The sequence below is a fragment of the Vibrio alfacsensis genome (genome assembly GCF_019670485.1).
Classification (GTDB): domain Bacteria; phylum Pseudomonadota; class Gammaproteobacteria; order Enterobacterales; family Vibrionaceae; genus Vibrio; species Vibrio alfacsensis.
Genome location: NZ_AP024165.1, coordinates 634,387 through 749,729, shown reverse-complemented (window position 1 = coordinate 749,729; position 115,343 = coordinate 634,387). Strand labels below are relative to the sequence as shown.

101 protein-coding genes, 21 tRNA genes, 1 other RNA gene and 1 pseudogene (2 of these 124 only partly in view) are annotated in these 115,343 nt (G+C 45.3%); 69 read left to right on the top strand and 55 right to left on the bottom strand.

Annotated features, from left to right (window positions below; all coding sequences use genetic code 11):
* Positions 1-23, bottom strand: partial view of a peptide chain release factor 1 gene (prfA, locus tag VA249_RS03530; RefSeq protein ID WP_211919848.1) — the start only. The gene continues 1,066 nt to the left of window position 1, outside the view; the window shows 23 of its 1,089 coding nt (coding positions 1-23); it begins with the start codon at positions 21-23; its stop codon lies off the left edge, out of view.
* Positions 24-52: 29 nt separating this feature from the next.
* The gene (gene hemA, locus VA249_RS03525) at positions 53-1,309 is read right to left on the bottom strand and encodes a glutamyl-tRNA reductase (RefSeq protein ID WP_221068931.1); all 1,257 of its coding nucleotides are present in this window, start codon (positions 1,307-1,309) and stop codon (positions 53-55) included.
* A 134-nt stretch (positions 1,310-1,443) separates the two neighbouring features.
* Here hemA and lolB point away from each other — a divergent pair, with 134 nt between their 5' ends.
* The 25 genes from lolB to VA249_RS03400 all read left to right on the top strand — a co-directional run bounded on the left by lolB (position 1,444) and on the right by VA249_RS03400 (position 8,524).
* On the top strand, positions 1,444-2,082 hold the full coding sequence (lolB, locus tag VA249_RS03520; RefSeq protein WP_211919850.1) for a lipoprotein insertase outer membrane protein LolB: 639 nt from the start codon (positions 1,444-1,446) through the stop codon (positions 2,080-2,082).
* Entirely contained in the window at positions 2,079-2,951 is an 873-nt protein-coding gene (gene ispE / locus VA249_RS03515) for a 4-(cytidine 5'-diphospho)-2-C-methyl-D-erythritol kinase (RefSeq protein WP_221069795.1), read from the top strand. Before lolB ends, ispE begins: the two co-directional genes overlap by 4 nt.
* Before the next feature lie 28 nt (positions 2,952-2,979).
* Entirely contained in the window at positions 2,980-3,924 is a 945-nt protein-coding gene (locus VA249_RS03510; protein WP_005449254.1) for a ribose-phosphate pyrophosphokinase, read from the top strand.
* Positions 3,925-4,135: 211 nt separating this feature from the next.
* Positions 4,136-4,726, top strand: coding sequence for an aminoacyl-tRNA hydrolase (gene pth, locus VA249_RS03505; protein ID WP_128811428.1), 591 nt, complete (start codon positions 4,136-4,138; stop codon positions 4,724-4,726).
* A 10-nt stretch (positions 4,727-4,736) separates the two neighbouring features.
* The gene (gene ychF, locus VA249_RS03500) at positions 4,737-5,828 is read left to right on the top strand and encodes a redox-regulated ATPase YchF (protein ID WP_128811429.1); all 1,092 of its coding nucleotides are present in this window, start codon (positions 4,737-4,739) and stop codon (positions 5,826-5,828) included.
* A 283-nt stretch (positions 5,829-6,111) separates the two neighbouring features.
* Positions 6,112-6,188: transfer RNA gene (locus VA249_RS03495), tRNA-Met, on the top strand.
* Between the two features lie 40 nt (positions 6,189-6,228).
* A tRNA-Leu gene (locus VA249_RS03490) sits at positions 6,229-6,313 on the top strand.
* 31 nt (positions 6,314-6,344) lie between these two features.
* Positions 6,345-6,419, top strand: a tRNA-Gln gene (locus VA249_RS03485).
* Between the two features lie 78 nt (positions 6,420-6,497).
* Positions 6,498-6,574 (top strand) — tRNA-Met (locus VA249_RS03480).
* A 66-nt stretch (positions 6,575-6,640) separates the two neighbouring features.
* A tRNA-Leu gene (locus VA249_RS03475) sits at positions 6,641-6,725 on the top strand.
* Between the two features lie 26 nt (positions 6,726-6,751).
* Positions 6,752-6,836, top strand: a tRNA-Leu gene (locus VA249_RS03470).
* Between the two features lie 16 nt (positions 6,837-6,852).
* Positions 6,853-6,927 (top strand) — tRNA-Gln (locus VA249_RS03465).
* Between the two features lie 33 nt (positions 6,928-6,960).
* Positions 6,961-7,045: transfer RNA gene (locus tag VA249_RS03460), tRNA-Leu, on the top strand.
* 30 nt (positions 7,046-7,075) lie between these two features.
* A tRNA-Gln gene (locus tag VA249_RS03455) sits at positions 7,076-7,150 on the top strand.
* 65 nt (positions 7,151-7,215) lie between these two features.
* Positions 7,216-7,300 (top strand) — tRNA-Leu (locus VA249_RS03450).
* 22 nt (positions 7,301-7,322) lie between these two features.
* Positions 7,323-7,399: transfer RNA gene (locus tag VA249_RS03445), tRNA-Met, on the top strand.
* A gap of 53 nt (positions 7,400-7,452) precedes the next feature.
* Positions 7,453-7,537, top strand: a tRNA-Leu gene (locus VA249_RS03440).
* Positions 7,538-7,577: 40 nt separating this feature from the next.
* A tRNA-Gln gene (locus tag VA249_RS03435) sits at positions 7,578-7,652 on the top strand.
* 33 nt (positions 7,653-7,685) lie between these two features.
* Positions 7,686-7,770 (top strand) — tRNA-Leu (locus tag VA249_RS03430).
* Positions 7,771-7,800: 30 nt separating this feature from the next.
* Positions 7,801-7,875, top strand: a tRNA-Gln gene (locus tag VA249_RS03425).
* A gap of 65 nt (positions 7,876-7,940) precedes the next feature.
* Positions 7,941-8,025 (top strand) — tRNA-Leu (locus tag VA249_RS03420).
* A gap of 22 nt (positions 8,026-8,047) precedes the next feature.
* A tRNA-Met gene (locus tag VA249_RS03415) sits at positions 8,048-8,124 on the top strand.
* A gap of 54 nt (positions 8,125-8,178) precedes the next feature.
* A tRNA-Leu gene (locus VA249_RS03410) sits at positions 8,179-8,263 on the top strand.
* Between the two features lie 47 nt (positions 8,264-8,310).
* A tRNA-Gln gene (locus VA249_RS03405) sits at positions 8,311-8,385 on the top strand.
* Positions 8,386-8,439: 54 nt separating this feature from the next.
* Positions 8,440-8,524 (top strand) — tRNA-Leu (locus VA249_RS03400).
* Between the two features lie 141 nt (positions 8,525-8,665).
* Here the strand turns inward: VA249_RS03400 and VA249_RS03395 are convergent.
* Positions 8,666-9,841: a 2-octaprenyl-3-methyl-6-methoxy-1,4-benzoquinol hydroxylase gene (locus tag VA249_RS03395; RefSeq protein WP_221068929.1), complete on the bottom strand. Its 1,176-nt coding sequence runs from the start codon at positions 9,839-9,841 to the stop codon at positions 8,666-8,668.
* 350 nt (positions 9,842-10,191) lie between these two features.
* On the opposite strand from VA249_RS03395, the gene miaB reads away from it, so the two are divergent.
* The 5 genes from miaB (at position 10,192) to lnt (ending at position 15,845) form a co-directional block, all read left to right on the top strand.
* Positions 10,192-11,616, top strand: coding sequence for a tRNA (N6-isopentenyl adenosine(37)-C2)-methylthiotransferase MiaB (miaB, locus tag VA249_RS03390; protein WP_221068927.1), 1,425 nt, complete (start codon positions 10,192-10,194; stop codon positions 11,614-11,616).
* Positions 11,617-11,717: 101 nt separating this feature from the next.
* Positions 11,718-12,815, top strand: coding sequence for a PhoH family protein (locus VA249_RS03385; RefSeq protein WP_128811432.1), 1,098 nt, complete (start codon positions 11,718-11,720; stop codon positions 12,813-12,815).
* Between the two features lie 2 nt (positions 12,816-12,817).
* Positions 12,818-13,282, top strand: a complete 465-nt coding sequence (gene ybeY / locus VA249_RS03380; protein WP_221068925.1) for an rRNA maturation RNase YbeY — start codon at positions 12,818-12,820, stop codon at positions 13,280-13,282.
* A 106-nt stretch (positions 13,283-13,388) separates the two neighbouring features.
* Positions 13,389-14,288 carry a CNNM family magnesium/cobalt transport protein CorC gene (corC, locus tag VA249_RS03375; protein ID WP_128811433.1) on the top strand — a complete coding sequence of 300 codons (900 nt, stop codon included), beginning with the start codon at positions 13,389-13,391 and terminating at the stop codon, positions 14,286-14,288.
* A gap of 36 nt (positions 14,289-14,324) precedes the next feature.
* Complete coding sequence (gene lnt, locus VA249_RS03370) at positions 14,325-15,845, top strand: apolipoprotein N-acyltransferase (protein ID WP_221068918.1); 1,521 nt, start codon at positions 14,325-14,327, stop codon at positions 15,843-15,845.
* Between the two features lie 73 nt (positions 15,846-15,918).
* Here the strand turns inward: lnt and VA249_RS03365 are convergent, their stop codons facing one another.
* Positions 15,919-16,389, bottom strand: a complete 471-nt coding sequence (locus VA249_RS03365) for a zinc ribbon-containing protein (RefSeq protein WP_221068917.1) — start codon at positions 16,387-16,389, stop codon at positions 15,919-15,921.
* A 154-nt stretch (positions 16,390-16,543) separates the two neighbouring features.
* On the opposite strand from VA249_RS03365, the gene leuS reads away from it, so the two are divergent.
* From leuS to lipA, 12 genes are all read left to right on the top strand, one after another.
* Entirely contained in the window at positions 16,544-19,117 is a 2,574-nt protein-coding gene (gene leuS, locus VA249_RS03360; protein ID WP_221068916.1) for a leucine--tRNA ligase, read from the top strand.
* Between the two features lie 234 nt (positions 19,118-19,351).
* Positions 19,352-19,894 carry an LPS-assembly lipoprotein LptE gene (locus VA249_RS03355; protein ID WP_221068915.1) on the top strand — a complete coding sequence of 181 codons (543 nt, stop codon included), beginning with the start codon at positions 19,352-19,354 and terminating at the stop codon, positions 19,892-19,894.
* A 6-nt stretch (positions 19,895-19,900) separates the two neighbouring features.
* Positions 19,901-20,920, top strand: coding sequence for a DNA polymerase III subunit delta (holA, locus tag VA249_RS03350; protein ID WP_221068914.1), 1,020 nt, complete (start codon positions 19,901-19,903; stop codon positions 20,918-20,920).
* Positions 20,921-21,008: 88 nt separating this feature from the next.
* Positions 21,009-21,326, top strand: coding sequence for a ribosome silencing factor (gene rsfS, locus VA249_RS03345; RefSeq protein ID WP_211919860.1), 318 nt, complete (start codon positions 21,009-21,011; stop codon positions 21,324-21,326).
* Positions 21,327-21,329: 3 nt separating this feature from the next.
* Entirely contained in the window at positions 21,330-21,800 is a 471-nt protein-coding gene (gene rlmH, locus VA249_RS03340; RefSeq protein ID WP_017821762.1) for a 23S rRNA (pseudouridine(1915)-N(3))-methyltransferase RlmH, read from the top strand.
* Positions 21,801-21,829: 29 nt separating this feature from the next.
* Positions 21,830-23,755, top strand: coding sequence for a penicillin-binding protein 2 (gene mrdA / locus VA249_RS03335; RefSeq protein WP_221068913.1), 1,926 nt, complete (start codon positions 21,830-21,832; stop codon positions 23,753-23,755).
* Positions 23,755-24,876, top strand: a complete 1,122-nt coding sequence (gene rodA / locus VA249_RS03330; RefSeq protein WP_128811440.1) for a rod shape-determining protein RodA — start codon at positions 23,755-23,757, stop codon at positions 24,874-24,876. The genes mrdA and rodA overlap by 1 nt, the downstream gene beginning before the upstream one ends.
* Positions 24,877-24,879: 3 nt before the next feature.
* Positions 24,880-25,680 (top strand): septal ring lytic transglycosylase RlpA family protein, encoded by an 801-nt coding sequence (locus VA249_RS03325; RefSeq protein WP_221068912.1) that lies wholly within the window; start codon positions 24,880-24,882, stop codon positions 25,678-25,680.
* A gap of 89 nt (positions 25,681-25,769) precedes the next feature.
* A complete protein-coding gene (locus VA249_RS03320; protein ID WP_128811442.1) occupies positions 25,770-26,948 on the top strand; it encodes a serine hydrolase in 1,179 nt (392 codons plus the stop codon).
* A gap of 161 nt (positions 26,949-27,109) precedes the next feature.
* Positions 27,110-27,388, top strand: coding sequence for a DUF493 family protein YbeD (ybeD, locus tag VA249_RS03315; RefSeq protein ID WP_005384135.1), 279 nt, complete (start codon positions 27,110-27,112; stop codon positions 27,386-27,388).
* Between the two features lie 176 nt (positions 27,389-27,564).
* Positions 27,565-28,227 (top strand): lipoyl(octanoyl) transferase LipB, encoded by a 663-nt coding sequence (gene lipB / locus VA249_RS03310; RefSeq protein WP_128811443.1) that lies wholly within the window; start codon positions 27,565-27,567, stop codon positions 28,225-28,227.
* Positions 28,224-29,189, top strand: coding sequence for a lipoyl synthase (lipA, locus tag VA249_RS03305; protein WP_128811444.1), 966 nt, complete (start codon positions 28,224-28,226; stop codon positions 29,187-29,189). The genes lipB and lipA overlap by 4 nt, the downstream gene beginning before the upstream one ends.
* Before the next feature lie 302 nt (positions 29,190-29,491).
* On the opposite strand, the gene glyA is transcribed toward lipA, so the two are convergent.
* On the bottom strand, positions 29,492-30,742 hold the full coding sequence (glyA, locus tag VA249_RS03300; RefSeq protein WP_221068911.1) for a serine hydroxymethyltransferase: 1,251 nt from the start codon (positions 30,740-30,742) through the stop codon (positions 29,492-29,494).
* A gap of 346 nt (positions 30,743-31,088) precedes the next feature.
* On the opposite strand from glyA, the gene VA249_RS03295 reads away from it, so the two are divergent.
* On the top strand, positions 31,089-31,691 hold the full coding sequence (locus tag VA249_RS03295; RefSeq protein WP_221068910.1) for a YitT family protein: 603 nt from the start codon (positions 31,089-31,091) through the stop codon (positions 31,689-31,691).
* Positions 31,692-31,770: 79 nt separating this feature from the next.
* On the opposite strand, the gene treC is transcribed toward VA249_RS03295, so the two are convergent.
* From treC to gmhB, 4 genes are all read right to left on the bottom strand, one after another.
* Positions 31,771-33,456, bottom strand: coding sequence for an alpha,alpha-phosphotrehalase (treC, locus tag VA249_RS03290; protein WP_221068909.1), 1,686 nt, complete (start codon positions 33,454-33,456; stop codon positions 31,771-31,773).
* A 92-nt stretch (positions 33,457-33,548) separates the two neighbouring features.
* Entirely contained in the window at positions 33,549-34,973 is a 1,425-nt protein-coding gene (gene treB, locus VA249_RS03285) for a PTS trehalose transporter subunit IIBC (protein ID WP_221068908.1), read from the bottom strand.
* A gap of 175 nt (positions 34,974-35,148) precedes the next feature.
* The gene (gene treR / locus VA249_RS03280; protein ID WP_221068907.1) at positions 35,149-36,096 is read right to left on the bottom strand and encodes a trehalose operon repressor TreR; all 948 of its coding nucleotides are present in this window, start codon (positions 36,094-36,096) and stop codon (positions 35,149-35,151) included.
* Between the two features lie 74 nt (positions 36,097-36,170).
* On the bottom strand, positions 36,171-36,722 hold the full coding sequence (gene gmhB / locus VA249_RS03275) for a D-glycero-beta-D-manno-heptose 1,7-bisphosphate 7-phosphatase (RefSeq protein ID WP_128811450.1): 552 nt from the start codon (positions 36,720-36,722) through the stop codon (positions 36,171-36,173).
* 341 nt (positions 36,723-37,063) lie between these two features.
* Here gmhB and metN point away from each other — a divergent pair, with 341 nt between their 5' ends.
* From metN to VA249_RS03260, 3 genes are read left to right on the top strand one after another with little or no spacing between them, the layout of a single operon-like run.
* Positions 37,064-38,098 carry a methionine ABC transporter ATP-binding protein MetN gene (gene metN / locus VA249_RS03270; protein ID WP_221068906.1) on the top strand — a complete coding sequence of 345 codons (1,035 nt, stop codon included), beginning with the start codon at positions 37,064-37,066 and terminating at the stop codon, positions 38,096-38,098.
* Positions 38,088-38,765 (top strand): methionine ABC transporter permease, encoded by a 678-nt coding sequence (locus tag VA249_RS03265; RefSeq protein WP_128811452.1) that lies wholly within the window; start codon positions 38,088-38,090, stop codon positions 38,763-38,765. The genes metN and VA249_RS03265 overlap by 11 nt, the downstream gene beginning before the upstream one ends.
* A gap of 32 nt (positions 38,766-38,797) precedes the next feature.
* Entirely contained in the window at positions 38,798-39,607 is an 810-nt protein-coding gene (locus VA249_RS03260) for a MetQ/NlpA family lipoprotein (RefSeq protein ID WP_221068905.1), read from the top strand.
* 111 nt (positions 39,608-39,718) lie between these two features.
* Here the strand turns inward: VA249_RS03260 and VA249_RS03255 are convergent, their stop codons facing one another.
* Positions 39,719-40,495 (bottom strand): Zn-ribbon-containing protein, encoded by a 777-nt coding sequence (locus VA249_RS03255; RefSeq protein ID WP_221068903.1) that lies wholly within the window; start codon positions 40,493-40,495, stop codon positions 39,719-39,721.
* A gap of 2 nt (positions 40,496-40,497) precedes the next feature.
* Complete coding sequence (gene syd, locus VA249_RS03250) at positions 40,498-41,043, bottom strand: SecY-interacting protein (RefSeq protein ID WP_128811455.1); 546 nt, start codon at positions 41,041-41,043, stop codon at positions 40,498-40,500.
* A gap of 108 nt (positions 41,044-41,151) precedes the next feature.
* Between syd and queF the strand changes: the two genes are divergently transcribed.
* The 5 genes from queF to xni all read left to right on the top strand — a co-directional run bounded on the left by queF (position 41,152) and on the right by xni (position 48,511).
* Positions 41,152-41,997, top strand: a complete 846-nt coding sequence (gene queF / locus VA249_RS03245; protein ID WP_221068901.1) for an NADPH-dependent 7-cyano-7-deazaguanine reductase QueF — start codon at positions 41,152-41,154, stop codon at positions 41,995-41,997.
* Between the two features lie 93 nt (positions 41,998-42,090).
* On the top strand, positions 42,091-44,376 hold the full coding sequence (locus VA249_RS03240; RefSeq protein ID WP_221068899.1) for a tetratricopeptide repeat protein: 2,286 nt from the start codon (positions 42,091-42,093) through the stop codon (positions 44,374-44,376).
* A 99-nt stretch (positions 44,377-44,475) separates the two neighbouring features.
* Positions 44,476-46,041, top strand: coding sequence for a diguanylate cyclase (locus VA249_RS03235; protein ID WP_221068897.1), 1,566 nt, complete (start codon positions 44,476-44,478; stop codon positions 46,039-46,041).
* A 252-nt stretch (positions 46,042-46,293) separates the two neighbouring features.
* On the top strand, positions 46,294-47,670 hold the full coding sequence (gene ppnN / locus VA249_RS03230) for a nucleotide 5'-monophosphate nucleosidase PpnN (protein ID WP_221068895.1): 1,377 nt from the start codon (positions 46,294-46,296) through the stop codon (positions 47,668-47,670).
* A gap of 58 nt (positions 47,671-47,728) precedes the next feature.
* Positions 47,729-48,511, top strand: a complete 783-nt coding sequence (xni, locus tag VA249_RS03225; RefSeq protein WP_221068892.1) for a flap endonuclease Xni — start codon at positions 47,729-47,731, stop codon at positions 48,509-48,511.
* 116 nt (positions 48,512-48,627) lie between these two features.
* Here the strand turns inward: xni and rlmM are convergent, their stop codons facing one another.
* The 7 genes from rlmM to pomA form a co-directional block, all read right to left on the bottom strand.
* Entirely contained in the window at positions 48,628-49,719 is a 1,092-nt protein-coding gene (gene rlmM / locus VA249_RS03220) for a 23S rRNA (cytidine(2498)-2'-O)-methyltransferase RlmM (RefSeq protein ID WP_128811461.1), read from the bottom strand.
* Entirely contained in the window at positions 49,716-50,114 is a 399-nt protein-coding gene (locus VA249_RS03215; RefSeq protein WP_221068890.1) for a DUF423 domain-containing protein, read from the bottom strand. The genes rlmM and VA249_RS03215 overlap by 4 nt, the downstream gene beginning before the upstream one ends.
* Positions 50,104-50,727 carry an alpha/beta family hydrolase gene (locus VA249_RS03210; protein ID WP_221068888.1) on the bottom strand — a complete coding sequence of 208 codons (624 nt, stop codon included), beginning with the start codon at positions 50,725-50,727 and terminating at the stop codon, positions 50,104-50,106. Before VA249_RS03210 ends, VA249_RS03215 begins: the two co-directional genes overlap by 11 nt.
* Positions 50,708-51,628: a transcriptional regulator GcvA gene (locus tag VA249_RS03205; protein ID WP_211919876.1), complete on the bottom strand. Its 921-nt coding sequence runs from the start codon at positions 51,626-51,628 to the stop codon at positions 50,708-50,710. Before VA249_RS03205 ends, VA249_RS03210 begins: the two co-directional genes overlap by 20 nt.
* 517 nt (positions 51,629-52,145) lie before the next feature.
* Positions 52,146-53,594 (bottom strand): tRNA uracil 4-sulfurtransferase ThiI, encoded by a 1,449-nt coding sequence (gene thiI / locus VA249_RS03200; protein WP_211919877.1) that lies wholly within the window; start codon positions 53,592-53,594, stop codon positions 52,146-52,148.
* A gap of 294 nt (positions 53,595-53,888) precedes the next feature.
* Positions 53,889-54,833 carry a flagellar motor protein MotB gene (locus VA249_RS03195; protein WP_164837213.1) on the bottom strand — a complete coding sequence of 315 codons (945 nt, stop codon included), beginning with the start codon at positions 54,831-54,833 and terminating at the stop codon, positions 53,889-53,891.
* Between the two features lie 14 nt (positions 54,834-54,847).
* Complete coding sequence (gene pomA, locus VA249_RS03190) at positions 54,848-55,609, bottom strand: flagellar motor protein PomA (protein ID WP_128811466.1); 762 nt, start codon at positions 55,607-55,609, stop codon at positions 54,848-54,850.
* Positions 55,610-55,874: 265 nt separating this feature from the next.
* Between pomA and xseB the strand changes: the two genes are divergently transcribed.
* From xseB to dxs, 3 genes are read left to right on the top strand one after another with little or no spacing between them, the layout of a single operon-like run.
* Entirely contained in the window at positions 55,875-56,117 is a 243-nt protein-coding gene (gene xseB / locus VA249_RS03185) for an exodeoxyribonuclease VII small subunit (protein ID WP_211919879.1), read from the top strand.
* 21 nt (positions 56,118-56,138) lie between these two features.
* A complete protein-coding gene (ispA, locus tag VA249_RS03180; RefSeq protein ID WP_221068886.1) occupies positions 56,139-57,023 on the top strand; it encodes a (2E,6E)-farnesyl diphosphate synthase in 885 nt (294 codons plus the stop codon).
* Positions 57,024-57,043: 20 nt separating this feature from the next.
* A complete protein-coding gene (gene dxs, locus VA249_RS03175; protein ID WP_221068884.1) occupies positions 57,044-58,909 on the top strand; it encodes a 1-deoxy-D-xylulose-5-phosphate synthase in 1,866 nt (621 codons plus the stop codon).
* 116 nt (positions 58,910-59,025) lie between these two features.
* Here dxs and pgpA read toward each other — a convergent pair whose 3' ends face one another.
* The 14 genes and pseudogenes from pgpA to VA249_RS03105 all read right to left on the bottom strand — a co-directional run bounded on the left by pgpA (position 59,026) and on the right by VA249_RS03105 (position 71,810).
* Positions 59,026-59,535 carry a phosphatidylglycerophosphatase A gene (pgpA, locus tag VA249_RS03170; protein WP_128811470.1) on the bottom strand — a complete coding sequence of 170 codons (510 nt, stop codon included), beginning with the start codon at positions 59,533-59,535 and terminating at the stop codon, positions 59,026-59,028.
* Positions 59,536-59,612: 77 nt separating this feature from the next.
* Positions 59,613-60,578 (bottom strand): thiamine-phosphate kinase, encoded by a 966-nt coding sequence (thiL, locus tag VA249_RS03165; RefSeq protein WP_221068882.1) that lies wholly within the window; start codon positions 60,576-60,578, stop codon positions 59,613-59,615.
* A 62-nt stretch (positions 60,579-60,640) separates the two neighbouring features.
* Positions 60,641-61,108 (bottom strand): transcription antitermination factor NusB, encoded by a 468-nt coding sequence (gene nusB, locus VA249_RS03160; RefSeq protein WP_128811472.1) that lies wholly within the window; start codon positions 61,106-61,108, stop codon positions 60,641-60,643.
* A complete protein-coding gene (gene ribH / locus VA249_RS03155) occupies positions 61,108-61,578 on the bottom strand; it encodes a 6,7-dimethyl-8-ribityllumazine synthase (RefSeq protein WP_099080888.1) in 471 nt (156 codons plus the stop codon). Before ribH ends, nusB begins: the two co-directional genes overlap by 1 nt.
* 169 nt (positions 61,579-61,747) lie before the next feature.
* Positions 61,748-62,856 (bottom strand): annotated as a pseudogene (gene ribBA, locus VA249_RS03150) (bifunctional 3,4-dihydroxy-2-butanone-4-phosphate synthase/GTP cyclohydrolase II).
* Positions 62,857-63,014: 158 nt separating this feature from the next.
* Entirely contained in the window at positions 63,015-63,668 is a 654-nt protein-coding gene (locus VA249_RS03145; RefSeq protein ID WP_221068881.1) for a riboflavin synthase, read from the bottom strand.
* Between the two features lie 11 nt (positions 63,669-63,679).
* Complete coding sequence (gene ribD, locus VA249_RS03140; RefSeq protein WP_221069793.1) at positions 63,680-64,804, bottom strand: bifunctional diaminohydroxyphosphoribosylaminopyrimidine deaminase/5-amino-6-(5-phosphoribosylamino)uracil reductase RibD; 1,125 nt, start codon at positions 64,802-64,804, stop codon at positions 63,680-63,682.
* Positions 64,805-64,811: 7 nt separating this feature from the next.
* Positions 64,812-65,261 carry a transcriptional regulator NrdR gene (gene nrdR / locus VA249_RS03135; RefSeq protein ID WP_128811476.1) on the bottom strand — a complete coding sequence of 150 codons (450 nt, stop codon included), beginning with the start codon at positions 65,259-65,261 and terminating at the stop codon, positions 64,812-64,814.
* Between the two features lie 126 nt (positions 65,262-65,387).
* Positions 65,388-66,638, bottom strand: coding sequence for a glutamate-5-semialdehyde dehydrogenase (locus VA249_RS03130; protein WP_221068880.1), 1,251 nt, complete (start codon positions 66,636-66,638; stop codon positions 65,388-65,390).
* Between the two features lie 17 nt (positions 66,639-66,655).
* Positions 66,656-67,795, bottom strand: coding sequence for a glutamate 5-kinase (proB, locus tag VA249_RS03125; protein ID WP_128811478.1), 1,140 nt, complete (start codon positions 67,793-67,795; stop codon positions 66,656-66,658).
* A 122-nt stretch (positions 67,796-67,917) separates the two neighbouring features.
* Complete coding sequence (crl, locus tag VA249_RS03120) at positions 67,918-68,307, bottom strand: sigma factor-binding protein Crl (protein ID WP_128811479.1); 390 nt, start codon at positions 68,305-68,307, stop codon at positions 67,918-67,920.
* A 114-nt stretch (positions 68,308-68,421) separates the two neighbouring features.
* Positions 68,422-69,669, bottom strand: a complete 1,248-nt coding sequence (frsA, locus tag VA249_RS03115; RefSeq protein ID WP_221068879.1) for an esterase FrsA — start codon at positions 69,667-69,669, stop codon at positions 68,422-68,424.
* A 90-nt stretch (positions 69,670-69,759) separates the two neighbouring features.
* Positions 69,760-70,224, bottom strand: coding sequence for a xanthine phosphoribosyltransferase (gene gpt / locus VA249_RS03110; RefSeq protein ID WP_005447605.1), 465 nt, complete (start codon positions 70,222-70,224; stop codon positions 69,760-69,762).
* A gap of 296 nt (positions 70,225-70,520) precedes the next feature.
* Complete coding sequence (locus VA249_RS03105) at positions 70,521-71,810, bottom strand: NCS2 family permease (RefSeq protein ID WP_128811482.1); 1,290 nt, start codon at positions 71,808-71,810, stop codon at positions 70,521-70,523.
* Positions 71,811-72,881: 1,071 nt separating this feature from the next.
* Between VA249_RS03105 and VA249_RS03100 the strand changes: the two genes are divergently transcribed.
* A complete protein-coding gene (locus VA249_RS03100; RefSeq protein WP_221068878.1) occupies positions 72,882-74,354 on the top strand; it encodes an aminoacyl-histidine dipeptidase in 1,473 nt (490 codons plus the stop codon).
* An 84-nt stretch (positions 74,355-74,438) separates the two neighbouring features.
* Here VA249_RS03100 and VA249_RS03095 read toward each other — a convergent pair whose 3' ends face one another.
* Positions 74,439-74,978 carry a DUF3332 domain-containing protein gene (locus tag VA249_RS03095; protein ID WP_128811485.1) on the bottom strand — a complete coding sequence of 180 codons (540 nt, stop codon included), beginning with the start codon at positions 74,976-74,978 and terminating at the stop codon, positions 74,439-74,441.
* Positions 74,979-75,312: 334 nt separating this feature from the next.
* Here VA249_RS03095 and VA249_RS03090 point away from each other — a divergent pair, with 334 nt between their 5' ends.
* Positions 75,313-76,386: a succinylglutamate desuccinylase/aspartoacylase family protein gene (locus VA249_RS03090; protein ID WP_128811486.1), complete on the top strand. Its 1,074-nt coding sequence runs from the start codon at positions 75,313-75,315 to the stop codon at positions 76,384-76,386.
* 65 nt (positions 76,387-76,451) lie between these two features.
* Here VA249_RS03090 and VA249_RS03085 read toward each other — a convergent pair whose 3' ends face one another.
* Both VA249_RS03085 and purL read right to left on the bottom strand, forming a co-directional pair.
* Entirely contained in the window at positions 76,452-76,757 is a 306-nt protein-coding gene (locus VA249_RS03085; protein ID WP_211919889.1) for a DUF3622 domain-containing protein, read from the bottom strand.
* A gap of 217 nt (positions 76,758-76,974) precedes the next feature.
* A complete protein-coding gene (purL, locus tag VA249_RS03080; RefSeq protein ID WP_221068874.1) occupies positions 76,975-80,898 on the bottom strand; it encodes a phosphoribosylformylglycinamidine synthase in 3,924 nt (1,307 codons plus the stop codon).
* 323 nt (positions 80,899-81,221) lie between these two features.
* Between purL and mltF the strand changes: the two genes are divergently transcribed.
* Complete coding sequence (gene mltF / locus VA249_RS03075; RefSeq protein WP_221068872.1) at positions 81,222-82,802, top strand: membrane-bound lytic murein transglycosylase MltF; 1,581 nt, start codon at positions 81,222-81,224, stop codon at positions 82,800-82,802.
* A 287-nt stretch (positions 82,803-83,089) separates the two neighbouring features.
* Positions 83,090-83,224 (top strand): hypothetical protein, encoded by a 135-nt coding sequence (locus tag VA249_RS24215; RefSeq protein WP_128811490.1) that lies wholly within the window; start codon positions 83,090-83,092, stop codon positions 83,222-83,224.
* 80 nt (positions 83,225-83,304) lie between these two features.
* On the opposite strand, the gene tadA is transcribed toward VA249_RS24215, so the two are convergent.
* The 6 genes from tadA to VA249_RS03045 all read right to left on the bottom strand — a co-directional run bounded on the left by tadA (position 83,305) and on the right by VA249_RS03045 (position 88,691).
* Entirely contained in the window at positions 83,305-83,856 is a 552-nt protein-coding gene (gene tadA, locus VA249_RS03070; protein ID WP_221068870.1) for a tRNA adenosine(34) deaminase TadA, read from the bottom strand.
* A gap of 180 nt (positions 83,857-84,036) precedes the next feature.
* Positions 84,037-85,596: an AbgT family transporter gene (locus tag VA249_RS03065; RefSeq protein WP_221068868.1), complete on the bottom strand. Its 1,560-nt coding sequence runs from the start codon at positions 85,594-85,596 to the stop codon at positions 84,037-84,039.
* Between the two features lie 302 nt (positions 85,597-85,898).
* A complete protein-coding gene (locus VA249_RS03060) occupies positions 85,899-86,309 on the bottom strand; it encodes a type IV pilus modification PilV family protein (protein ID WP_128811492.1) in 411 nt (136 codons plus the stop codon).
* Positions 86,299-87,540 (bottom strand): hypothetical protein, encoded by a 1,242-nt coding sequence (locus VA249_RS03055; RefSeq protein WP_221068866.1) that lies wholly within the window; start codon positions 87,538-87,540, stop codon positions 86,299-86,301. Before VA249_RS03055 ends, VA249_RS03060 begins: the two co-directional genes overlap by 11 nt.
* Positions 87,537-88,166, bottom strand: a complete 630-nt coding sequence (locus tag VA249_RS03050; protein WP_221068856.1) for a PilW family protein — start codon at positions 88,164-88,166, stop codon at positions 87,537-87,539. The genes VA249_RS03055 and VA249_RS03050 overlap by 4 nt, the downstream gene beginning before the upstream one ends.
* Before the next feature lie 9 nt (positions 88,167-88,175).
* Positions 88,176-88,691 carry a GspH/FimT family pseudopilin gene (locus VA249_RS03045; protein ID WP_221068854.1) on the bottom strand — a complete coding sequence of 172 codons (516 nt, stop codon included), beginning with the start codon at positions 88,689-88,691 and terminating at the stop codon, positions 88,176-88,178.
* A 104-nt stretch (positions 88,692-88,795) separates the two neighbouring features.
* Between VA249_RS03045 and VA249_RS03040 the strand changes: the two genes are divergently transcribed.
* On the top strand, positions 88,796-89,233 hold the full coding sequence (locus VA249_RS03040; RefSeq protein WP_221068851.1) for a type IV pilin protein: 438 nt from the start codon (positions 88,796-88,798) through the stop codon (positions 89,231-89,233).
* 110 nt (positions 89,234-89,343) lie between these two features.
* On the opposite strand, the gene dnaJ is transcribed toward VA249_RS03040, so the two are convergent.
* The 4 genes from dnaJ to grpE form a co-directional block, all read right to left on the bottom strand.
* Entirely contained in the window at positions 89,344-90,489 is a 1,146-nt protein-coding gene (gene dnaJ, locus VA249_RS03035) for a molecular chaperone DnaJ (RefSeq protein WP_128811496.1), read from the bottom strand.
* Between the two features lie 201 nt (positions 90,490-90,690).
* Positions 90,691-92,604 (bottom strand): molecular chaperone DnaK, encoded by a 1,914-nt coding sequence (gene dnaK / locus VA249_RS03030; RefSeq protein ID WP_221068850.1) that lies wholly within the window; start codon positions 92,602-92,604, stop codon positions 90,691-90,693.
* A 236-nt stretch (positions 92,605-92,840) separates the two neighbouring features.
* Positions 92,841-94,115 (bottom strand): dicarboxylate/amino acid:cation symporter, encoded by a 1,275-nt coding sequence (locus VA249_RS03025; protein ID WP_221068847.1) that lies wholly within the window; start codon positions 94,113-94,115, stop codon positions 92,841-92,843.
* A gap of 433 nt (positions 94,116-94,548) precedes the next feature.
* Positions 94,549-95,145, bottom strand: coding sequence for a nucleotide exchange factor GrpE (gene grpE, locus VA249_RS03020; protein WP_128811499.1), 597 nt, complete (start codon positions 95,143-95,145; stop codon positions 94,549-94,551).
* 145 nt (positions 95,146-95,290) lie between these two features.
* Between grpE and nadK the strand changes: the two genes are divergently transcribed.
* The 3 genes from nadK to bamE all read left to right on the top strand — a co-directional run bounded on the left by nadK (position 95,291) and on the right by bamE (position 98,836).
* On the top strand, positions 95,291-96,175 hold the full coding sequence (gene nadK / locus VA249_RS03015) for an NAD(+) kinase (RefSeq protein WP_221068845.1): 885 nt from the start codon (positions 95,291-95,293) through the stop codon (positions 96,173-96,175).
* A 366-nt stretch (positions 96,176-96,541) separates the two neighbouring features.
* Positions 96,542-98,206: a DNA repair protein RecN gene (gene recN / locus VA249_RS03010; RefSeq protein WP_221068843.1), complete on the top strand. Its 1,665-nt coding sequence runs from the start codon at positions 96,542-96,544 to the stop codon at positions 98,204-98,206.
* Positions 98,207-98,476: 270 nt separating this feature from the next.
* A complete protein-coding gene (gene bamE, locus VA249_RS03005; RefSeq protein WP_128811502.1) occupies positions 98,477-98,836 on the top strand; it encodes an outer membrane protein assembly factor BamE in 360 nt (119 codons plus the stop codon).
* Between the two features lie 63 nt (positions 98,837-98,899).
* Here bamE and VA249_RS03000 read toward each other — a convergent pair whose 3' ends face one another.
* Entirely contained in the window at positions 98,900-99,253 is a 354-nt protein-coding gene (locus VA249_RS03000) for an RnfH family protein (RefSeq protein WP_128811503.1), read from the bottom strand.
* Positions 99,243-99,686, bottom strand: a complete 444-nt coding sequence (locus tag VA249_RS02995) for an SRPBCC family protein (RefSeq protein ID WP_221068842.1) — start codon at positions 99,684-99,686, stop codon at positions 99,243-99,245. Before VA249_RS02995 ends, VA249_RS03000 begins: the two co-directional genes overlap by 11 nt.
* 118 nt (positions 99,687-99,804) lie before the next feature.
* Here VA249_RS02995 and smpB point away from each other — a divergent pair, with 118 nt between their 5' ends.
* Together smpB and ssrA are read left to right on the top strand one after the other, a co-directional pair.
* The gene (smpB, locus tag VA249_RS02990; RefSeq protein WP_005440253.1) at positions 99,805-100,290 is read left to right on the top strand and encodes an SsrA-binding protein SmpB; all 486 of its coding nucleotides are present in this window, start codon (positions 99,805-99,807) and stop codon (positions 100,288-100,290) included.
* A 68-nt stretch (positions 100,291-100,358) separates the two neighbouring features.
* Positions 100,359-100,726, top strand: a transfer-messenger RNA (tmRNA) gene (ssrA, locus tag VA249_RS02985).
* 281 nt (positions 100,727-101,007) lie between these two features.
* Here the strand turns inward: ssrA and VA249_RS02980 are convergent.
* Entirely contained in the window at positions 101,008-101,724 is a 717-nt protein-coding gene (locus VA249_RS02980; protein WP_225927098.1) for a class I SAM-dependent DNA methyltransferase, read from the bottom strand.
* 585 nt (positions 101,725-102,309) lie between these two features.
* Positions 102,310-102,789 (bottom strand): YehS family protein, encoded by a 480-nt coding sequence (locus VA249_RS02975; protein ID WP_071235108.1) that lies wholly within the window; start codon positions 102,787-102,789, stop codon positions 102,310-102,312.
* 429 nt (positions 102,790-103,218) lie between these two features.
* Here VA249_RS02975 and VA249_RS02970 point away from each other — a divergent pair, with 429 nt between their 5' ends.
* Together VA249_RS02970 and VA249_RS02965 are read left to right on the top strand one after the other, a co-directional pair.
* Positions 103,219-104,406 carry a hypothetical protein gene (locus VA249_RS02970; RefSeq protein WP_225927097.1) on the top strand — a complete coding sequence of 396 codons (1,188 nt, stop codon included), beginning with the start codon at positions 103,219-103,221 and terminating at the stop codon, positions 104,404-104,406.
* A gap of 134 nt (positions 104,407-104,540) precedes the next feature.
* Positions 104,541-105,125 (top strand): hypothetical protein, encoded by a 585-nt coding sequence (locus VA249_RS02965; protein WP_221068839.1) that lies wholly within the window; start codon positions 104,541-104,543, stop codon positions 105,123-105,125.
* Between the two features lie 83 nt (positions 105,126-105,208).
* On the opposite strand, the gene VA249_RS02960 is transcribed toward VA249_RS02965, so the two are convergent.
* Entirely contained in the window at positions 105,209-107,677 is a 2,469-nt protein-coding gene (locus tag VA249_RS02960; RefSeq protein WP_221068838.1) for a DNA cytosine methyltransferase, read from the bottom strand.
* Between the two features lie 168 nt (positions 107,678-107,845).
* Positions 107,846-107,930 (bottom strand) — tRNA-Tyr (locus VA249_RS02955).
* A 253-nt stretch (positions 107,931-108,183) separates the two neighbouring features.
* Here VA249_RS02955 and VA249_RS02950 point away from each other — a divergent pair.
* Together VA249_RS02950 and VA249_RS02945 are read left to right on the top strand one after the other, a co-directional pair.
* Entirely contained in the window at positions 108,184-108,759 is a 576-nt protein-coding gene (locus VA249_RS02950) for a DedA family protein (protein WP_221069786.1), read from the top strand.
* A 179-nt stretch (positions 108,760-108,938) separates the two neighbouring features.
* Positions 108,939-110,306, top strand: a complete 1,368-nt coding sequence (locus tag VA249_RS02945) for a Na+/H+ antiporter NhaC family protein (RefSeq protein WP_221068836.1) — start codon at positions 108,939-108,941, stop codon at positions 110,304-110,306.
* Between the two features lie 39 nt (positions 110,307-110,345).
* Here the strand turns inward: VA249_RS02945 and VA249_RS02940 are convergent, their stop codons facing one another.
* The 4 genes from VA249_RS02940 to VA249_RS02925 form a co-directional block, all read right to left on the bottom strand.
* A complete protein-coding gene (locus VA249_RS02940) occupies positions 110,346-111,248 on the bottom strand; it encodes a beta-keto acid cleavage family enzyme (protein WP_221068834.1) in 903 nt (300 codons plus the stop codon).
* Entirely contained in the window at positions 111,242-112,570 is a 1,329-nt protein-coding gene (locus VA249_RS02935) for an aspartate aminotransferase family protein (RefSeq protein ID WP_221068833.1), read from the bottom strand. Before VA249_RS02935 ends, VA249_RS02940 begins: the two co-directional genes overlap by 7 nt.
* Positions 112,571-112,798: 228 nt before the next feature.
* The gene (locus tag VA249_RS02930; RefSeq protein WP_221068831.1) at positions 112,799-114,067 is read right to left on the bottom strand and encodes an O-acetylhomoserine aminocarboxypropyltransferase/cysteine synthase family protein; all 1,269 of its coding nucleotides are present in this window, start codon (positions 114,065-114,067) and stop codon (positions 112,799-112,801) included.
* A gap of 107 nt (positions 114,068-114,174) precedes the next feature.
* Positions 114,175-115,071, bottom strand: a complete 897-nt coding sequence (locus VA249_RS02925) for a LysR substrate-binding domain-containing protein (protein ID WP_221068828.1) — start codon at positions 115,069-115,071, stop codon at positions 114,175-114,177.
* Positions 115,072-115,177: 106 nt separating this feature from the next.
* Between VA249_RS02925 and VA249_RS02920 the strand changes: the two genes are divergently transcribed.
* A protein-coding gene (locus VA249_RS02920; RefSeq protein WP_221068826.1) for a D-amino acid dehydrogenase crosses the window boundary here: on the top strand, positions 115,178-115,343 show its 5' end (the start). 1,091 nt of this gene lie beyond the right edge of the window; the window shows 166 of its 1,257 coding nt (coding positions 1-166); it begins with the start codon at positions 115,178-115,180; the stop codon falls past the right edge of the window.

The window sequence follows — 115,343 nt, the reverse complement described above, 5'->3', positions numbered from 1 at the left end:
TTAGTTAGAATAGAGGCTTTCATAGTGTCGTTTTCTTAATAAAAAGCGTGAGTTATAGATCATCTAAGCCAAGAGTTTGGCGGATAACCGTTAATTTTGCTGGCTCGCCCTGCTCTGCCGCACTTTGCAATGCGCGAGTTGGAGCATGAATCAGTTTATTTGTGAGTTTATTGCTAAGTTCGCGCAGCACTTTTTCTGGATCAGTGCCAATTGCTAATGATTGCAAACTCTTACTGAGCAATTCTTCTCTAATTTCGTTGGCTGACTTGCGATAGTCTCGAATACTATCGACCGCTTGCAGTGAACGCACCCAAGTCATAAATGCGGCACTTTCTTCACTTACGATCGCTTCAGCTTGAATTGCTTCAACTTTACGCTGTTCGATATTGCTATCAATGATTGATTGCAAATCATCCACCGAATATAAGTAAGCATCGCTCAATTCGCCAACTTGTGCCTCCACATCTCGTGGCACGGCGATATCCACTAACAAGATTGGCTGATGACGACGCTTTTTCAAGGCCGTTTCAACCATCCCCTTGCCAATAATAGGCAATGGACTCGCTGTCGAGCTGATAACAATGTCCGCTCTTGGTAAATGGTCTGGAATTTCAGTCAAACTAATGACTTCAGCGCCAAACTGTTCAGCCAAACCTAACGCGCGTTCTCTGGTTCGGTTGGCGACGATCATTTTGGTACAGCCGTTCGACGCTAAATGTTTCGCCACCAACTCGATGGTTTCACCCGCGCCAACGAGCAAAACGGTTGAATCAGCCAAAGATTCAAAAATATGCTTAGCCAAAGTACAGGCTGCATAAGCGACAGAGACCGCATTACCGCCAATATCCGTTTCGGTTCGAACACGTTTGGCGACTGAAAATGTTTTTTGGAACAACTTATCGATAGATGCGTCCACCGCTTGGTGGTTACGTGCATCTGAAAACGCCTGTTTTACCTGGCCCAAAATCTGAGGTTCACCCAGTACCAGCGAATCAAGGCCGCAAGAAACACGCATCAAGTGCTTAATCGCCGCTTGCTCTTCATGGACATAAAGGCTCGGCATCAAGTCCTCTTGATTAACTTGATGAAACTGGACTAGCCAGTCGATAAGCTTAGTTCGCGCTCCTTGCTTAACGTCGCAGTACACTTCGGTACGGTTACAGGTTGAAACAATCACACTGCCGTTTACGGCTTCGTGCTCTCTGAGTTGCTCAAGTGCTGGCCCCAATTTATCGGGTCCGAACGCCACTTTCTCTCGCAAGTCAACAGACGCTGTATTGTGATTGATTCCAATAGCAAGCAAGGACATCTAACGTGGTATCTCTGAGATCGGTTATAAAATAGGTTCAGAATTTTACTGTAAGCACGCATTTATTGAAAGGGTAACCCGGATTTGTTTTCCTTCGCTCCGCTTTTCAATGCTATAGTTGTGAGCGATTACCGATGAAACTGACTAATAAGCCATCAAACATGACCTTACGCTCCTTTCTCATCATGCTCTTGTCGAGCATTGTACTCGCGGGTTGTAGTTCCGTTCCTGAAAGCGTCACCAGTGTAGAGTGGCAAGCGCACGAACAACGCCTAGAAGCCATCAATCACTTTCAAGCTACCGGCAAACTTGGCTACATTGGGCCAGACCAAAGACAAAGTTTAAACTTTTTTTGGCAGCATTCTTCTACGTTAAGTCAATTACGCTTAACCACCCTACTTGGCCAAACGGCATTAAAGCTCACGATTACCCCGCAAGGTGCAACCGTTGAAACTTATGACGACCAAGTGCTCACAGCCCGTGACGCAAACCAACTGATTTATCGTTTAACGGGACTAATGATTCCTGTCGATCATATGCCGAATTGGTTACTCGGCCTGCCAACAGACGCTGACTCGTTCCAATTGTCTTCAACCAACACTCTACAAGCGCTAGATAAACAAATTGGTTTGAATGATTGGAACATCAATTACCAACGTTATGCTGATGTCGAATGGCATCAACAAACACTTCCCCTGCCAAATAGGCTAAAACTGACCACCTCAGACGTAAAAATTAATCTAGTGATCACAAAATGGAACATCACCCAATGATCGATCTTTCAACCCGCTGGCCATCACCTGCGAAATTGAATCTCTTTCTTTATATCAATGGCCGCACTGAAAACGGCTACCACGAATTACAAACTCTATTCCAATTCCTCGATCACGGCGATGAACTGACAATACAAGCTAACGATTCTGGTGAGATCAGCATTTCTCCTGAGATAGAGGGCGTTCCTCTGCAAGACAACTTGATCTGGAAAGCAGCAACAGCACTTCAACGTTTCGCGAATTGCTCATACGGTGCACATATCGATCTACATAAGATCCTACCGATGGGCGGCGGAATTGGTGGAGGTTCTTCCAATGCAGCAACGGCGTTGGTTGCCCTCAATTATTTATGGCAACTGAACCTTAGCGATAATGAACTTGCAGAGATTGGTTTGGCATTAGGCGCAGACGTCCCAGTGTTTGTTCGAGGTTTTTCTGCTTTCGCAGAGGGCGTTGGCGAGAAACTCTCACCCGCAGAACCCAAAGAAAAATGGTATTTAGTCGTGCGACCTAACGTTTCTATTGCAACTGCAGACATATTTCGTCACCCAGACTTGATTAGAAACACACCAAAACGTGATTTAAAGACGCTTTTGAACGCTCCAAGCGTAAACGATTGCGAAAAAATTGTACGAATGCTCTACCCAGAGGTTGATAAGCAACTTTCATGGCTGCTACAATACGCGCCGTCAAGATTGACGGGGACCGGGTCTTGCGTTTTTGCAGAATTTTCGAGCAAATCCGAAGCAGAAACCATCCTTGCACAACTCTCTGATAATGTCTCGGCATTCGTCGCCCAAGGGCGCAATGTTTCGCCACTAAAAGAGACTTTGGCTGAATACCAATCAGCCCAAAACCGACCTAATTAAAACTGGACGCAAACCTGAGGTTTCCACCGTGCCTGATATGAAGCTATTTGCTGGTAACGCAACACCTGAACTAGCCCAACGTATTGCTGATCGTCTTTACATTTCTCTTGGTGATGCATCTGTTTCTCGCTTTTCTGATGGCGAAGTAGCAGTTCAAATCAATGAAAATGTTCGTGGTAGCGATGTTTTCATCATTCAATCCACTTGTGCACCGACTAACGACAACCTAATGGAACTGGTTGTTATGATTGATGCAATGCGCCGTGCTTCAGCAGGCCGTATCACTGCAGTAATTCCTTACTTCGGTTACGCTCGCCAAGATCGTCGTGTACGTTCTGCTCGTGTGCCAATCACTGCAAAAGTTGTTGCTGATTTCCTATCTAACGTTGGTGTTGACCGCGTTCTTACTATCGACCTACACGCAGAGCAAATCCAAGGCTTCTTCGATGTACCAGTTGATAACATCTTTGGTACACCTGTACTTCTAGAAGATATGCAATCTCGTGGTCTAGAAAACCCTGTTGTGGTTTCTCCTGACCTAGGTGGCGTTGTTCGTGCTCGTGCAACAGCAAAAGCACTAGGCGACATCGACATTGCTATCGTTGATAAGCGTCGTCCACGCGCAAACGTGTCAGAAGTAATGAACCTAATCGGTGACGTTGAAGGTCGTGACTGTGTGATCGTCGATGACATGATCGATACAGGTGGCACTCTATGTAAAGCAGCTGAAGCACTAAAAGAGCGCGGTGCTAAGCGTGTATTCGCTTACGCAACTCACGCTGTATTCTCTGGTAACGCTGCGGACAACATCAAGAACTCAGTTCTTGACCAAGTTATCGTAACTGACTCTATCTCTCTATCTAAAGAGATGGCTGCAACAGGCAAAGTAACTACACTAAGCCTATCTCGCATGCTAGCTGAAGCGATTCGTCGTATCAGCAACGAAGAGTCAATCTCTGCAATGTTCAACTAATCCGAACGTTTCAGATGATCTGATTTTAAAAACACCCCTCTTTGGGGTGTTTTTTATTTCTATGTATACCCAAGTAACTTCTAGAGATAAAATAAAATCCCCCTAGAGATTGCTTTGGTATATTTACAGACAGAAAATCACTTGGTCGCGCCCTGCGACTTTTCTGTGCTATCATACTGCGCTTTTTTGAGATTCCAGAGAGATCCTAACCTTGACTCAACAAATTAAACTTCTCGTCGGTCTTGCTAATCCAGGACCTGAATACGCCAAAACTCGCCACAACGCGGGCGCATGGGTGGTAGAAGAATTAGCACGCGTTCACAACGTTACCCTGAAGAACGAACCAAAATTCTTTGGCCTAACTGGACGCATTATGGTCAACGGCGAGGATCTCCGTTTGCTGATCCCAACGACTTTTATGAACCTTTCAGGCAAAGCGATCGCTGCATTAGCGAAGTTTTATCAAATTAATCCTGAAGAGATCATGGTCGCGCATGACGAGCTAGACTTACCACCAGGTGTGGCTAAGTTTAAGAAAGGCGGCGGTCACGGGGGCCACAATGGCCTACGTGATACGATTAGCAAATTGGGCAATAACAAAGATTTTTATCGTCTTCGTATCGGCATTGGCCATCCGGGACACAAAGATAAAGTGGCAGGTTTTGTACTAGGCAAAGCTCCAGCAAAAGAGCAAGAGCTACTAGATGCCGCAGCTGATGAATCAGTGCGCTGTCTGGATATCCTAATTAAGGATGGCCTATCTAAAGCACAAAATCGCCTACACACGTTCAAAGCTGAATAAGGTTACTATCATGGGTTTTAAATGTGGCATCGTTGGTCTACCTAACGTTGGTAAATCAACTCTGTTTAACGCACTAACTAAAGCGGGCATTGAAGCAGCAAACTTCCCGTTCTGTACCATCGAACCAAACACAGGCGTGGTACCTGTGCCAGATCTACGTCTAGATGCACTGTCGAAGATCGTTAACCCACAAAGAGTACTACCTACCACAATGGAATTCGTTGACATTGCTGGTCTAGTAGCTGGTGCATCTCGTGGTGAAGGTCTAGGTAACAAATTCCTAGCAAATATCCGTGAAACTGATGCGATCGGTCACGTTGTACGCTGTTTTGAAAACGACAACATTGTTCACGTTGCAGGTAAAGTATCTCCAATCGAAGATATTGAAGTTATCAACCTAGAACTAGCAATGGCTGACCTTGATTCTTGTGAACGCGCAATTCAGCGTAACGCAAAGAAAGCAAAAGGCGGCGACAAAGACGCAAAATTTGAGCTAGCAACACTAGAAAAACTACTGCCTGTATTAACAGAAGGTGGTATGGCACGTACTGTTGAGCTATCAAAAGAAGAACTAGCAGCTGTTGGCTACCTAAACTTCCTGACACTTAAGCCAACCATGTACATCGCTAACGTGAACGAAGATGGCTTTGAAAACAATCCATACCTTGACGCTGTTCGTGAGTTCGCAGAAAAAGAAAACAACGTTGTTGTTCCTGTTTGTGCTGCAATTGAGTCAGAAATGGCTGAACTTGAAGACGACGAGCGTGAAGAGTTCCTAGCCGATCTAGGCATTGAAGAGCCAGGTCTGAACCGCGTTATCCGTGCAGGTTATGAACTACTATGCCTACACACTTACTTTACAGCTGGTGTTAAAGAAGTTCGCGCTTGGACGATTCCTGTAGGTGCAACAGCACCAAAAGCAGCAGGTAAGATCCATACTGACTTCGAAAAAGGCTTTATCCGTGCAGAAGTTGTTGGTTACGACGATTTCATCCAATACAACGGTGAAAGTGGTGCGAAAGACGCAGGTAAATGGCGTCTAGAAGGTAAAGAATACATCGTTAAAGATGGTGATGTTGTTCACTTCCGCTTCAACGTATAATTAAGTGGATATAATTCAACCGCTTTATTAATCCAAAAAGTCAGCCTCCGTGCTGGCTTTTTTATTGTCTCATGAAATGACGATATATTAAGTCTCCGGCTACAAGCCATTTTATTTCCAGTTTTAGATCATAAACGCGCCTCTTTGTTTAAAAAGGAAGCGAACGATGAATTTTAAGAGATTTATTAAAAAAAACTGTTGACGGTTCTCACTCAAATTCGCATAATGCGCGCCGTTCCCGACGACAAGGCAACAAGGCGACGAGAACGAAAAACATGGTTATGGCTACGTAGCTCAGCTGGTTAGAGCACATCACTCATAATGATGGGGTCACAGGTTCGAATCCCGTCGTAGCCACCATTCCTAAAGATTCTTTCTATAAGAATGGTTAGGAATAGATGCGGTCGTGGCGGAATTGGTAGACGCACCAGATTTAGGTTCTGGCGCCGCAAGGTGTGAGAGTTCAAGTCTCTCCGACCGCACCATGTTTTAAGTAGTAGCAATACTACTATCTGCAGGTCTATCGCCAAGCGGTAAGGCAGCGGCTTTTGATGCCGCCATTCCCTGGTTCGAATCCAGGTAGACCTGCCACTATTTCAAAGTGAGATTCCTTAAATAAAGGGTTGTCACTTAGAGCGCGAAGGTTTATATTGTCTCGCTCAAAAAGATGGCTACGTAGCTCAGCTGGTTAGAGCACATCACTCATAATGATGGGGTCACAGGTTCGAATCCCGTCGTAGCCACCATTCTTTTTATAAGAATACAAAATTGTTAGTTTTTACCAATTAACTAATGATTATAAAATTCAAGATGCGGTCGTGGCGGAATTGGTAGACGCACCAGATTTAGGTTCTGGCGCCGTAAGGTGTGAGAGTTCAAGTCTCTCCGACCGCACCATCTTGAAACAATTTAAATAAATATATGCGGTCGTGGCGGAATTGGTAGACGCACCAGATTTAGGTTCTGGCGCCGCAAGGTGTGAGAGTTCAAGTCTCTCCGACCGCACCATATATTTATTGCCTGCAGGTCTATCGCCAAGCGGTAAGGCAGCGGCTTTTGATGCCGCCATTCCCTGGTTCGAATCCAGGTAGACCTGCCACTATTTTGATTATTGAGTCTACTCAGTAATTATGCGGTCGTGGCGGAATTGGTAGACGCACCAGATTTAGGTTCTGGCGCCGTAAGGTGTGAGAGTTCAAGTCTCTCCGACCGCACCATTATTAAAGTCTCTTTTGTTAGAGCGCTGTAGGTCTATCGCCAAGCGGTAAGGCAGCGGCTTTTGATGCCGCCATTCCCTGGTTCGAATCCAGGTAGACCTGCCATTATTCTCCTTGAAAAAGGACGTTGTTGAGGTTTTACCAATTCTCTCAACAATAAACATTAAGATGCGGTCGTGGCGGAATTGGTAGACGCACCAGATTTAGGTTCTGGCGCCGCAAGGTGTGAGAGTTCAAGTCTCTCCGACCGCACCATCTTAATGAACAGTACAAATTTGGCTACGTAGCTCAGCTGGTTAGAGCACATCACTCATAATGATGGGGTCACAGGTTCGAATCCCGTCGTAGCCACCATTTACAACAATATTTAGATCTCACCAATTGATCTAAACATTGAAAGAAAAGTCGCGGTCGTGGCGGAATTGGTAGACGCACCAGATTTAGGTTCTGGCGCCGCAAGGTGTGAGAGTTCAAGTCTCTCCGACCGCACCATACTTTTCTGAAATTGATATGTCTTTTGACTATCGCCTGTAGGTCTATCGCCAAGCGGTAAGGCAGCGGCTTTTGATGCCGCCATTCCCTGGTTCGAATCCAGGTAGACCTGCCACTATTTTGATTATTGAGTCTACTCAGTAATTATGCGGTCGTGGCGGAATTGGTAGACGCACCAGATTTAGGTTCTGGCGCCGTAAGGTGTGAGAGTTCAAGTCTCTCCGACCGCACCATTATTAAAGTCTCTTTTGTTAGAGCGCTGTAGGTCTATCGCCAAGCGGTAAGGCAGCGGCTTTTGATGCCGCCATTCCCTGGTTCGAATCCAGGTAGACCTGCCATTATTCTCCTTGAAAAAGGACGTTGTTGAGGTTTTACCAATTCTCTCAACAATAAACATTAAGATGCGGTCGTGGCGGAATTGGTAGACGCACCAGATTTAGGTTCTGGCGCCGCAAGGTGTGAGAGTTCAAGTCTCTCCGACCGCACCATCTTAATGAACAGTACAAATTTGGCTACGTAGCTCAGCTGGTTAGAGCACATCACTCATAATGATGGGGTCACAGGTTCGAATCCCGTCGTAGCCACCATTTATTTGAAGAAATAGTTTATACTATTAACTATTGATTCCGTAAATTCAAAGCGCGGTCGTGGCGGAATTGGTAGACGCACCAGATTTAGGTTCTGGCGCCGTAAGGTGTGAGAGTTCAAGTCTCTCCGACCGCACCATTACTTTCCTTAATTGGAGAGCACTTAGCTGAAAGACTAAGACCTGTAGGGCTATCGCCAAGCGGTAAGGCAGCGGCTTTTGATGCCGCCATTCCCTGGTTCGAATCCAGGTAGCCCTGCCATTACAAAACGTTGTTAAGGTTATACCAATTGCCTTAGTAACTAAAAAACACGATGCGGTCGTGGCGGAATTGGTAGACGCACCAGATTTAGGTTCTGGCGCCGCAAGGTGTGAGAGTTCAAGTCTCTCCGACCGCACCATGATTAAAAAACCCAGCATTAATTTGCTGGGTTTTTTATTTTTTCCGATTCTGGACTCGGGAGTTCTTTGAACTCTCGAATTAAAAAAGCGAGCTCATGGCTCGCTTTTTTTCTATCTGTTACTTTTTATCTATCTAACGCTTACATACCCAACGCGTACTTCAATACCTGTGCTTTGATCGGCCCAGAGTTTTCAGCCAACTTTAGAGCTGCATTACGAACAAACTTCAATGGTCCTAGATCATTGCTAAAGCCTTTGTAAAAAACATCCATCCCTGTTTGCATTAATAAGTTATCTGGACGGCGAGCACGTTCATACTGGGCTAACAACACATCGTTGAGTTGCTCTTGCTGATCCGTAACCGCAAGCAATACATCAACATCTTTAAAGCCGAGGTTGACGCCTTGTCCGGCTAGTGGATTAATCGTATGAGCTGAATCCCCCACTAACACGCAATTCTTGTTTGAATAGCTTTGGGCATGGCGACGAGTGAGTGGGAATGAGCCAAACTGTAAAACTTCAATATCGCCTAACTCAGCAGGGAAATGACGGAGGATCTCTTCTCTAAGTTGAGATTTCGTCATTGAACACAATTGCCTAATACGCTTTGGAGAGTCATACCAAACAAGCGACCCCTGCCCTAATTCTTTTCCATCGACATGAACAGAGCACAAAGGCAAGAAAGAGCGAGGACCCGATGGGGTAAATTGCTGCCAAGTGATATCTTGTTGCGGTAGTTCGGTTTTCACGTTGATCAGCATACAGTGTTGACGATAATCCCAAGCAGTTACACCAATGCCAGCGAATTGACGAACTTTCGAGTTCGCACCATCGGCACCGATCACCCAATGAGTTTCGAACTGCTGGCCGCTTTCTAGTGTCACGAGGTTTACGTCATTAAATTCAATATTTTGTAGCCTTTCTGGACACATGACCGTTAAGTTGTCGTATTGTGCGAACGCTTGCCAAAGACCGAGTTGGATTAAGCGATTTTCAACAATGTAACCCAACTGATCTAATGAAAGCTCATCAGAATGAAAACGCGTACGACACTCTGGATGTTCCCATGTTTCTAAACGACGATAAGGACATACGCGCATGCTTTCTATCGCAGACCATACGCCCAATGAATCAAGTAGCTTCACAGATTGATGAGAGATCGCCGACACTCGAATATCTAACGGTTGGGAAACATCAAATGCTTGTGGCTCCATGCTTTCCACCACCACAACGCTTCTGCCTTGCTTGGCAAACCCAAGGGCAACGGCTGCCCCAACCATACCGCCACCGATTACGGCGATGTCATACTTGTTCATTTTCTTGCTCTTCATCGTATTGATTAACTGGCGTTTTTTAATTGTACGTTCCAGTGCAGTTTTTACAAAATTCTTTATCCCTGCGTGAACTAAATTGCCCAGCTTACAAAGAATCAATTAGTTAGCCGCTTTCAATGTAAACCTCATCCATATATCGATGCTGATTCACCCAAAAACCCTGCTTTGTATAAGGCAAAAGCCTAGATTTCATCAGGGTTTGCAGAGAATTTATTAGATCACTAGTCAGGTGCTTTTTAAAGCAGTACAATACGCCGCTTACCGCCGAGATGGCGGCTATTATTTGAGCAAAAGCTCTCCGATTTAAGTACAACTGAACGAGCGAAAGTGAGATGAGTAAGAAACTGCTAATTAAAACCTGGGGCTGCCAGATGAACGAATACGATTCATCAAAAATGGCCGACCTGCTTAATGCTGCAAACGGCTATGAGCTGACTGAAGAGCCAGAGGAAGCAGACGTACTTCTACTCAACACCTGTTCGATCCGTGAAAAAGCGCAAGAGAAAGTTTTCCACCAGCTAGGCCGTTGGAAAACACTAAAAGATAAAAAACCTGGCGTTGTTATCGGTGTAGGTGGTTGTGTAGCAACTCAAGAGGGTGACCATATCCGTGAACGTGCTCCATACGTTGACGTGATCTTTGGCCCACAAACGCTTCACCGTCTACCTGAGATGATCAAACAATCTCTGTCAGATGAAGCCCCTGTTATGGATATTTCATTCCCTGAGATCGAAAAGTTCGATAGTCTGCCAGAGCCTCGCGCTGAAGGTGCAACTGCATTCGTATCTATCATGGAAGGCTGTTCTAAATACTGCACTTACTGTGTAGTACCATACACTCGTGGTGAAGAAGTTAGCCGCCCAATGGATGACGTTCTTTACGAAATCGCACAGCTTGCAGAACAAGGCGTTCGTGAAGTAAACCTACTAGGCCAGAACGTAAACGCATACCGTGGCCCAATGCACGACGGTGAAATTTGTTCATTTGCAGAACTGCTTCGTCTGGTTGCGTCTATCGATGGTATTGACCGTATTCGCTTCACAACAAGCCATCCACTTGAGTTTACAGATGATATCATCGCAGTGTACGAAGACACGCCAGAGCTAGTGAGCTTCCTGCACCTTCCTGTGCAAAGTGGTAGTGATCGCGTTCTTACTATGATGAAGCGCCCTCACACTGCGATTGAGTACAAGTCGATCATCCGTAAACTACGTAAAGCTCGTCCTGATATTCAAATCAGTTCTGACTTTATCGTTGGTTTCCCTGGTGAGACAGACAAAGATTTCCAAGACACAATGAAGCTAATCAAAGATGTAGACTTTGATATGAGCTTTAGCTTTATTTTCTCTCCTCGTCCAGGTACACCAGCGGCAGATTACCCTTGTGACCTTGCTGAAGATGTGAAAAAAGAACGTTTATACGAGCTACAACAAACCATCAATACACAAGCAATGCGCTACTCTCGCCTAATGCTAGGTACTGAGCAACGCGTTCTGGTTGAGGGTCCTTCTAAGAAGAATCTAATGGAGCTACGTGCTCGTACAGAAAACAACCGTGTAGTAAACTTTGAAGGTAACGCAGACCTAATTGGTCAGTTCGTTGACGTGAAAATTACCGATGTATTCGCTAACTCACTACGTGGTGAGCTAGTACGTACAGAAAAAGACATGGACCTTCGTAGTGTGATTTCACCAATGCAAATGATGGCGAAAACACGTCGCGAAGATGAGCTAGGTGTAGCGACTTTTACGCCATAAGCTCGTAATATACCAATATGATTGATGGTATTGGTATCAAAGCCATTGAGAGCCTGGTCGTTATCAGGCTCTCGTAAAATGGCAAAAAATGAGAGGCAACATTGAGCAATAAAATCGTAACTCTAGAAATTAACCTAGAACCTTCTGATAACCGCCGTTTAGCAAGCCTGTGCGGTCCATTCGACGATAATATCAAGCACTTAGAACGTCGTTTAGGCGTCGAAATTAACCATCGTAGCGACCTTTTCACTATTGTCGGTAAACCTCATACCGCCACCGCTGCATTAGATATCCTTAAAAGCCTTTACGTAGACACTGCACCTGTTCGCGGTAACACACCTGACATTGAACCAGAGCAAATCCATCTGGCAATCAAAGAGTCTGGCGTTCTTGAACAAAATACCGAATCAAATATCGAGCACGGTAAAGAAGTTTTCGTCAAAACCAAAAAAGGTGTGATCAAGCCACGCACTCCGAATCAGGCTCAATACCTGGTAAACATGGTGACGCACGACATCACTTTTGGTATTGGTCCCGCAGGTACTGGTAAAACTTACCTCGCGGTAGCGGCAGCAGTCGACGCACTAGAGCGCCAAGAGATCCGTCGCATTCTATTAACTCGCCCAGCAGTTGAAGCGGGTGAGAAATTGGGCTTCTTACCAGGTGATTTGAGCCAGAAAGTCGATCCATACCTACGTCCTCTTTATGATGCCCTATTTGAAATGCTGGGCTTTGAGCGCGTAGAAAAACTGATTGAACGTAATGTCATTGAGGTAGCCCCTCTTGCTTACATGCGCGGTCGCACATTGAACGATGCATTCATCATTCTTGACGAGAGCCAAAACACGACCGTTGAGCAGATGAAGATGTTCCTTACACGTATCGGCTTCAACTCTCGTGCCGTTATCACAGGTGACGTGACGCAGATTGACTTACCTCGAGGCGCAAAATCAGGTCTTCGTCACGCGATTGAAGTGCTAAGCGAAGTCGATGACATCAGCTTTAACTTCTTCCTAGCCGACGATGTGGTTCGCCACCCAGTCGTTGCCCGTATCGTTAACGCGTACGAGAAATGGGAAGCGCAAGACCAGAAAGAACGTAAAGAGTTCGAAAAACGCCGTCGTGAAGAACGTGATGCACAACTGCTCGAAGCCGCTAAAGCAGAACTGAGCGCACAAATAACGGCAACTAAGGAATAACCATGGCAGTTGAACTTGATCTGCAACTGGCAGTCGAAAATGAAGAGGGGTTACCTTCTGAGCAAGACTTCCAATTGTGGCTAGATAAAACCATTCCACTTTTTCAACCACAAGCAGAATTAACGATTCGAATTGTTGATGAAAAAGAAAGTCACGAGCTAAACTACGAATATCGTGGTAAAGATAAACCAACCAATGTGCTTTCATTCCCATTCGAAGTACCACCAGGCATGGAAATGGACTTATTAGGCGATTTAATTATCTGCCGTCAAGTTGTTGAAAAAGAGGCAATTGAGCAAAATAAGCCTCTACTAGCACATTGGGCTCATATGGTTGTACACGGCAGCCTGCATCTGCTAGGTTATGACCATATCGAGGATGACGAAGCTGAAGAGATGGAGTCCCTCGAAACAGAAATCATGCAAGGTATGGGATACGAAGATCCATACATTGCTGAAAAAGAGTAACTTTACGTTACTCTGCTGTGAAAGATGCTCACCTAGGTGAAAACCTCGTGTTCGTCTTTCTATGTGAGCTATCACACTTTTGGTAGCGTTACTTAATTGAGAAACAATGAACGAAGATAATTCTCCCTCTTCTAAAGAAGGTAAGAAAGAAAAGGCAGAAGGTCCGAGTAGAAAGTCCTTCTTTGAACGTCTAGGTCAACTATTTCAAGGCGAACCTAAAGATCGCCAAGAGCTTGTGGATGTTATCCGTGACTCAGAAATCAATGACCTAATTGACCATGACACCCGCGACATGCTTGAGGGTGTCATGGAAATCTCCGAAATGCGTGTGCGTGATATTATGATCCCGCGTTCGCAAATGGTGACAGTTGAGCGCACAGACGATCTTGATACTTTGATTGCTCTGATTACGGATGCTCAGCACTCTCGCTACCCTGTAATTAGCGAAGATAAAGACCATGTGGAGGGCATTCTATTAGCGAAGGACTTACTCAAATACTTGGGCTCAGGCAGTAACCCATTTGATATCGAAGAAGTAATTCGACCTGCAGTTGTCGTACCGGAAAGTAAACGCGTCGACCGCCTGCTTAAAGAATTCCGTGAAGAACGTTATCACATGGCGATTGTTGTCGACGAATTCGGAGGCGTATCTGGCCTTGTCACCATTGAAGATATCCTTGAAGAAATCGTCGGGGATATTGAAGATGAATTCGATGACGAAGAAGAATCCGATATTCGCAAGCTAAGCAAACATACGTTTGCTGTCCGAGCTCTGACAACCATTGAAGAGTTTAATGAGACATTTGGTACCGACTTCAGTGATGAAGAAGTGGATACCGTAGGCGGCATGGTGATGACGGCCTTTGGCCACTTACCAACTCGTGGCGAATTGGTTGAAATTGAAGGTTACAACTTCAAGGTCACCGCAGCCGATAACCGTCGTGTCATTCAACTTCAAGTGACGATTCCAGACGAAGAAACTCTGGTTGAAGCCACTCAAGAGTAACGCGATACCCTCTCGGGAATATCAGAAAAAACAATAATGATGAATGTACTCTTTCATCGCCTCAAGCGGCCCTTAGTGGCCGCTTTTGTTGGCGCTTTAACTACCCTAGCTTTTGCTCCATATCAATTGTGGCCTATTGCCATATTGAGCCCAGCCATCCTTCTTATTCTTCTTGCGAACCAATCGCCTAAGCGTGCGTTATGGATTGGTTACGCATGGGGCCTTGGCCAATTCTCAACAGGTGTAAGTTGGGTTTACGTCAGCATAGCTGGCTTTGGCGGAATGCCGCTGATCGCCAACCTATTCCTCATGGGCCTACTTATCGCTTACCTATCGGTATACACCGGTTTATTTGCTTGGCTCAGCAACAAATTCTTCCCTGAATTTACCCTAAGCAAAGCGTTACTTGCCGCACCTGCATTGTGGCTAGTGACAGACTGGCTACGTGGTTGGGTAATGACTGGCTTTCCTTGGTTATGGCTTGGTTACAGTCAAATTGACGCGCCATTTGCCAGTTTTGCGCCTATTGGTGGCGTAGAGCTATTAACCCTGTTCATCATGATCAGTGCTGGTGCATTGGCTTACGCATGGATTCACAAGCAGTGGTTAATGATCATCATCCCTGCCGTGTTATTAAGTGCTGGTTTTGGCATCCGCCAATACGACTGGGTTACCCCTCGCACAGAAGACATCACCAAGGTTGCACTTATCCAAGGCAACGTTGACCAGAACCTAAAATGGCTACCGAGCCAACGCTGGCCAACCATCATGAAATACGCAGATCTCACGCGTGAAAACTGGGATGCCGACATCATCGTCTGGCCAGAGGCTGCTATTCCTGCATTTGAAATCGAAGTGCCATCTTTCTTAAGAAATATTGATGCCGCAGCTAAGATGAATAACAGCGCGATCATCACAGGTATCGTCAATCAAGGCAAAGATGGCCAGTTCTATAACAGCATTCTGTCACTGGGTGTTACGCCATATGGTGACTACAGCTTTGATATGAGCCAGCGCTACCACAAGCATCACTTACTGCCATTTGGTGAGTTTGTCCCATTTGAAGCGGTTCTTCGACCATTGGCTCCGTTCTTTAATTTGCCTATGTCATCATTCAGTCGTGGCGATTTCATTCAGCCAAATATTGTTGCGAATGGTAAGCACATGGACCCAGCGCTATGCTATGAGATCATCTTTAGCGATCAGGTACGTCAAAATGTCACAGCAGACACTGACTTTATTCTTACCTTATCTAACGATGCATGGTTTGGTCATTCTATTGGCCCACTGCAGCATATGGAAATCGCACGTATGCGTGCACTTGAGTTGGGTAAACCGTTGATCCGTTCAACTAACAATGGACTTACGGCTGTCACCGATCATAAAGGTAAAATCATTGAGCAAATCCCTCAATTTGAAACCGCCGTACTGCGTGCAGAGTTAACACCGACAGATGGGCAAACCCCTTACCGTATCGTTGGTACTTGGCCACTGTATGCTTGGGCAGCCCTGAGTTTATTGCTGGCTTGGTGGTTACCTAGAAAGAAAAGATCATAAATAAAATGAAAAAAGAGGCGACAAACGCCTCTTTTTTATGTGCACTTTTTTGTTCATTGATGGTTAACGTACGCTACGGCTTTAATGATTGACGACTAAATCCCGTATGGTTGCACTTAGTACATGGAATAATGATGGTTGGATGATTGTATGTGGTTTTATGACCACACTTGTCACACACCAAAGTGCCGAGACCAATCACCTCTCCCGCTTCATATAACCCTTGATGTTCTAAATCATCAAACAACTCGACCCACTCAACTTTAGTTCGATCAGTAATATCAAGCAGCCCCTGCCAGATTGAATCGGCGATCGTGAGATAGAAAGGCCCACTTTTTCCCTCTTCATAACTGTCCGAAAACTCTTTCAAATCGGCTTTTACATAAGCGGATATGAGTGAGAGCTCATCTTTGGTCATATCATTGGCAGCATCAACGACTTTACCCGACGTTTCGAATACTTTGTTAACTTCATCCGGACTATGTTTCAAGGTTTCAATGACATCCTCAAACATTTCCTCATAACCTGCTTTACGTTTAGGCATAACTGACCTCCATCTTTCTACTGCCAGCACCAATTCAAGGTACATGGGTATAGATTGGCTATTGTTGTGATCCCTAGCTTTAGGTATTCTATGATGATCTATTAAAGTCTGTTCTAACCGAACTCACAAATTCCAAGATAACCGGATACCATCGATGCAAGAACAATATAATCCACAAGACCTTGAGCAAAAAGTTCAAAAGCACTGGGATGACAACAAGACCTTTGTTGTAAGTGAAGACCCAAATAAAGAAAAATTCTACTGTCTATCCATGTTCCCATACCCAAGTGGTCGACTGCACATGGGTCACGTGCGCAACTACACCATCGGTGACGTAGTATCTCGTTTCCAACGCCTACAAGGCAAAAACGTGATGCAACCTATCGGTTGGGATGCGTTTGGTCTACCTGCAGAAAACGCAGCAGTAAAAAACAACACTGCGCCTGCTCCTTGGACTTATGAAAACATCGAATACATGAAGAACCAGCTTAAGCTACTTGGCTTTGGTTACGACTGGAATCGTGAATTCGCAACGTGTACTCCAGAGTACTACCGTTGGGAACAAGAGTTTTTCACTAAGCTGTACGAAAAAGGTCTGGTTTACAAGAAAACGTCTTCTGTTAACTGGTGTCCAAACGACCAAACAGTTCTTGCAAACGAACAGGTTGAAGACGGCTGTTGCTGGCGTTGTGACACGCCTGTAGAGCAAAAAGAAATCCCACAGTGGTTCATTAAAATCACTGAATACGCACAAGAGCTTCTTGATGATCTAGATAAGCTTGATGGTTGGCCAGAAATGGTTAAAACCATGCAGCGCAACTGGATTGGCCGCTCTGAAGGCGTAGAACTGAAGTTTGCAGTAAATGGTCAGCAAGACCTAGAAGTCTACACAACGCGTCCTGACACCCTAATGGGTGTAACGTACGTGGGCATTGCAGCAGGCCACCCTCTTGCAACTATCGCAGCAGCGAACAACCCAGAGCTGGCTAAATTCATCGACGAGTGTAAAAACACCAAAGTAGCGGAAGCAGAACTGGCGACAATGGAGAAGAAAGGTATGGCGACTGGCCTTACTGCTATTCACCCATTGAACGGCCGTGAAGTTCCTGTTTACGTCGCAAACTTCGTACTGATGGATTACGGTACAGGCGCGGTAATGGCAGTACCTGCACACGACCAACGCGATTACGAATTCGCAACCAAGTACGGCCTAGACATCGTGCCTGTCATCAAACCTGTTGATGGTAGCGAGCTAGACGTAACTGAAGCGGCATACACTGAAAAGGGTGTACTGTTTGATTCAGGCGAATTCGACGGCCTAGACTTCCAAGCGGCGTTCGACGCAATCGCAGCGAAACTAGAAGCTGAGGGTAAAGGCACTAAGACCGTTAACTTCCGTCTACGTGACTGGGGTGTATCTCGTCAACGTTACTGGGGTGCTCCAATCCCAATGGTAACGACTGAAGATGGTGAAGTTCACCCAGTACCTGCTGACCAACTGCCAGTGATTCTTCCAGAAGACGTGGTAATGGACGGCGTAACTAGCCCAATCAAAGCTGACAAAGAGTGGGCGAAGACAACATTTAACGGTGAACCAGCTCTACGTGAGACTGACACGTTCGATACGTTCATGGAATCTTCTTGGTACTACGCACGTTACTGTTCACCACAGGCTGACGACATCCTAGATCCAGAAAAAGCAAACTACTGGCTACCAGTAGACCAGTACATCGGTGGTATCGAGCACGCTTGTATGCACCTACTGTACTCTCGCTTCTTCCACAAACTGCTACGTGATGCTGGCTACGTGACCTCTGACGAACCGTTCAAGCAACTACTGTGTCAAGGCATGGTACTAGCAGACGCGTTCTACTTCGAGAACGAGAAAGGCGGTAAAGAGTGGGTTGCACCAACAGATGTTGCTGTTGAGCGTGACGGTAAAGGTCGCATCACTTCTGCTAAAGACACAGAAGGCCGTGATGTAACACACTCAGGCATGATCAAAATGTCTAAGTCGAAAAACAACGGTATCGACCCTCAAGAAATGGTAGACAAGTACGGCGCTGACACCGTACGTCTATTCATGATGTTCGCGTCTCCAGCAGACATGACGCTTGAATGGCAAGAGTCTGGCGTAGAAGGCGCTAACCGCTTCCTGAAACGTGTTTGGAAACTGGTTCACACGCACTCTTCAAAAGGTGCAGCACAAGCAGTAGATGCAAGCTTACTTTCTGGCGACCAAAAAGCACTTCGTCGTGACGTTCATAAAACTATCGCGAAAGTAACGGACGATATCGCTCGTCGTCAAACGTTCAACACAGCAATCGCTGCGATCATGGAGCTGATGAACAAGCTTGCAAAAGCGCCTCAAGAATCTGCGCAAGACCGTGCAATCCTTGATGAAGCGCTAAAAGCCGTTGTTCGCATGCTTTACCCAATCACTCCACACATCTCTTACGAAATGTGGGTAGCACTGGGTGAGTCTGATGTTGATTCAACAACTTGGCCAACATTTGACGAAAAAGCACTGGTTGAAGACGAGAAAACTATTGTTGTTATGATCAACGGTAAGCTACGTGCGAAACTAACGGTTGCTGCTGACGCAACAGAAGAGCAAGTTCGTGAGCTTGGTCTTAACGATGAAAATGCGAAGAAGTTCCTAGATGGTCTAACGATCCGTAAAGTCATTTACGTTCCTGGCAAACTTCTGAACATCGTTGCAAACTAGTCAATCGCGATAAACGAAATGCAGCTTGCAATCACTCAAGACCGAACGAACTAACTCGTTCAGTATGAGTCTATTAACAGGGTGAGTCATCACCCTGTTTATTTGCCTCAATCCATTCATAGTGAATGGTTTTAGGTGAATATACCCAAGTGACTTCAACAATATTGAGCTCTGCGCTAAGAATCTGAGGTTGCTTTGGTATATAACCCCTTCAATTTAGGATGAATACAATCAATGCGCTTTTTCTCTTTGATTAAACTACCAGTGGTATTGGTATTATCGGGGCTTCTTTCTGCCTGTGGTTTTCACCTTCGTGGCGAGTATTCCGTTCCGGAAGAGCTGCACACCATGTCATTCAACAGCTACGATGAGTACAGCCCACTCACCCGCTCGGTACATGCGCAGTTAGAGTTAAATAAAGTAGACTTAGTCGCACCATCCAAAAATATTCCAAACCTTTATTTGGTCAGCGCAGAGTTAGAAGAGCGTACACTTTCACTTTACCAAAACAGCCGCGCTGCCGAGAAAGAGCTGACCTACGTCGTTAAATATCGAGTTACCATCCCAGAGCTTGGCGCGCAAAACTTTATGACGGCAGTCACCCGTAATTACCTTGATAACCCGCTAACCGCCTTGGCTAAATCCGTAGAGCGTGACGTTATTGAAGACGAAATGCGTCAACAAGCTGCGGCACAAATCATGCGTCAGCTTGGCCGAGTACGCGCAGAATACGAGGCAGACACTGCCGTTAATGCCCCAAAAAAGACAACTTTGTAAGATAACATGCGAATTTTTGCCGACAAGCTGGCTGAACAACTAGCTAAACACCTAAAACCGGTTTACCTCATTTTCGGCAGCGAGCCTCTGCTTATTCAAGAGAGTCGCCAAGCAATCCAAGAGACGGCGAAGCAGCAAGGGTTCGAGGAAAAGCACCGTTTTGCGGTAGATGCGAGCCTAGATTGGAACCAAGTGTATGACTGCTTCCAAGCGTTGAGCCTATTTTCTAGTCGCCAAATCATTGAGCTTGAGTTACCTGAAAGTGGCGTTACCACAACCGTAAGCAAAGAACTGCAAACCCTATGCGAAATGTTACACGATGACGTCATGTTGGTGCTCATCGGCAGTAAGCTAACAAAAGCACAAGAGAATGCAAAATGGTTTAAAGCACTGAGTGCGAAGGGAGATTGGGTCAGTTGTTTAACGCCCGATCTTCAACGTCTACCGATGTTCATTCAAGCTCGTTGCCGCACTTTGGGGCTAAGAGCAGACCAACAATCACTGCAAATGTTGGCGCAATGGCACGAGGGGAACCTGTTTGCGCTTGCCCAAAGTTTAGAAAAACTGGCTCTACTCTACCCAGATGGCGAATTAACGGTTGTTCGTTTAGAAGAAGCGTTAAGTCGACACAACCATTTTACGACTTTCCATTGGATCGATGCCCTGCTTGCAGGTAAAGCAAATCGTGCACAGAGAATCTTGCGTCAGTTGGAAGCTGAAGGTGTCGAAACGATTATTTTGATCCGAAGCATACAAAAAGAGTTTAACCAACTGCTGACGATGCACCAAGATCTGACTCAAATGAGCATGATTCAAATGTTCGAAAAACATCGCGTTTGGCAAAATAAGCGCCCATTTTACAATGCCGCACTGACCCGCCTTTCTGCAAACCGAATTTACGCGTTACTGTCGCTACTGACCAATGCTGAAATCAAAGCGAAGACGCAGTATGAGATTTCGGTGTGGCCAACGATCCATCAATTGAGTTTAGAAACCTGCTCTCCTGATATTAAGCTGGCAATTTAGATTTCAAAGCATGGTATAGTGCGCACCCGTTTTAACTTGAATGATTAAAACGATGACAGATTTAAGAGAATAACCCGAGGAAAATTGAGTGCTTCGCGAAGAACTTAAAGACTTTTTAGCTGATAAAGCTGACGACATGAAAGCTGAAGATATTGTCATTCTAGACGTGAAAGACAAATCAAGTGTGACTGATTTCATGGTGATCTGCACTGGTACGTCTAAACGCCACGTTTCATCAATTGCTGGCCATGTCGCATCTGAAGTAAAAAAAGCAGGCCTTGAACCTCTTGGCACGGAAGGCGAAAGTGACGGTGAATGGGTTGTCCTAGATATGGGTGACGCAATGCTACACGTCCTACAAGAAGAACAACGCTCACTCTACCAACTAGAAAAACTTTGGGGTTAATCTTTGAAAATCCAACTCATTGCCGTTGGCACAAAAATGCCTAAGTGGGTCGAGGAAGGTTTCCAGGAATACCGTCGTCGCTTCCCACATGATATGCCACTTGAGCTGATTGAAATTTCAGCAGGTAAGCGTGGCAAGAATGCAGACATTGCTCGTATCTTACAAAAAGAAGGCGAGGCGATGCTTGCTGCTGTGCCTAAAGGAAACCGCATCGTAACCCTCGATATTCCTGGCAAAAAATGGGATACCCCACAACTTGCTGAACAGCTAGAGGCTTGGAAGCTAGATGGTCGCGATGTTTCCATCTTGATTGGCGGCCCTGAGGGACTAGCCCCTGCATGTAAAGCCGCAGCCGATCAAAGCTGGTCTTTGTCTGCATTGACGCTACCACATCCGCTTGTTCGTATCGTCATGGCGGAAAGTTTATACCGAGCGTGGAGCATCACTGCCAACCACCCTTACCACCGAGAATAATCGTTGCCTAGCTTTAGAGACTTGCGTTAATGATCCGTAAACGCCGCAGTCAGATCCGAGATTATCAAGCCGAAGCGCGCCTGTTTGCCAGCCGCGCTATTGTTGCATTTCTTGGTATCGTGGTTTTAATGGGACTGCTGGTGGCCAACATGTACAACATCCAGGTCAACCAATTCCAAGATTACAAAACCCGTTCAAATGACAATCGCATTAAAGTGGTGCCTATTGCCCCAAACCGTGGTCTTATCTATGACCGTAACGGGGTTCTGCTGGCTGAAAACCGCCCTGTCTTCAATTTGGAATTAACCCCAGAAAAAATCAAAGATATTGATGGGACGATCAAGGAGCTTCAAACTATCCTTGATATTACACCAGACCAGATTGAACGATTCCAACGTGAGCGTAAACGCACTCGTCGCTTCAAATCGGTACCTCTACTTACTCAGCTAGATGAAAAGCAAGTCGCTATCTTCTCCGTTAATCAATACCGTTTTCCCGGGGTAGAAATCAGCGCCACACTAAAACGCTACTATCCATTTAGTGAAGTACTCACTCACGTGATTGGCTATGTGTCTCGGATCAATGATCGCGATATGCAGCGTCTTATTCGAGAAGATAAAGACGCAAACTACCAAGCCACACGTGACATTGGTAAATTAGGTATCGAAAAGTATTACGAAGACTTGTTGCATGGTACTGCGGGCTACCAAGAAGTAGAAGTTAACAGCCGTGGTCGCGTCATTCGTACCTTAAAATACGTTCCGCCAGTCCCGGGAAAAGACATTGTCTTGAACCTTGATATTAACTTGCAACTTTACGTGCATCAGCTACTTGATGGGCGACGAGGCAGTGCGGTAGTTCTCGATCCGAGAGATAATGGCGTTCTCGCGATGGTTTCAAGCCCATCTTACGATCCAAATGCATTCGTGCATGGCATTTCAGGTAAAGCCTACCGTGCCCTATTGAACGATAAGAATCGTCCACTGGTAAACCGAACTACGCTGGGTATTTACCCTCCAGCTTCGACGATTAAACCATTTATGGCGGTCGCCGCTTTGGAAGAAGGGGTAGTCACGCCTAAAACAACACGAAACGACCCTGGCTACTGGCGCATTCCTAACTCCGACACGCGTCCATTCCGAGACTGGCTTCGCTGGGGACACGGCCGCGTTGATATCATCAAGTCCATTGAAGAATCAGTCGATACGTTCTTCTATCAAATCGCTTATGATATGGGCATCGACCGCATATCGAACTGGATGATGATGTTCGGCTTTGGCGACTACACTGGGATTGATATTTACGAAGAAAGTAAAGCCAATATGCCGACCCGTGATTGGAAAATGGCACGTCATAAAACACCTTGGTATAAAGGCGACACCATTCCAGTCGGTATCGGGCAAGGCTATTGGACTGCAACACCAATGCAGCTGGCTAAAGCGACTTCTGTACTCGTCAATGACGGTGCCGTTACTGCACCGCACTTATTAAAAGCGACCATTGATAACGGCAGTGACTTTGAGCATCAAAAAAACTCGGAATACGTGACTTACCCTCCGATTCAAAATGTTCCTGAAAAATACTGGGACATGGCGAAAGAAGGGATGCGTTTGGTTAACCATGGTCCAAAAGGTACCGCACGACGCTCGTTCTACAACATGAACTACCAAACCGGCGGTAAGTCCGGTACCGCGCAAGTCTTTGGCTTGGGCGAAGACGAAGAGTACAACGCAGATGAGGTCGCCGAGCATCTGCGAGATCACGCGCTCTTTATCGGTTTTGCACCCTTTGATGATCCTCAAGTCGTGGTTTCGGTTGTCCTTGAAAATGCCGGTGGTGGTTCAAGTAACGGTGCACCAGTAGTAAGAAAAATATTTGACCGTGTCATTCTTGGACCAGAAGAGATCAAGCCAGATAAAGAGCAAGCAAATACAAAACAGGAGGCAAGGCAATAATGAAAATGGATCCCTCTACAGGCAAGAACCGCGCCCTGTTTGAACGCTTCCATATCGATTTGCCCCTCCTACTCGGCATACTTGCGCTGATGGCATTTGGCTTAGTCATCATGTACAGCGCAAGTGGCCAAAGCTTGGCGATGATGGATCGCCAAGCTATGCGTATGGTCCTTTCTTTAGTCGTTATGTTGGTTTTAGCCCAATTGTCCCCCAGAACCTACGAGAACCTTGCGCCTCTCATGTTCATTGGCGGTGTCGTTTTACTATTTGGTGTGCTCTTCTTTGGAGAAGCATCCAAAGGCGCTCAGCGTTGGCTCAATCTAGGCTTTGTGCGATTCCAACCCTCCGAATTACTCAAACTTGCAGTCCCTTTGATGGTGGCACGTTACATTGGTCGCCAACCGCTTCCCCCGACATTCAAAACCTTGATCGTTGCACTGATCATGGTCTGCTTACCCACTATCCTTATCGCAAAGCAACCTGATTTAGGCACGTCGATTCTTATTGCCGCATCGGGCATCTTTGTTATCTTTCTTGCCGGGATCAGTTGGAAAATTATCGCCGCAGCCGCAATAGGGCTAGGTGGTTTTATTCCAATTCTTTGGTTCTTCCTGATGCGTGAATATCAAAAAGTTCGCGTTCGCACGCTGTTCAACCCTGAATCGGACCCTCTAGGCGCGGGTTACCACATCATCCAAAGTAAAATCGCAATCGGTTCTGGTGGTATTTCCGGCAAAGGTTGGTTACATGGCACTCAATCCCAGTTAGAGTTTCTTCCAGAGCGTCATACTGACTTTATCTTTGCTGTAATTGCTGAAGAATGGGGTATGATTGGCTTCCTTTGCCTGTTAGCCATCTATCTATTTATCATTGGACGAGGTCTTTATCTCGCAAGCCAAGCGCAAACCGCGTTTGGTCGAATGATGGCAGGCAGTATTGTACTTAGCTTCTTCGTGTATATTTTTGTGAATATCGGCATGGTAAGCGGCATCCTACCGGTTGTAGGCGTACCTTTACCGCTCATCAGCTACGGTGGCACTTCAATGGTGACGCTAATGGCTGGCTTTGGCATTCTAATGTCTATTCACACGCACCGAAAAGCATTCTCTAAGGCGACCTAGACCATGCAAAAACGCGCTCTATATTCCTTGGTTTTTTCTGCTGTGATTTTGGCAGGGTGTTCTTCCACCGACCAAAAAACACAGGATGGCCGTTATGAACTCGAATCCGATGTTGCTCCAGATAAGCCACTATCGGTCGAGCACATTGAGGATGCCCACCCAAAATACGAACCATACAGCTTAGGGGGTAACAGCGATTACAATCTAAGAGGTCAGGATTACAAAATCGTCCGTGACGCAAAAGGTTTCACGGAAAAAGGCCGTGCATCTTGGTATGGCAAAAAATTCCAAGGCCATCTCACGTCAAACGGCGAAATCTACGATATGTATTCGATGACGGCAGCGCACAAAACCTTGCCTTTACCAAGCTTTGTCAAAGTCACTAACACCGACAACGGCAAGTCAACAATCGTACGTGTTAATGATCGCGGCCCTTTCCATGAAGGTCGCATTATTGATTTAAGCTACGCAGCAGCGCATAAACTTGACGTAGTCAAAACCGGGACCGCAAACGTTGAAATTGAAGTCATCACGGTTGATAAACCAACCGATGAAAAATCTCTGGCAGCTCATCCTAAATACGTCATTCAAGTCGCTTCATCAAAATATGAAGATCGCGCACGAACTTTAGGGTCAGAGCTTGGTCAAAAGCTCGATACTGATACGTTCTTAGAGAGCACTCAAGAGACCCATCGCCTACTGTTAGGTCCATATACTGACTACTCTCTGACGCAAGCCACGCTAGATAAAGTAAAGTTGCTCGGTTATGCGTCCGCGTTTATCAAAAAATACCACGCCAAATAATGGTGTCATGAATTTCTATATAGAGCCTCTCTTACATAAGAGCGGTTTCTGTTAAGATGTCGGCAGTTAACCCAAAAATTTGAATTACCATGAATAAAAATAAGCTTGTGAGAACTATTCTCGTATCTTCGGTTGCCCTATCTGCAACCATCGCGCAATCTGCATTTGCATCACCAATTGTGGTACCAGACGCGCCTCAAATCGCAGCAAAAGGCTACGTACTGATGGATTACCATTCAGGTAAAGTACTTGCTGAGAAAGAGATGAACACAAAATTGTCTCCAGCTAGTTTAACCAAAATGATGACCAGCTACGTCATTGGACAAGAACTGGCTCGTGGCAACATTTCAGAAGACGACGACGTTACCATCAGCCAAAATGCCTGGGCAAAAAACTTCCCTGACTCTTCAAAAATGTTCATCGAAGTGGGTACAACCGTTAAAGTTCATGACCTTAACCGCGGTATCATCATTCAATCTGGTAATGATGCATGTGTTGCAATGGCCGAGCACATTGCTGGTTCTGAAGATGCATTCGTTGATCTGATGAATGCTTGGGCAAACACCATCGGCATGAAGAACACGCATTTTGCTAACGTTCATGGCCTAGATAATCCGAATCTGTACTCAACACCATACGACATGGCGCTATTAGGCAAAGCTCTGATCCGTGATGTTCCAGATGAGTACCGTATTTACTCTGATAAAAAATTCACATACAACGGCATCACACAGTACAACCGTAATGGCCTACTGTGGGATAAGAGCATGAACGTTGACGGCATCAAAACCGGCCATACAAGCAATGCAGGATACAGCCTAGTAAGTTCAGCAACTGAGGGCCAAATGCGTCTAGTTGCGGTTGTAATGGGCACCAAAGATGCGAATGCTCGCAAAGCAGAAAGTAAAAAACTGTTGAGCTACGGTTTCCGCTTCTTTGAAACGGTTGCACCACATAAAGCAGGTGAAACATTCGTAGAAGAAAAAGTATGGATGGGCAACAAAGATACTGTTGCACTAGGTCTTGATGAAGATACTTACGTAACGCTACCTCGTGGCCAAGCAAAGAATCTAAAAGCAAGTTTCGTACTTGAAAAAGAGCTAGAAGCCCCAATTAACAAGGGTGATGTAGTTGGTAAGCTATACTACCAAATTGATGGTGAAGATATTGCTGAGTACCCACTAATGGCACTAGAAACTGTCGACCAAGGCAGCCTATTTAGCCGCATGTGGGACTACATCGTATTGTTGTTTAAGAGCTTCTTCTAAGCGTCGCTTCTGAGCAACAAACAAGTCAGCAAAGCCGCCAACGAGGGCGGCTTTGTTATCTGTACTCAAGCGACGTATAGATGCTTGGGTATGATCTTGAGTTCACCCTAATTTGACTGTACTATTTCGCACCGCAACGAATACCAACTGGAGTTACCGATATGCTAACCATCAACTCTGATGCAAAATTGAAAGACCTGCTTGAGTTCCCTTGTTCATTTACTTACAAGGTAATGGGTCATGCAAAGCCTGAACTTCCAGAACTTGTTCTTGAAGTTATCCAGCGCCATGCTCCAGGTGATTACAGCCCAACAGTAAAACCAAGTGCTAAGGGCAACTACCACTCGGTGTCGATCAATATCACTGCAACATCTATCGAGCAGGTTGAAACCCTTTACAAAGAACTGGGTGAAATCGACATCGTACGCATGGTTCTATAATTTTTTGATAAATTAAATTTTTTTTGAAAGCAGCTTCGGCTGCTTTCTTTTTATTTATCATACAGATAATCAAAAGCACCTCACCTTTCAGTTAAAAATCTGTTACTCAAGTGTAGAGCATCAGAGGCATCCGGTTTATAATCCAAAAACTTTATATATTAGCGACAGGAATTCCCATGCAACACCAACTTGTTGTGAAACGACTTGGACGCCAAGATTATGAGCCTGTATGGAAGGCGATGCATGAATTTACCGATCAACGAACAGACGACACGCCTGATGAAGTTTGGTTGGTAGAGCACAACCCAGTATTTACTCAAGGACAAGCTGGCAAAGCCGAGCACCTGCTTAACACTGGGGATATTCCTGTTGTACAAAGTGACCGAGGTGGTCAAGTAACCTATCATGGACCAGGCCAATTGGTTGCATACTTCTTGATTAACCTGCGCCGCAAAAAATTAAGCGTGCGAGATCTCGTTACTCACATTGAGAACCTCGTGATCAACACCCTAAAGGCATACAATATTGAGTCTGCCGCACGACCAGACGCTCCAGGCGTCTACGTCGACAATAAAAAAATATGTTCTCTCGGTCTTCGTATTCGAAAAGGGTGCTCATTCCACGGTCTGGCATTGAACGTAAATATGGATTTGACGCCATTTCTACGTATTAATCCATGTGGCTATGAGGGAATGGAAATGGTTCAGGTCAGTCAAATTGGCGGACCAGAAAACATCGAAACCGTAGAAAAACAATTAATAGAAGAACTCGTTACTTTGCTTGATTATGAGCAAGTAAAATTCAGCACAGAAGCACCTTCTCAAGGTAATAAAGCATGAGCAAACCAATCCAGATGGAAAAGGGCGTTAAATACCGCGACGCCGACAAGATGGCATTGATTCCCGTAAAGAACATGCCGACAGAGCAGAAAGAAGTGCTACGTAAGCCTGATTGGATGAGAATCAAGCTACCAGCCGACAGCCAACGTATTCAAGACATCAAATCAGCGATGCGTAAGAACAAACTTCACTCTGTGTGTGAAGAAGCCTCTTGCCCTAACCTCGCTGAATGTTTTAACCACGGTACGGCCACTTTCATGATTCTAGGTGCGATCTGTACTCGCCGCTGTCCATTCTGTGACGTTGCCCATGGTCGTCCGCTTCCTGTTGAAGCTGAAGAACCGAAAAAGCTAGCAAAAACCATCGCAGATATGAAGCTGAAGTACGTCGTTATTACTTCAGTAGACCGTGATGACTTGCGTGATGGTGGTGCAGAGCACTTTGCAAACTGTAACCGTGAAATCCGCGAACTAAACCCACACATCAAGATTGAAACTCTAGTTCCTGACTTCCGTGGTCGCATGGACGTTGCGCTTGATCTAATGAAAGACAACCCGCCAGATGTCTTCAACCACAACCTAGAAACGGCACCTCGTCTGTACCGTAAAGCTCGCCCAGGGGCGAACTACAAGTGGTCGCTACAGTTGCTGCAAAAATTCAAAGAGCAGCATCCAAATGTACCGACTAAATCAGGCCTGATGATGGGTCTTGGTGAAACAAAAGAAGAGATCGTAGAAGTACTAAAAGACCTTCGCGCACACGGTGTCACCATGCTGACTCTGGGTCAGTACCTTGCGCCAAGCCGTCACCACCTGCCGGTAGAGCGCTACGTTCCACCAGCAGAGTTTGATGAGCTAAAAGAGATCGCACTAGAACTTGGCTTCACCCACGCAGCGTGCGGCCCATTTGTTCGTTCTTCTTACCATGCCGACATGCAAGCACAAGGCATTGAAGTGAAATAAGCTCACGTTCATTTACGAATACCAAAGGTTGGCTCTGTGCCAACCTTTTTTGTACATGGCTAGTAGACACAGTCTAAAACACTGTCATTCCGAATGAGCCTAGGCGATATCAGGAATCAGCTTTCAGTGCACTCTAAGCTGATATTTCCATACGCTAGAAAAACAAAAAGGCCCTCAAATGAGGACCTTTAAATTGAGTGAACTTTCGAAATAGATGAGTCGAGCTCTAGGAGAACACACGGAGTTTGCTTCTAGCAAACGAGTATGTTCAACAACGAAATCGGCTCACTCTATGAAGAGAGTTACGCGTAAACTGGTAGACGCTTACAGATCTCCAGAACTTTCTGTTTCGTTGCTTCGATAACTTCCTCGTTGCCGATGTTATCTAGAACGTCACACATCCAGTTCGCTAGCTCTTTCGCATCTTCTTCAGTGAAGCCACGACGAGTGATTGCTGGTGTACCTACACGGATACCAGACGTTACGAATGGGCTACGTGGATCGTTTGGTACAGAGTTCTTGTTTACTGTGATGTTTGCTGCACCTAGTGCTGCATCTGCATCTTTACCTGTAATATCCTTGTCGATTAGGTCAACTAGGAATAGGTGGTTTTCTGTACCGTTAGATACGATCTTGTAGCCACGCTCTTGGAATTGGCCAACCATTGCTTTTGCGTTTTTCACTACGCGAGCTTGGTAAGCTTTGAACTCAGGTTCCATTGCTTCTTTAAACGCTACTGCTTTACCAGCGATAACGTGCATTAGAGGGCCACCTTGACCACCAGGGAATACTGCTGAGTTCAGCTTTTTGTACATGTCTTCGCCCGCATTCGACAGGATTAGACCACCACGTGGGCCTGCAAGTGTCTTATGCGTAGTTGTTGTAACTACGTGAGCGTGTGGTACTGGCGTTGGGTACTCACCTGCAGCGATCAAACCCGCAACGTGCGCCATGTCTACGAATAGGTAAGCATCAACTTTGTCTGCGATTTCACGCATGCGCTTCCAATCAACGATTTGCGAGTAAGCAGAGAAACCACCGATGATCATCTTAGGCTTGTGCTCAAGCGCTAATTGTTCCATCTCGTCGTAGTTGATTTGACCGGCTTCGTCGATACCGTAAGGAATCACATTGTAGTGCTTACCAGAGAAGTTAACAGGAGAGCCGTGAGTTAGGTGGCCACCGTGTGCTAGGCTCATACCTAGAACGGTATCGCCTGGGTTTAAAAGCGCCATGTAAACTGCGCTGTTTGCTTGAGAACCTGAGTGAGGCTGTACGTTCGCGTACTCACAACCGAACAGTTGGCATGCACGATCGATAGCGAGTGCTTCAGCTTTATCTACGTACTCACAACCGCCGTAGTAACGCTTGCCTGGGTAGCCTTCCGCATATTTATTCGTTAGCTGTGAACCTTGCGCTTCCATTACACGTGGACTTGTGTAGTTTTCAGAAGCGATAAGTTCAATGTGTTCTTCCTGGCGAAGGGTTTCTTCCTGGATAGCTGCGAACAGTTCCGCATCGTAATCTGCGATGTTCATATCACGCTTAAGCATCTGTATCTCCTGACTCAGATTAGTACTGAAAGTTGCAAAAAAACTGAATAATGACCTAACGCAAACGTTTTCGTCACTCTAATAGCGCGCATTCTACAGAATTTGATCTAGGTCATAAAGAGAAATTTACCATTTTCTCATGCAGTTTTTTCATGATGACAAGTAAAAAATATCATGCCGATATGGCAAGCACTTCGCCATGTTTGATTAAGTGTCAATTTTGCGCTTTACACCCTGTAAAACAACAATTACATAGGTTTACCGCAAATTTTACCCTCTAGCTACCGAAAAGGTCACCTTTTTACTACTATGCATGCCCAATTTATCTCCAATGACTGCACATTAGATGGAAAAACACTCAAGAAAAGAAGACTGGATAGCAATTCTTACGGGGACCTTTTTGGTTGCTCAAGGCGTTTTTTTTCTCCAATCCGCCAACCTCTTAACTGGGGGCACAACTGGATTGGCTCTGCTTATTAGTCAATTTACACCTTTTACCTTTGGTGTGCTGTACTTTTTAGCCAACTGCCCTTTTTACTTATTGGCTTGGAAACGTTTTGGCCGTCATTTTGCGATTAACAGTGCCATTTCTGGTGCTTTGGTTTCTGTCTTTGCCGATAATCTGTATTTACTGATTTCACTGGAATCTATCAATGAGATTTACTGCGCCGTAGCTGGTGGGCTCTTGATGGGCTTGGGAATGCTGATCCTATTCCGCCACCGCTCTAGTTTGGGCGGCTTCAACGTCCTATGTTTATTCATTCAGGACAAGTTTGGTATCTCGGTAGGCAAATCTCAGATGGCGATAGATGCTTGTATCTTGTTTGCGTCTTTCTTCTTCGTCACTCCGTGGGTTATCGGCTTGTCGGTTCTTGGTGCCTTTGCGCTAAACCTTGTCCTTGCGATGAACCACAAACCGCATCGTTATTCTGTAAGCTACGGTTCATAAGACTTAAAGACAAAAAGGCTTTGGGGAGCACTCCAAAGCCTTTTGTTTAGGACCGAAATCTTTAGGGGAAGCTTAATTTTTACTCTTCAATCAGCAAGATGCGAGTTTCGTAAGGACGCAATACTTGGTGATTAGAAGCAATCGAGCTGGTCGCATTTTGATAGTTGGAAAGCAGGTTCTTTGCTTTACTCATATCAAAACGATCTGGTAATACGCACTCCACTTCTTCACCGTAGTAGTTGTTGATACATAGCAGCGTTTGTTTATCGTTCTGACGTGCGTAAGCAAAAATACGTTTGTGCTCAGGCAGCAGGTCCTCGTAACGACCATCAGTGATCACCGGAACCTGTTTACGCAGTTCAATCAGACGCTTGTAGAAGTAGAACACCGAGTTCAAATCGGCAATCGCGGCTTCCGCGTTGATCTCAGAATAGTTCTGAGCCACCTCTAACCACGGCGTACCCTCAGTAAAACCCGCGTGTTTCGCGCTGTTCCATTGCATTGGTGTACGAGAATTGTCTCGCGACTTCTGTGCCAAAATCGCCATCATGTCGTCGTGAGATACGCCATCGCGATTGACCATGATGTCGTACATGTTCGTACTTTCAACATCGCGATATTGGCTGATTTCGGTGTAACCTGGGTTGGTCATTCCGATCTCTTCACCTTGATAAACATAAGGTGTACCTTGCATCATGTGCACCGATGCCGCGAGCATTTTGGCAGATTCAACACGGTATTGTTCGTCGTTACCTAATCGGCTCACAACCCGTGGTTGGTCGTGGTTACACCAAAATAGCGCGCCCCACCCTTTGCCATTTAAGCCGGTTTGCCAATGGTTGAAGATCTGTTTCAGTTGGATGAAATCAAACGGCGCTCTCGTCCACTTATTACCATTTGGGTAATCAACTTTCAGGTGGTGGAAATTGAACACCATTGATAGCTCTTTGCCATCTTGCGCTGAGTATTGCTGACAATGCTCTAGCGTGGTGGAAGACATTTCACCCACCGTCACACTGCCGTACTTTTGGAACACGGCTTCACTGATCTCTTGAAGGTATTCGTGCACACGCGGGCCGTCGGTGTAGAAACGGCGACCATCACCAATATCGTCACTTGGGAAGTTTTGTTGCTTGGAAATCAGGTTGATAACGTCAAGACGGAAACCATCGACACCTTTTTCTGCCCAGAAGCTGATGACTTCTTTCACTTCTTCACGCACTACCGGGTTTTCCCAGTTTAAGTCCGCTTGCTCTTTAGCAAAAAGGTGCAAATAGTACTGACCCGTTTTTTCATCCAGTGCCCAAGCGTTACCACCAAACTTAGATTGCCAGTTGTTTGGCTCTGCGCCATCAACCGGATCTTTCCAGATGTAGTAATCACGGTAAGGGCTGTTTTTGTCACCCAATGCTGACTGGAACCACTTGTGTTCTGTCGAAGTATGGTTGACCACGATATCCATGATGATTCGAATACCCAGTTGGTGAGCCTCAGCCAACAGGGTATCGAAATCTTGCATGGTGCCAAAATCTGGGTTGATCGCATAGTAATCGGAAATGTCATAACCGTTGTCGATCATTGGCGATTGATAAACCGGCGTCAGCCAAATCGCATCCACACCAAGGTGTTTTAGATAATCCAGTTTAGAAATGATCCCTTTAATATCGCCCGTGCCTTTACTTCCACTGTCACAAAAGCTTTTTGGGTAAATTTGGTAGATGGTTGCGGTTTTCCACCAGCTCTCATCATGCTTGGTCATTGCCATTTCTAACGCTCACTTACCATTAAACGGAAACTTAAAAATCTTAAAAAAACGAAGAGATAAACGAGGCAGCCAAATCGCTGCCTCAGTTCGAATTACGCGCTAGCGGTTTCTAACTCGCCTTTCATTTGCGCACGCTTATACAACACAAGGGTCAGTGCCACTGGTACCACAATCGCCACCAACATCGCCAGAGCAAATACGCCCCAGAACTGTGGTTGGATAGACAAGATGCCCGGCAAACCGCCCACACCGATACCGTTCGCCATCACACCTGCGCTACCACAGATAGCAGCGGCAATCGCACTACCGATCATCGCGCTCAGCATTGGGAATTTGTATTTCAAGTTGATGCCGTACATCGCTGGCTCAGTCACACCAAGGTAAGCAGAGATAGCCGCAGGTACTGAGATATCACGCTCGCCGTGTTTTTTACTGATGATAATGATGCCGACTACTGCAGACGCTTGAGCAATGTTTGAAAGTGCAATCAAAGGCCAAATTGGCGTGCCGCCGAGCTCTTGCATCAGTTGAAGATCAACCGCATTGGTGGTGTGGTGAATACCAGTAATCACCAATGGCGCGTATAGGAAGCCAAAGATGGTTGAGCCAATCATCGCGAAGTCACCTGTCATGGCTGCTTTTGCTGCGAAAGCAACGCCGTCACCCAACATTCGACCGAATGGGCCAATGATAGAGTGCGCAAGAATCACAGACACGATGATAGAGACAAACGGCACGACCACTAGGTAAAGGTAAGACGGAATGATGCGTTTCAAGTTGGTTTCAATAAACGCCAAGGCGACACCCGCTAACATGGCCGGAATCACTTGCGCTTGATACCCTACTTTCTCGATGGCGAATAAACCAAAGTCCCACACTTCTGGCACTTGCTTACCAATCAGATAGGCGTTCATTAACTGTGGCGAAACCAACGTGACACCCAATGTGATACCCAGAATCGGAGTACCGCCGAGTTTTTTCACTGTCGACCAACACACACCAACCGGTAGGAAGAAGAAGATCGCCTCACCAATTAGCCATAAGAAAGAGTGTACTGTTGCCCAAAACTGGCTGATTTCCGTGAGCGTTTGACCATCAAACATCTTGATGTCGCCAATCACGTTACGGAAACCAAGAATCAGACCACCGGTGATGATCGCTGGTAACAGTGGTACAAAGATTTCAGCAAGGTGGGAAATACCACGCTCGACGATATTCATGTTTTGACGAGCCGCGTTCTTAGATTCATCTTTGCTCGCTTCACTTTTACCCGTCAGCTCGATCAGTACTTTGTATACCTCATCGACTTCCGTGCCGATCACCACTTGGAACTGACCTGCGTTGGTAAAGCAGCCTTTAACCATAGGCAGTGCATCTAACTGTTTGATATCGGCTTTGTCTGTGTCATTCAACACGAAACGTAAGCGAGTTAAGCAGTGGCTTACACTGGCAATATTGTCCGATCCCCCGACCAGCTCAATAAGACGCTGTACCTCTTGACGCGCAATCTTACTCATAACTTTGTCCACCCTGTATTGGATACATTCAATTCATCGTTTTATTTTTATAATGGGAACATTCCCATTTGATGATTTTAATAGTGCCATTTCGCATTCAAAAACAAAATGGGAACAGTCCCATTAATTGAGAATGATCACAGTATAATTTTAGAGCAGATCATCGAAAGGTGGATTAATGACAGATAGGCTGCTGGGTAAAATGCACCACAGACTCATCACCATTTAATTGATTAATCAGCATGTTAGCCGCCTTTTCACCAGCATGAGAGTAGCCCGGATCCACGCTGAAGACATTCGGGAAGAGAAAAGACAGTAATTCGCTACCACCAACACCGGTAACCACCACATCTTCACGTCCCACTTCTTGCAGACGTTTAATTACACCAAGAGCGATGGTATCACTGGCACAAGCGATGGCTTGCGTATCAAATTGAAGGACTTGATCCACCAGCTGATAAGCACTTTCATGGTTGAGCTTGCCAGTTTGGAAGCAAGGTTCGATGCGCTTTTGTTCACACCAAGCTTGGTAAGCATTTAGGCGAGCGAGACCGGTGGTACGGTCTTCTGGATCAACACCAATGTAGGCAATACGAGAAATAGATTGCTGTTCCAGATGAGAGAGCGCCATATCGATAACGCCTTGGTTATCGTAGTTGATCGAGGAAACCATTTGCGTGTCCATCGCGATCACGACAATGCGATTGCCCCACTCTGCCAAAGCTTGCTCATCACACCCAGTAAAACCAAACACGATAACCCCATCGACATTACGACGTTTAAGCACATCCAAATGCTCATTGGTTTTATCGCGGTCGAATTGGCTTTCCATGATCACCACGTCATACCCTGCCGAGTACAAGGCATTCAACATGGTACCGACCGCGCGGTTTTCTGATGGAGAATCCAAACGAGAGATGATCACACCGACCACCTTTTGACTACCGCCACGCATTGACTGTGCCGATTTTGATGGCACATAACCTGACTCATGAATGATTCGTTCCACTTTCTCACGCGTTTGTGGTTTTACCTTGGGATCATTGGTAAGCACACGGCTGACCGTCGATTTGCCTACGCCAGCCAGTTTAGCGATATCAAGAATAGTGAGTTTTTTGCTCATAAGTGATCAAACTAAAAGAGGGAGTCAAACAAAAGGGAAGCAGTGGCTTCCCTTATCTCAATGAATAGTAAAAACTACTTGTTTAGGTATGCAGGAACATCTGCAATGCTATCAAGTACAACCGTAGCTAGCGCTTCGCCTTGTTCTGTAACAGGCTTACCAGTACGCACTAAAATCTTGGTACCAACGCCTGCCGCTTCAGCAGCCATCATATCTTCAGCTTTATCACCAATCATCACTGATTTCGCCATATCGATCTTCAAGAAATCGCGTGCAGAAATGAACATCCCTGGTTTTGGCTTGCGGCAATCACAATCTTGTTTGTATTCGCCAACGCCATGCTCTGGATGATGTGGACAATAATAAAACCCATCGAACTCAACGCCATTGTCAACGAAGTTCCAGTCCATCCATTGAGTTAATGACAAGAAACGATCTTCACTGTATTTACCGCGTCCGATACCTGATTGGTTCGTCACCAGTACTAGTAGGTAGCCTTGATCTTTTAGCGCTTTTGTCGCCTCAAACACACCGTCAATGTACTCAAAATCATGCTCATCATGAACGTAGCCATGATCAACGTTAATTACGCCATCACGATCGATAAAAACAGCTGGTTTTGCCAAAACATATTTCTCTATTTACTCGGTTTGATTAGATTATTACATACCTTATACGCTTCAACACTATCTAATTCGTGTTAAAGCAAGACAAAACTATTGATTTATTGCTTGAGAATCGGTAAATCTGAAAAGCAACACTTCCCTCTTATATCTCCTCCCCCGTAGTAACATCCCTTACAAAATAGCAACCAGGACTTTTAGACGTCTAGACGTAAAAATATCTATTGACTTCATTTCGCTTACCCCATAGCATCAACTGAGAATTGAGATAAAGTTCAAAATTTACTCCTGTTAAAAGCCGTTTTTAACAGTGAAGTTCCCAGTATCTCTGTGCAGGTTGAAACATGATAGAAATAAAAAACGTCAATAAAGTGTTCTTCCAAGGCAGTAAGGAAATTCTTGCCCTTAAGGACATAAACTTAGACATCGCTAAAGGGACTATCTTTGGTGTTATCGGCGCATCGGGCGCAGGTAAAAGTACCTTAATCCGCTGTGTCAATATGCTGGAAGCCCCGACCTCAGGCTCCATTATCGTTGATGGCGTTGACCTAACTAAACTCGGTAAAAAGCAACTGAGTGCAACCCGCCGTAACATTGGGATGATCTTCCAACACTTTAACCTGCTGTCATCTCGTACCGTTTTCGACAATGTGGCTCTCCCTCTTGAGTTAGCAGGCAAAGAGAAATCGCAAATCACAACAAAAGTGACGGAGCTACTTAAACTGGTTGGCCTTTCGGACAAGCACGAGAGCTACCCAGCAAACCTAAGTGGCGGTCAAAAGCAGCGTGTGGCCATTGCACGTGCTCTGTCTTCTGATCCAAGTGTTTTGTTGTGTGACGAAGCGACCAGCGCACTGGATCCAGCGACAACACAATCCATTCTAGAACTACTAAAAGAAATCAACCGCAAACTTGAGATCACCATTCTTTTGATCACCCACGAAATGGAAGTGGTGAAAAGCATCTGTCATGAAGTGGCGATCATCGGTGATGGCGAATTAGTTGAAAAAGGCACGGTCGGCGATATCTTTGCACATCCTAAAACGGAACTCGCACATCAGTTCATCCGCTCGACGTTGGATCTTTCTATCCCAGAAGACTATCAATCTCGCTTACAGGCGACACGCGTAGAAAACAGCTACCCTCTCGTTCGCCTTGAATTTACAGGCGCTACGGTGGATGCACCTCTCATGACGCAAATTGCTCGTAAATTTAATATTGATGTCAGCATTCTAAGCTCTGACCTCGATTACGCCGGTGGTGTGAAATTCGGCATGATGGTCGCGGAGCTGTTCGGTAATGAACAAGACGATAACGCAGCGATTGAATTCCTGCGTGAGCACAACGTGAAAGTAGAGGTACTTGGCTATGTCCTTTAATACGATTTCTGAATGGCTGAGCCTAAACAGCAACCTACTTCTGGGCGCGACTTGGGAAACCATCTACATGGTTGCCGTCGCGGGTATCGTCGGTTTTGCTGTGGGGATTCCACTCGGTGTCATTCTGCACACCACTAAAAAAGGTGGCTTGCTCGAAAACACCAAACTGAACCGCGTACTTGGCGCGATCGTTAACATCGGTCGTTCGGTGCCTTTCCTCGTATTGATGGTGGCAATTATCCCGGTCACCAAGCTGTTAGTGGGAACGTTTATCGGTACAACCGCAGCCATTGTTCCATTGACTATTGGCGCCATTCCATTTGTGGCTCGATTGATTGAAGGTGCCTTATTAGAAGTACCGTCAGGCTTAGTAGAAGCAGCGCAATCGATGGGCGCGACACCTGTACAAATCATCACAAAAGTTCTGCTTCCCGAAGCGATGCCGACTATTGTTAACTCAGTAACGATTACCCTAGTCACTTTAGTAAGCTACTCCGCAATGGCAGGAACCGTTGGCGGCGGTGGTTTAGGTGACGTTGCGATCCGTTATGGATTCCACCGCTACGACATAGTGATCATGGCCGTAACGGTAGTAATGCTCATCGTACTCGTACAAATTATTCAGTCTATTGGTGATGCCATCGTACGCCGCGTAGACCATAGATAAGAATTGAAAATACCAATTATAAGGAGATAAACATGAAATTTAGCCTTAAGAGTCTTTTGACTGTTGCAACTGCCGCTTCTGCACTGGTTCTTGCTGGTTGTGGTGAAAAGCAATCTGATGACAACAGCGTAAAAGTTGGCGTAATGGCTGGCGCAGAAGCTCAGGTTGCAGAAGTTGCTGCAAAAGTTGCTAAAGAAAGATACAACCTGGATGTCGAACTTGTCACTTTCACGGATTACGTGACACCAAACGCCGCATTGGATGATGGGTCTATTGATATCAACGCTTTCCAACATAAGCCATACCTTGATCAACAAGTAGAAGATCGTGGCTACAAGCTCGTGACCGCCGGCAACTCTTTTGTTTACCCTATCGCAGGCTATTCTAAACAAGTGAAATCGGTTGACGAAGTTCAAGAGGGAGCAAGAATCGCGGTACCAAACGATCCCACTAACCTAGGCCGCTCTCTACTGCTTCTTGAGCAACAAGGTTTGATTGAGCTGCGTGATGGCGTCGATCTACTAGCAACAGTGCGTGACATCGTAGGTAACCCAAAAAACATCACTATCGTAGAACTGGATGCCGCACAACTTCCTCGCTCTCTTGACGATGTTGCAATTTCTATCATCAACACAACTTACGCGAGCTCAATCGATCTCACACCTGAACGTGACGGCATCTTCGTTGAAGACAAAGAGTCTCCTTACGTAAACCTAATCGTAGCTCGTGAAGACAACGTCCAAGCCGCTAACGTACAAAACTTCGTGAAAGCGTACCAAACCGATGAAGTTTACGAAGCAGCGAAAGACATCTTCAAAGGTGGTGTCGTTAAAGGTTGGTAATCCAACACGAAAACACCTTTCAAGACGAAACAAAATAAAACAAAAGGGCTGATGTGGAAACATCAGCCCTTTTACTTTTCTCATCAACGTTTGGATCTGCGCTATTTTAAGCTACTTAATGTGGTCCCAAGAGATGTTAGAAACAACTCGGCAGTCATCACACTTGAAGTAAAAAATGTCATGCAAAGGCTCATCAAGTAGCCACTCACCACCACATTTTGGACACTTGCGCGCCTTTTCTGCTTCAAGCGACTCACCACCGACTCGATATTGGTAATAATAGGTCGGGATCTTAGTGAGGAATTCAATACGACCACGTAAATCCCAACCACGACGGAACAACACACTGTCAGCATCACAAATTTCATGCAGCGCAGCGTGTTCAGCTCGGCATCCGCCCGCCATTTGAATTTCATCACATGCTTGCCACTCAGTTTGCCACTTCACCACCGCTTTATGGTCACCATTGAGTGTCGCACCATTACGGTATAGCGGAATCGGCAATAATGTCTCACCGCTGCGCAGCGGAGAACACGTATGAACATAAGTGGTGTAAAGCACTTGCCAGCTCGGTGTTTCATCTTCTGCGGCTTCTTCTGAGTTCAAGTCACGACCTAACATGCGCATTTTAGGCGCAAGCAAAGACGCTTCTGACAAACGATTTAAGCAGACTTTGACGAAATCAGAATGGTAACGAGGGTGCAAGCTGTCTTGCTCTGGGCACACTACGCGCACATAAAACTCGCCATCTCCCATTACGATAGGAAACTCACGACCAAGGACCTGCCCGTTGTAACGCAAAGCATCCATCAAGCCGTTAATCGCTTTATCAACTGCGCTTACTGTGGTGTTATCAAAACATTCAAACTGCAACTCAACAACGTACATATTTACACCGCAGCCTCGAGTTTGTTTAGAAACTCAATCACATTGTCTGCAAGCACATCACGATTACTGGTGCCTAGACGCTCAAGAATCACATTACCCGTCAAGTTACAGATAGAAATGACGTCCAACTCTGCGTCTGTCACTGCGATGAATACTGTTGGCTTCAGTTTTAGGCGACGCTGAGTCACTAGGTGACCAAGTATGTTCTCTTGCAAGCGAGTAAAATCATCATCACTCCATACTTGCAATAGTGTTAGACCATTGCCTTGCCAAGTAGCGTCCATATCTGCACTGTATTGAGATCCATAAAAAAGCTTGATGTCTTCATGCAGCGTGAGCTCAATACCATTCTCAACGTTAGTAAAATCCGCCACGTCTTCACGAGGACACACTTTCCATAATACGGCCTCATCACGTTTCTCTTCTACACATGGAGAAACAAGATCAGCAAGCTCTTCACTGCGTGGCAGTTCATTGTGCTCGTCTTGCCAAGCTTGTTGATAGCGCAGGCTAAACTCCAGTAGAGCCTGAGTAACGGTCTGGGTCATGAAGGTCTCCTCATTCCTTATTTATCAGATAGCGGTGTCTGCCAGATGGCAATTGTTCAGCGGATTAAGTAAAATTCTCGTCATTCTAATCGAAAATGACCACAAAGTATGAGCAAATATTCTGACGCTAAAGAGCTCGCTGGCCTGACTCTGGGTAAAAAGACCGAGTACGCAAACCAATACGATGCGAGCTTGCTGCAACCCGTTCCTCGCAGTCTAAACCGTGATGACTTAGAGCTAGGCGATAGCCTACCGTTTTTGGGCCATGACATCTGGACACTCTACGAGCTTTCTTGGCTAAACAGTAAAGGCTTACCTCAAGTTGCGGTAGGTGAAGTGTACATTCCTGCAACCAGCGCAAACTTGATTGAGTCAAAGTCATTCAAACTGTATCTAAACAGCTACAACCAAACGCGTTTCACAAGCTGGGAAGAAGTGACTGAGCGTCTCATTCAAGATTTGTCAGCATGCGCAGGCGAGCGAGTACTTGTGGAAGTAAACCCGGTGAACCACTACACCAACCAACCTATCGTCACGATGGAAGGGGAATGTATTGACGATCAAGACATCGAAATCACTGACTACGATTTTGATGCCACATTACTTGAGGGGGCTGCGGGTGAAGAGCAGGTCGAAGAAATTCTTCACAGCCACCTATTAAAATCAAACTGCCTAATCACCAACCAACCTGATTGGGGTAGCGTTGAAATTCGTTACCAAGGTGCGAAATTAAACCGTGAAAAGCTGCTGCGTTACCTTGTGTCTTTCCGCGAGCATAACGAATTCCACGAGCAGTGTGTTGAACGTATTTTCACTGACCTAATGAAATACAGCCAACCAAGTAAACTCACGGTTTTTGCACGTTACACTCGCCGTGGAGGCTTGGATATCAACCCTTACCGCTCAACTGAACAAGATAAGCCCACACACAACAATCGCATGGCTCGTCAATAATGTTCTAAAACACCCAGCAATCAGTTGGATTGCTGGGTGTTTTTCTCTAATATTGCACATTCAAAAACGACACAGTTCGAGGGAACGAAAAGGATGTTTGGGGACAGTTCGCGTCTTTTCATCAGGCTGATTGGCTTTCTTTGCTTATTATTAGCACAGCCACTTCACGCGACCATTTTATCTTCCGCTTTACTCAATGAAGCTCAACAGCTGGCAGAGATTGATCCGTCACAAGCCAAGCAAGTCGCCAAAAACTACTTATTGCAACGCGAATTAACGGAACGTCAAGAGAATGGAAGTCCATCTGCGATGTCTCGCGAAGAGACAGATCGCAGTATTCGCACGCCAAACAGCACTATTGAAGCGCACAAAATCATTGCTCAGGCTGACTTTGCGATGGGAGATATTCGAGGAGCGATTGAAAACCTCAATGAAGCAGAAAGGTTGGCAACGGAATATCAACTCCCATATATGCGCCTAGATGTGCAGCTAATGCGAAACCAAATGTTATGGTTAAGCAATAAAGACTATGCAACGGGCGAACAAAACCTTAATCACATTGAACAGCAAATCGAAAGCAATAATGCCTCTCTCTTGCGCACTGACAGCATACGCTATCGATTGATCATGCAACGTGCACTTCTTGCCTCACACAATGGTGATATGTTCAATGCAGAACGCTACTACACTGAAGCAAAAACGATTCTCAGCAATATTCGTTCCGAACTGACACTGATCGATTATCACACTGCGGTCGGTGAGTTTTATCTCAACTGCAAAAAGTACAACCTTGCGCTCTCAGAACTGCTATACGCCTATTGGCAATCCATTGAAAGTGACAACGGCGGTAAGTTAGCAAAAGTAAACCGATTGTTGGCGAGATTATTTAAAGAACGCCGAGTGTACGACAAAGCTATTGAATATTTATCTCAAGCGGCCGATTTTTATGACACTTATCCTAATTCGCCAATATTGGCTCACGTACTCGAAAAAATGGGCGATGTTTACTTCTACCAAGGTAAATATAACTTAGCACTTGTCCACTATTTCAACGTCATGGACCACCCAAGCACCGATAAAGACATCGGTCGCAGTATCAATCTCCGCTTGAGTCTCGCGGCAACATACTTACAGCTATATAACTACCCTTTGGCAGACCAGTATCTTAATCGCGCGACAGAATTGTTAGAGTACACAGACTTCCCTGACTTAAAAGCCAAGGCAGCATTATTGCATTCAGGACTCGCCTACCATCAAAATGATGGTAAGTTAGTAATTGAAAATGCGAATAAAGCGCTCGATATTTTAGAAAAACTGCCCAATGCAGATGGTTTTATTAAACAACAATCTTACCGATTACTTGGGTTAGGTTACGAACAAGTCGGAGAATACCGTACCTCTTTACAAGCATTTAAGAAGTACATCAATCTTGTTCGCCTGGAGCAAAAGCAGCTTAACCAAATTAGTGAAGATGCGTTTCGTCAGCAAAAAGAGTTTGCAGAACAGAGTATTCACTATGTTAGTCAAACCGATAAGCTGTCTTTGGTCGAAATGGAACACCGCAAGTTTCAGAAGATCTCGTTTGCGTTATTTATTACCGTGCTGGTGATGTTCCTGTTTATCATGCGCCGTGGTGTGATCATGCAAAAGCAAATGGCAGAAATAGGCAAATTACGTAATGACCTCTTTACACATTCACGTTCTCGCTTGCGTAATCTCCGCATGCTCAATGTGAAACTGTCTCATTCATTAAAGAAATCCAGCGACACGTTCGAACAATGGCAAATGGGGGAATTAATTCACGAGCCGCTGAACGACCGCCTTCGTTTTGTGATGATTGATTTGCCGTTTTTACGCAGTATGTACGTACAACACGGATACAAAGCGGGCCTAGAACTAGAGCGAGCCTTTGGTGAATTTTTAGCAGAAAGAGTGACGAAACCAACTCGCTTATACCATTTCTCGGATGCGAACTTACTTTATATTGAACCCAATGCCGACCGAAATACGTCTGGTGAAGCAACGTTTGAGAAATTCCAAAGTTGGGTTGATGAATTTGCACAGCGACATAATGTCAATAGAACCATTCGTATGGGGATCAGTGACTACCCATTCTTACCTCGAGCTTACACAGCAATTAACGATGAAGAACTGTTGGATCTCTTGCTGCTTGCCACACACGTTGCCCGTGAAGTGAGCTTGAAAGATAAACAGAGCCATTGGGTCTTCTTAAAAGCGATCGATAACGCACCAGCGGCAAGTTTTGCAACCGATGATATTAGAACGGCGTGCAAACATGCGATTAATCAAGGTCTAATAAAGGTTCATTCTTCGTACAAGAATGAGGACGATATCAAAAAAATATTAAAAAATGGATAATTACCCGCCCGTTAAGCATAAACAAATGATGACGCTATTACGTTTTTTGTTATCATCACTTAATTGTCAGTAGTACATGGACTTAACTGCATTCGTTTCATGGGAATCTTGGAATCCGATATTCAATCACAGCTTCATCAGCTGAGTTGTCAACTTGACCAACTCCGCCTGACTCATCGTGATAGTTCGCTCAAATTTAAACGTGAGCAACAAGTTCTCAAACGCGTTGTGGCGTCCTTGGCTTCTGCCTGCCATGGTTCAAATTCGCACGTCACTGATTATTTGCTCGAGATTCAGCAAGAACTCGAGCATCAAAAAGACATCAGTTCGCTTATCCCTCGCCTCGCGGTCCTAGAAAGGATGCTTAAGCAGCATTCACAAACCGTTAGCAAGCAAAACCAGTACCTGACCGATCAAGTCAAACACAGTGGCGCGACCTTACAACGCATCACAGGTTTGCCGGCGCAACTCAAGCGAGAACTGCGTAACTTGATGAGTTTCTCCGATGTAAATAGCGATAAAAATGTTGATCAAGCCATCAAGCTACTCAGCATCTATGAACGCGCGCTAAAGATCATCACAACCAACTCTCGTCTGAATCTATCCGACCTAGAAAATGGTCCAGATAAACCTCAACTTGAGTGTTTGGCAAGCGACTTACAACACACCATTACTGAGCTGGATTTTGATGGTGATGCCGGAGATCAATTGCTAGAAATTCGCTCAAAGTTGCTTCTAGGTACCAATGCAGAATCGTTGATCGATTTAACCTTAAATACGCTTAAGCTCGTCATCGATGCAACCAAAGCAGAACGAAAAGCATCAGAACAATTTTTAGAGCAGCTCAATGCTTCTCTTGCTAACCATCTAAAAACCGCGCACCAAAATGTCGATCAGCATCAAAACTATTTTGAGCACCGACAAGAACTGAACGCTGAGATGACAAATTTGGTCAGCCTTAGCCAGAAGTCATTAACACAAGCGAATGACATCTCTGAGCTCAAACAAGAAATGACACCACTTCTCGCTCAAATGGCTTCGTTAACAGAACGCCTTAAAATGGCGGAAGCGCGTGAACAAGCACTTCAAGATCGTTTGAATTACAATAAGAACCAACTCGAATCCGTATTTGAAACAACGCAAGACTACCGCCGCCGGTTAGAAGACCAAGCGCAGCGTATGTTGCAAGATCCATTGACGAAAGTGTACAACCGAGCCGCTTTTGCCGATCGCATGGAGTTGGAGTATCGCCGTTGGATTCGCTCGCAGAAAAATTTGCGCGCCGTGTTATTTGATATCGACAACTTTAAAGCCATCAACGACAGTTATGGTTATACCGCTGGTGATAAAGCACTAAAAATCATTGCGCGAACCATTTTAAAACGAACAGAGAAAACGGATACCGTGGCTCGTTTTGGAGGTGAAGAATTCATTCTGCTTATCCCAGAACAATCTGAAGAATATACCCTTGAGTTAATGAAGAATATCCAAAAGGATATCAGCAAATTGCCATTTAAGTTCCGTGAGCAAAACATCATGATCACGCTCACTGCTGTTTCAACGTCATTTAAAGAATCTGACACACCAGAATATGTATTGGATCGCTTAGGAGTGATGCAAAGAAACGCAAAACAGCGCGGTCCAAACCAAGTTGACTGGAACTAAGGCTGTTCAAAAAAGCAACAAACAAGCCGTATTCTTAGCATTTACTCTACAATAGCCTCAAATTTTCAATGAGTTATCACATTTCTCTTCTGTTAGTCTGCTAAGCTAATTAGACGCCATAAGACAATGTCTACTATAGATCGCTGTCTACCATAAAATAATGTCCACCAGACGACACACTCTAACCATACGAATAAATTAGTCAGAGCACTGGTGTTTTTCCTCTACAGATTGCAATAGCAAGGAGGCCTTATGATTACTCATATCAGCCCTGCTGGTAGCATGGATTTGCTATCTCAACTCGAAGTCGAACGCCTAAAGAAAACGGCATCGAGTGATCTTTATCAACTGTACCGCAACTGCACACTCGCGGTACTCAACTCTGGCAGCCATACCGATAACTCGAAAGAGCTGCTTGATAAACACCAATCCTTTGATGTGAACGTTGTGCGCCGTGAGCGCGGCATTAAGCTGGAACTGGCGAATCCCCCAGAGCACGCGTTTGTCGATGGTGAAATCATCAAAGGCATTCAAGAGCATCTTTTCTCTGTTTTGCGTGACATTGTTTACGTCAACATGCACCTTGCAGACAACCAGCGACTGAATCTCACTAACGCCACCCACATTACGAACCTTGTGTTTGGTATTTTGCGTAATGCTGGTGCGCTAACCCCCGGTATTGAGCCTAACCTTGTGGTTTGTTGGGGTGGTCACTCGATCAATGCGACCGAATACCAATACACTCGCGAAGTAGGTAACGAGCTAGGCTTGCGTGAACTTAATATCTGTACAGGTTGTGGGCCGGGTGCAATGGAAGGCCCAATGAAAGGAGCCGCAATTGGTCATGCTAAACAGCGTTACACCGAGCAGCGCTACCTAGGTTTAACCGAGCCGTCAATCATTGCCGCTGAGCCACCAAACCCAATCGTGAATGAGCTGGTGATCATGCCAGACATCGAGAAACGTCTCGAAGCTTTTGTTCGTATGGCACATGGCATTGTCATTTTCCCTGGTGGCCCAGGAACAGCAGAAGAACTGCTGTACATTTTGGGCATCATGATGCATCCAGAAAATGCTGATCAGCCAATGCCAATCGTACTGACTGGTCCAAAAGAGAGTGAGGCCTACTTCCGCTCCATTGATGCCTTTATTGCCGATACACTGGGTGAAGAGGGACAAAAACACTACCAGATCGTTATTGATGATCCAGCGGAAGTGGCTCGTATTATGAAGCGGTCAATGGAAGACGTTCGACTGCACCGAAAAGAGAAAGGTGACGCGTACAGCTTTAACTGGTCACTCAAAATAGAACCTGAGTTCCAACTGCCGTTTGAGCCAAACCATGAATCGATGGCAAGCTTAAATCTAAACTTAAACCAGAAACCTCAAGTATTGGCGGCCACATTGCGTCAAGCTTTCTCTGGTATCGTAGCGGGTAACGTAAAAGCCGAGGGAATCCGTGAGATCGAGCAAAAAGGCCCATTTGTTATCAATGGTGAATCTTCATTGATGCACAAGCTGGATATCTTGCTCCAAGACTTCGTCGAACAACATCGAATGAAACTTCCAGGCGGTACCGCTTACGAACCTTGCTACCGAATCGCTCATCCAGAAAAAGCGACTCGATAGAACAGCGTAGTTTCGTTACACTAGGGGCATTACGCCCCTTTTTTGTTGCTAAGTCATTATGTCTATTCATCTTGTTATCATCGATGCTCTAAATTTGATCCGCCGCGTGCACTCTGCACAGCCCGATCCAACCGACATAGCAAGAACCATCACAACAACAGGTCGAACACTGTCGCGTATCCTTTCAGAGGCTCAACCAACCCATATCATTGCGGTGTTTGATCACCATGAACAAGACCGTGGTTGGCGCGCAACCATTCTTCCTGAATATAAACAAAACCGTAAACCAATGCCCGAACCGCTAATGCAAGGTTTAGATGCCATCCAACAAGCATGGTGGGAGCAAGGGATAGACTCTTTGCTGTCCGAGGGGGATGAAGCCGATGATTTAGTGGCGACACTGGCAACCAAGGTAGCAAGCCACGGCGAAAAGGTCACGATTGTCTCGACAGACAAGGGATATTGCCAACTGCTCTCCCCGACGCTTCAAATTCGTGATTACTTTCAGCATCGTTGGTTGGATGAGCCTTTTATTGAAAAAGAATTTGGTGTGAAACCAAGCCAACTGACCGATTACTGGGGATTAACGGGGATCAGCTCAAGCCAAGTACCTGGCATTCCTGGGGTTGGACCGAAAGCAGCGAAAGACATCTTGACGCAATATGAAGATATTGAAGTGGCTTATACCAGTGACGATCTTGCGCCTAAGTATCGTAAGAAGTTTGATGAACATATTGAGTCAGCACGTTTATGTAAACGCGTTGCGGCACTTAAATGCGATATTGAGCTTGGCTTCAACCTGCAAGATATTCGTTTCACTGGCCCAAATAAAACGGAATAAACTCGGATTAACCATCAGGATCTTTGACCAATCACTGACGTCAGACAAATAAAAAGCGCCGACAAAAATGGGCGCTTTTTTGAATCTGAAATCTCTACAGCATCATTTCGCTAAAATTAATGCGGGGAAATGTTCGATAGGCACTGGATGTGAATCGTGATTTCCTCACGGTCATGGTACAGGTGCTTAGCTTGCAGCTTAAACTTCACTTTATTCTCGATCAGGAACATTTTTAAGTTCTCAAGATCTTGAAGTACCTCATCGTAACGACCTTTCATTGGTAACTTCAAGTTAAAGATCGCTTCTTTAGCCCAGCCTTTCAGCAGCCATTGTCCCATCAAGTGCGCCACGCGTGCTGGTTTCTCAACCATATCGCACACAATCCAGGTTACGTTCTTGCGGTCAGGTTCAAACTTAAAGCCGTCCACCATGTGGTGCTTGATTTGACCCGTTTCCATGAGGCTGTCTGCCATCATACCGTTATCAACACAATGAACGAACATCGAACGCTTCACCAATTGGTAAGTCCAACCACCTGGACACGCACCTAGGTCAACGCCCCACATACCCGGTGCTAGACGCTCATCCCACTCTTCACGAGGAATAAATACATGAAAAGCTTCTTCCAACTTCAGTGTTGAACGGCTTGGTGCGTCTGCTGGAAACTTAAGGCGAGGAATACCCATAAAGAACTGCGAGTTGTTACCCGGGTATGAGTAACCCACATAACAGTGACCTGGTGCCACAAAACAGATGTGCAGCACTGGTTTTTTCGCGTTGTCTTTGTTCCACATCAGACCTTTACCGCGCATTGCTTGGCGCATCGGTACGGTAAACTTACGACAGAACTTCAACAGCTCTTTCGCTTCATTCGTATCTGGCGTTTCAATACGTAAATCACCACAACGAGGAAATGATGCCACTTCAGACAACTCAGCAAGAATTGGGCTAATGCGGTCTTCACTTGGTAACGATTCAAACTCAGCAGCAACGGCAAACATTTGACGAGCAAAAATTAGCGCACTGAAGTCTAAGCTTTTTGCTAGTTTATCGGCGTCTCCATCCTGGTAACACTCAAAGACAACATAACCTGAGTTTTTCTTCACACGAGAGAAGCCATACACTTCCAACTGTGTTGCTTTGTCCTGAATTTCACCAGCACACTCTTTCTCAAAGCCAGCACGGCAATAGAGCATTAGTTGTTTCACTTGGAGACCTCTTTGATATTAAACGCAGCAATAAAGAACAGACACCAGCCGATCATGAACATAAATCCCCCCATTGGAGTGATTGGTCCGAGCCACTTAATGCCCGTCAGCGCCAGCGCGTAAAGACTGCCGCTAAAACAAAAGATGCCGATGATAAAGCAAATCGCGGCAATGAAAAAATATTTTTGTGCTTTTTGTCCCAAATTGACCAGCACCAAAACCGCACAAAACGCGATCGCCAACGTGTGGATGAATTGGTATAAAACGCCGGTTTCAAAAACACCAAGCAAATAAGGCGACAATTTCGCTTTCAAACCATGCGCAGCAAAAGCACCTAATACCACAGATATTAGACCTGAAATGCCTGTAAATGAGAGTAACCACTTACTTTTCACTGTACACCTCTTTAATAAAAGCGGCTAGCTGCTCAACAGCGAGTGCAATATTACCCGCCTCTGTATAGCCTGAACGCTTACGAGGCTTAAAGCTATGGTCACCATCAGGCATAAAACTCACCGCAACTTTCTCAGAAAACGTAAAGCTTTCGAATTCTTCTCGCTTACCAAAGGTATCTCGCTCACCTTGTAAAATAAGGGTCGGTTTGTTGATTGTCGCTAGGTGCTCACCTTTGTATTTTTCAGGCTTACCTGGCGGATGGAATGGAAACCCCAAGCATGCAACACCAGCCACCAACGCATTGTCAGCGAGCAAACTCGACATTCTACCGCCCATCGATTTACCGCCAATAACGATAGGCTGGGAAGTAAAGTGAGTGATCACTTCTTCATAAGCCTCTAACAGTTTGGGAGCTCGATCTGGCGGGCGCTTTTTACCATCTTCACCGCGCTTAACCATATAAGGGAAATTAAAACGTACCACTCGTACCCCTTGCTCAACTAACCCTTTGGCAACGGCGCTCATGAAATCATTATCCATGTCTGCACCTGCGCCATGAGCAAAAATAAACAGTGGTCCGTTTTTAGGCCCCTCAACTATCCAATGGCTCATCCAGTACTTCCTCTTGTTCTTTTCTCGCCGTTGCAAGCATCCAGTCTCTAAAGGTGGCGATACGCCCCATATCCGCTTGCTGCTCATGGCAGACAACGTAGAAAGAGTTTTTCGATAGCAACACTTCATCAAATGGTGCAATCAAACGGCCCGCTTCCATTTCTGGCTTAGCAAGCACGTTGTTACCCAGTGCGACCCCTTGTCCGTGAGCAGCAGCTTGTAGCACCATCGTCGAGTGACTAAAGATAGGACCATGGTTCACATTGACACCATCCACATTGTGCTGGCGTGCGAACTGTTTCCAATCTTTACGTGAGGTATCGTGCAACAAAGTATGTAACTTGAGATCACTTAAAGATTCTAATGGTTTGTTACCTAAAAGTAACGAAGGTGAACAAAGTGGGATCAAAAACTCTTGATAGAGCTTATCCGCACGCAAACCTGGCCAATTACCTCGACCATAATAGATAGCAACATCGACATCGTCTGTCAGTGAGCCCTCATCCATATCTACCGCTTTGATACGAACATCAATATCTGGCTCTTGAGCATTGAAATGCGCTAACCGAGGAACAAGCCACTGAATGGCAAAGCTTGGTGGTAAACTGATCGTCAATGCACCTTTTTCGCTGCGTTCCAATACCTTATCAGTTGCTTCAGCAATCGAAGTAAAGATATCTTTTATGTCTAAGAAGTAACTTTGTCCCTCTTCCGTCAACAATAACGAACGGTTACGACGACGAAAAAGTTTCAAAGACAAGAACTCTTCCAAAGCTTTAATTTGGTGACTCACGGCCGCTTGAGTCACAAACAACTCCTCGGCAGCTCGAGTAAAGCTAAGATGGCGGGCAGCCGCTTCAAACACTCGAAGTGAATTTAGTGGAGGCAATCTGCGAGACATATAGGACCTCAGTAGGATTAGTTTTTTTTATCTGAAACATTATAAAATGTCCGTTGTCGAACAGCCAGATAAATTCTATATTTCACCCCGCAAAACGAGCCTGAACGGCTTGATTCTATTTGTGAATCAATTGGTTCGTTGTTGCGATGTTGTGTTTGCAAACTCGTATTTCGAGTTAGGTAGATTTCTACCATGATGTTTTGTGCATGACTCTTGTGACAAAACATATACTTCCTGTATTTATTTTGACCTGTCTGTCAAATTTGTTACACCGCCTTTTTTTGGCGGTGTTTTTTTATCTGCACAATTCTCCCCGCCCGTAACAAAACATTGGCACTAAGATCACTTATTCATCTCGATTTCGGATTAATTATCGTTATATCAATACTAATTCCAAAAGATACGATTGCGTTCAATATTATCACCTCATTGCGACCCGTTTTTCAGATTATGAAACGAAAAAAGCGCAAACTGATTTCTCAGTTAGCGCTTTTTAGCTATTTGTTTTTCAACAAGCTTACGGGCGGTAAACTTTTACGTTGTTAAACCCTTGCTCTTGCAAGTACAGCGCTTGTAAACGGCTCATCACCCCACGCTCACAGTACAATAGGTAAGTCTTAGACTGATCTAAATCACCAAATTGAGTACTTAGCTTATAGAATGGGATGTGCTTAACATCAACACCATCAATTTCCAGTGGGTTATCGTCTTCCTCTTCAGGACTACGGATATCCAACACAATAGCGTGATCTTCTACCGCTTGAACTTGTTCTACTTCAGGTGCTGCTTGCTCAGACTCTTTCGCGATATCACGAATGTCCATAACACGCGCTTCTTGTACCACTTGATCAAGAATGCTGAAGTCGAATTTCTCTTCTTCTGCGAGCAGTTTTCCTTTGATCGCTTTTACCGTAGGCTTCTTAGAAATAACGCCACAGTATTCTGGCATTGTCTTAGCGAAGTCTTCTGTACCGATATCACGCGCTAGGTTAATGATGTCTTCTTTATCCCAGTTAATAAGCGGACGCAGAATCAGCGTATCAGTGACGTTATCGATGTGGCGAAGGTTAGTTAGCGTTTGGCTTGAAACTTGGCCTAGAGCCTCACCCGTCACCAATGCTTCAATCTTAAACTTCTCTGCAACCTTACCAGCCGCACGCATGAACATACGCTTTAAGATAACGCCCATTTGGCCATCATCAACTTTCTCAAGGATCTCAGCCACGACAGGCTCAAAATCCACTGAGATAAAACGTACTTTTGCTGAAGAACCGTATTTGTTCCATAGGTAATGAGAAACCTGCTTAACGCCGATTTCGTGAGCAGGACCACCTAAGTTAAAGAAACAGTAGTGAACTTTAGAACCACGTTTGATGTGAAGGTAGCTTGATACGCCAGAGTCGAAACCGCCAGAAATCAGGCTTAATACATCTTCTTGCGTTCCTAGAGGGAAGCCACCTAGACCTTTATGACGCGCCAATACTTGATTTAGTTTGTCATTATTCACTTCAACGTTGATCGTTACGTCTGGTTTATGCAGCTTCACGCGTGCACTTTCAACCGCTTGGTTAAGACCGCCGCCAACATAACGTTCTAGCTCGATAGACGTAAAGTCATGCTTACCACGACGTTTCGCACGTACCACAAACGTTTTGTTTTCAATCGTTTCACGGCTTAGCTCTAACACTTGCTCATAGATGTTGTGCAGATCGGTAAAATCAGACTGCTTTACTTCTAGAACATGGTGAATGCCTGGCGTGTGTGTCAGGATTTCCAAGACTTCCGCGTGGAAATCATCTTTCTCTGACGTCACTTCAATGTGATCACGACGGTTGAATACCGCAACAGATTCGGTTCGGTTCTTCACGATGTTACGAATGTTACACTCTAAAATCTTTGTGAAGCGCTTGCGCACCGATTCACTTTTAACAAAAATTTCTGGATGGGGCTTTACAATAAATTTCATAGTTTTGTTCGCAGGTTAGTTTCGCAATCAACAATGAGTGACACTCTGCATAAAGCATTTATACGCAGCAAAGCGCGTGTTGTTCACACGTACTTTCATGTGCTCACTTTAAAGGCGCAAGATTATACACCTAAGCGAAATGGAATGACAAAAAAAGCGAGCTCACGCTCGCTTTTAGTATATACGTTGGAAGCAACTGACGACTCTACTCTGTCGTATTCCACAAACGGCGATCCGTCATTACACTCTAAATCCGCATCGAGAGGTCAATTGAGCACAATCGCCAATACTCAGCTATTGAATGACGGGCACCTCTTCACTGTAGAGAGGTTCACCTTGCATGATACTTATTTCAACACGGCGATTGAGTGCACGGTTGGCATCAGAATCATTCGGGACCAGTGGTTCAGTATCCGCCATGCCACGAACACGCAAACGTTGATGGGAGAAACCTCTAACTTTCTCCATCTCTTGCGCAACAGACACCGCACGTTGGGAAGATAAGTCCCAGTTTGAACGATACAACTCCGAGTCAATCTTCTGGTTATCCGTGTGACCCGAAATACGCACTATGCCCGGCACGTCTTTCACCAATTCCGCGATTTGACGCACTAAAGGACGGAACTTAGGTTGTAAAAATGCAGAACCTTCAGGAAATGCTCCTTTTTCTCGCATCCGAATAACGATCTGCTGACCAAGGTTTTCAACGTCGATCGCCCCTTGCTCGATTTCACGCTCTAACGCTTTCTTGATGCTTTCCATCAAGGTTTCCATCTCTTGCGAGGTGGATTCAGACTGCTGCTGTTGCATGTCTGTTTCTGCTGATTGATTATTCTGTGTTGACGTTTCTGGCGATTGTCCCCCAGTCAGCTTACCTTGATCACGCTTTGTACCACCCGCGCGATCGGATTCTCCCTCATGGAACTCGAGGGTTTGCTGCGTTACGTCCATCGTCTGTTGCATAATGACATCAATCGGAGTTGGCTCCGGACGGCCCGGACGAAACTCTTGAGCAATGATGCTGGTTCCCTTGGGAATGTCTTTCACTTCCAGTTGATTTTGCACACCAAACGCAAACTTCATCGAACCTGCGATCTGTTTGAACTTCAGTACATCCATCTCTGAGAATGAAAGTAGCAACACGAAGAAACACATCAAAAGAGACATCAAGTCAGCAAACGTCCCCATCCATGCCGGTGAGCCAGGAGGGGGACATTTACATTTATTATCTTCATCCATTATCAGGCCCCTGACTAATCATCAATTTCAAGAGCACGTTTACCCTCATTGAGGTAATTCTTTAAGTAGTTATCGATAACTCTTGGATTCTGGCCATCTTGTATCGCCAACACGCCATCCATAATAAGACGACGATTTAACGTTTCTTGATCTCGACGAAGTGACAGTTTGTCGGCTATCGGGAAAAACAGCATATTAGAGAGTACCGCACCGTATAGCGTCGTCAAAAGCGCAACGGCCATTGCAGGCCCGATCGATTTTGGATCGTCCATGTTTGAAAGCATCGCCACCAAGCCGACCAGCGTACCAATCATCCCCATCGCAGGAGCAACGTCACCAAATGCCCGAAATACCCCCGTCCCTTGTGTATGACGCTCGTCCGTCAATGCAATGTCTTTTTGCAAAGCGGCACGAACAACATCAGCGTCATGACCGTCGACCAATAGGTCAATGCCCTTTTGCATAAAGCTGTTGTTGATTTCCATCTCTTCCAGCGCAAGGAATCCGCCTTTACGAGCCGCATCTGCCATCTCAACGATCTTAGCAATCAAGTCTTCTGGATCGTCGGCTTTGAACATAAACGCCTTGCCAGCAATTTTTGTCGCTCCAAAGAATTGCCCAACGGTGAATTTCATCAACACCACAAATGCAGAGCCGCCAACAACAATAAGGATTGAGGTCACATCGACAAACATACCGATGCTACCACCAAGTACCATCGCCATGATGACAAACGCAAAACCACCAATCAGACCTATTAAGGTTGCTAAATCCACAAAGCACTCCTCACGCAATATTCAAAAGTTGCCTACACGGGCGAATTATTACTTGTATCGACAGATAAAACAGAATTTTTAGAAAAATCTTGGTTAACAGGTCACAAAAAGATCATTTGGATTGTTTTCTATTGTTATCCGATGGTCACCAAGCCTTATCTAGCGCTAAATTTGTGACAATTATACGAGGTTAAATTTGACCAAGTTACTAGGCTAAGGTAACTTGCGTGCATTCGATTAGAGGCTTGATTAAGGCAGATAAAAGATGGCGGTCAAAAAACCAGAAAACATGACCTTTGAAGCAACCATTGAAGAGCTAGACAGCTTGGTTGATCAACTAGAAAGTGGCGATCTTGCCTTAGACGATGCTCTACGCAAATTTGAACGTGGTATTGCATTGGCTCGTGCAGGCCAAACGAAGCTGAGCGATGCAGAACAGCGCGTCAGCATTCTTCTTAGTGAAGATGACGAAGCACCACTGAGTGACTTCACCCCTGAGTCGGATTAACTATCAGTAGTGAGCAATGTAATGCAAGAGACATTGACGTCTTATCAACAACGAAATAATCAACAACTGAATCTATGGCTAGAGCACTTGCCTCACCAACAACAGCCACTGATCCAAGCAATGAAATACGGCCTTTTACTTGGCGGTAAACGTGTTCGTCCATTTCTTGTGTACATTACAGGCCAAATGCTTGGCTGCAAGCCAGAGGATCTGGATACCTCTGCCTCTGCGATCGAGTGCATTCATGCCTACTCTCTCATTCATGATGATCTGCCTGCTATGGATGATGATGAGTTACGCCGCGGTCAGCCTACATGCCACATCAAATTTGATGAAGCGACGGCAATACTAACCGGTGATGCGTTGCAAACTCTTGCTTTTACGATCCTAGCTGAGGGTAATCTGAACCCAAATGCCGAGCAATACCGTATAAAAATGGTGCAAGCCCTTGCTCAAGCATCAGGTGCTCGCGGGATGTGTTTAGGCCAAGCGCTTGACCTAGGTGCCGAAAACCGTCAGGTCTCTCTCGCAGAATTGGAAGAAATTCATCGCAACAAAACCGGAGCTCTGATTAACTGTGCGGTAAAACTCGGTGCGTTGTCAGCTGGCGAGAAAGGATTGGAAGTGTTACCACACCTTGAACGCTATTCAAATGCAATCGGTTTGGCGTTTCAGGTTCAAGACGATATTCTAGATATCATCAGTGATACTGAAACGCTGGGAAAACCTCAAGGTTCAGACCAAGAGCTGAATAAGAGCACTTACCCATCTTTATTAGGATTAGAGGGAGCAATGGAGAAAGCTCACACTCTTTTACAGGAAGCACTTCAAGCATTAGAAGCGATTCCATACAATACTCAGTTACTAGAAGAGTTCGCCCGATATGTCATCGAGCGCAAGAACTAACACTATAAGCGCGCATTTATATGACTCTTGATATTTCAAAATACCCGACACTGGCGTTAGCAAATACACCGGAAGAGTTGCGTCTTCTTCCAAAAGAAACATTGCCAACATTGTGCAATGAACTACGAACGTATCTGCTAAACTCAGTGAGCCAATCCAGTGGCCACCTTGCTTCTGGTTTAGGAACGGTAGAGCTAACCGTTGCTCTACACTATGTGTACAACACGCCTATCGACCAATTAATTTGGGATGTTGGTCATCAAGCATACCCACATAAGATCCTGACAGGTCGTCGTGATCAGATGCCAACTATCCGCCAGAAAGATGGACTTCATCCTTTCCCTTGGCGTGAAGAGAGCGAATACGACACCCTTTCTGTCGGTCACTCATCGACTTCTATCAGTGCTGGTCTTGGTATGGCCATCAGCGCTCAAAAAGAAGGAAAGGGCCGCAAGGTCGTGAGTGTGATTGGTGATGGTGCCATTACCGCAGGCATGGCATTTGAAGCCATGAACCATGCAGGTGATGTACATTCAGATATGTTGGTCATCCTGAACGACAACGAAATGTCGATTTCAGAAAACGTTGGCGCACTGAACAACCATCTGGCAAAAGTGCTATCTGGCAGCTTGTACACTTCTATCCGTGAGGGCGGTAAAAAAGTACTGTCTGGTGTACCACCAATCAAAGAGTTGGTTCGTCGTACTGAAGAGCACCTAAAAGGCATGGTCGTTCCTGGTACACTGTTTGAAGAGTTAGGCTTCAATTACATCGGCCCTATCGACGGTCACGATGTCAATGAGCTTGTGAAAACACTGAAAAACATGCGTGAGCTGAAAGGTCCGCAATTCCTGCACATCATGACCAAGAAAGGCAAAGGTTATGAACCTGCAGAGAAAGATCCCATCGGCTACCACGGCGTACCAAAGTTCGATCCATCGCATAATAGCTTGCCGAAAAGCAGTGGTGGTAAGCCAAGTTTCTCGAAGATCTTCGGTGACTTCCTGTGTGACATGGCAGCGCAAGATCCTAAGCTAATGGCGATTACACCAGCAATGCGCGAAGGCTCTGGCATGGTACGTTTCTCGAAAGAGTTCCCAAGCCAATACTTCGATGTAGCAATCGCTGAGCAGCATGCTGTGACGCTTGCTACAGGTATGGCGATTGCGGGCGATCACCCTATCGTAGCCATCTACTCGACTTTCCTACAGCGTGGTTACGATCAGTTAATCCACGATGTTGCGATCATGGATTTACCTGTCATGTTCGCTATCGACCGTGCAGGTCTGGTTGGCGCAGATGGTCAAACTCACCAAGGTGCGTTCGATCTGAGCTTTATGCGCTGTATTCCGAACATGGTGATCATGGCACCAAGTGACGAAAACGAATGCCGTCAAATGTTTTACACCGGCCACAAGCACACAGGTCCAAGTGCCGTACGTTACCCTCGTGGTAGTGGTATGGGCACGGAAATCGAAAAAGACTTCACTGCACTTGAAATCGGTAAAGGTCGTATCGTTCGTAAAGGTGAAAAAGTCGCGATTCTGAGTTTTGGTACTTTCTTAGGTAACGCGCTAGAAGCGGCTGAAAACCTAAACGCAACCGTTGCCGATATGCGCTTTGTTAAACCATTGGATGAAGAACTCATTCGTCAACTCGCAGCCGAGCATGATGTGCTTGTCACGCTAGAAGAGAATGCGATTGCCGGTGGTGCGGGCGCAGGCGTTATTGAGTTTATGATGCAAAATAAGATCATCAAGCCTGTACTAAACCTTGGCTTGCCAGATCGCTTCATTCCTCAAGGAACACAAGACGAGTTACACGAAGAGCTTGGCTTAGACGCAAAAGGCATCGAGAAATCGATCAACGCTTACGTCGCTAAGTAAGCGACTCGCTACGTAAACCAAGTAAGCTAGCGCAAAGCAAACGTCAAAAAAGACACTTAAAACAAAAAGGGATGCCTTGCGGCATCCCTTTTGTTTGTCTATTCATTGTTAGACCGTTAAAACTGCATCCAACCCGCGTATTTAGCCACTAAAAACAGCGCAATACCTGCCATGATACCGGCCACGATATCATCAATCATGATCCCCAAACCGCCATGGACACGTTTGTCTAACCAACCGATTGGCCATGGTTTTACCATATCGAAGAATCGAAATAGGATAAAGCCTGTCAGTAGCCACTTCCACTCAGTAAGGGGAATGTTCAGTGCTGGTACTAGGCTCATGGTGATCCAAAAGCCAGCAAATTCATCCCACACGATGGAGCCATGGTCGTGAACGCCCATATCATCGGACGTCACCTGACAAATCTTAACGCCAATAATACAGGAGATAAGCACAACAACCACGTAGATAGGGAAAGGGAGCTGTGCAAGAAGCAAGAACAGCGGCACTGCAGCAAGTGTCCCCATCGTACCGGGAACCACAGGTGATAGCCCACTACCAAACCCTGTGGCTAAAAGATGCCATGGATTCTTTAATGAAATCAGAGATAAAGGGTTGGTCATATCCTTAAACCTATACAACAAATTTGGTTTCAATCTTAGGCTAGCGATTCACGAAAATCACTTAAGATGCATTAAAATCAATTAAAGTGGTCAAAGCCACTGAGCTCCCAATCTAATTTTTGGCCATTATCATGCAGTTCAAACGTCCCTTGAGGTCGGATTTGACCAATACAGGTAAATTTACAGCCAGCATGGGAGAGCGCACTTTGTAAAGAACCTCGATTGTGCTCTGGTACGGTAAAACATAATTCGTATTCTTCGCCACTAGACAAAGCATACTGCTGCGCGCTGACCTTATCATCTAAAAATTGCACTAATTCAGAAGATATTGGTAATTGAGAGACATCTAAGCTGATCCCGACCTCTGAGCGCTTAAGGATATGCTTAACATCAGAAGTGAGGCCATCCGATATATCGATCGCAGAAGAAGCCAGTCCAATGAGCGCCTGACCAACTAATACTCGTGGCGTACTTAGATAGTGAGCTTTCTCAAGCGACTCTGCTGCAACTCTCGTACGAAGCGCATCATCAAGGATGACATCCAGCCCTGCTTTTGCGTCGCCCAAGTTGCCCGTGACATAGACCCAATCTCCAACCTTTGCTCCACAGCGTGTTAATGCTTTGCCCTCAGGAACAAAGCCTTGAACGGTCAACGTGAGACTTAATGGGCCTTTGGTGGTGTCTCCACCAATAAGTTGAATACCAAAGTAATTCGCCAGTTCGAAAAACGCATCACAAAAAGGGGCTAACCACGCTTCGTCAGGCTCAGGCATGGTTAATGCAAAACTGACCCATGCAGGCGTTGCACCCATCGCCGCTAAATCGCTGATATTAGAAGCCAAAGCTTTATGCGCGACCCAAGCAGGGTTTGCATCGGTGAGAAAGTGAGTACCAGCCACTAGAGTATCAGTACTGATGGCAATTTGAACGTTCGCAGGTGCTTTCACTAATGCACAGTCATCACCAGCCGCAAGGTAAACATCTTTACGTTGGTTTTGACGACCAACAAAGTATTTATCGATAAGGTTGAATTCACCAGACATAGATCTTTTATCTTCGATACAAAAAAGGTCAGCAGATGCTGACCTTTTTATTCAAGAAATCATTATTTCTTACGTACGTGTGGCGCTGCTTTATCTAGCACACCATTCACAAACTTGTGGCTGTCTTCTGCTGCGAATACTTTTGCAAGTTCAATCGCTTCGTTGATCACCACTTTGTAAGGAACATCTTCGCGACGAGTCATCTCGTACATAGCTAGGCGAAGAAGAGCAAGTTCCATCATGTCCAAGTCTTGCATTGGGCGAGACACGTATGGACGGATTTTGCTATCTAGCTCTAGGTGGCTAAGTACAACACCGCTTAGTAGTTCACGGAAGTAAGCTACGTCAGTTTCAGGAGCAGCGAGTGCTGGCTCTGATGCATGAAGTTCTTCTTCATCGTATTTGTCGCCAGACAAAAACTGTTCTTCAATCTTGGCAACATTCTCTTTAGTAATTTGCCATGAATAGATCGCCTGTAGAGCGAATTGACGTGCGTTACGACGTGCGGCTGGTTTCACACTGGCCCCCATTAGGAATCAATTTCAGATAGTACATTAATCATTTCAAGTGCGCTTAGTGCAGCCTCTGCACCTTTATTACCAGCCTTGGTTCCTGCGCGTTCAATCGCTTGATCAATAGTGTCAACAGTCAATACACCAAATGCTACTGGAAGACTATACTCCATAGACACTTGTGCTAGACCCTTGTTACATTCACTACAAACATAGTCAAAGTGAGGTGTACCGCCACGGATTACTGTACCTAGAGATACGATTGCATCGTACTTACCAGTTTTAGCAACGCGCTGAGCTACCAATGGCAGTTCTACGGCACCAGGGCAACGAACAACAGTGATGTTGTCTTCGCTTACTTGTCCGTGACGCTTTAGTGTATCGATCGCACCAGAAAGTAGGCTTTCGTTAATAAAACTGTTAAAACGAGAAATAACGATAGCAATTTTTGCATTTGGCGCTGGGAAGCCACCCTCGATCACTTTCATAAGCTTTCCTTTAACTGTATTTATAAGTGAAAATTGTTCATCAAGTGAGAATCGCCGGATTCTAGCACAAATTTGTGAGCAATATCTAATGGAAATTAGAGGCGAGTCACGAACGCCTAGCCACAAACAAAATCAGTGTGCTTATGGCTAGGTTTAAATCGTTCTAGTATTACTCGCAAACGTATTCAACCACGTTTAAGCCAAAACCGCCTAATGCGTGATATTTTTTATTCGTTGATGACAGCAAACGCATATCATGAACCCCCAAATCTGCAAGGATTTGAGACCCCACACCTACACGGCGCGATGTGCCTTGTTTCTTTGCAAGAGTCGGTGCTTCACCCTTATCTTGCGCTTCGAACATTTTTACGCGGTGAATCAGCAAATCTGTTGAGTCTTCATGGCCAAGAACCACAAGAACCCCCCCTCTTCACCAATACGCTTCATCGCTTTATCTAGCGTCCAACTGCGCTCAGCATTACGATCACTACGAAGAACATCAGTAAAGACATCTTGAAGATGCACTCGAACTAATGGGGCATCCTCGGTTAAATCGCCATTTTGCATGGCATAGTGAACTTGATTGTCGATGGTATCTTTATAGGTCACTAACTTGAACTCACCATATTCCGTCGGCAGCTTACATTCAGCCACACGCTCAATCGTGGTTTCGGTGTTATTACGATATTCGATAAGATCCGCGATTGTACCTAACTTCAAACCGTGTTTTTCGGCAAAGACTTCAAGATCAGGACGGCGCGCCATCGTGCCATCGTCATTTAAGATTTCAACAATGACCGATGCAGGTTCCAGCCCCGCTAAACGAGCCAAATCACAGCCCGCTTCAGTATGACCTGCGCGAGTCAACACACCACCGTCTTGTGCTGCAAGTGGGAAAATGTGCCCCGGCTGAACCAAATCCGATGCTTTTGCATTTGATGCAACCGCAGCTTGCACTGTGCGAGCACGATCAGCCGCTGATATACCCGTTGTCACCCCCTCAGCCGCTTCAATAGAAACCGTGAAGTTAGTGGTGTACTGTGCGTTATTGTCTTGTACCATCGGTGGTAAGCCTAGGCTTTCACAGCGCGTTTTTGTCATGGTCAGACAGATCAATCCACGACCATATGTCGCCATAAAGTTAATGGCTTCAGGTGTGATATGTTCGGCAGCCATGATCAGGTCGCCCTCGTTCTCACGATCTTCGTCATCCATCAAGATGACCATTTTACCCGCGCGAATATCATCAATAATTTCTTGTGGCGTGCTGATTGGCATAACCTACTCCCCGTTATTCTTAATTTATTGTTGGCAGCAATGCGATTCGAACTTGGTTTTCCTTGCCAAGTCTTGAAACACCATTTCATTCGAGTTTGAACGGACCAACATGTAAGTCAATTGACCTTATGATGTTCTGTGACTGTGGTCTGCTTAGCTTATGCAAAACCGTTTTGCTGCAAAAACTCCATTGTGATACGCGATTCTTGCTTTTGTTCTTGCTGACCTTGCAGTAAGCGCTCCATATAACGAGCAAGCACATCCACCTCTAGATTCACTTTGCGGCCTACATGAAATTGATCAATCGTCGTTTCTTCACTAGTGTGCGGCACGATCGTCAATTTAAAGCCATTCTTACGTAGATCGTTGACGGTTAGACTAATGCCATCCACCGTGATTGAGCCTTTCTCCGCCACGTACTTACTTAGCGTTTCAGGCATTTCTACCCAAAGTTCAATCGCGCGACCAACTTGATTGCGCTCCACAATCACACCAACACCGTCCACATGGCCAGACACAATGTGCCCACCAAAACGAGTGGTTGGCAGCATCGCTTTCTCAAGGTTCACTTTGTCGCCAACTTGGTAGGCAGCAAACCCCGTTTTATTTAGCGTTTCCAATGACAGATCGGCGCTATAGTAATGGCTACCAAAATCCACTACCGTCAAACACACTCCGTTTGTAGCAATACTGTCACCCAACTTAACGTCAGACATATCTAATTTGCCGACTTCCACCGTAACGGTGATATCTTCGCCTTTTGGCGTAATCGCAGCTAGCTTACCAACTGCTTCTACAATTCCTGTAAACATAATGCTTCTTTCTAACTCGGGTTAGTTGTGACGGTGGCGGTGATACGAATATCCACTCCGACCATTCGAACGTCTGTAATGTTTAAATCGATGACATCAGCCATGTTGCTCAAACCAAGCGCCCCTATCAAACCTCGGCCATCACTGCCCATCAACTTAGGTGCGAGGTAAACGATCAATTCATCGACTAGATTGGCTTTGATAAGCGAACTCGCGAGTGTTGCCCCGGCTTCTACCCATAAGTGATTGATGTGATGCTCAGCGGCAATCACTTTTAATGTCGCTGCCAAATCAATTTGACCAACTTTATCCAGCTTAGGAGCAATATCACCATTTTGATTGACAATAATACGCTCACCATCGGTATTGAATAACTTTAGATCATCACGGAGTTGAGATTGGCGATCTAAAATCACCCTGGAAGGCTGACGCACATGTTGTTGAGGGTATTGCACTTGCACGCTTAAGGGGAGGTCATCCCAGCGTACATTCAGTGAGGCATTGTCATCCATTACCGTTTTACTGGTCGAGAGTACACCACCACTCATGGCGCGATAACGCTGGACATCTTGGCGAGCTTTCGGGGAGGTGATCCATTGGCTCTGACCATTACTCAAGGCGGTTTGCCCATCGAGGCTCGCTGCCATTTTCAATTGAACGAATGGCATGCCCGTCTGCATAAACTTGATGAAAGATCGGTTCAGTACTTTGGCTTCACTTTCTAACAAGCCGACCTGAACTTCTACCCCTGCATCACGCAGCATTTGAAAACCGCGCCCTGCGACTTTCGGGTTTGGGTCTTCCATCGCACAGACAACGCGAGCGACTTTGGCTTTGATTAGCCCTTCAGCACAAGGCGGAGTGCGACCATAGTGAGAACAAGGTTCAAGTGTCACATAAGCGGTCGCGCCTTCGGCCTTTTCACCGGCCATACGCAAAGCAAACACTTCTGCATGAGGTTCACCAGCGCGATAATGATAACCCTCACCGACAATTTCGCCATTGCGAACAATGATGCAGCCGACATTCGGGTTTGGAGCGGTGGTATAAATGCCGCGCTGGGCCAACTTAAGCGCGCGCGACATCATATCGAAATCTTGAGAGGTAAATTCTGAAGTCTTTGTGAATTGAACCATCATTCAATTAATCTTCAAGGCGAGCGATTTCTTCACCGAATTCGCGGATATCTTCAAAACTACGGTAAACCGATGCAAAGCGGATATAGGCAACTTTGTCCAACTCTTTAAGTTGATCCATCACCAAGTTACCGATCATCTCACTTGGTACTTCACGCTCACCTGTAGCACGCAACTGAGATTTAATCATGCTGATTGCCAGCTCAATAGAATCCGCACTCACTGGGCGTTTTTCTAGTGCTCGTTGAATACCGCCGACCATTTTATCTTCATCAAAGGGTTCACGATTACCATTAGACTTAATTACTCTCGGCATCACCAATTCTGCCGTTTCAAACGTCGTAAAGCGTTCGCTACAAGCCAGACATTGGCGACGACGACGAACCTGATGGCCGTCTGCAACTAAGCGGGAATCTATTACTTTTGTATCGTTCTCAGAACAAAAAGGACAATGCATGTCACCTCCAAATATCGTGGCTTTAGGGTCGTCCCAAAAGCAAGACTAGTGTAGCGGAATGCCATCTTAGAGAAAACAAAAAGGGGCATCTCTGCCCCTTTTTCAATCAATATCAGACAGTTTCTGTTAACTGCGTGCTAGGTAGTTTGCCTTACCAACCCATTTGTAGCTGGTTAACTCTTCTAAGCCCATTGGGCCGCGTGCATGCAGTTTCTGCGTTGATACTGCAACTTCAGCACCTAAGCCGAATTGAGCACCATCAGTAAAGCGTGTTGCCGCATTCACGTAAACCGCAGCAGAGCCCACTGAATTGATGAATAACTCTGAGTTCACCAAACTATTTGTCATGATCGCATCAGAATGGCTCGCATTGTGCACTCGCATATGGTCAATGGCTTCTTTTACGTCAGCAACCACTTTAACGCCCAAGGTGTAGCTTAACCATTCCGTATCAAAATCGCCCTCTACCGCATCACGAATTTGTTTTGATTGTGCCATCAGCGCTTTCGCTTTTGGCTCAGCAACAAAGGTCACCGTATCGTTCATGCGTTCAACGATCATTGGTAGGAACTGTGCAGCGACTTGTTCGTGTACAAGCAAAGTGTCTAGAGAGTTACACGCAGATGGGCGCTGAACCTTTGAGTTCTCAACCACGTTAAGAGACTTCTCTAGATCAGCTGATTCGTCCACGAAAATATGGCTAATACCAAAGCCGCCAATGATGACTGGAATGGTGCTGTTCTCTTTACACATTTTGTGTAGTCCAGCACCGCCACGCGGGATGATCATATCGACGTAGTCGTCTAGCTTAAGCAGTTGAGAAACCAACTCGCGGTCTGGTTTTTCAATGTACTGAACTGATGCCGCTGGCAAGTTCGCTTTTGCTAACGCAGATTGGATCACTTTCACCAATTCCATGTTAGAGAAGAACGTCTCTTTACCACCACGTAGAATACTTGCGTTACCCGTTTTCAAACACAATGCAGCGATATCAATCGTCACGTTCGGGCGCGCTTCGTAAATCACACCGACGACACCAAGTGGTACACGGCGACGAGACAGAGACATGCCGTTTTCTAGCACTTTGCTGTCAATTTCGCTGCCCACAGGATCGTTTAGGCTAATCACATTGCGAACATCATTCGCGATACCAGTGAGACGCTCTTCATTCAATAGAAGACGATCCAGTAGTGCATCGGTTAGACCTGCTTCACGGCCTAGTTCGATGTCTTTTGCATTGGCCGCTAAAATAGCAGCAGCATTCGCTTCTAGCTCATCAGCAATGATCGCTAGCGCTTGGTTTTTCTGTGCGGTTGACGCTGTCGCCAATTCGAAAGCTGCATCTTTTGCAGCTTTGCCCATATTCGTTAAATCCACTTTGTTACCCTCAATTCCTATTCTTGAATGACAACAAGATCATCACGATGAATGACTTCTGAGCCGTAATCGTGGCCCAAGATAGAGATGATATCTTTACTGTGTTTGCCTGCAATTTTTGCTAGGTCTTCATTTGAGTAAGCGCTAATGCCACGAGCAACCAATTTTCCGTGAGCGTTAGTCACACGTACCACTTCACCTCGGGCAAAATCACCACTAACCGCCACAACGCCTTTCGCAAGCAAACTACTGCCTTTGCCAACGACCGCGTTAACCGCACCGTCATCAATGATGATATCCCCCGTTGCTGCTGGACCGGCAAGGATCCAACGCTTACGGTTTTCTAGTGCTTCAGAGCAAGGTAGGAAACGCGTGCCTTGCGGCTCTGAACTTAATGAATCAAAGATAACATTCGGTGCGCTACCTGCTGCGATGATCACTTCAATGCCCGCGCGACGTGCAATATCAGCCGCTTGGAGTTTAGTCGCCATACCGCCAGTGCCTAGCGTTGTACCGCTACCACCTGCAATTTTGCGCAACGTATCGTCGATGGTTTTTACTTCTTTGATAAGCTCAGCATTTGGGTCTTTACGTGGGTCTGCGGTGAACAAACCTTTTTGGTCCGTTAGAAGCAACAATTTGTCTGCACCACATAGAATACCCACTAACGCAGATAAATTGTCGTTGTCACCCACTTTGATTTCATTAGTTGCTACGGCATCGTTTTCATTCACGATAGGAATGATATCGTTCGCGACCAACGCATTGATGGTGTCACGAGCATTAAGGAAACGCTCACGATCATCCAAATCGGCGCGTGTCAGCAGCATTTGGCCAATTTTGATGCCATAAATACCAAACAGAGACTCCCATGTCTGAATCAAACGGCTCTGACCGACAGCGGCAAGTAACTGCTTACTTGACATCGCATTGGGCAGTGCGGGGTATCCAAGATGCTCACGGCCTGCTGCAATTGCACCAGACGAAACCATTACTACTGAATGGCCTTGTTTTTTAAGCTCCGCACATTGACGAGCCAGCTCTACCATGTGAGCACGGTTTAACGCCAAAGTGCCGCCGGTCAGCACACTTGTACCTAGTTTCACAACGACGGTTTGAGGTTGTGAAACAACTGCATTCTGTTGATTCGTTGTCATGATGTCTTCTGATATGAAAAACAAATAAAGAGTGGATGTTTTAGCAATCAAATGGGGATTTAACAAGCAGAAAAGGTGCGAAAACGCACCTTTTTGTATTACGGGAGGAGAAAAGCGTCAAATTAGGCGAAATCAAACGATTCCGTGTGATATTCCACGTCCAGTTTAAAGTGCTCTTCCAATGTATCCACCAACTTTTGGTGGAACGTATTCTGAGTGAGGTACACTTCTTCCACCACCTTTTTCGGCAATGCCTCGGATACCCACTCTCCCTCTTTATTGTATTTACCTATGTGGTATTTCGCCGTAAAGCCGCCATCGGTGGACTCCAAATCCATCCACCAGCCCCAAAACTCACGTTTTTCAGGCGACTTTTTGTCGTCTACGCAAACAGACAAACAATCGAAATAATAGCGCCCCTCTTGTGATTGAGGCTCCCGAAGGTATGGCCCCACCGCCTTTAACTTAGACATTAAGCGAAAGTGAGTTGGGCCCTGACTTGTCTCTGACATAAGAATCTCCGTTTCTATTGTAAGGATAGCTTCTACCCAAGAATGATTATTTCTAGTTATCATGAGCTTAATTTTTGCTCACTATTACCACTCTTCACTAATTTAAACGGTTTGTCATCTCAATAATTCGTCTTCTAACCACTTTATAGCTAAATCGAGGGATTGCTCATACCCTTTTGTAATTGTCTTTGAGCTGATTTTCTTTGCTTGTCCATACTGACTAAACAGAGCGACGAGCTGATTATCACTGTGAGGCGAAACTGGATCACCCTCAAGGCTCAAAGCAAGGACGGGTACTTTCGTTTTACGACTACTTAAAAAACCCTGTACTTTCAATGACCAAGCCATCATTTGCCCTGCCATACTATTTATGTCGACCGCATTTTTACCGATACGAGACGCCAATAAATCGAGATACATCTTTGGCATCATTTGCAGTTTTTTAGGCGACGTAAAAATATCGTGCACGGGTGCGCCCAATGCCACACAGGCTTTAATTTTCTCTTGCTCAACAAAAGAAAGGCGAATCATGGCGTTGCCACCAAAACGAAAACCGATCAACCCCACTTTGTGATGATCGACCCAAGGCAGCGAGTACAGTTCATTCAACACGGCTTGGTGTAAACAACTGGAGTTTTCAGTCAGTGGCCAGTGAGAACTATGACCAATTGAGGGCATGTCCACCGTTAACATCGCAATATCTTTTGGTGCGAGATGGTTGCGGAATAAACGCCACATGTCCGTTTGCAAGCTATCCAAACCAGCACTAACCATCACAACCGGTAGTTGTTTATCTGTGCGTGGCAGGTGCAAATTTGCAATGATCTTCCGCCCTTGATATGGCACCTCAATCCGTTTGATGGTGTATTTTGTTTTCTCTGCCCCCTCTGAATAAGCCTTATTCGCCAACACTTGTGCCTGCAAAGCTAAGTTATCGTTTTTCAGATGCGGGTAACCCGCAATACTAAAACACAATGAAGCAGAGAACAGTTCATCAGCGGCATCTTCACCACCTAACTCTTCCGCTCGACGCTGATGCTCCATTCCTAGTTTTATCCACTCAAATGTCCAGTTGCCACTGTGATATCCCATCACCGTGTCTAGCCATTGGTCATGGGTACGTGAATGCGTTGAGGAGGCAATCTTCGACAGTACGCTCTCCATTTCAATAGGAGACAAGCCCTGCCATGCCCACTGTAAGCGTCTTAAGTGTCGATACCAAGCGTGCTCTTTATGCTCTTCTCGTTCATCAAGAAGTTTTTGACTACTAGGCATGTACTGAGTAAGTGCGGACGTTTCTTTAGCCTGCTTGTGATTGACAAACAGCGCTTCGGAAAGATTTTTACTGACGTCTTCGGACATAGGAAGATCTCTAAATATGAGCAATAACTGTAATCATAATAAAAAAAATGCCCCTATAAAGGGGCATTTCTCAAGAATCTTAGTTTCGGATTACTTTTGCTTGCGGTTTACTGGCTCAGCATATTGGATAGACATATCCCATGGTTGCTCAATCCAAGTATCTTGAGCGATGTCTACAACGTAGTCATCCAGCAACTCTTTACCCGATGGTTTTGCACATACCGCGATAAGTTTCGCTTTCGGGTACATTTCACGCAATTTACGTGCAGTGTCACCACTGTCTACTAGGTCTTCAATGATTAGGTAACCTTCGCCGTCACCCTCAGGTGCTTTCAGTACGGTCATATCACGTTGATGATCGTGATCGTAGCTTGAGATACAAATCGTATCAACATAACGAATACCTAGCTCACGAGCCAAAATAGCACCAGGAACCAAACCACCACGGCTCACCGCCCAAATACCTTTCCATTGCTCAGCTGGCATTTGTTTTTCAGCCAGTTCACGGCAGTAAGACTGCATCGCATCCCAAGTGATAATGAATTTTTTACTCATTGTAATAACCTAATAATTTCAAAATATGCATACCCGTAATTTAGCTTGGCATGCTGAATAAACACATCAAGCTAAACTTTCCACACCAAAGGAAATCGGGGTTTCAAGCTGCGCAAACGATTATTCTACCGAAACACTCCATTAATACCAACGCTGATATCAAAATTCTCTGCATATTGCAGAGAAAAATCGAGTTTGATGAACAATACAAAAAGAAAGCGAATGAATTTTAAAGAAAACACGAAAATGCAAAAAGCCAGTATGAGCTCATCATACTGGCTTCATCACAAACCGGATTAACCTACGATGTACTTCACGATGAAGATAGCAGACATGATCCAAACACTCATCGACACCTCACGACCTTTACCACTAAACAACTTAATAGCAGCGTAAGCGATAAAGCCTAAGGTAATGCCCTCTGCGATAGAGAAAGTCAGTGGCATAACCAAACAGGTCACAACAACTGGAGCCGCTTCTGTTAAGTCACGCCAATCAATGCCAACAAGGCCAGAAAGCATCAAAATAGCGACATAGAATAGCGCACCCGATGTTGCGTAAGCTGGAATCATACCTGCAAGTGGAGAGAACAGCAGTGCAAGAATAAATAGTACGCCAACAACAACTGCTGTTAGACCGGTACGACCACCCGCTGCTACACCAGACACACTTTCAATGTAAGACGTCGTATTTGATGTACCTAATAGAGCACCAACTGATGTTGCCGTTGAGTCAGCAAGTAGCGCTTTGCTTAGGCGAGGAATGTTACCTTTCTCATCGGTTAGACCTGCTTTTTGAGAAACACCAACCAAAGTGCCAGCAGTATCAAAAAGGTCAACGAATAGGAATGCGAACACAACCGAGATCATGCCAACTTCAAATAGACCAGAAAAATCTAATTGCATAAACGTTGGAGCTAAGCTTGGTGGCGTCGACATGATGCCGCCCCATTGCACATCACCAAAGATTAAACCTAATACTGTCACCCCAAGGATTGCGATCATCACCGCGCCTTTTACACCTCGGTGAACAAGTGCAATCGTCAAGAAGAAACCAATAGCAGCAAACACGGCTTGATGTGATGTGATGTTACCCATAGAAACTAATGTCGCTGGGTTATCGACCACTATGCCGGCATTTTTAAGTGCGATAAAAGCAAGGAAAAGACCGATACCTGCTGAAATACCAGTGCGAAGTGACAGCGGGATAGAATTAATGATCAACTCTCGGATCTTAAATACGCTTAGAGCAACGAACAGCAAGCCCGAAACAAATACTGCAGCAAGTGCCACTTGCCACGTGTAACCCATGCCCAACACAACAGAGTAAGTGAAGAAAGCATTGAGTCCCATACCAGGTGCTTGGGCAATTGGATAATTAGCCACTAAACCCATGATAAAACAGCCAATTGCCGCTGCAAGACACGTCGCAACGAACACAGCGCCACGATCCATACCTGCATCCGCTAGGATAGCTGGGTTTACAAAGATGATGTAAGCCATGGTAAGGAAGGTGGTAACACCAGCGATGATCTCAGTGCGCACATTGGTGCCATTTTCACTAAGTTTAAAAAGCCTTTCGAGCATGAGTTAATCCTGTAAAAGGTAAAAAGTAAACGGTTGCGTAATCGATTGGCTGGAATTATAAAGTTATCAAATAACAAATTCCAGATAGAATTTTCACTCTAATACGATTTTTTTATTTAGATATGAAACTCATCTGCTAGTGATTGGCACCCATGATGGTTATAAAGCTTGATAAACAACGAGTAACAGAATCGTATTCGGCTCATTAGGATGAGTACAAACTGAACAATGTAATAAACTTTCAAGCAGAATACGGCGAGTTTATGTCTTAAATACTCAAGAATTTGCGTCACACCGAAGAGTGTCAGTGTCATGGTCGCAGAAGATAGGCTTAGTGGTGAGAAAATAATCGACAAGAAAAACCGACAGATAAAAAAACGCCACTCAAATTGAGTGGCGGCGAATCATGTCAGCACTATTACTGAAAAAAAATTCCAATTTATAGGGGTGAACAAACTGTTCAAGTCACATGCGTTGGTTGCAATTAGTAACCAAAGCTTGTTGGGTATACAAAGTTACCGGTGTAAACAGATTTGTTTGTCCAGAACATTGCACTTGGTAAACCTTTCATAAATATCACCTTCTAAATCAATTAACACTTTCGTTGATTTTCTCGGTTCCATGGAGGCGATAAACGGACTCATCCTTTGAGCATTTCATTCTTCTTTTTGGAAGCTGGTTATAAATATACCACTTAGAAATTTAATTACAACTATTTTAGTGAGAAAGATCACATAAAAGCAAAAACATGACCAGGATCAAATCACAACTGTAACTAAATTACAGTTCTGTTAATTCAGTTGAGACCTCGTTTTAGTTAATGCATAACTTTAACCATGTTAAGTGACAAAAAATGCAGATATCACAAGTCATTTACGCGAAGCCACGATCAGTCGTTTGGCTTTACCAACGAACCATATAGCGATTTCATGTACTCCACGACTACTCGCTTTACCTTTCTAGTGGTATGCTTGCAGGCAATTCTAAAGCCACAACCGTTCAGCATTTACTGCTAAACGCACATTAAATCTACGGTTTATATGTGGCTAAGTACCTTAAAAGGAGTCTTCCGTGTCTGAATTCCATTCTGAGATCAGTACCTTATCACCTACTCCACTTTGGCAGTTTTTTGATAAGATTTGTTCCATTCCTCATCCGTCAAAACATGAAGAAGCACTAGCTCAATACATCGTTGACTGGGCAACAGCGCAAGGTTTTGATGTCCGCCGCGATCCAACTGGCAACGTATTTATTAAAAAACCAGCCACGCCAGGTATGGAAAACAGAAAAGGTGTGGTTCTTCAAGCGCACATTGATATGGTGCCACAAAAGAACGAAGACACTGCTCACGACTTCACTCAAGATCCAATCCAACCTTACATTGATGGTGAATGGGTAACAGCAAAAGGCACGACGCTAGGCGCTGACAACGGTATCGGTATGGCATCATGTCTTGCCGTTCTTGCATCAACAGACATCAAACACGGCCCTATCGAAGTGCTGTTAACCATCGATGAAGAAGCTGGTATGACCGGTGCGTTTGGCCTAGAAGCTGGTTGGTTAGAGGGTGATATTCTACTAAACACCGACTCTGAACAAGAAGGCGAGGTGTATATGGGTTGTGCTGGCGGTATCGATGGCGCAATGACATTCGATATCACTCGTGATGCAATTCCAGCAGGCTTTGTTACTCGCCAACTGACACTAAAAGGTTTGAAAGGCGGTCACTCAGGTTGTGATATTCACACCGGTCGTGGCAACGCAAACAAACTGATCGGCCGCTTCCTAGCTGGCCATGCTCAAGAACTTGATCTTCGCTTGATTGAATTCCGTGGCGGTAGTCTACGTAATGCTATTCCACGTGAAGCATTCATCACTGTTGCGCTTCCAGCAGAAAACCAAGAAAAACTGGCTGAGCTCTTTAACTACTACTCTGAGCTGCTAAAAGCAGAACTTGGGAAAGTTGAAACGGATATCGTCACATTCAATGAAAACATCGTTACTGATGCACAAGTGTTTGCGATTGCCGATCAACAACGTTTCATCGCAGCATTAAACGCATGTCCAAACGGCGTAATGCGTATGAGTGACGAAATTGAAGGTGTGGTTGAAACTTCTCTAAACGTTGGTGTTATCACGACAGAAGAGAACAAAGTAACAGTATTGTGCCTGATCCGTTCACTTATCGATTCTGGTCGTAGCCAAGTTGAGGGGATGCTTCAATCAGTGGCTGAGCTAGCTGGCGCTCAAATCGCGTTCTCTGGCGCTTACCCAGGTTGGAAACCTGATGCAGATTCAGAAATCATGGCGATTTTCCGTGACATGTACGAAGGTATCTACGGTCACAAACCAAACATCATGGTTATCCACGCTGGCCTTGAGTGTGGTCTATTCAAAGAACCTTATCCGAACATGGACATGGTTTCTTTCGGTCCAACCATCAAGTTCCCTCACTCTCCGGATGAGAAAGTGAAAATTGATACCGTTCAACTGTTCTGGGATCAAATGGTTGCACTACTCGCAGCCATTCCTGAAAAAGCGTAATCCTGACCAGATACGACAAATACGAAAAAGGGTGCCGAGGCACCCTTTTTTATTGCGAGTTTGCTGTTAAAAGCACTTCACAAATTATGCACGAGTTTGCGCGTATGCCGCTAGCTCATCCATAGAAGTCTTAGCAACGACTTCACCATCGATGTAGTAAGTTACGAACTCACCATCACGAACACCCATTAGCGTCGCTTTCTCACCGTTGTTGTAAGTGATGTCCATCTGAACTGTATTTTCATCAAGCTGCTGCATTTGGCCTTGCTCGATAACACGGTTATTGGTTAGTGGACCGATAGGTGCTGTCGTTAGAGACTTATCTAACTGGTGGTTTACATCGATGTATGTATCCATCTTTGTATCAAAAATGTGTGGCTTACCGTTTAGTGGGTTCTTACCTGTCCAAAACTCTAGCGAGTTAAACACAATGTAGTCAGCCGCAACCGAAACACCGTAAATTGGAGCCATTAGCATGTTTAGGCCACCACGAGCGTAACGGTTGTCTACAGCTTTTAGGTTAAAGCCCATAACGTAACCCGTTACTGCGTTGCTGCCTACACAACCTGAAAGTGACACTGCTACTGCAGTCATCGCACCAATTTTAGCGATCGCCTTTTTCATCAAAGCCTCTGTTTCTATATAAAATACTAGGTCAAAAATTCGGCGCGGATATTAGCCGATATAACTCGGGGAGAAAAGACACATTTTTAGTAAAAAACGAGCCGTATTATTTTTGACACCAAAGCATTCATAAAATGCATTTTCCACGGTTGAGTTATAATTATTTATATATTGAAAATTAGATAGTTACGCATAATAACTAATAGATAGACTACATCTGATGAATATTTAATCTTATCGAACAAATATATTTGTCGTAACCTTAAGTAGAATGATTAGTGTGATTTTGAACCAGTTGTTACATTGTTGATAACGTATTTGACAGAGATGGTTTATGGCCAGAAGTAAAAAAAGCAAAGTATTTGAGCTACTCGGGCATCAAGTACAACCAGGACAACGACTAGAGACAGAATTTGAAGCAGCACAGCTTTACACTCACTCTCCGCTGTCTATTCCTGTGGAAATCATTCACGGCAAACAAGCCGGTCCCGTTTTAATGGTGAACGCGGCAATCCATGGTGATGAGCTTAATGGCGTAGAAATTGTTCGTCAGATGATCAACCAACTCGACCCACAGAAACTAAAAGGAACAGTGATCGCTGTGCCTATCGTCAACGTGTTTGGCTTTATCCATAAGTCTCGATACTTGCCAGACCGTCGCGATTTAAACCGTTGTTTCCCAGGTAGTGAGAAAGGTGCACTTGCATCTCGTATGGCCCATGGTTTCTTTAACAACATTGCCAAGCGTTGTGATTACATTCTCGACTTGCACACTGGCGCAATTCACCGTACCAACTTACCGCAGATCCGTGCAAACCTAAGCAACCCAGAAACATTGCGCATTGCTAAAGCATTTGCAACGCCGGTGATCGTGGATTCAGCACTGCGTGATGGCTCCTTACGTAGTGAAGCAGAAAAATGTGATATTCCAGTACTGACGTACGAAGCGGGTGAAGCGTTGCGTTTCGATCCACTGTCGATCACAGCTGGCGTACTAGGTGTTCAGCGCGTAATGCAGGCGATTGGTATGCTACGTGCGAGCCGTAAAAAGCTTCCAGAGCCGATCATCGCGAAATCAACCAGTTGGGTTCGTGCTTCAGGTAATGGTATTCTACGTACCGTGGTGAACTTGGGTGATAAGGTTGAAGAGGGTGAAACACTGGCTTACATCAGCTCACCGCTAGGCCATGATGAACTTGAGCTACTAGCACCTAAAGGTGGTATCGTGATTGGTCAGCAGACGCTGCCTTTGGTTAACGAAGGGGATGCGATTTTCCATATCGCTTACTTTAAGCAAGACGATGAAATCGTTGAGCAAGCCGTAGAAAGCTACATTGAAGAGTTAACAGAATTTGATGTAGACCAAGTTACGACAGGTCAAATCCCGTTAGACACAAATAATGTGTAAATAACAACAATTGTGTAAATGATGGATAAAACAAAGCCCTGAATATTCAGGGCTTTTTGTTGCAATTACTCTTCGTCGTCAGAGTCTGCTGCGCGCGCTTTGCGAGCTTCTTCTTTGCGAACTTTTGCCGCTAGTTGCTCTGCTTCACGCTCTTGACGTTGTACCGCTTTGCGCTCGTTACGAACAACTTGGTTTTGGATAAAACCTGCTAGTTCTTGCTCAGCCCAAGCTTGTGCTTTCTCTTCGCTGTCAAAACCAGTTTCACGTTTTGATACAACCACTTTGCGAGAAGTAACTTGGCGAGTGATTTCCGCGCTCCAACCGTTACGTTTTTCAGTTACGCGAATAGCAAATTTTGGATTTTTAGACATTTTTTCAATTCCTAAGGGATTAATCAGGGATTCGGTCAACTTGATAACTCCATCTAAGCTGAGCTGTTTAACACCATCCCTTGGTAAGCGCGGTATTAGAGCATAATTGATTCTGCTTTGCGCGATTTTTTTAAGTCTATCTGAGAATTTTTCATTGTGAAAAACAAAAGCGCAGACCTTTTGATCTGCGCTTTTCATTTTACAAAGATAAACAGTATTAACCGATGTTCTTACGTGCGTTCTGGAACATGCGCATCCAAGCACCGTTCTCGCCCCAACCTTCTGGAGACCATGAGTTCGCGACTGTACGGAATACACGCTCTGGGTGCGGCATCATAATAGTTACACGACCATCTTGAGTCGTTAGACCTGTGATTGCGTTTGGCGAACCGTTCGGGTTGTTCGGGTATTGCTGCGTTGGGTTACCGTGGTTGTCCACGTAACGAACGGCAACCGTACCTGATGCTTCAATCGCAGCTAGGTGGTCAGCATCGCGCACTTCTACGCGACCTTCCCCGTGAGACACTGCAATCGGCATACGAGAACCAGCCATGCCGTCGAAGAATACAGAGTCAGACTTCTGCACTTCAACTAGGCTGAAACGGGCTTCGAAACGCTCAGATTCGTTACGAACAAAGCGTGGCCATAGGTCTGCACCTGGGATTAGCTCTTTCAAGTTCGATAGCATCTGACAGCCGTTACACACACCTAGAGAGAACGTATCTTCACGCTTAAAGAAGCCCTCGAACTGGTTGCGAGCTTGTTCATTGAACAGGATAGACTTAGCCCAACCTTCACCAGCGCCTAGAACGTCACCGTAAGAGAAGCCACCACACGCCACTAGGCCTTGGAACTCTTCCAGTACAGCTTGACCCGTTAGGATGTCGCTCATGTGAATATCCGTTGCTTCAAAGCCAGCACGGTCAAAGGCTGCAGCCATCTCTACATGAGAGTTAACGCCCTGCTCACGTAGGATTGCCATCTTAGGCTTAGCGCCAGTATTTACCATAGAACCCGCGATGTACGGTGCTGCAATGTCTTCATTTACATCGAAGCTTAGCTTAACGTTTAGGCCAGGGTCTGAGTTGTCTTTCTTCGCTTTGTGCTCTTGGTCAGCACATGCTGGGTTATCACGTAGACCTTGCATCTTGTGCGTTGTCTCCGCCCAGATAGTACGTAGTTCAGTACGGTTGCGTTCTAGAACGACTGTGTCACCAGAAGTAATCACTAACTCATCAGATGCTGCCCCATCACCAACCACAGAGCCGATAACGTGTGAACACGCTTCTAGGCCATTTGCTGCTAGCGTTGAAAGTACAGCGTCTAGGTCATCGTTCTTAACCTGAAGTACTGCACCTAGCTCTTCGTTAAATAGTGCTGCTAGAGTATCTTCGCCAAGGTCAGCAATGTCAGCTTTCACACCACAGTGACCCGCGAATGCCATCTCAGCAAGAGTAACGAATAGACCGCCATCACCTTTATCGTGGTAAGCCACTACTTGGTCATTCGCTACTAGAGTTTGAACGCCTTCGTAGAAACCTTTTAGCTGTGCTGCGTTGTCTACGTCTGCTGGCTTATCACCAAGCTGCTTGTAAACCTGTGCTAGTGCTGTTGCACCTAGACGGTTTTGACCGTTACCTAAGTCGATAAGAACTAGCGAGGTATCACCTTTGTCAGTGCGAAGCTGAGGTGTGATTGTCTTACGAACATCTTCAACACGAGCAAACGCAGTGATAATTAGAGATAGCGGAGAAGTTACTTCTTTCTGCTCGCCATTCTCTTCCCACTTAGTCTTCATCGACATTGAGTCTTTACCCACGGGGATAGTCAGACCAAGTGCTGGACATAGCTCTTCACCCACCGCTTTCACTGCTTCGTAAAGACCTGCATCTTCACCCGGGTGGCCTGCTGGAGACATCCAGTTTGCAGACAGTTTAATGTGTTTGATATCACCGATGTTTGTCGCAGCGATGTTGGTGATTGCTTCACCAACCGCTAGGCGAGCTGAAGCACCGAAGTCTAGTAGAGCAACAGGAGTACGCTCACCCATCGACATTGCTTCACCGTGGTAAGTGTCGTAGCTTGCAGCTGTTACTGCGCAGTTAGCTACAGGAACCTGCCACGGGCCGACCATTTGGTCACGCGCAACAAGACCAGTCACCGTGCGGTCACCGATAGTAATTAGGAATGTTTTTTCTGCAACCGTTGGAAGACGTAGAACGCGATCCACGGCTTCGTTTAGCTCGATACCGTCACGGTTAACCGCTGGGTTGTTGGCTTTAAGCGTTTTCGCATCACGGTGCATCTTAGGCGTCTTACCAAGAAGCACATCCATTGGCATGTCGATTGGCGTGTTGTCGAAGTGTGAATCTTCAAGTTTCAGCTCACGCTCTTCAGTTGCGATACCTACTACCGCGTATGGTGCACGTTCACGCTTACAGATCGCGTCGAATACTTCCATATTCTCTGGCGCAACTGCCATTACGTAACGCTCTTGAGATTCGTTACACCAGATCTCAAGCGGGCTCATGCCTGGTTCGTCGTTTGGTACATCACGCAGTTGGAAAATACCACCACGTTCGCCATCGTCTACAAGCTCTGGAAGTGCGTTAGAGATACCACCTGCGCCCACATCGTGGATAAATGCGATTGGGTTCTGCTCGCCAAGCTGCCAACAACGGTCGATCACTTCCTGACAGCGACGCTCCATCTCTGGGTTTTCACGCTGTACAGAAGCAAAATCTAGGTCTTCTGCTGATTGGCCAGATGCCATTGAAGAAGCCGCACCACCGCCAAGGCCGATGTTCATTGCAGGACCACCAAGAACGATTAGACTTGCGCCGACTGGGATCTCTTTCTTCTGAACGTGCTCATCACGGATGTTACCCATACCACCAGCAATCATGATTGGCTTGTGGTAACCACGAACCTCTTCACCTGCGTGAGAATTAACTTTCTCTTCGTAAGTACGGAAGTAACCAAGTAGGTTTGGACGACCAAATTCGTTGTTGAACGCCGCGCCACCTAGTGGGCCTTCTAGCATGATGTCTAGGGCGTTAACGATACGACCCGGCTTACCGAAATCTGTTTCCCATGGCTGTTCAAAACCAGGAATACGTAGGTTAGACGTTGTGAAACCAACTAGACCCGCTTTTGGCTTACCACCGATACCAGTCGCGCCTTCGTCACGGATTTCACCACCAGAACCTGTAGAAGCGCCCGGCCAAGGAGAGATAGCCGTTGGGTGGTTGTGCGTTTCCACCTTCATTAGGATGTGCGCTTTCTCTTGGTTGTAACCGTACTGGCGAGTTTCTGGGTTCGGGAAGAAGCGACCAACATCCGAACCTACCATTACCGCTGCGTTATCTTTGTAGGCAGACAGTACGTTTTCAGGCGTGGTTTCGAATGTGTTTTTGATCATCTTGAACAGAGACTTCTCTTGCTTCACGCCGTCGATAGTCCAATCTGCATTAAAGATCTTGTGACGACAGTGCTCTGAGTTCGCTTGTGCAAACATCATCAGTTCAATGTCAGTCGGGTTACGTTCTAGTTTATTTACGAATGCATCGTAAAGGTATTCGATCTCATCATCTGCAAGTGCAAGACCTAGGGTAACGTTTGCGTTTTCAAGCGCAGTACGACCGCCGTTTAATAGATCTACGTCTGCCACAGGTGCTGGCTCTGCCGCTTGGAATAACGCATTTGCCGCATCGAAATCAGTAAACGTCACTTCCATCATACGATCATGGATAAGCGCTTTTACGTCTGCAATTTGTGCGTCGTTAAGAGGTGTCGATGTTTCTACGTAGTATGCCGTGCCGCGCTCAAGACGTTTTACTTTGTCTAGACCGCAATTGATGGCGATATCAGTAGATTTAGAAGACCAAGGCGAAATGGTGCCCGGACGAGGAGTAACAAGAAGTAAAAGACCTTCTGGCTCATGCTCTTCGATCGTTGGACCGTAAGTCAGCAATTTTTCCAGTTTTTCCAACTCTTGATCATCAAGGTCAGACTTTAGATCTGCAAAGTGCATGAACTCTGCGTAAATGCCAGTGACAGGCAGATCTTGTTCACGACAAAGTTCCAGTAGTTTATTAACACGAAACTCAGAAAGAGCTGGGGAGCCACGCAAAATTCTCATGTGCTTAGGTCTCTTGTTGCAAGTGATTAAGGTGATATTGGAATAAATTCAGTGGGTTATACTGTTTTCTTCGAAGCTATTCCCGAAGGTTTTTCAAACCTATGCCGATTCCACCTCTTCGTTGCGAGCGCATTATATAGCAATTGTTTTTGTGATGTAACATCAAAAGCAACCGTTTGCGTCATTTTTTTCGTCAAATTTGATTTACGACTTAAATGTCGATAAATCACACAATGTCGCACTCTATCTGCTTGATTCACTTTGCCCCATCGGCACGCTTTGATATAAAGGCAACTAGAAATTTATTGAGACGTACCCAATTAATGCAAATAAGTCAGTTCAATAGACTCAAGCGCAGCGCCTTACTTTTCGCGACTGTGCTTTTACTTTCTGCCTGTCAGATTGAGTCAGAACCTAAAAGTGAATTCGAGCAAATCCAAGAACGTGGGGTTCTACGTGTTGGCACGCTAAATAACCAACTCTCTTATTACATTGGTCCAGATGGCCCGGCAGGTCTAGATTATGAACTGGCGCGTAAATTTGCCGAACAACTGGGCGTAAAGCTGGAGATTAAACCGGCTTTTCGCCAAGCAGAACTGTTCCCAGCCCTTAAAAAAGGTGACATCGACATCATTGCTACGGGCTTGACTCAAACTTCTCAAGCCGTACAACGTTTTCGTCCAGCTCCTGCCTATTACTATGTAAGCCAACAAGTGGTTTATAAGAAAGGCCAACTTCGTCCACGCGATCTCAAGCAGCTCATTGGCTACCAAAAAGCAAAAGACAAAAATGCCGAAGAAGGAGAGTTGAGTGCGGGAGCCGAAACGCTACAGATCGTCGAACAGTCACAATTTGTTCCTACGTTAACGGATTTACAAAAAGAGCACCCAGAGCTTCAATTTGAGATTGTTGGAAACGCCGACACTCGCGATCTCCTAAGACAGGTATCTACTGGAGAGTTACGCTTTACCGTCACCGACTCTGTTGAGCTCTCATTGGCACAACGCTTATATCCAGACTTAACCTTGGCATTCGAGCTAACCGAAGATCAACCAGTATCATGGTTTACCCGCCGATCGGAAGATGAAAGCTTATACGCAATGCTGATAGAGTTTTTTGGCAACATCAAACAGTCCGGTGAATTAGCGACATTAGAAGAAAAATACATCGGCCATATCGAAGCATTCGACTATGTGGATACTCGCGCCTTTATCCGAGCCTTAGACAACACACTGCCGAAATGGGCACCATTGTTCCAAAAATACAGTGAAGAATTCGATTGGCGATTGATTGCAGCACTGGCTTATCAAGAATCTCACTGGAAACCAAAAGCGAAATCACCAACAGGGGTACGCGGCATGATGATGTTAACCCTACCAACGGCGAAGAGCGTGGGTGTGACTGACCGTCTAGATCCAGAACAATCGGTTCGTGGTGGTGTGGAGTATCTACGTCGTATCGTTGCCCGTGTTCCGGATTCTATCAACGATCATGAAAAAATTTGGTTTGCTCTTGCATCTTACAACGTTGGCTACGGCCACATGATGGATGCGCGTCGCCTCACCAAAGCACAAGGCGGTGATCCTGATGCTTGGTCCGATGTAAAAGAACGACTACCCCTACTACGCCAGAAGCGCTTTTATAGCCAAACACGTTATGGTTATGCGCGTGGTGATGAGGCCCGTAACTACGTAGAAAATATTCGTCGTTATTACCAATCTATCATTGGACACGTGAGTCAGAAACCTGCGGTTGAAGAAGACACCAGTGAGCTTCAAGTCATCCCGCCATTAGACCCGAATATCTTGGTTTCTGGCGCCGTTGAAACGTTGACAGACCAAATTTCTGGAGCAGTAGAAAGCATACCGGGAACCGAGCAACAAACGCCAACAACGGTGGAATAAACCTTTCGAAAATAGCGAGCGAATGGCTCGCTATTTTTTTATTGAGTCAACAGAAAAAGTTAACTAGAATCGCGTCTTTCGGACTTGTTTCTAACTCCCAACACTTCGCTTTCTAGCCAAAGTCAAAGAAACAGAAACAATGGGTCCTTTGTGTCACCTCTCCTCGATCTGATGTCACCATCATCCATAAGTATGCATCTCAAGAATGCCAACTATTGATAATGTATCAGGCGCTTACTCGTATAAGTGTCGGAGAGCGTGTTCGTTGTCTGCAAGAGGTTCTGGTTATGAGAAAACGCAGAGTGCAGTCAAAACGTTTGAATAAGACAGTGGCTGCTAACCGCCGTAAGCGCACGCTTACCGGCATTAAAAAGAAAGTCAGTGCACGTAACCGTGTTTTTGTTCACCTAGTGAACCACTGATAACTTGAAGCAAACATCTACTGCAAAGTAGGTGTTTGCTAAAAAACAATCCCTGTATTGTCCAAGAATAAACGCACGACCTACTCGCCTTTATCTTCTTCTTTTTCTTTTACTCCTTGCCCCTCTTCCAATGCTTTCTGCGCTTGTTTCTGAGCTTTTATTTCTTTACGACGACGCTTAAAAAACGCCTGTAACTGAGTGCGACACTCCGCTTCTAGTAGACCCCTTTCTACGGTTGCGTAATGATACGCTGCTTGGCTTTCAAACAAGTTTAATACCGTTCCTGCGGCACCAGCTTTTAAGTCGGGAGCACCGTACACGACACGTTTTACTCGGCTATGAAGTAACGCGCCTGCGCACATTGGACATGGCTCTAACGTTACGTACAACGTGGTATCCAGTAAGCGGTAATTTTGTAGCGCTTCCCCTGCTTTACGTAAGGTTTGAATTTCTGCATGAGCGGTCGCATCATGGGCGCAAATAGAGCGATTCCAGCCCTCTGCAATGATCTCTCCATCCTTAACTAAAACAGCCCCAACAGGAACTTCACCCTCCGCTTCAGCTTGCTCAGCAAGCTCCATCGCTCGGCGCATAAACAATTCGTCTTGAGAGGAAAAAGAAAGGTCAGACAAAGGAACTCCAGAGAAAATAACGATTCATCAAACAAGAATAGTATCACTAACTTTTGCATCGCTACAGAAGAAGCCATCGCCATTTTTAGAAAGATGAAAACAAAAAAGCGCAGGCCTCTCGACCTGCGCTTTTCAATTTTTGGATAGTCTTTTCTATCTTTGGATAGTAATCGACTGTAATTACATCGTGTAAGTGTAAGGTGCTTGGATACCTAGAGGAATGCCTAGCATCCAGTAAACCACTAGGAATAGAGACCAACCGATCAGCATAGCAATCGAGAATGGCATCATTAGTGATGCTAGCGTACCGATACCTGTCGACTTCACGTAACGTTGACAGTAAACCACCACTAGAGGGAAGAATACCATCAGAGGTGAAATGATGTTCGATACAGAATCACCTACACGGTAAGCCGCTTGAGATAGCTCTGGAGAGATACCAACAGCCATTAGCATTGGCACAAGGATTGGACCGATCAGTGCCCATTTCGCAGATGCAGAACCGATTAGAAGGTTTACAGAAGCCGTTAGAAGAATCATACCGATGATCGTTGCTTCACCTGGTAGGTTCATCGCTTTCAGGCCTTCCGCACCGTATAGCGCCAGCATCGTACCAATGTTTGATTGAGCAAACGCAGATAGGAACTGTGCACAGAAGAACGACATTACGATGTACGCGCCCATTGTAGACATCGTGTCTGCCATCGCTTTGATGATGTCGTTACTTGTCTTGAACGTGCCAGAAACTCGACCGTAAACGTAGCCTGGAATGATGAACAAAATGAAGATCAGTGGAACGATAGACTTCATGATTGGCGCAGAGAACGCAGTAATTTCACCTTCAGGCGAACGAAGCGCTGAGTTTTCTGGGATAAGCGCAACAACAAGAAGTGCGATACCTGCCATCATAGCCCAACCAGCGTAACGGAACGCTTTAGACTCAAGCTCAGTGAAAGTACCTAGATCTGGTGCTTTCTCTGCGTCTTCGTCAATTGGTGTATTCGCTAGACGAGGTTCGATGATTTTTTCTGTTACGTACCAACCGATAGCCACAATGATTACTGAAGATAGACCAGTAAAGAAGATGTTTGCTAGTGGGTTAACAATGTACTCAGGGTCTAGAACCTGTGCCGCTGTTTGTGTAAAGCCAGCAAGTAGCGGGTCAATACCTGAAGGGATGAAGTTTGCAGAGAAACCACCTGATACACCTGCGAACGCTGCCGCGATACCCGCTAGAGGGTGACGACCTGCTGCGTGGAAGATGATACCACCAAGAGGAATAACCAGAACGTAGCCCGCGTCCGCCGCAGTGTGCGATACGATTGCTACAAGAATTAGCATTGGAGTAAGAAGTTTTGCTGGCGTGAAGTTCAGCATCTTCTTAAGACCAGTCGTGATGAAGCCAGATGAATCAGCAACACCAACACCTAGCATCGCAACAAGTACGATACCTAGAGGAGCAAAGCCTGTGAACGTTGTCACCATGTTAGCAAGGAAACTTGCTAGTGCTTCGCCTGTTAAAAGGTTAGTAATGGTTAGAGCTTCGCCAGTTCGAGGGTTTAGAAGGTCGAAAGAAACATTCGACAAAAGTGCAGACGCAGCCCAAGTAATGATTAGTGCCCAGAAGAACAAAATCGCAGGATCAGGAATTTTATTACCTGCTCGCTCGATAAAGTTCAGAAAACGGTCCATACCGCTCGGCTTCGGTGATGGCGATTTATTAACAGCTTGGTTACTCATGGTAACTCCATATGAATGATGTTGGTGCCATGGCCTATTTGAATAATTATAACGGCCTATTTTCAACCAAGCATTTTATTCAATAGTCATAAAGAAAGCACAAGGTTCTGCGATTTTTTCCATAATTGGAGACATATTTTGCAAAAACACCATACCAATGAAACAAAAAAAACACAGTAGCACATCATTCGCACTAACAGTAAAAAAACAGTTTATTAACTAGCACCTTTTCTTATAGATTTTACGAATATTTCCGACAAATAAACATCAGTGAATACACCACCAATCGGCTAAGCTTCACCCTACTCATCGAACTCGCTATATCGCGTGATTTTTGTCTCCAGTTGTATGGATTTTGTCCGGCCCATCCGATCTTGCCAACTGGACGTAATCACGATCGTCTTGAGTGAAGCAGAAACCGTTGGGGCTGAAACATTCCATCGCACACGATACGCTCCAACAGTATTAGATCCTGTCGCAATCGAATCAAAATGAACAATTGGGATCGTAGAAAGCGCACCAGACGCACCGCGAGTATGGAACCGTTCCAGTTGATTTTCTGCTACTCGCAATGCATTAATGCTATTTATGGCATAATCCGCTTCTCGCTCCATATACGCCTGCCATTTAATAAGGCCTAACGCCCCGACACCAATGAGCAGAAACGTCATCAGCACTTCAATCAAACTAATGCCTTGCTGTTTAGAGGTCACGCCACGACCCCCTTAACCAATCGATACGCTCATGATCATTGGGGACTGCCGCAGAATCAAACGTCAAATCCATCGACGATGAAAAAACACTTAACCCGCCCTCAGTATCAAAAATGTACCCACCGAGCGTTCTAAATGAGCCCGAAGCAAAAAAAGTCAGTCTTGCTTTTTCTGCGGCAGAAAGTGGGCCTAAATTGGATGTATTCGACACCTCAGGCGTCCACTTCGCGGTCATATTGCCCACCGCCGACGTGTATAAGTGATAGATGGTGCCGGGAAACGTATCTGCCCCTGCGACAGACAAAAGGCCATTTTCAATCACTAGCAATTTAGGCTGCGCATTAAAAGCAACGCCCAAGCCCGCTTCTAAATCACAATCACCTTCAACCCACACTTTGTCACTATAAGTAAAAGCTCGCTCGACCTTATCTGCGCACGATAAATGCCCGTCGCCACTGCTGGATACCGTCCCAGAAACCACTTCAAATCCGCGTTTTATTTCGGTTAATTGGCTGCGTGGCGCACCAAAGACGGCTTCAAATGGATCAAACTCTGAGTCGTAAACAACATCATGCTCAAATACTTTGCCATCGCCAATATAGTTAGGATCATGACTTGATAGTGCAACACGATAGTCATTAGGTGCCCTCGTATCATCACAATATTCTGCGCCTAGAGGACAAAGACCATATTTTTGAGTATTGGTCATAGCATCGCTTGCACAACGATGCCCGGTGGGATTTAACGTAACAAAACCACCTCGCAATATCAGCGAACGTTGAAAACGGATAGAAACACACACATTAGGGGCGATAAATTCAGGCACAACTTGGTATGAGCCAATCAACATCAAATCTGAACGAGCTTGAATAGCACCAATAGGACGCCCTATCACTCTCATGTGTTTTTTTAGTGCCACTCGGCCATTCACATTCGATGTCACTTCAAAATGAGAGGCATTGGTAAGCGACCGAGTTGCAGCTACTTGGCTCGGCTCACAACGAGAATAATCTTGTGCCGTTGGTAGGTATGACGTATTGGCTTTATTAATGGCAAGCGCACACTCTAAACCGCCTTCTGCTAGCCAATATTCCTGCCGAGACTCAATCTCGTTATTTGATCTTTTTATTTGATAAAAAAGCGGTTTATAACTCGCCATCGATATCATTAATGCCCCAACTAACAACACACTAGCTACCAATAACACCACTGCCCCTTGCTGCGTTTTCACTCCTGCCAGTTCCTTTGTTTTACAATAAAAAACTGCTCAGTATTGATGCTCAATGCGCCGATTAAATAGGTACCTAAGGCGACTTCCACCACTGCACTTTTGGCATGCTCACTTGCAACCGTTTCTTCGCTCAGTTCAAACTTACTGACACCAATCACTTTATTATCAAACAATCTGTTGCAAGACCGTGTTGCCGCCATATTGGTCACTTCGAGCGTACTCATGACTGAAGGTTGTTTCTTTTCACATATAAACAGCGCATTAGGTGAGTCTTCCCTTTGCTCATACACCACATTTTTATAAATCGTAGAAGCGCCGGACGCACTAATAAGATAGGCGTAAGCAACCAATCCAAAGTCAGGGCCGCTCAAGGTAAATACCGTATTTTCTGCTCCCGAGATTTTTATTGAACGGCCACCACCTCCATCAAACCCCGCGCGCTGGATGTCGTTTTTCATCATTTGCAAAACACTGGCTGTATTTTGCAATAACAACAACTCTTGCGTGCGCTCCAACGTCAACTTTTGACCACTGATGTACAGAGAACCGACGGCGCCAAGTGCAATCACACCAAGACTAGAGGCTAAAAGAAATTCAATAAGACTTGTGCCTTCTTGCTTAATCATCTTGCACCTTTATGAACACGTTGAATAACCATAATGCTCTTTGTGCCGATCATCACTGCATATTCGAACACGGGCAGACAATGTATGCGAAACCAACTTAAGTGCCTTCGATGATTCTCCACTAGGATGAAAACGGATGTTGCCAGAAGATGGACGGCCATGTATCCCATCAAAGCTGATCTGGTCAGAGGCGTAGCTTGCCGTCAGTGAAATTCCTTGAAATGGCTGACCAGAAAAAGCGTGTATTACCGTCCCAATACCGGGTGCTGAGCGATTGGTGAGTTCTATTCGCCAATTTCCATCACTCGAATCACTTTCAGCAATAATGATATGCGCCCATAGTCGCTGACGACGCAAGACCGCCTCCGACTTACTTTGGATAACAAAGCCATGAAGCCCATCCGCAAGGCGCTGCATTTTGTTGGCTTCAAATATCCGATGAAAAGAGGGCACCGCATAAACCAACAAAATACTCAGCACAGCAACGGTGCTCATCAGTTCCAATAACGTAAACCCGCGACGCATTTCCCAAATTCCTATGCAATTGGCTTTTCAACCACGATTTCATCTTGATTCGATGCTACCACCTGCCAAAAATAGGTCGAAAAGTGAAAAGGAAGTTACTCGTCATGATTCGAAGTTCTTGTTGTAATCGCTACAACAGACCATTATTAGGAATGACATTGCTCGAATTACTTATTGTCGTTGTGATCATTGGGTTACTCGCCACGATCGCCTACCCGTCCTACACCCGACATGCCATAAGTTCACACCGAACCGTCGCATTAAGCGACATCAGTCGGATTCAATTGGCACTCGAACGAGCTTACACCGGCAGTTATCACTGGCGTGGGATTGTTTCAGGTGGGCATTGTTTGATTTGCGATTCAGACTCTGATCGTTTTACCTTTTCTATCGTAAGTTCAGCAACGCTGGCCTACACCATAGAAGCAACGGCAAAAGCCGACTTGGGACAAGATAAAGACCCATGCTTCCCATCAGGGGTAAAGAAAATCACCCTAACGTCAACCAATGTGGAATCACCAAGCGCATGTTGGAATAGGTAACCTCAAGCTGAGATAGAAAGGAAAAACGAATAGAAAAGGAAATGACAAATAAAGAAAAACAAAAACCTGCACAAGGCAGGTTTTTTTAATACGTTCGACTGACTGAGCAATTAGCTGGTTAGGTCATCGAAGAACTTCTTCACACCGTTGAAGAACCCTTCCGATTTTGGTTTGTGTTTTGTTGCTGCATCACCACCGCAAGACTCTTCAAACTCACGTAGCAGTTCTTTTTGACGAGAGCTTAGGTTGACTGGAGTTTCAACAACGAGCTTAACGATTAGGTCGCCCACACCGCCACCACGAACACCTTTCACACCTTTACCACGCATACGGAACATACGGCCAGTTTGCGTCTCTGTCGGTACTTTTAGGCTAACACGGCCATCCAGTGTTGGGACTTCAACTTCACCACCCAGCGCTGCCATTGCAAAACTTACTGGCACTTCACAGTACAGGTTGTTACCGTCACGTTCGAAGATATGGTGCTCTTTCACGTGAACTTGTACATACAAGTCACCTGCTGGTGCGCCCATTTCTCCAGCTTCACCTTCGCCAGATAGACGAATGCGATCGCCAGTATCAACACCTGCAGGGATCTTAACGTTAAGTGTCTTCGTTTTTTGCTTGCGACCTTGACCATGACATTCGTTACATGGATCTTTGATGATCTTGCCCTTACCGTGACAGGTAGGACAGGTCTGTTGTACTGCGAAGAAACCTTGACGCATCTGAACTTGGCCGTGACCATGACAAGTGCCACAAGTCTCAGCTGATGAGCCTTTCTTCGCACCGCTGCCATCACAGGTATCACAGTGAACCAGCGTTGGTACTTCGATTTCTTTCGATACGCCACGAACCGCTTCTTCTAACGACAGTTCCATGTTGTAACGCAAGTCTGAACCACGTTGTGCACGTTGCTGACCACCACCGCGACGACCGCCACCAAAGATATCACCGAAAACGTCACCAAAGATGTCGCCAAAATCAGCACTGCCACCACCAAAACCGCCGCCGAAGCCGCCACCGCCTTGTTCAAATGCTGCGTGACCGTACTGGTCGTACGCCGCTTTCTTTTGAGAGTCAGTGAGAATTTCGTACGCTTCTTTTACTTCTTTAAACTTGTCCGCAGCAGACTCATCACCTTGGTTACGGTCTGGGTGGAATTTCATCGCTAGACGCTTGTACGCCTTCTTGATATCGCGCTCAGAGGCATCACGACTTACGCCTAATACTTCGTAAAAATCACGTTTTGACATGTTCTTCGTCACCAATTAATTACTGCAAACGGCATTGATTCACCGCTTGGTGTTTGTATCATTCTAGGTAAGTGCACTCATTGCAAAATACTTAACTAGAAAGACAGCTTTGACAAACAGACGGGCGTAAGAGTCACCCCAAACGCCCGCGCACAAAAGTTTTTAGACACTAGGCGACTATAAATCGCCTAGTTAGAAATATTATTTCTTGTCGTCTTTAACTTCTTCGAATTCCGCATCAACTACGTCATCGTCTTTCGACTGTGCACCAGCGTCAGCACCTTGTGCTTGTTGCGCTTGAGCTTGTTGTTGAGCGATTTCCATTAGCTTTTGAGCTGCCGTCATTAGCGCTTGAACTTTAGCGTCGATCGCTTCTTTGTCATCGCCTTTACGTGCAGTTTCTAGCTCAGAGATAGCTGCTTCAATCTTCTCTTTCTCGTCTGCAGGTAGCGCTTCACCCGCTTCTTCTACTTGCTTACGAGTACCGTGAATCATTTGGTCAGCTTGGTTACGTGCAGCCGCTAGCTCTTCGAACTTTTTGTCCGCTTCTTTGTTCGCTTCTGCTTCTTGAACCATTTTCTCGATGTCTTCGTCGCTTAGACCGCCAGAAGCTTGGATAGTGATCTTCTGCTCTTTACCAGTCTGCTTGTCTTTCGCTGAAACGTGTAGGATACCATCCGCATCTAGGTCGAAAGTCACTTCGATTTGTGGCATACCACGTGGTGCAGCTTGGATACCTTCTAGGTTGAATTGACCTAGAGATTTGTTGAAAGACGCTTGCTTACGCTCACCTTGAAGAACGTGGATAGTTACCGCGCTCTGGTTGTCTTCTGCTGTAGAGAAAACTTGGTTCGCTTTCGTTGGGATAGTCGTGTTTTTCTCAACTAACTTAGTCATTACGCCGCCCATTGTCTCGATACCTAGAGACAGTGGAGTAACGTCTAGTAGAAGTACGTCTTTCACGTCACCCGCAAGAACACCACCTTGAACTGCAGCACCCATTGCTACTGCTTCATCAGGGTTTACGTCGCGGCGAGCTTCTTTACCAAAGAACTCAGCAACCTTCGCCTGAACCATAGGCATACGAGTCTGACCACCCACTAGGATTACGTCAGTGATGTCGTTTACAGATAGGTCAGCGTCAGCTAGAGCAACTTTTAGTGGCTCAAGAGAACGTTGTACTAGGTCTTCAACTAGAGATTCTAGTTTCGCACGCGTCACTTTCACGTTCATGTGCTTAGGACCCGTCGCGTCTGCAGTCACGTAAGGTAGGTTTACGTCAGTTTGAGAAGTAGAAGAAAGCTCGATTTTCGCTTTTTCTGCTGCTTCTTTAACACGTTGCATTGCTAGTGGATCGTTCTTAAGGTTGATGCCTTGCTCTTTTTGGAACTCGTCTACTAGGTAGTTGATTAGACGTGTATCAAAGTCTTCACCACCAAGGTGAGTGTCACCGTTAGTTGCTAGAACTTCGAATGTTTTCTCGCCTTCAACTTCATCGATTTCGATGATAGAGATATCGAATGTACCACCACCAAGGTCGTATACCGCGATAGTGCGGTCGCCGCCTTTCTTGTCTAGACCGTATGCTAGAGCAGCCGCTGTTGGTTCGTTGATGATACGTTTAACTTCTAGACCTGCGATACGGCCAGCGTCTTTTGTTGCTTGACGCTGTGCATCGTTAAAGTAAGCAGGAACGGTGATAACAGCACCAGTTACTTCCTCACCTAGGAAGTCTTCAGCCGTTTTCTTCATTTTTTTCAGGATTTCAGCTGAAACTTGAGGAGCCGCCATTTTTTGGCCTTGTGCTTCTACCCAAGCGTCACCATTGTCAGCCTTAACGATTTTGTAAGGCATGATTTCGATATCGCGCTGAACTTCTTCGTCTTCAAAACGACGACCAATAAGACGCTTAATTGCAAATAGCGTGTTCGTTGGGTTAGTTACTGCTTGGCGTTTTGCAGGTTGACCTACTAGCGTTTCACCGTCGGTGTATGCAACAACCGATGCAGTGGTGCGCTCACCCTCTGCGTTTTCAATTACACGTGGTTTGTCGCCGTCTAGTACAGCAACACATGAGTTAGTAGTACCTAAATCAATACCAATGATTTTACCCATCTGGCTATCTCCGAATAAATTCTATTTTCGTTTTGCTATATCCCCTATGTGGGGACGTAGAATTGGGATTCAACCCTTACTCACAAACAAAAATAATGTTGTTTGCTTCTCTTATGCCCAATAGATAAGGGCTGCAAATGGCTTTTCAAGGGAGAAAATAAAAAAAAATGCGATTTTTTCACTGAAATGAAAAAGCGAGGCACTTGACCTCGCTTTGAATGAGAATGAATTACAAATTATGCACTTGCTGGCGCTGGTTCCGGGCGAATCTCTTCCTCTTTACCAATCTCACCTTCCGATTTTGCAACGATGGTATTTACTGCGGTATCCCCCACTACGTTAGACGATGTACAGAACATATCGTTGATTCGATCAACCGCGGCGATGATCGCTAAGCCCTCTGGTGGTAACCCCAATTGGTGAAGCAAAACACCCACCATCACAATACCACCACCAGGAACACCACCAGCACCAATCGATAGAAGAAGAATCGTCACACCAAGAGTAAACACATCGGCGGTATTAATTGGCTGGCCAAACGCGTTAGCGACAAAGATGGTTGCCAATGCAATGTAAATAGAGACACCTGACATATTCATGGTCGCGCCAAGAGGAACACCAAAACCCGCAACCGACTTTGAGACGTTCAGCTTGTCCGTCAATGTACGCATCGTGACCGGAATCGTCGCATTTGAGCTGGCCGTCGAGAGTGAAAACAGCACTTGCTCACGAGTTGCACGCAAGAACGTCTTTGGTGACATGCCCGTGGCTACGCTAACCGCCATTGGATAGAAGAAGAAGATCCAAAACACTAGCATCGCGACCACAAGACCAACATAACCTGCGACGGACAACAGCGTATTCGCATCTAACGTCGCACCAAGTTGGATCATCAGCGCAAACACACCGTAAGGCGCTAAGCTCATCACAAGGCCTACCAGCTTCATCATGATTTCATTCGCCATCTTAAAAGTACGAATAGCCGGACCTCCACGAGAATCCAAAGCTTGAATAGCAAGACCGGTCAAAATCGCCATGAAGATGATTTGCAGCATATCACCATTTGCAAATGCCTGAATTGGATTGCTCGGGACAATATTCACCACCAATGAAAAGATATCTGGTGTTTCTGTTGTCGTCAGCTTCACCGTTTCTGAAATCGTTCCGGCTAAATGCGCATCTGCGCCAGGTTGAAATATAAGACCCACCGTCAGTGCTGCTGTGATTGCGATAATGGTATTAAAAATGTAGAGAGCAAAAGTTTTACCACCAAGGCGACCAAACGCTGTAATGTCTTTCAAATCAACAATACCGCACACGATAGACACATAAACCAAAGGCACAACGAGCAGTTTAATAAGAGAGACAAACATGCCTCCAGCCCCTTCTGCTGCGCCCAATAAGTAAGTATCAAAAATGGCAATGCCACCAAGCAAGTACTGAATCGCAGTACCGATCAGCAAACCAGCAAATAAGCCGATAAATATTTTTCCAGAAAGCGATTTATCCATCGTAAATCTCCCAAAATGTTGTGTTTACTATTTACGTTTTTGTAGTTACATCGACTGCTTTTCACAGCAGAGGTCGCAAATAATACACACTAAGGTTACAAAATAAAGGGAGTATTTACTTAATTGTTAATTAAAATAATCAAAAGTAAATCACTTAGAATGCGTTCATATTCAGAATTTAATTTTGAACCCGAGCCATAACAGTAACTTATAGAGAGAACACTCAATAGATAAGCAGGTGAGAGGAAACATTTCCCCGGTTTGGAAAAATAATCACCAATAAGAAATTTTTTGAAGAGGATCAAATTTCGATATTTTCGCCATATTCAGAGAGGTGAATATCGCTGTACGTTTTCAGATCATGTTTGAAATAAAAAACGCCCGCGGATAAACAGCGGGCGTTTAAAGTTAATTATATCAGTGGCTTACTTAATTATTTAGCAACCATAACCATTGCAGGGCGAATCACGCGGCCGTTTAGTTCGTAACCTTTTTGCATGACAAACATAACCGTGTTTGACTCGTGATCAGGGCTTTCTTGAATAGACATCGCTTGGTGGTATTCAGGGTTGAACGCTTCACCTTCAGGGTTGATCTCTTTCAAACCAAACTTAGCTACAACATCAACAAACGTCTTATGCGTTAGCTCAACACCTTCAAGAAGAGGTTTAACCGCTTCGCTCTCTGTGTCTGCTGCTTGGATAGCACGCTCTAGGTTATCAATTACAGGAAGAAGTTCTTCAGCGAATTTATTTAGAGCGAATTTACGTGCCTTATCGATTTCTTGTTCGGTACGACGACGCATGTTTTCTACTTCCGCTTTCGCACGGAGAACCGCATCTTGCTGATCTTTTACTTTTGCTTCGCTCGATAGAATCGCAGCTTCAAGTTGAGCAATCATTGCGTCTTTCTCATCGCCAATGTCTTCAAGTTCCGCTTGTGCATCTTGAGCTGCTGCTTCTACTTTCTCTGCTTCTTCGATGATTTGATCAAGCTCTTCTTCAGTAACTTTGTTTTGTTCGTTGCTCATGATATCTCCAGAATTCAACTTAATGTCCTTAAAGCTGCGCACGTTTTACGAGCTTTAACCACATAAAAATTCGCATATTTAGGTAACTTGCCATTATTATGGGGATGAAGATTCCTGATTCAAGCCTCTTTAATGCGGAAATGCTATGAAAAACCCATGTAACGTGATCGCAATTATCGGAAAACCCCGTGATCAGCAGGCTATTCAAACTCATAGAGAGCTTTATGAATGGCTGACCTCTGAGGGTTACCAAGTATTTATCGATGATCGCCTTGCCGCTATTTTAGACGATATCCCGCAAGGCCAATTTGCTAGCATGGTTGAACTAGGCAAAATTGCCGATCTCGCCATTGTTGTTGGGGGCGACGGCAACATGCTAGGTGCTGCTCGTATCTTATCACGTTTTGATGTCGCTGTTATTGGTGTAAACCGAGGCAACCTTGGGTTCTTAACCGACCTCAACCCCGACGATTTTAAAACGGCCCTAAAAGCAGTATTAGACGGCGAATACATTGAAGAAGAACGTTTCTTATTAGAGGCTGAAATTCATCGCCACGGGCAAATCAAAAGCCACAATGCAGCATTAAATGAAGCAGTTTTGCACCCAGGCCAAGTCGCTCACATGATTGAGTTTGAGGTCTATATCGACAACAGCTTCGCATTTTCACTTCGCGCAGATGGCCTGATCGTTTCAACACCTACGGGTTCAACGGCTTATTCATTATCTGGCGGCGGTCCAATCCTTTCGCCGAGCTTAAACGCCATTTCTCTTGTGCCAATGTTTCCGCATACGCTATCGAGCCGACCGCTCGTTGTGGATGGAAAGCGCCGTATTAAACTTGTGGTTTCTCCCGAGAATCGCGGCACACAAGAAGTCAGCTGTGATGGACAAGTCTCTTTGCCGGTCTCCCCTGGTGATGAAATCCACATCTACCAGAGCCCGAATGTGCTCAAACTGATCCATCCGAAAGACTACAGCTACTACCACGTACTCAGAAACAAGCTAGGTTGGTCGAGCAAACTGTTCTAGAGATCTAATGCTTTCATATCGTAACGCTTTCTCACATGCGTAGACATCGCAGTACTTAGACCCTATCGTACTTAGATCCGGGTACTACTTAGATCCGTACACTACTTAAATACGTGCACTGCTTAGATCTGTGCACTACTTAGATCTGTGCACTGCTTAGCCAGATTAACGCCGATGCCCTCACATCGGCTTGATTTCTCTCCCTGTTATCCCTTCTTTCCGCCCAATTTTGAAACCTAAAACCACCCAAGCTACTGGTTATATAGAGAAATTAATCACAAATTTCACCTGATTACTTTACTGTATAAAGAAACAGTATATACTGTTTTCTTATACAGTATTGTTCAGTTATACAGGTAAATAAAAATGCTGGCGCATCTAAGTGTTAATAATTTTGCGATTGTTAAGTCTTTACAGCTCGAGCTTTCAAAGGGCATGACCACCATTACAGGTGAAACCGGTGCAGGTAAATCCATTGCGATTGATGCCTTAGGTCTTTGTTTAGGGGGACGTGCCGACGCGGGCATGGTACGCCAAGGTGAAGAGAAAACCGAAGTCAGTGCCGCCTTTTTGCTGGACAACAACGTGCACGCCTCTCGCTGGCTAGAAGACAATGATCTTCTTGATGGCAGCGAATGCATTTTGCGACGTATCATCACAAAAGAAGGCCGTTCAAGAGCCTTTATTAATGGCAGCCCAGTTCCTCTTTCTCAACTCAAATCTCTTGGGCAGCTTTTGATCAACATTCATGGTCAGCACGCACATCATCAGTTAATGAAAAGCGACTACCAAATGGCGATGCTCGATCAATACGCAGGGCACCTAAATCTCCTTAAAAGCACTCGCAGTGCTTACCAGAATTGGCGTCAAGCGGACAATCATCTTAAGCAACTTAAAGAGAACAGCCAGCAGAATCAGGCACAAAAACAGTTGCTTGAATATCAAATCAAAGAACTGAATGAGTTATCGCTAGGTGAAGAAGAATTTGCAGAGCTCGAACAAGAGCACAAACGACTGTCCAACAGTGGTGAACTTGCCGCTACCTGCCAACAAGCCATCGAACTTATTTACGAAGGTGAAGAAGTCAATGCGCTTGGTATTTTGCAATCGGCCAATCACTCCCTAAATCAACTTGCTGAGTTAGACGAAAAACTGGCAGAGCTGCCAAACATGCTCGAAGAAGCCATGATTCATCTTGAAGAAACAAAAAACGAACTGCGCAGCTACCTAGATGGTATTGATGTTGATCCTGGTCGCATGGCTTATGTCGAAGAGCGTTTTTCTAAAGTGATGTCAATGGCACGCAAACACCATGTCATGCCAGATGAACTCTACCAGCACCATCAAGATCTGCTCGGACAAATTGAAGCGCTTGATTGTTCAGACGAAAAACTGGATGAGTTGGCTCAAGAAGTTGACCAAAAATATCAAAGCTTCCTCAGCCAAGCAGAAAAATTACATAAATCACGTAGCCGCTATGCCAAAGAGCTGAACAAGCTAATCACGCAAAGCATGCACGAGCTAAGCATGGAAAAAGCCGTGTTCAGCATTGAAGTGACTAATGAGAACACCCACCCATCACCACTGGGTATGGACAGCGTATGTTTCTTGGTTTCCACTAACCCTGGGCAGCCTCTTCAGCCAATTGCGAAAGTGGCATCGGGTGGTGAGCTATCGCGCATCTCGCTAGCGATCCAAGTGATCACCGCACAGAAAGTCGATACACCTAGCCTGATCTTCGATGAAGTAGACGTAGGTATCAGTGGCCCAACAGCCGCTGTCGTTGGAAAAATGCTGCGTAAACTGGGCGAATCAACGCAAGTCATGTGTGTCACACACTTACCGCAAGTCGCGGGCTGTGGTCATCAACAAATGTTTGTGGCCAAGCACACCAAAGGTGGTCAAACCGAAACTCAAATGCGCACGCTAGATGAAGAGCAACGTGTGGCAGAACTGGCTCGCCTACTGGGGGGAAGCCAAATCACAGACTCTACGCTAGCCAACGCCAAAGAGTTACTCATCGCCGCTTAGAGACTTTAAGATTCATTGGTGAGCCACAGCAAGAAGCAATGGCTCACCAAATATCACAAATCGGCTTGTACCGAGACAACCATCAATCAAAAAGTGCATTTCACACCACCTCGTCAAGTCCTGCCAATTATCACGCAATATCAACCAATAAATGCAACTCAACTCAAAATTCGTTGTCAGATATCCTACTATACGACGCATAGCTTTTTACATCTGCGTCGAGCTTGTTTATTATCAGCGCAGTATTTTAAAGGTTACTAAGAAATTATTATGCAATTAAAGAAGTGGTTAGTTGCCGTACCATTAGCAATGACATTGCTGACAGGATGTTCGGTATTAGAAAAACTGGTTTATCGCATTGATATCAACCAAGGCAACTACGTAGAGCAAAGTGCGGTAGATAAATTAAAGTTTGGGATGACTAAAGCACAGGTTCGCTTCGTTCTTGGCTCTCCTATGCTGATCGAAAATGGCTACCCAAATACTTGGTACTACATTTACCATCATACCCCGGGCCATGGTGACCCAATCCAAAGAGATCTTATCGTTCAGTTCAACGATCAAGGTACCTTAGCGGATATTACTGGTGATTACCCGAAAAGCGACGCGTTTTACGAGCAAATTCAGTAACTCATTTCATAAAAAAACCTCGCACAAGCGAGGTTTTTTTGTATCTCAAGATCCCATTTAGAATCAGTCACTTTTACGTAATGTATTTGGCTTTCCGCCTGTCACAGGATCGGCACTGCCCGCCGCTTTTGCTTGTTCAGCACGCTTACGACGAATCTCTTTTGGATCCGCCAGCAACGGACGATAAATCTCAATGCGGTCTTTATCTCGAACCGTCGCATCCAAACGAACATTACGGCTATACACACCAATTTTGTTTTTGTTTAAATCAATTTCAGGGTACAACTCTAGTACGCCCGATTGACGGATGATCTCTTCTGCCGTCGCTTGGTTGTTCACCACCAAGTTGAACACTCGTTGCTCATGAGGAAGCGCATACACCACCTCCACATGAATCATATCCGATTCAATACTCATAGCATTCGTACACCTGTTTTGCGCGCTTGGTAAACGCATTCACCATGTTACCGGTCAGCTCATTAAAAATCTTACCAAATGCCATTTCGATCATTTTGCTTGAGAACTCAAACTCCAGTTTCAGTTCCACTTTACATGCTTGCTCATCAAGCGCCGTAAACAGCCAACCACCTCGTAAGGTTTTAAAAGGCCCGTCAACCAAGTTCATCATAATTGCCTGACCCGGAATAAGCTCATTAGAGGTTGTGAACGTTTTGCTGATACCTGCTTTTGCAACATCAACAGAAGCCACCATAGCACTGTTCGAAGACTCAAGGATTCGTGAACCTGAACAACCAGGAAGAAACTCAGGATACTTAGAAACATCATTGACCAGATCGAACATCTGCTCTGCACTAAAAGACACCAAAGCAGAACGGCTAATTTGCTTCATACACTCTCCTCTCGATACGCATACGTGTTTAAGGCTTGCGCCAATTTTACTTTTATTCGACGATAGCGCAAATAAAAGGATTTCCTAACCAATTTCCAATCCGTATAATGAGGCCATTATGGTAAAGAAAAAATCAAAGCAAAAAGCGGGTAGTAACACTATCGCGCTTAATAAAAAAGCTCGCCACGAATACTTCATTGACGATGAAATTGAAGCTGGCTTGGAGCTACAAGGTTGGGAAGTAAAAGCCCTTCGCCAAGGAAAAGCCAATATCGCAGAAAGCTACGTCTTTATGCGTGACGGAGAGGCTTTTGTCAGTGGAATGACTATTACTCCTCTTAATCAAGCATCGACTCACGTTGTTGCGAACCCGACGCGCGTGCGTAAGCTACTTATGAGCCGTCGAGAACTCGACAACCTGCTTGGTCGCATCAACCGTGAAGGTATGACGCTAGCGGCGTTATCACTTTACTGGTCTCGCTCTTGGGTGAAGATCAAAATCGGTGTGGCTAAAGGTAAAAAACTGCACGATAAGCGTACTGATCTGAAAGAAAAAGATTGGGCTCGTGAAAAAGCGCGTGTGATGAAGAGCTCACTGCGTTAAACTTGACCACTTAGACGCATAGTACTGGACAGCTTACACTTTTCTGTTACTATGCGGGTATTACCTCTGGGGCTGATTTAGGATTCGACGGGAATTCAGAAGTCTGAGGTGCATGCCGAGGTGCGGTAGGCCTCGTTAACAAACCGCAAAAAAATAGTCGCAAACGACGAAAACTACGCACTAGCAGCTTAATAACCTGCTCAGAGCTCTCTCGCCCTAGCTTCCGCACGTAAGACGGGGACCAACGAGGGATCAAACCCAAACGCGCTAGTCCGGATTCTCCCGCCTGAGAGATGAACGACGAATTATAATTCAGGATAGTCATCAACTAGCGTGTCGGTTCGCAGGTTGGTGGTGAATTTAAAGATCGACTAAGCATGTAGTACCAATGATGAAAGGTTTTCGGACGCGGGTTCAACTCCCGCCAGCTCCACCAAACGTTTGGAAAGGCCGCTAACTCTCGGGTTAGCGGCCTTTTTGTATTCGCGCCATACTCACTCTCAGCGATACCTGCCAATAACTTACCTTTGACCAAACACATTCTTGGACATTTTTGAGCTAGTGATTTTGCTATATTAGCGAAATACGGATTAGTTTATGTATGGGTTTCGAATGCGTGGGCAAACTCCTTTAGCCACAACACGCTGTAGGATTAGTTTTATATTGACCAACCAAGGTGCTAGCTGGATACCAAAAAACGTTTAAGTTTTGCAGACCTTATATTTTCTGACACTTGATGAAGATGAAGTTAGGATTGTTGGATAGGTAATTGTAAGTTTCACTATCCATATCTTTTGCTTTTTCGTCTACTTTACCTTCTGAAATTTGCGTAATTATTAGACCATTTTGAGTTAGAGCATTAGTGAGCTCTGTTAATGAGCGACGGTAAAACTTAACTTGCACTGGTTTACCTACTGTATCCCACTCTTGCTGAACTAATTCACGCTCAAAATAATTTCCTGACTTGGAACACTCAAAGTCCGCGAATGGGTGGTGAGTAGAGAATACAAATGATCCTCCAGTTTTAAGAATACGATGGACATCGACAAAAAGTGGATTGAGATCTTCGAGATAATGAACCATCAGGGGAGAGATCACCAAGTCAGCACTTGCATCTATTTCATTTGGCAGCCCTTTTGACAGGTCCTGCGCATAAGCGTTAACTCTATTCTTTACGTCAGCTAGCTCAGCTTTTCTTGCAACCAGCTGAACCATTTCCTCAGCATAATCAATGCAAGTAATTTTAGCTGCACCTTGAGCAAGAAGGTATTGTGCATAAACACCGGACCCACAGCCAAGATCAACCACACTAAGGTTTACCAATGTTGGTAGCATTGATTGAAGTGTTGGTCGTTCCAAGTTTGCATTATAAATATTGTCTTGAATAACTTCGTCATACTCATGCGCAAACTTTGAGTACATATCTGATTTCATTGTATTTTTCCTCTTTGGCATCACTGGGAGTTAAAATTTGCTAGGGATAGTACAAGAAAAGAGCCGTTATGGCATTGGTTGGTTTGTAAATAGCGCTATTCATCATCAGGTAGAGGTTGCGAAGAGCGTATAGCTGTTGTCATTAGAATAAATAAGGCAAATATCTTTAGTTGTCCTACCACAGATAGCCTTAACTAAAAAGGAAAGGGGCAAATTCGTGTTACTAATAGCGTCAGTCGAGCCCCTGCTCGCATGACCAAAAGTATGGAAAAACTCTATATCCGTGGCCAGTTTTAGTGAATCACTACAAGATGTCTAGAATAGCTTGACCAGAATAGAGGCCCCTAACTGGCTTAAGGTTTTAGCTTGGGTTTATCTTGGTAGGGTCATAGGGGGCGGTTTGCGCCTTGATTCTAAAAGCCGACCAGATTTCAGCGTGGTCTGATCGATACCTACTGAAGAAAGACAAAGAGTAGACGTGATTGTGAAGCTCTAATATCGGTCTTTGACATGATAAAAGCGAGTAACCAAATGAAATGGTTCTCGCTTTTTTAATCAATTACCACGTTCGATTCGAGATAAAAATTACCCCGTAAACTCTTCAGAATCGGGACGATTGGTAAACTGCACACCATTTAAGAAGTCGCACAGCAGTTGGTCTTCACACTGTTTGTAGTTTTTGTTGTTTGGCTTGCGGAAATACGCACCAATTTCGTATTTACTTAAACTAATACCAACCACTTCTAATACGTCCAACACATCTTCTGCTTTCATGTCTAGCGCAATGCGCAGCTTCATGAGAATCATGTTGTTGGTCAACGCGACTTCTGGTTTAGGTTGCTCGCCGTCTTTTTTGCCTCGCTTGAGGTTAATAAAGCCATTTAAGAATACCGCTAACTCTTGATCCTTCATCTTAACGCTAGATTTGTCGCTTTCATCTTTTAACCAGTTTGCCACTTTATCGTGAGCCACAGTAACTTCGGCCTGCCCGAAAGCTTTCATTATCTGTGCGTTTTTAAGGTTTAACGCGTGTTGGATACGACGTAAAATTTCGTTGTTAGTCACTAGGGATTCCTAAAATGAGTTCTAAGGGTGAATAAAAATCCATCAATTACATGCGATCTATGGGTGGCTTTATTCAATAGCGTAGTTGACGGTGACTCTAACAGAGAACACGTTTCTTCGATAGGTTAAAAAATGGAGATAAGACGGCCAATTCGAACTAGTTGGCGAAGTTGGTAATACCCCACGAATCAACATCCCTCTTCCCTAATTAGCATTACTTAATGAACCCAACGTAAGTCCGAACATCCAACTATAGTTAAAACCAAACAAACTATAGTTGACACTATGTTTTTTGTATTAAAGCCCCGCCAAAACTGTACTAAAAACAAACAATATCGCCCATTTTTAGCATGTATAAAAAATTAAATTGACAGTATCCACTATAATTGCAACTATAAAACTATAGTTATAGTTTGGAGTGATAACGTAATGAAAAGAATCAAGGAAACCATCTGTCAGCATTTTGAGCGACTAAACCTAGACCTAAGAATCTCAGGAAATGGCCGCTATATTGACCAAAAATGTACCCCTGATGTGGTTAGCTCACTGGCGGAAGTGATTTTAGAGTACATCGAGCGTGGAAATGAGTCGTTTACCATCCGAGATCTGATGGAATCGGAAGAGCTCGATACCGTGATGGTTAACCAATTCCAAAAGCCATCGATCAGCCACCCTGGTGCAGCGAGTGAGTATGATAAGGTCGCGTCTCAACCAGTAAAACTGTTTGAGTATGCCCAATTGATCGAAACCATTGAGTCTACGGGGCGTGCAAAACGCTATGTCGTACTAAATGAAAGCATCTTGCAGTTTATTGCCACGGGCGAGAAAAAGGCGCTGGAGTTTTTGGTCATCTACCTTAATAAAGTGCTGAGTGATAGCGGCTTAAAGCGCGAGTTTGACCGCTTTTTTGCTGCGCCAAACGCAAACAGCTTTACTCATCTAAAAGAGCACTACTGCAACTTTATTATTGAGCATACGCCGATCAACGGTTTGACGGAAAGTCGCCGAATCTTCTCTAAGGTGCTCAACCCATTGGCGTTTGATCAATCGAACTACGGCACAAAAGCAGGCCGCCTTTCCGGCTCTCCGATCTCATACCATGAGCTGTTTTATAACCGAGTGAACTTTAGGGATCATGATAAGCCAAAAGGTACGCCAAGAAGTACGTTCCTTGCGAGCTTTCCTGAAGACACCGCCACTGAGATCTACCAAGTCGAACGTGCGAAGAAACACATCAAGCGCTACCACGATGGAAAAAGCGAGATCAACCGCTACCGAGAATTGGAAGCGAATAATGTTCATCACATCTTTCCTAAACACCAGTTTCCAGAGCTTTCCGATACGTTCGAGAACCTAATTCTGATTACCTCTGGACAACACTTGGACTTTGCACACCCAAATGCAAATACACAGCAAATCTCTAAGTCTTATCAACTGGTCGCACTGCTGGCTAAGCTCGATAGCATTGAGAAGTCTGTATACCGAGAGAAAGATGAATTTTATAGCCTTGCAGAGTTCATGCGTGTGGTGAACATTGGTTTAGATAAAGAGTTGCTGTTAGATGGTATGGGCGTTGCTGAGATCCGCCATCGATTAGCAGAAGAATACGTGCAATAAAACGCTCAGCAACACAATCGCTTCATGGCGATGGATGATAACGCTACGCGAGATAGACGCCATCCTATCGCCATTTAAACACCCCAAGCTCACGGCTAGAAACTTGTGGGACACCAAAGACGAAAAGAGAGGGAATGATGACGTCAGTTGGCTTTACCAAAGAAATGATCGACGCTGCTCAAGCGGAATCTGAAAAAAGAGAGCACCACATTAAACATCACTTTGAGGTGGCACACTTTAGCTCTGATGAACGAAACCAGATTGGTTTTCTTGGCGAGTTCTGTTTTTGTCAGTTAATGGGGGAAGATTGGCGACAAAACATCCGTGACAATTACTTAACCATTGATGATTGTGACTTTAGACTCAACAACTTAGTGATTGATGTCAAAACAGAAACCGTACCCAAGCGTCATGCGCATAAAATCATTCAACGAACCATTGATGATGATGCTATCTATGGCCGACGTTTGTACAGCGAGGGGCAATTTAACCTCCTCAAGAAATACGACGTGGTGGTGTTTGGTTTAACCATCCGAGAAGAGAACAACGCTTGGTATCCGATTGGGTTTATCTTCGCTCGCGACATTCAAACTCGTTACACACCAACAAGATTTCGCCCAGATGGAGGAAGATACCCCTCACCTGGCGCACCAATACGTACATCCGAGCTGAGACCGATTGAAGCGCTTAAACAGTTAACAAGCGCAGAGTTCCAGTAGTGCGTGACACAAAAAGACCCGCGCATGATACAAAAAAAGGCCAGCACGTGGATGGCTGGCCTTTGGGTACAGACTTAATAAAATCAGCTTCGGCGTTTCATGCCAAAGTAATTCACCGATACGCTATCAATGTTCATGGAACGCGTTCCGTAGTTTCTCGCGATGCGGTAAAACTTGTTGAACTCGTCACTAGAAAAGTACGCGATGTCTTCATCTTTCGGGCACTCTTCCGAATACAAAATGGCCGCTGAACCATCTGCGATGCTGTTTTTTGGCAGGCGAGCCGCACGCGGATTATAAGTCAGGTTCGGTACAAGAATGACATCAGAATCGAGATACTTTCTTACGGCAAAATCACTCAGTTCATCAACATAACAATCGTAATTGTCGATGTTTTTGATCTCTCCATTGCCAATATTGCGGGATTTGATCACGCGATATTTTCCAGCTTCTTTGGTGTGTTGCTTTGTGATCTGACGGTCTCGGAACACCTTAAATTTACCGAACTCCAATGTATCAAAGATACTGTCAAACCAATCATTTCGGTATAACAGCCAACTATTGAAGTAGGTGTGTGTTAGGTAATCTTGCTCCAAGCAAAGAAAGTCTTTGTTCAAGTAAGAGTACACCGTGACTTTGCTGCTTGCTTTGGGTTTTACCGTCGTAAACGTGATGGAAACCGTCTCAATTTTTACGTCAAATGCCTTTTCGTTGTAGTCATTGATGTGAAGTAATGTGTAGTTCTCCAACAACTCTCGCGTTTTAGTGTACTCAGGGGCATTAAGCAATGCTTTAGGTACAATCAACGAGACGTGTTTTGCCACTTGACTGCATTTCTCGATAAAAAACGAAAAGATATTATTGGTGTTTTGATTCGACAAGCCACGACGATATTGCTTTAGCAACGCCGCCTCTTTGATTTTCATGTATGGCGGGTTACCCACCACCACATCATAGCTGTTCTTCACATCCCAAAGCAGAAAGTCTTCATTATAGAAGTTAAACGTCACGTTCTCGTTGGCAAGGTACTTACTGACAAGCAACTGGCACAATTTGATGGACTCTTGGTTGATGTCAACGCAGTCAATGATGAGACGCTTTCCTTGGTACTTCTTCACGATTTGATGCAAGAAATTACCCACACCAACAGAGGGCTCTAACACTCGAATGTTCTCGGCACTGATCTCTGGCAACGGTGCTATCGCAGAAAAGCAAATCTCTTGATCGGTGTAATAAGCCGCGGTATGCAGCCTTTCCGCATTCGCCAGTTCACAGATCTTGAACATGTCTTGGCGTGCGTACTGCGTCCAGTTTTGCTCAACAAAGCGATACAAGCTTTCCGCGTTTTCAAGTTGATGTTGCTTGATCGTTTGTGCGATGTCTTTTTTAGACAGTTTTGGTAACTCTAGCTTTTGGATTTTTTTACCAATCTCACCAAATACCGCACTCGGAACCGCCTCACCTAAACACTGACGAATGTTCACTTCCGTTTTTTTTCTAAACTGATTTTTGGTTTCAAAATCCGCAGAGTTAGCCGGAATAGAGCCCGATGGAAGCCATTGGAATGATTCAGGAATAGACATCATTAACATCAGTTCACGAATGCTGAACACACGATGATCTACCGGATGAACGGTATTTTGACTCGGCAAGCAGTCATTTCGAGTGTGGATGCATGGCGCAACTCTGTCCCAAAGTTGACGCTGATATTTATCACCGTTCTTACTTTGGTTTAAGACAATCTTACCGTCCTCAATTTTGTGCGGTTTTAAGTGGTCTTCAGGGTTATCGAATGCGCTTTTTCCATATGGCGTGGCTGCAATCCACGGGTACATGTTTTCTTTGTATGGACGAAACGAGTGAAAGAAATCATCACTAGAAAATTCCCCCATCGTATTTAATGCTGGGAGATGACCAATCACTTCACGCAATGTTTTTTCAGGGCGGAAGTCTGGATACAAATCCAACGGAGTCACACCTTTTTGATCGCGTCGAACACCAATAACAAGGGTACGAGTTCGGCTTGAGTTCGCGCCATAGTTTTTCAGGTTGAGTACCTTACTCTCTATTAAATAATCTGGTGCGAGGTTCGTGTGAATCGCTTCATTAATTGGCTTATCTACCCCATCCAAATCGGTACAGGTCGACTTTAAGAATGCACGCACGTTCTCAAAGATGAAGAATCGTGGCTTTTGCTCTTTCACAATACGCAATGACTCAACAACAAGCGAGTTGCGGCCAAGCTCTTCGTTCTTTTTATGGTTAGCGACACTCATGCCCTGACAAGGCGGCGTCGCAACCACAAGATCCACATCTTTGATATTTTTAAGGTGTTTGTATGCGTTGATTTCCGCATAGAGGGCATCATGCGTTTTAGGTTGCGTTAGATCGCCACAAATATAGCCAGATTCAAACTCACACTTATTGTTGTATTTCTGGATATTTATGCGTTTTTCTAGAAGCTCTGCGGTCGCAATGCATTTAAAGCCAAGCTCTTTTAAGCCAAAGCAACCAACTCCAGCAGAACTAAATAAACTAACGTAAGTGAACATGTTATTTCCCCATAAACTGAGGCGAGATTTTATCACATACACATTCAATTAGAAGGGAAAGGTAACATCAAAAATATAAACAACTGAAAATAAAGTATATTTATTTTTTTGTGGGTTTTTAAATCATCAGAAATGAAAAAAGCCAGCAATAAGCTGGCTTTTAGAATATGGTGGAGGGGGACGGATTCGAACCATCGAAGGCAGTGCCGGCAGATTTACAGTCTGCTCCCTTTGGCCACTCGGGAACCCCTCCAGATGGCGAGTATAATAGTGAAAGATGAAAAGAATGTACACCATTAAATTGCACTTACGGTTTAAGTGATTAAAACATGTTCAATCAACACGCTTGCTGAGCGATTAAAAGCGCACCACTATTATCAAAAATGTGTCAGTTTTGATGGTGACAACAGCGCCAAGATTGACCAAGCGAACGAACAGGCGTATGACAGCAACTTCGTTCCACTTATGTGAGAGGAAAACCCTTGGAACACATTAACGATTTGCTGATGGCCATGAAGCCATTGCTTGAACAATATGGTTATCTCGCACTGATCGTCAGTATCTTTCTTGAGGGGCTCGGTATTCCCATGCCTGGCCAATCTTTAATGATTGCCGCTTCCATCATTTCATCCGAGCATGTGATGAACCTGACCGCCGTCATGGTGGTGTCTTGGTTAAGTTGCTTTTTGGGGAATACTTGTGGCTACTTAGTGGGTTACTATTTTGAAGGATGGCTAGATAAGAAAGGCTATATTTCCGGGCCCAAAATGCAGAAATTACAAAGTACCATTCAAAAATATGGCCCTGCCTGTTTGGTTGTTAGTCGCTTTATTGAAGGTATGAAGCAATTTATGCCGCTCGCTTGTGGGATAGCTAAAATGCCACGTAAAGAGTTCTTATTAGGTAATGCGCTCGCAACCACGATTTGGGTTGCCGTGTTCAGCTTCCTCACCAACATCGCTTTTGAACACTTAGGCTTAATCACCCACCTTTATTCTGAGCACCAATACGCAGTTTGGATCATCGCTGCTATTCTCTTCTCGATCATGATCATCGCGTTACTTAAACGAAAAAAATCTTAGATCCTTGCTTTAAAGTGAAGGCTCATAAAAGCTCAGAGTATCAAGTAAATAGATACTTTGAGCTTTTTTTGTTATTTTCCTACGCAAAAATAAGCAGCCATTTAGACGTCTAGACGTTGACAACAAACTGGTGTCCGATTAGTCTGCTCACCTTTATTTTTGTTTATGTTGTCGTTCACATGTCTGGTTCAAAAAATTCTAATAAAGCAATTGCACCATCAGCGATTGCACTTTTGCCTTTGGCCGTCTTTCTCGCGCTGTTTATTGGCGTGGGCACTTACCTATCTTTGCAAGGTGTCGATTTCGCGTTTTACCAATTGCCAGTTCCAATCGCTGCGTTACCAGCGGTGATCTTAGCGTTGGTGCTGAGTAAAGATAAGTTAAACCGCTCTATCGAACACTTTATGCGTGGTGTTGGTCATCCAGACATCATTGCGATGTGTATGATCTACCTATTAGCGGGGGCATTTGCTGCGGTTGCAAAAGCATCCGGTGGCGTTGATGCGACCGTGAACCTTGGCTTATCTGCCATTCCTACCAGCATGATTTTACCGGGTATCTTCTTGATCTCTGCTTTCATTGCAACGGCAATGGGCACCTCAATGGGGACAATCGCAGCCGTGGCTCCCGTCGCGCTCGGCATTGCTGAATCGGCAGGCATGAGCCTTCCATTAACGGCGGGCGTGGTACTCAGCGGCGCAATGTTTGGCGACAACCTATCCATCATTTCAGACACAACTATCGCAGCAACGCGTTCTCAAGGTTGTGAAATGAAAGATAAATTTAAAGAGAACATTCGTATTGCGTTGCCTGCGGCGTTGGTTGCATTGCTGATCTTTGCGTTCAACAGTACTGCAACTCAAGTACCAGAAACTGGCCCGATTGAATGGCTAAAAGTACTGCCGTACGTCACTATCCTGATCCTTGCGGTGTCTGGCATGAACGTATTCGTGGTTCTAACCATTGGTATTCTTTTAGCAGGCGGCGTGAGCTTATCTTCTATAGAGAATTACGGCCTAACCAATTACGCTCAAGACATTTATTCTGGCTTTGGCAGTATGCAAGAGATCTTCTTATTGTCGATGCTGATTGGTGGCATCAGTGAGCTCATGCGCCGCCAAGGTGGCTTAGCGTTTCTGACTGGCTTTGTGACTCGCATTATCCGTTCATTTGGCTCTAGCCATTCTCAAGAATCCAACGGTCGCGCAAGTGAACTCGGTATTGCGGGCTTGGTTTCTATGGTCAACACCTGTACTGCTAATAACACCGTCGCGATCATTGTTTCTGGCAGCGTCGCACGTGAACTGGCAGAAGAGAACAACGTGACACCTCGCCGCTCTGCCAGTTTATTGGATATCTTCTCTTGTGTTGTACAAGGCGTACTGCCTTACGGAGCGCAGGTGTTGCTGCTTGGTTCAGTGTTCAAATTGTCACCATTAGAAGTAGTGGCGAACTCATACTACTGCTTTGCACTTGCTATTGCCGCGATCGTGGCGGTGTTTATTAAACATCCTGCTCGCCAACCAGCTGCGCAAACTGAACGTTAATATTTTCGATTAAAGGCTCCTGATGGGGCCTTTATCTTTTTATTTTTCTTGCTCTTTTTCTTTCTTTTTCCCTCTCTCTGTTTCTGTGTCTTTGATCGCTTCTCGTAAACTCGCCGCATCATGCAAAGGTATGTGCAATTGCTGACTGAGCACTTTTAACTTCTCCACTTGCTCAGCATTACTGTGGGCCGCAACGCCATTTGCACTGAAGTGATTATTCTCAAAGCCGACTCTAATATCGAGCCCTAGCAACATGGCACTGGTTAAGCAATCTTGCTCTCGTGCTCCGAATGCACATACTGCACAGCGCACTTCTGGAATCAAAAAGTCTGAATTAAAAAAACGCGCGAGATTCAACGCCCGTAAATCCCACGGTGAAGATTGTTGCTCTTTTTGGTAACGTCCAAGCACGACCAATGCGTGTTGATAGTGATCTGGCAATAAACCTTTCTCTCGCAGAAAAAAATACCGGTCTATATCGTTTTGATCGTACAGAATGATTTGACTTAATATCCCCTGTTCAGCAATCCGATGAAAAAACGCCGAGCTTTGATTCTGACTTTGTTCATCAGGAAAAAGCTCTCGCAATGCAAAAGACGCCGCCTCCGGTTTAACCGCATCAATCAAGGCGATTTGTTGCTGAGGAGAATACATGCCGACCGCTTCCGTGGTTAGCTGAACCAGCATTGCATCACCAAGTGCATCTTTTACGGCATGATACATCTCTAGGTTGTCTTTGATTTCAAGCGAGTGATTGCCTAGCGTATCTCTGGTATGCAAATGGATCATGGCAGCCCCTGCCCTTTGGCATGCTTTCGCTTCGGCGACCATTTCATCAATGCTCATCGGTAAATTGAGGTGATCGTGCTTGGTCTTACGAGCGCCATTAGGTGCAACGATTATCGCCACTTTTGAACGTTCTAACGGGCTATCCATTACCATGCTTGAGAGACCTCGCTGAGTGTGCGTCCAAGTTTCTCCACCAGCTCTTCAATATGGTGATTCTCAATAATAAATGGCGGCGCAAGCAAAATATGATGCCCATTAATGCCATCAATAGTCCCTGCCATTGGATAACACATGAGCCCATTGGCCATGGCTTGTTGCTTTACGTGTTTTGCCGCATTGCTTGAGACCGCGAGAGGCGTTTTACTTTGTTTATCGGCCACCAGTTCAATGCCTAAGAATAAGCCTTTGCCCCGAATGTCCCCCACATAAGGGCAATCTGCCAAACAAGCCTCTAGCGATTGACGAAGTCTCTCACCTTGATGGTTCACCGCAGCCAATAGGTTTTGATCATCAATCGCCTCAAGCGTGGCAACAGCGGCGGCACTGGCAACGGGATGCGCCATAAAGGTATGTCCATGTTGGAAAAAACCACTGCCCATTGCTATGGTTTGATAAACCTTGTCATTCGCAACGACCGCACCGATCGGCTGATAACCAGCGCCTAACCCTTTCGCCATACAAACGAGATCAGGCTCCGCTTCTTCTTGCTCAAAAGCAAAAAAAGTTCCAGTTCTACCAACGCCGCACATGACTTCATCCATGACAAGTAACACATCATAGCGATCGCATATTTCTCGGATCCGCTTAAAGTAGCCTCGCGTGGCAGGAACCGCCCCTGCCGTTGCTCCAACAATGGGTTCAGCGACAAAAGCCATGACATTCTCTGCGCCTAATTCTTTGATTTTGTTTTCCAACTCATTCGCGGCACGCAAAGAATATTCCTCTTCTGATTCATTTTGGTGCTGATGGCGATAGGCATAACAAGGGGGGATATGATGGCTAGTAGACAAGATGGGTTTAAACGGTTCGCGTCGCCATTCGTTTCCGCCAACCGCTAACGCCCCTAACGTGTTGCCGTGATAGCTTTGTTGGCGAGCAACAAAATACCTTTTTTGCGGTTGCGACCTCTCAACAAAATACTGACGAGCCATCTTTAACGCTGATTCCACCGCTTCAGATCCGCCACTGACCAAGTAAACGTGGTTGAACTGTGATGGCATTCTTTGGCAAATCAACTCCGCGAGGCGTTCACTATTTTGGTTGGTGAAAAAGCCCGTATGGGCAAACGGCACTCGTTCTATTTGCGCCAACATGGCTTGTTTGACCGCTTGATGGCTATGACCCAAATTGGACACGGCGGCTCCGCCACAGGCATCTAAGTACGCTTTGCCTTGATGATCAAATAAGTAGACGCCCTCTCCCCGTTCAATAGTGGGTAACTTGGCGTGACAGTGACGGTGGAACATATAGGACATGTGTGCGCCTCCAATGCGGTTATTTTGTAAGCATAGTCAGGATGAGGCGCTTTTTGGGAATATCGCAAAACGAAATATTGAAAAGCATTTGGATCATGGCAACCCAAAAACTATAAAAAGATTAACAATCAATGCTTTAATAAAACAAGGCCAGCTTTTATTAAGGCTGGCCTATGGGTGACTAAAAGCTTTATGAATTGACCATCTAGCCAATATAAGTACCGACAATTACGCTTGTAGCGCTTGCTCCAGATCTGCCAAAATATCTTCAATGTGCTCAATACCAACAGACAAACGGATCATCTCTGGTGCAACACCCGCTTGTTTTTGTTCTGCCTCACTAAGCTGACGATGAGTGGTGGATGCAGGGTGACACGCAAGCGATTTGGCATCGCCAATATTGACCAAACGTTTGAAAATTTTCAGTGCATCATAGAAACGAACCCCCGCCTCATACCCCCCTTTTAGGCCAAATGATAAGATGGCTGATGGTTTGCCCTGCATGTATTTTTCTGCCAAAGGATAATGTGGTGAGCTTGGTAAACCAGCATAACTCACCCAACTCACCTGCTCATGCTGGCTGAGGTATTCAGCCACTTTAAGCGCATTCTCTGTATGACGCTCCATGCGCAATGATAAGGTTTCTAGCCCCTGTAGGAGCATAAAGGCGTTCATCGGTGATAGTGCCGCACCAGTATTTCTTAACGGAACGGTTCGAGCGCGTCCAATAAAGGCGGCTTCACCAAATGCTTCGGTATAAACCACGCCATGATAAGACGGCTCAGGTTGATTAAAGACAGGAAAACGCGCTTTATGCTCTGCCCATGGAAACTTACCTGAATCAATGATAATGCCGCCCAATGTTGTGCCATGCCCACCAACGTATTTCGTTAAGGAGTGAACCACAATGTCTGCACCAAATTCGATGGGTTTACACAATACCGGAGTGGCGACGGTATTATCGACAATGACAGGCACGCCTTTTTCATGCGCGAGTTCTGCAACACGTTCTAAATCGATGATGTTGCCTGCTGGATTACCAATACTTTCACAGTAAACGGCTTTGGTGTTGTCATCGATAAGCTCAGCCAAACTTTCTGGCTTGTCATCTTTTGCAAAACGCACTTCTATACCTTGATTCGGCAACATATGGGCAAACAAGGTATAAGTTCCCCCATATAACTGCGGGGTCGAGACAATATTATCGCCCGCTTGAGCAAGGGTTAAGATGGCATAGTTAATCGCAGCACTGCCAGCGCTAACCACCAATCCAGCAATCCCGCCCTCTAAAGCGGCCATGCGCTTTTCCAGTACATCATTGGTTGGGTTCATGATGCGGGTGTAAATATTGCCCGGTACTTCAAGGTTGAATAAATCGGCCCCATGCTGAGCGTTGTCAAACTCATAAGCCACGGTTTGATAAATAGGCGTCGCAACAGATTTTGTCGTGGGGTCGGTTTCGTATCCAAAATGGATCGAGAGTGTTTCGTCTTTCATGTATCTTCCTTGAATATTTATGTGAATGGCGATCATCTAATATACTGCCTACTTTTTCAGCAAAGATACTTGCTAACGGTCACAATCTTGTTTCTAGCGGTTTCGCTTTAAGCTGCGATTTGTCGTTTCAACCATCGCCGAAACCTATTGGTTGACGCGCTTATTGTATTGGTGATCAAATAGTATCCCGCATTCGCCGCAATAGGCTCAAAGGGCGAGACTAAACGCCCCGATTTCAGCTCATCCTCAACCAACGCCATTCGTGCCATGGCGATACCAACCCCGGCTTCTGCCGCAGAGATAGCCATGTCAGTACGATTAAAGAAGTGCCCCACATCCGTTTTGAACGCTAAGCCCATACTTGATGCCCAAAACAACCATTCATGATCACGTGCTGCGCTCTCCCATGGCATTGCATCATGCAATAATGTTGCCTTGCCCCATTCATATTCAGAGGCTTTCAAGGCTTTTAGCCACCCATGATCTTCTAGGTACTTTGGGCTCATTACAGGCAAAAGTCGCTCTTCAAGAATGAGCTCTGCACTCGCATCTCGATAAGGGTGAAGCCCATAATCAATCGCAACATCATAGTCTCTGAGTTCACTATTAACGATCGCCCCCTCAGCGTAGATTTGAACTTGCAAGTCAGGGTTTTCAATATGAAAACTTTCTAATCGAGGAACCAACCACTTAAATGCAAAAGATGGCGTTAACTTAAGGCGAATTTCGTTACTCGGTTTTTCTGTTTGCAGATCATCCAGCGTTTTACTGAGCTCTGAAAAATGAAAGGAAGTTGACTTCAATAGTTGATGCCCAGTAACCGTGAGTGTAATCCCGCGCGAGTGGCGTTCAAACAAAGTAAAACCGAGCTGTTGTTCTAATTGAATAATTTGCTGGCTGATCGCTCCCGTCGTCAGATGCAGAGCCTTTGCGGCTCGAGTAAAACTCGGAAACTCCGCCACTTGAGTAAACAACCATAATCCACTAACGATGCTACTTTTCATCCTTGAGCCTATAGTTTTTCTAAACGCTGAATGTAATTTATATCGATTGTTAACAAAAGGTAAAGAAGACAAACTGCGCAACATCGTAAATGTGTGGGACGCATCAATGGACGTTATCGTAATAGGCAGCGGTGTTATTGGTTTAACCTCAGCTTGGTATTTGTCACAAACTGGCTATCAGGTTACGGTGATTGACCGCCAGCCAAGCAGCGCGATGGAAACCAGCTTTGCCAACGCTGGACAAATATCTTACGGTTACTCTTCCCCTTGGG

Coding starts and splice junctions, on each gene's coding strand:
- hemA (WP_221068931.1), bottom strand. CDS start 1,309: ATGTCCTTGCTTGCTATTGGAATCAATCACAATACAGCGTCTGTTGAC.
- lolB (WP_211919850.1), top strand. CDS start 1,444: ATGAAACTGACTAATAAGCCATCAAACATGACCTTACGCTCCTTTCTC.
- ispE (WP_221069795.1), top strand. CDS start 2,079: ATGATCGATCTTTCAACCCGCTGGCCATCACCTGCGAAATTGAATCTC.
- ychF (WP_128811429.1), top strand. CDS start 4,737: ATGGGTTTTAAATGTGGCATCGTTGGTCTACCTAACGTTGGTAAATCA.
- VA249_RS03395 (WP_221068929.1), bottom strand. CDS start 9,841: ATGAACAAGTATGACATCGCCGTAATCGGTGGCGGTATGGTTGGGGCA.
- miaB (WP_221068927.1), top strand. CDS start 10,192: ATGAGTAAGAAACTGCTAATTAAAACCTGGGGCTGCCAGATGAACGAA.
- ybeY (WP_221068925.1), top strand. CDS start 12,818: ATGGCAGTTGAACTTGATCTGCAACTGGCAGTCGAAAATGAAGAGGGG.
- corC (WP_128811433.1), top strand. CDS start 13,389: ATGAACGAAGATAATTCTCCCTCTTCTAAAGAAGGTAAGAAAGAAAAG.
- lnt (WP_221068918.1), top strand. CDS start 14,325: ATGATGAATGTACTCTTTCATCGCCTCAAGCGGCCCTTAGTGGCCGCT.
- VA249_RS03365 (WP_221068917.1), bottom strand. CDS start 16,389: ATGCCTAAACGTAAAGCAGGTTATGAGGAAATGTTTGAGGATGTCATT.
- leuS (WP_221068916.1), top strand. CDS start 16,544: ATGCAAGAACAATATAATCCACAAGACCTTGAGCAAAAAGTTCAAAAG.
- VA249_RS03355 (WP_221068915.1), top strand. CDS start 19,352: ATGCGCTTTTTCTCTTTGATTAAACTACCAGTGGTATTGGTATTATCG.
- holA (WP_221068914.1), top strand. CDS start 19,901: ATGCGAATTTTTGCCGACAAGCTGGCTGAACAACTAGCTAAACACCTA.
- mrdA (WP_221068913.1), top strand. CDS start 21,830: ATGATCCGTAAACGCCGCAGTCAGATCCGAGATTATCAAGCCGAAGCG.
- rodA (WP_128811440.1), top strand. CDS start 23,755: ATGAAAATGGATCCCTCTACAGGCAAGAACCGCGCCCTGTTTGAACGC.
- VA249_RS03325 (WP_221068912.1), top strand. CDS start 24,880: ATGCAAAAACGCGCTCTATATTCCTTGGTTTTTTCTGCTGTGATTTTG.
- VA249_RS03320 (WP_128811442.1), top strand. CDS start 25,770: ATGAATAAAAATAAGCTTGTGAGAACTATTCTCGTATCTTCGGTTGCC.
- ybeD (WP_005384135.1), top strand. CDS start 27,110: ATGCTAACCATCAACTCTGATGCAAAATTGAAAGACCTGCTTGAGTTC.
- lipB (WP_128811443.1), top strand. CDS start 27,565: ATGCAACACCAACTTGTTGTGAAACGACTTGGACGCCAAGATTATGAG.
- lipA (WP_128811444.1), top strand. CDS start 28,224: ATGAGCAAACCAATCCAGATGGAAAAGGGCGTTAAATACCGCGACGCC.
- glyA (WP_221068911.1), bottom strand. CDS start 30,742: ATGCTTAAGCGTGATATGAACATCGCAGATTACGATGCGGAACTGTTC.
- VA249_RS03295 (WP_221068910.1), top strand. CDS start 31,089: ATGGAAAAACACTCAAGAAAAGAAGACTGGATAGCAATTCTTACGGGG.
- treC (WP_221068909.1), bottom strand. CDS start 33,456: ATGGCAATGACCAAGCATGATGAGAGCTGGTGGAAAACCGCAACCATC.
- treB (WP_221068908.1), bottom strand. CDS start 34,973: ATGAGTAAGATTGCGCGTCAAGAGGTACAGCGTCTTATTGAGCTGGTC.
- treR (WP_221068907.1), bottom strand. CDS start 36,096: ATGAGCAAAAAACTCACTATTCTTGATATCGCTAAACTGGCTGGCGTA.
- metN (WP_221068906.1), top strand. CDS start 37,064: ATGATAGAAATAAAAAACGTCAATAAAGTGTTCTTCCAAGGCAGTAAG.
- VA249_RS03265 (WP_128811452.1), top strand. CDS start 38,088: ATGTCCTTTAATACGATTTCTGAATGGCTGAGCCTAAACAGCAACCTA.
- VA249_RS03260 (WP_221068905.1), top strand. CDS start 38,798: ATGAAATTTAGCCTTAAGAGTCTTTTGACTGTTGCAACTGCCGCTTCT.
- VA249_RS03255 (WP_221068903.1), bottom strand. CDS start 40,495: ATGTACGTTGTTGAGTTGCAGTTTGAATGTTTTGATAACACCACAGTA.
- syd (WP_128811455.1), bottom strand. CDS start 41,043: ATGACCCAGACCGTTACTCAGGCTCTACTGGAGTTTAGCCTGCGCTAT.
- queF (WP_221068901.1), top strand. CDS start 41,152: ATGAGCAAATATTCTGACGCTAAAGAGCTCGCTGGCCTGACTCTGGGT.
- VA249_RS03240 (WP_221068899.1), top strand. CDS start 42,091: ATGTTTGGGGACAGTTCGCGTCTTTTCATCAGGCTGATTGGCTTTCTT.
- VA249_RS03235 (WP_221068897.1), top strand. CDS start 44,476: ATGGGAATCTTGGAATCCGATATTCAATCACAGCTTCATCAGCTGAGT.
- ppnN (WP_221068895.1), top strand. CDS start 46,294: ATGATTACTCATATCAGCCCTGCTGGTAGCATGGATTTGCTATCTCAA.
- xni (WP_221068892.1), top strand. CDS start 47,729: ATGTCTATTCATCTTGTTATCATCGATGCTCTAAATTTGATCCGCCGC.
- VA249_RS03210 (WP_221068888.1), bottom strand. CDS start 50,727: ATGAGCCATTGGATAGTTGAGGGGCCTAAAAACGGACCACTGTTTATT.
- VA249_RS03205 (WP_211919876.1), bottom strand. CDS start 51,628: ATGTCTCGCAGATTGCCTCCACTAAATTCACTTCGAGTGTTTGAAGCG.
- thiI (WP_211919877.1), bottom strand. CDS start 53,594: ATGAAATTTATTGTAAAGCCCCATCCAGAAATTTTTGTTAAAAGTGAA.
- VA249_RS03195 (WP_164837213.1), bottom strand. CDS start 54,833: ATGGATGAAGATAATAAATGTAAATGTCCCCCTCCTGGCTCACCGGCA.
- xseB (WP_211919879.1), top strand. CDS start 55,875: ATGGCGGTCAAAAAACCAGAAAACATGACCTTTGAAGCAACCATTGAA.
- ispA (WP_221068886.1), top strand. CDS start 56,139: ATGCAAGAGACATTGACGTCTTATCAACAACGAAATAATCAACAACTG.
- dxs (WP_221068884.1), top strand. CDS start 57,044: ATGACTCTTGATATTTCAAAATACCCGACACTGGCGTTAGCAAATACA.
- pgpA (WP_128811470.1), bottom strand. CDS start 59,535: ATGACCAACCCTTTATCTCTGATTTCATTAAAGAATCCATGGCATCTT.
- thiL (WP_221068882.1), bottom strand. CDS start 60,578: ATGTCTGGTGAATTCAACCTTATCGATAAATACTTTGTTGGTCGTCAA.
- nusB (WP_128811472.1), bottom strand. CDS start 61,108: ATGGGGGCCAGTGTGAAACCAGCCGCACGTCGTAACGCACGTCAATTC.
- ribH (WP_099080888.1), bottom strand. CDS start 61,578: ATGAAAGTGATCGAGGGTGGCTTCCCAGCGCCAAATGCAAAAATTGCT.
- VA249_RS03145 (WP_221068881.1), bottom strand. CDS start 63,668: ATGTTTACAGGAATTGTAGAAGCAGTTGGTAAGCTAGCTGCGATTACG.
- ribD (WP_221069793.1), bottom strand. CDS start 64,804: ATGGTTCAATTCACAAAGACTTCAGAATTTACCTCTCAAGATTTCGAT.
- nrdR (WP_128811476.1), bottom strand. CDS start 65,261: ATGCATTGTCCTTTTTGTTCTGAGAACGATACAAAAGTAATAGATTCC.
- proB (WP_128811478.1), bottom strand. CDS start 67,795: ATGACAACGAATCAACAGAATGCAGTTGTTTCACAACCTCAAACCGTC.
- crl (WP_128811479.1), bottom strand. CDS start 68,307: ATGTCAGAGACAAGTCAGGGCCCAACTCACTTTCGCTTAATGTCTAAG.
- frsA (WP_221068879.1), bottom strand. CDS start 69,669: ATGTCCGAAGACGTCAGTAAAAATCTTTCCGAAGCGCTGTTTGTCAAT.
- gpt (WP_005447605.1), bottom strand. CDS start 70,224: ATGAGTAAAAAATTCATTATCACTTGGGATGCGATGCAGTCTTACTGC.
- VA249_RS03105 (WP_128811482.1), bottom strand. CDS start 71,810: ATGCTCGAAAGGCTTTTTAAACTTAGTGAAAATGGCACCAATGTGCGC.
- VA249_RS03095 (WP_128811485.1), bottom strand. CDS start 74,978: ATGAAAAAGGCGATCGCTAAAATTGGTGCGATGACTGCAGTAGCAGTG.
- VA249_RS03090 (WP_128811486.1), top strand. CDS start 75,313: ATGGCCAGAAGTAAAAAAAGCAAAGTATTTGAGCTACTCGGGCATCAA.
- VA249_RS03085 (WP_211919889.1), bottom strand. CDS start 76,757: ATGTCTAAAAATCCAAAATTTGCTATTCGCGTAACTGAAAAACGTAAC.
- purL (WP_221068874.1), bottom strand. CDS start 80,898: ATGAGAATTTTGCGTGGCTCCCCAGCTCTTTCTGAGTTTCGTGTTAAT.
- mltF (WP_221068872.1), top strand. CDS start 81,222: ATGCAAATAAGTCAGTTCAATAGACTCAAGCGCAGCGCCTTACTTTTC.
- VA249_RS24215 (WP_128811490.1), top strand. CDS start 83,090: ATGAGAAAACGCAGAGTGCAGTCAAAACGTTTGAATAAGACAGTGGCT.
- VA249_RS03065 (WP_221068868.1), bottom strand. CDS start 85,596: ATGAGTAACCAAGCTGTTAATAAATCGCCATCACCGAAGCCGAGCGGT.
- VA249_RS03050 (WP_221068856.1), bottom strand. CDS start 88,166: ATGATTAAGCAAGAAGGCACAAGTCTTATTGAATTTCTTTTAGCCTCT.
- VA249_RS03045 (WP_221068854.1), bottom strand. CDS start 88,691: ATGCGTCGCGGGTTTACGTTATTGGAACTGATGAGCACCGTTGCTGTG.
- VA249_RS03040 (WP_221068851.1), top strand. CDS start 88,796: ATGATTCGAAGTTCTTGTTGTAATCGCTACAACAGACCATTATTAGGA.
- dnaJ (WP_128811496.1), bottom strand. CDS start 90,489: ATGTCAAAACGTGATTTTTACGAAGTATTAGGCGTAAGTCGTGATGCC.
- dnaK (WP_221068850.1), bottom strand. CDS start 92,604: ATGGGTAAAATCATTGGTATTGATTTAGGTACTACTAACTCATGTGTT.
- VA249_RS03025 (WP_221068847.1), bottom strand. CDS start 94,115: ATGGATAAATCGCTTTCTGGAAAAATATTTATCGGCTTATTTGCTGGT.
- grpE (WP_128811499.1), bottom strand. CDS start 95,145: ATGAGCAACGAACAAAACAAAGTTACTGAAGAAGAGCTTGATCAAATC.
- nadK (WP_221068845.1), top strand. CDS start 95,291: ATGAAAAACCCATGTAACGTGATCGCAATTATCGGAAAACCCCGTGAT.
- recN (WP_221068843.1), top strand. CDS start 96,542: ATGCTGGCGCATCTAAGTGTTAATAATTTTGCGATTGTTAAGTCTTTA.
- bamE (WP_128811502.1), top strand. CDS start 98,477: ATGCAATTAAAGAAGTGGTTAGTTGCCGTACCATTAGCAATGACATTG.
- VA249_RS03000 (WP_128811503.1), bottom strand. CDS start 99,253: ATGAGTATTGAATCGGATATGATTCATGTGGAGGTGGTGTATGCGCTT.
- VA249_RS02995 (WP_221068842.1), bottom strand. CDS start 99,686: ATGAAGCAAATTAGCCGTTCTGCTTTGGTGTCTTTTAGTGCAGAGCAG.
- smpB (WP_005440253.1), top strand. CDS start 99,805: ATGGTAAAGAAAAAATCAAAGCAAAAAGCGGGTAGTAACACTATCGCG.
- VA249_RS02980 (WP_225927098.1), bottom strand. CDS start 101,724: ATGAAATCAGATATGTACTCAAAGTTTGCGCATGAGTATGACGAAGTT.
- VA249_RS02970 (WP_225927097.1), top strand. CDS start 103,219: ATGAAAAGAATCAAGGAAACCATCTGTCAGCATTTTGAGCGACTAAAC.
- VA249_RS02965 (WP_221068839.1), top strand. CDS start 104,541: ATGATGACGTCAGTTGGCTTTACCAAAGAAATGATCGACGCTGCTCAA.
- VA249_RS02960 (WP_221068838.1), bottom strand. CDS start 107,677: ATGTTCACTTACGTTAGTTTATTTAGTTCTGCTGGAGTTGGTTGCTTT.
- VA249_RS02950 (WP_221069786.1), top strand. CDS start 108,184: ATGGCCATGAAGCCATTGCTTGAACAATATGGTTATCTCGCACTGATC.
- VA249_RS02945 (WP_221068836.1), top strand. CDS start 108,939: ATGTCTGGTTCAAAAAATTCTAATAAAGCAATTGCACCATCAGCGATT.
- VA249_RS02940 (WP_221068834.1), bottom strand. CDS start 111,248: ATGGTAATGGATAGCCCGTTAGAACGTTCAAAAGTGGCGATAATCGTT.
- VA249_RS02935 (WP_221068833.1), bottom strand. CDS start 112,570: ATGTCCTATATGTTCCACCGTCACTGTCACGCCAAGTTACCCACTATT.
- VA249_RS02930 (WP_221068831.1), bottom strand. CDS start 114,067: ATGAAAGACGAAACACTCTCGATCCATTTTGGATACGAAACCGACCCC.
- VA249_RS02925 (WP_221068828.1), bottom strand. CDS start 115,071: ATGAAAAGTAGCATCGTTAGTGGATTATGGTTGTTTACTCAAGTGGCG.